General features: G+C 63.2%; 100 protein-coding genes and 1 tRNA gene (1 of these 101 running past the window's edge). 31 read left to right on the top strand and 70 right to left on the bottom strand.

Annotation, left to right across the window (positions count from 1 at the left end):
- Window positions 1-85 precede the first annotated feature (85 nt).
- Together ATE71_RS06130 and ATE71_RS06125 are read right to left on the bottom strand one after the other, a co-directional pair.
- The gene (locus ATE71_RS06130) at window positions 86-748 is read right to left on the bottom strand and encodes a LuxR C-terminal-related transcriptional regulator (RefSeq protein WP_160328015.1); all 663 of its coding nucleotides are present in this window, start codon (window positions 746-748) and stop codon (window positions 86-88) included.
- Between the two features lie 595 nt (window positions 749-1,343).
- A complete protein-coding gene (locus ATE71_RS06125) occupies window positions 1,344-2,474 on the bottom strand; it encodes a transglutaminase-like cysteine peptidase (protein WP_058802544.1) in 1,131 nt (376 codons plus the stop codon).
- 603 nt (window positions 2,475-3,077) lie between these two features.
- On the opposite strand from ATE71_RS06125, the gene ATE71_RS06120 reads away from it, so the two are divergent.
- Together ATE71_RS06120 and ATE71_RS06115 are read left to right on the top strand one after the other, a co-directional pair.
- Window positions 3,078-5,357 (top strand): TonB-dependent receptor, encoded by a 2,280-nt coding sequence (locus ATE71_RS06120; RefSeq protein ID WP_235587921.1) that lies wholly within the window; start codon window positions 3,078-3,080, stop codon window positions 5,355-5,357.
- Between the two features lie 26 nt (window positions 5,358-5,383).
- Window positions 5,384-7,102: a sulfatase-like hydrolase/transferase gene (locus ATE71_RS06115; RefSeq protein WP_082665101.1), complete on the top strand. Its 1,719-nt coding sequence runs from the start codon at window positions 5,384-5,386 to the stop codon at window positions 7,100-7,102.
- A gap of 548 nt (window positions 7,103-7,650) precedes the next feature.
- Here ATE71_RS06115 and ATE71_RS06110 read toward each other — a convergent pair.
- The gene (locus ATE71_RS06110; protein WP_058802541.1) at window positions 7,651-8,943 is read right to left on the bottom strand and encodes a metallophosphoesterase; all 1,293 of its coding nucleotides are present in this window, start codon (window positions 8,941-8,943) and stop codon (window positions 7,651-7,653) included.
- A 24-nt stretch (window positions 8,944-8,967) separates the two neighbouring features.
- The gene (locus tag ATE71_RS06105) at window positions 8,968-11,271 is read right to left on the bottom strand and encodes a TonB-dependent receptor (RefSeq protein WP_058802540.1); all 2,304 of its coding nucleotides are present in this window, start codon (window positions 11,269-11,271) and stop codon (window positions 8,968-8,970) included.
- 143 nt (window positions 11,272-11,414) lie between these two features.
- On the opposite strand from ATE71_RS06105, the gene ATE71_RS06100 reads away from it, so the two are divergent.
- Window positions 11,415-12,026, top strand: a complete 612-nt coding sequence (locus ATE71_RS06100) for a TetR/AcrR family transcriptional regulator (protein WP_082665100.1) — start codon at window positions 11,415-11,417, stop codon at window positions 12,024-12,026.
- 191 nt (window positions 12,027-12,217) lie between these two features.
- On the opposite strand, the gene ATE71_RS06095 is transcribed toward ATE71_RS06100, so the two are convergent.
- Both ATE71_RS06095 and ATE71_RS06090 read right to left on the bottom strand, forming a co-directional pair.
- Window positions 12,218-12,856, bottom strand: coding sequence for a response regulator (locus ATE71_RS06095; RefSeq protein ID WP_058802538.1), 639 nt, complete (start codon window positions 12,854-12,856; stop codon window positions 12,218-12,220).
- 3 nt (window positions 12,857-12,859) lie between these two features.
- Window positions 12,860-15,919 (bottom strand): triple tyrosine motif-containing protein, encoded by a 3,060-nt coding sequence (locus tag ATE71_RS06090; protein WP_058802537.1) that lies wholly within the window; start codon window positions 15,917-15,919, stop codon window positions 12,860-12,862.
- 129 nt (window positions 15,920-16,048) lie between these two features.
- Here ATE71_RS06090 and ATE71_RS22450 point away from each other — a divergent pair, with 129 nt between their 5' ends.
- The 12 genes from ATE71_RS22450 (at window position 16,049) to ATE71_RS06030 (ending at window position 30,237) form a co-directional block, all read left to right on the top strand.
- Complete coding sequence (locus ATE71_RS22450; protein ID WP_160328013.1) at window positions 16,049-16,462, top strand: hypothetical protein; 414 nt, start codon at window positions 16,049-16,051, stop codon at window positions 16,460-16,462.
- A gap of 167 nt (window positions 16,463-16,629) precedes the next feature.
- Window positions 16,630-17,460, top strand: a complete 831-nt coding sequence (locus ATE71_RS06080; protein ID WP_058802562.1) for an alpha/beta fold hydrolase — start codon at window positions 16,630-16,632, stop codon at window positions 17,458-17,460.
- Between the two features lie 14 nt (window positions 17,461-17,474).
- Window positions 17,475-18,155 carry a hydrolase gene (locus ATE71_RS06075; RefSeq protein WP_058802535.1) on the top strand — a complete coding sequence of 227 codons (681 nt, stop codon included), beginning with the start codon at window positions 17,475-17,477 and terminating at the stop codon, window positions 18,153-18,155.
- 57 nt (window positions 18,156-18,212) lie between these two features.
- Window positions 18,213-18,482, top strand: a complete 270-nt coding sequence (locus tag ATE71_RS06070; protein WP_058802534.1) for a XapX domain-containing protein — start codon at window positions 18,213-18,215, stop codon at window positions 18,480-18,482.
- Window positions 18,482-20,422 (top strand): amidohydrolase, encoded by a 1,941-nt coding sequence (locus ATE71_RS06065; RefSeq protein ID WP_058802533.1) that lies wholly within the window; start codon window positions 18,482-18,484, stop codon window positions 20,420-20,422. The genes ATE71_RS06070 and ATE71_RS06065 overlap by 1 nt, the downstream gene beginning before the upstream one ends.
- Before the next feature lie 3 nt (window positions 20,423-20,425).
- Entirely contained in the window at window positions 20,426-20,836 is a 411-nt protein-coding gene (locus ATE71_RS06060; protein ID WP_058802532.1) for a DoxX family protein, read from the top strand.
- Window positions 20,833-22,416 (top strand): MFS transporter, encoded by a 1,584-nt coding sequence (locus ATE71_RS06055; protein ID WP_058802531.1) that lies wholly within the window; start codon window positions 20,833-20,835, stop codon window positions 22,414-22,416. Before ATE71_RS06060 ends, ATE71_RS06055 begins: the two co-directional genes overlap by 4 nt.
- Complete coding sequence (locus ATE71_RS06050; RefSeq protein WP_058802530.1) at window positions 22,416-23,774, top strand: alginate export family protein; 1,359 nt, start codon at window positions 22,416-22,418, stop codon at window positions 23,772-23,774. Before ATE71_RS06055 ends, ATE71_RS06050 begins: the two co-directional genes overlap by 1 nt.
- Before the next feature lie 273 nt (window positions 23,775-24,047).
- Complete coding sequence (locus ATE71_RS06045; protein ID WP_160328012.1) at window positions 24,048-24,605, top strand: RNA polymerase sigma factor; 558 nt, start codon at window positions 24,048-24,050, stop codon at window positions 24,603-24,605.
- Window positions 24,602-25,612: a FecR family protein gene (locus ATE71_RS06040; protein WP_058802528.1), complete on the top strand. Its 1,011-nt coding sequence runs from the start codon at window positions 24,602-24,604 to the stop codon at window positions 25,610-25,612. The genes ATE71_RS06045 and ATE71_RS06040 overlap by 4 nt, the downstream gene beginning before the upstream one ends.
- A gap of 131 nt (window positions 25,613-25,743) precedes the next feature.
- The gene (locus ATE71_RS06035; protein WP_082665097.1) at window positions 25,744-28,956 is read left to right on the top strand and encodes a TonB-dependent receptor; all 3,213 of its coding nucleotides are present in this window, start codon (window positions 25,744-25,746) and stop codon (window positions 28,954-28,956) included.
- A 12-nt stretch (window positions 28,957-28,968) separates the two neighbouring features.
- The gene (locus tag ATE71_RS06030; protein WP_058802527.1) at window positions 28,969-30,237 is read left to right on the top strand and encodes a purple acid phosphatase family protein; all 1,269 of its coding nucleotides are present in this window, start codon (window positions 28,969-28,971) and stop codon (window positions 30,235-30,237) included.
- A 210-nt stretch (window positions 30,238-30,447) separates the two neighbouring features.
- Here ATE71_RS06030 and ATE71_RS06025 read toward each other — a convergent pair whose 3' ends face one another.
- Both ATE71_RS06025 and ATE71_RS23095 read right to left on the bottom strand, forming a co-directional pair.
- Window positions 30,448-30,894, bottom strand: coding sequence for an Lrp/AsnC family transcriptional regulator (locus tag ATE71_RS06025; protein ID WP_058802526.1), 447 nt, complete (start codon window positions 30,892-30,894; stop codon window positions 30,448-30,450).
- Window positions 30,894-32,834, bottom strand: a complete 1,941-nt coding sequence (locus tag ATE71_RS23095) for an isoaspartyl peptidase/L-asparaginase (protein ID WP_058802525.1) — start codon at window positions 32,832-32,834, stop codon at window positions 30,894-30,896. Before ATE71_RS23095 ends, ATE71_RS06025 begins: the two co-directional genes overlap by 1 nt.
- Window positions 32,835-33,015: 181 nt before the next feature.
- Here ATE71_RS23095 and ATE71_RS06015 point away from each other — a divergent pair, with 181 nt between their 5' ends.
- The gene (locus tag ATE71_RS06015; protein ID WP_058802524.1) at window positions 33,016-35,802 is read left to right on the top strand and encodes a TonB-dependent receptor domain-containing protein; all 2,787 of its coding nucleotides are present in this window, start codon (window positions 33,016-33,018) and stop codon (window positions 35,800-35,802) included.
- 155 nt (window positions 35,803-35,957) lie between these two features.
- On the opposite strand, the gene ATE71_RS06010 is transcribed toward ATE71_RS06015, so the two are convergent.
- Window positions 35,958-37,226 carry an aminotransferase class V-fold PLP-dependent enzyme gene (locus tag ATE71_RS06010; RefSeq protein WP_201022924.1) on the bottom strand — a complete coding sequence of 423 codons (1,269 nt, stop codon included), beginning with the start codon at window positions 37,224-37,226 and terminating at the stop codon, window positions 35,958-35,960.
- A 16-nt stretch (window positions 37,227-37,242) separates the two neighbouring features.
- Window positions 37,243-39,618 carry a TonB-dependent receptor plug domain-containing protein gene (locus tag ATE71_RS06005; protein ID WP_058802522.1) on the bottom strand — a complete coding sequence of 792 codons (2,376 nt, stop codon included), beginning with the start codon at window positions 39,616-39,618 and terminating at the stop codon, window positions 37,243-37,245.
- A gap of 993 nt (window positions 39,619-40,611) precedes the next feature.
- Here ATE71_RS06005 and ATE71_RS06000 point away from each other — a divergent pair.
- Window positions 40,612-41,091 (top strand): Hsp20 family protein, encoded by a 480-nt coding sequence (locus ATE71_RS06000; RefSeq protein WP_058802521.1) that lies wholly within the window; start codon window positions 40,612-40,614, stop codon window positions 41,089-41,091.
- 83 nt (window positions 41,092-41,174) lie between these two features.
- Here ATE71_RS06000 and ATE71_RS05995 read toward each other — a convergent pair whose 3' ends face one another.
- The gene (locus ATE71_RS05995; protein ID WP_058802520.1) at window positions 41,175-41,444 is read right to left on the bottom strand and encodes an usg protein; all 270 of its coding nucleotides are present in this window, start codon (window positions 41,442-41,444) and stop codon (window positions 41,175-41,177) included.
- Complete coding sequence (locus ATE71_RS05990) at window positions 41,441-41,668, bottom strand: hypothetical protein (RefSeq protein WP_058802519.1); 228 nt, start codon at window positions 41,666-41,668, stop codon at window positions 41,441-41,443. Before ATE71_RS05990 ends, ATE71_RS05995 begins: the two co-directional genes overlap by 4 nt.
- 262 nt (window positions 41,669-41,930) lie before the next feature.
- Between ATE71_RS05990 and groES the strand changes: the two genes are divergently transcribed.
- The 3 genes from groES (at window position 41,931) to ATE71_RS22445 (ending at window position 44,351) form a co-directional block, all read left to right on the top strand.
- Window positions 41,931-42,245 (top strand): co-chaperone GroES, encoded by a 315-nt coding sequence (groES, locus tag ATE71_RS05985; protein ID WP_058802518.1) that lies wholly within the window; start codon window positions 41,931-41,933, stop codon window positions 42,243-42,245.
- Between the two features lie 47 nt (window positions 42,246-42,292).
- Window positions 42,293-43,912: a chaperonin GroEL gene (gene groL / locus ATE71_RS05980; protein WP_058802517.1), complete on the top strand. Its 1,620-nt coding sequence runs from the start codon at window positions 42,293-42,295 to the stop codon at window positions 43,910-43,912.
- 271 nt (window positions 43,913-44,183) lie between these two features.
- Window positions 44,184-44,351 (top strand): hypothetical protein, encoded by a 168-nt coding sequence (locus ATE71_RS22445; protein WP_160328011.1) that lies wholly within the window; start codon window positions 44,184-44,186, stop codon window positions 44,349-44,351.
- A gap of 158 nt (window positions 44,352-44,509) precedes the next feature.
- Here ATE71_RS22445 and ATE71_RS05975 read toward each other — a convergent pair whose 3' ends face one another.
- The 15 genes from ATE71_RS05975 to ATE71_RS05915 all read right to left on the bottom strand — a co-directional run bounded on the left by ATE71_RS05975 (window position 44,510) and on the right by ATE71_RS05915 (window position 59,389).
- The gene (locus tag ATE71_RS05975) at window positions 44,510-46,561 is read right to left on the bottom strand and encodes a S46 family peptidase (protein WP_058802560.1); all 2,052 of its coding nucleotides are present in this window, start codon (window positions 46,559-46,561) and stop codon (window positions 44,510-44,512) included.
- A 128-nt stretch (window positions 46,562-46,689) separates the two neighbouring features.
- The gene (locus tag ATE71_RS22440) at window positions 46,690-46,833 is read right to left on the bottom strand and encodes a hypothetical protein (protein ID WP_160328010.1); all 144 of its coding nucleotides are present in this window, start codon (window positions 46,831-46,833) and stop codon (window positions 46,690-46,692) included.
- A 413-nt stretch (window positions 46,834-47,246) separates the two neighbouring features.
- Window positions 47,247-47,480, bottom strand: a complete 234-nt coding sequence (locus ATE71_RS23020; protein WP_051035681.1) for a helix-turn-helix domain-containing protein — start codon at window positions 47,478-47,480, stop codon at window positions 47,247-47,249.
- Window positions 47,481-47,484: 4 nt separating this feature from the next.
- Window positions 47,485-47,697, bottom strand: a complete 213-nt coding sequence (locus tag ATE71_RS05970) for a DUF2274 domain-containing protein (RefSeq protein WP_017499928.1) — start codon at window positions 47,695-47,697, stop codon at window positions 47,485-47,487.
- Entirely contained in the window at window positions 47,690-48,928 is a 1,239-nt protein-coding gene (locus ATE71_RS05965) for a TrbI/VirB10 family protein (RefSeq protein ID WP_017499929.1), read from the bottom strand. Before ATE71_RS05965 ends, ATE71_RS05970 begins: the two co-directional genes overlap by 8 nt.
- On the bottom strand, window positions 48,925-49,776 hold the full coding sequence (gene trbG, locus ATE71_RS05960; protein ID WP_006635655.1) for a P-type conjugative transfer protein TrbG: 852 nt from the start codon (window positions 49,774-49,776) through the stop codon (window positions 48,925-48,927). The genes ATE71_RS05965 and trbG overlap by 4 nt, the downstream gene beginning before the upstream one ends.
- Window positions 49,773-50,615 carry a conjugal transfer protein TrbF gene (gene trbF, locus ATE71_RS05955; protein ID WP_026108910.1) on the bottom strand — a complete coding sequence of 281 codons (843 nt, stop codon included), beginning with the start codon at window positions 50,613-50,615 and terminating at the stop codon, window positions 49,773-49,775. The genes trbG and trbF overlap by 4 nt, the downstream gene beginning before the upstream one ends.
- A gap of 3 nt (window positions 50,616-50,618) precedes the next feature.
- Complete coding sequence (gene trbL / locus ATE71_RS05950) at window positions 50,619-51,926, bottom strand: P-type conjugative transfer protein TrbL (RefSeq protein WP_017499931.1); 1,308 nt, start codon at window positions 51,924-51,926, stop codon at window positions 50,619-50,621.
- Window positions 51,927-52,062: 136 nt separating this feature from the next.
- A complete protein-coding gene (gene trbJ, locus ATE71_RS05945; protein ID WP_017499932.1) occupies window positions 52,063-52,815 on the bottom strand; it encodes a P-type conjugative transfer protein TrbJ in 753 nt (250 codons plus the stop codon).
- A 6-nt stretch (window positions 52,816-52,821) separates the two neighbouring features.
- The gene (gene trbE / locus ATE71_RS05940) at window positions 52,822-55,290 is read right to left on the bottom strand and encodes a conjugal transfer protein TrbE (RefSeq protein WP_017499933.1); all 2,469 of its coding nucleotides are present in this window, start codon (window positions 55,288-55,290) and stop codon (window positions 52,822-52,824) included.
- Entirely contained in the window at window positions 55,284-55,514 is a 231-nt protein-coding gene (locus ATE71_RS05935) for a VirB3 family type IV secretion system protein (protein WP_051035683.1), read from the bottom strand. The genes trbE and ATE71_RS05935 overlap by 7 nt, the downstream gene beginning before the upstream one ends.
- A 50-nt stretch (window positions 55,515-55,564) precedes the next feature.
- A complete protein-coding gene (locus tag ATE71_RS05930) occupies window positions 55,565-55,918 on the bottom strand; it encodes a TrbC/VirB2 family protein (protein WP_017499935.1) in 354 nt (117 codons plus the stop codon).
- The gene (trbB, locus tag ATE71_RS05925) at window positions 55,915-56,937 is read right to left on the bottom strand and encodes a P-type conjugative transfer ATPase TrbB (RefSeq protein ID WP_017499936.1); all 1,023 of its coding nucleotides are present in this window, start codon (window positions 56,935-56,937) and stop codon (window positions 55,915-55,917) included. Before trbB ends, ATE71_RS05930 begins: the two co-directional genes overlap by 4 nt.
- Window positions 56,934-57,359 (bottom strand): hypothetical protein, encoded by a 426-nt coding sequence (locus ATE71_RS05920; protein ID WP_017499937.1) that lies wholly within the window; start codon window positions 57,357-57,359, stop codon window positions 56,934-56,936. The genes trbB and ATE71_RS05920 overlap by 4 nt, the downstream gene beginning before the upstream one ends.
- A gap of 2 nt (window positions 57,360-57,361) precedes the next feature.
- Window positions 57,362-59,389: a conjugal transfer protein TraG gene (locus ATE71_RS05915; protein WP_038292469.1), complete on the bottom strand. Its 2,028-nt coding sequence runs from the start codon at window positions 59,387-59,389 to the stop codon at window positions 57,362-57,364.
- A 342-nt stretch (window positions 59,390-59,731) separates the two neighbouring features.
- On the opposite strand from ATE71_RS05915, the gene ATE71_RS05910 reads away from it, so the two are divergent.
- Genes ATE71_RS05910 through ATE71_RS05890 form a run of 5 tightly spaced genes read left to right on the top strand, consistent with a single transcriptional unit; the run spans window position 59,732 to window position 62,893 of the window.
- A complete protein-coding gene (locus ATE71_RS05910) occupies window positions 59,732-60,070 on the top strand; it encodes a hypothetical protein (protein ID WP_017499939.1) in 339 nt (112 codons plus the stop codon).
- Window positions 60,067-60,441 carry a helix-turn-helix domain-containing protein gene (locus tag ATE71_RS05905; protein ID WP_017499940.1) on the top strand — a complete coding sequence of 125 codons (375 nt, stop codon included), beginning with the start codon at window positions 60,067-60,069 and terminating at the stop codon, window positions 60,439-60,441. Before ATE71_RS05910 ends, ATE71_RS05905 begins: the two co-directional genes overlap by 4 nt.
- Before the next feature lie 3 nt (window positions 60,442-60,444).
- Window positions 60,445-61,455 (top strand): ImmA/IrrE family metallo-endopeptidase, encoded by a 1,011-nt coding sequence (locus ATE71_RS05900; protein WP_017499941.1) that lies wholly within the window; start codon window positions 60,445-60,447, stop codon window positions 61,453-61,455.
- A gap of 6 nt (window positions 61,456-61,461) precedes the next feature.
- The gene (locus ATE71_RS05895; protein ID WP_017499942.1) at window positions 61,462-62,142 is read left to right on the top strand and encodes a C1 family peptidase; all 681 of its coding nucleotides are present in this window, start codon (window positions 61,462-61,464) and stop codon (window positions 62,140-62,142) included.
- Window positions 62,114-62,893: a hypothetical protein gene (locus ATE71_RS05890; protein ID WP_017499943.1), complete on the top strand. Its 780-nt coding sequence runs from the start codon at window positions 62,114-62,116 to the stop codon at window positions 62,891-62,893. Before ATE71_RS05895 ends, ATE71_RS05890 begins: the two co-directional genes overlap by 29 nt.
- On the opposite strand, the gene ATE71_RS05885 is transcribed toward ATE71_RS05890, so the two are convergent.
- From ATE71_RS05885 to ATE71_RS05860, 6 genes are all read right to left on the bottom strand, one after another.
- A complete protein-coding gene (locus ATE71_RS05885) occupies window positions 62,860-63,564 on the bottom strand; it encodes a uracil-DNA glycosylase (RefSeq protein WP_017499944.1) in 705 nt (234 codons plus the stop codon). The two genes, ATE71_RS05890 and ATE71_RS05885, sit on opposite strands and share 34 nt — an antisense overlap.
- The gene (locus ATE71_RS05880) at window positions 63,561-64,739 is read right to left on the bottom strand and encodes a nucleoside triphosphate pyrophosphohydrolase family protein (protein WP_017499945.1); all 1,179 of its coding nucleotides are present in this window, start codon (window positions 64,737-64,739) and stop codon (window positions 63,561-63,563) included. Before ATE71_RS05880 ends, ATE71_RS05885 begins: the two co-directional genes overlap by 4 nt.
- Entirely contained in the window at window positions 64,736-64,936 is a 201-nt protein-coding gene (locus tag ATE71_RS05875) for a hypothetical protein (RefSeq protein WP_017499946.1), read from the bottom strand. The genes ATE71_RS05880 and ATE71_RS05875 overlap by 4 nt, the downstream gene beginning before the upstream one ends.
- A gap of 51 nt (window positions 64,937-64,987) precedes the next feature.
- Entirely contained in the window at window positions 64,988-66,952 is a 1,965-nt protein-coding gene (gene rlxS / locus ATE71_RS05870) for a relaxase/mobilization nuclease RlxS (protein WP_017499947.1), read from the bottom strand.
- A 346-nt stretch (window positions 66,953-67,298) separates the two neighbouring features.
- Complete coding sequence (locus tag ATE71_RS22710; RefSeq protein ID WP_168196079.1) at window positions 67,299-67,460, bottom strand: hypothetical protein; 162 nt, start codon at window positions 67,458-67,460, stop codon at window positions 67,299-67,301.
- 332 nt (window positions 67,461-67,792) lie between these two features.
- A complete protein-coding gene (locus tag ATE71_RS05860; protein WP_017499949.1) occupies window positions 67,793-68,113 on the bottom strand; it encodes a DUF736 domain-containing protein in 321 nt (106 codons plus the stop codon).
- A 360-nt stretch (window positions 68,114-68,473) separates the two neighbouring features.
- On the opposite strand from ATE71_RS05860, the gene ATE71_RS05855 reads away from it, so the two are divergent.
- A complete protein-coding gene (locus tag ATE71_RS05855) occupies window positions 68,474-68,701 on the top strand; it encodes a hypothetical protein (protein ID WP_017499950.1) in 228 nt (75 codons plus the stop codon).
- Between the two features lie 53 nt (window positions 68,702-68,754).
- On the opposite strand, the gene ATE71_RS05850 is transcribed toward ATE71_RS05855, so the two are convergent.
- The 14 genes from ATE71_RS05850 to ATE71_RS05785 form a co-directional block, all read right to left on the bottom strand.
- Window positions 68,755-69,258, bottom strand: coding sequence for a hypothetical protein (locus tag ATE71_RS05850; RefSeq protein ID WP_017499951.1), 504 nt, complete (start codon window positions 69,256-69,258; stop codon window positions 68,755-68,757).
- On the bottom strand, window positions 69,251-69,718 hold the full coding sequence (locus tag ATE71_RS05845) for a hypothetical protein (RefSeq protein WP_017499952.1): 468 nt from the start codon (window positions 69,716-69,718) through the stop codon (window positions 69,251-69,253). The genes ATE71_RS05850 and ATE71_RS05845 overlap by 8 nt, the downstream gene beginning before the upstream one ends.
- 110 nt (window positions 69,719-69,828) lie before the next feature.
- The gene (locus ATE71_RS05840) at window positions 69,829-71,640 is read right to left on the bottom strand and encodes a ParB/RepB/Spo0J family partition protein (RefSeq protein ID WP_017499953.1); all 1,812 of its coding nucleotides are present in this window, start codon (window positions 71,638-71,640) and stop codon (window positions 69,829-69,831) included.
- An 85-nt stretch (window positions 71,641-71,725) separates the two neighbouring features.
- Complete coding sequence (locus tag ATE71_RS05835; protein ID WP_017499954.1) at window positions 71,726-72,160, bottom strand: DUF2958 domain-containing protein; 435 nt, start codon at window positions 72,158-72,160, stop codon at window positions 71,726-71,728.
- On the bottom strand, window positions 72,157-73,128 hold the full coding sequence (locus ATE71_RS05830; RefSeq protein WP_017499955.1) for an ArdC family protein: 972 nt from the start codon (window positions 73,126-73,128) through the stop codon (window positions 72,157-72,159). Before ATE71_RS05830 ends, ATE71_RS05835 begins: the two co-directional genes overlap by 4 nt.
- 515 nt (window positions 73,129-73,643) lie before the next feature.
- Window positions 73,644-74,087, bottom strand: a complete 444-nt coding sequence (locus tag ATE71_RS05825; protein ID WP_136175471.1) for a hypothetical protein — start codon at window positions 74,085-74,087, stop codon at window positions 73,644-73,646.
- A gap of 66 nt (window positions 74,088-74,153) precedes the next feature.
- The gene (locus tag ATE71_RS05820) at window positions 74,154-74,795 is read right to left on the bottom strand and encodes a lytic transglycosylase domain-containing protein (protein ID WP_017499957.1); all 642 of its coding nucleotides are present in this window, start codon (window positions 74,793-74,795) and stop codon (window positions 74,154-74,156) included.
- Window positions 74,783-75,304 carry a S26 family signal peptidase gene (locus ATE71_RS05815; protein ID WP_017499958.1) on the bottom strand — a complete coding sequence of 174 codons (522 nt, stop codon included), beginning with the start codon at window positions 75,302-75,304 and terminating at the stop codon, window positions 74,783-74,785. The genes ATE71_RS05820 and ATE71_RS05815 overlap by 13 nt, the downstream gene beginning before the upstream one ends.
- Window positions 75,297-75,608, bottom strand: a complete 312-nt coding sequence (locus ATE71_RS05810) for a helix-turn-helix domain-containing protein (RefSeq protein WP_081095412.1) — start codon at window positions 75,606-75,608, stop codon at window positions 75,297-75,299. The genes ATE71_RS05815 and ATE71_RS05810 overlap by 8 nt, the downstream gene beginning before the upstream one ends.
- 30 nt (window positions 75,609-75,638) lie before the next feature.
- Window positions 75,639-76,520 (bottom strand): phytanoyl-CoA dioxygenase family protein, encoded by an 882-nt coding sequence (locus ATE71_RS05805; RefSeq protein ID WP_017499960.1) that lies wholly within the window; start codon window positions 76,518-76,520, stop codon window positions 75,639-75,641.
- 5 nt (window positions 76,521-76,525) lie between these two features.
- Window positions 76,526-77,140 carry an acyl-homoserine-lactone synthase gene (locus ATE71_RS05800; protein WP_017499961.1) on the bottom strand — a complete coding sequence of 205 codons (615 nt, stop codon included), beginning with the start codon at window positions 77,138-77,140 and terminating at the stop codon, window positions 76,526-76,528.
- Window positions 77,141-77,232: 92 nt separating this feature from the next.
- Entirely contained in the window at window positions 77,233-77,979 is a 747-nt protein-coding gene (locus ATE71_RS05795) for a LuxR family transcriptional regulator (protein WP_017499962.1), read from the bottom strand.
- Window positions 77,980-78,065: 86 nt separating this feature from the next.
- Entirely contained in the window at window positions 78,066-78,392 is a 327-nt protein-coding gene (locus tag ATE71_RS21615; RefSeq protein ID WP_017499963.1) for a helix-turn-helix domain-containing protein, read from the bottom strand.
- Between the two features lie 487 nt (window positions 78,393-78,879).
- A complete protein-coding gene (locus ATE71_RS05785) occupies window positions 78,880-80,025 on the bottom strand; it encodes a CaiB/BaiF CoA transferase family protein (protein ID WP_026108913.1) in 1,146 nt (381 codons plus the stop codon).
- 80 nt (window positions 80,026-80,105) lie between these two features.
- On the opposite strand from ATE71_RS05785, the gene ATE71_RS05780 reads away from it, so the two are divergent.
- Window positions 80,106-81,107, top strand: coding sequence for a LysR family transcriptional regulator (locus ATE71_RS05780; RefSeq protein WP_017499965.1), 1,002 nt, complete (start codon window positions 80,106-80,108; stop codon window positions 81,105-81,107).
- Window positions 81,108-81,271: 164 nt separating this feature from the next.
- Here the strand turns inward: ATE71_RS05780 and ATE71_RS05775 are convergent, their stop codons facing one another.
- The 21 genes from ATE71_RS05775 to ATE71_RS05675 form a co-directional block, all read right to left on the bottom strand.
- Window positions 81,272-83,419 carry a TonB-dependent receptor gene (locus ATE71_RS05775; protein ID WP_231728113.1) on the bottom strand — a complete coding sequence of 716 codons (2,148 nt, stop codon included), beginning with the start codon at window positions 83,417-83,419 and terminating at the stop codon, window positions 81,272-81,274.
- Between the two features lie 197 nt (window positions 83,420-83,616).
- On the bottom strand, window positions 83,617-84,519 hold the full coding sequence (locus ATE71_RS05770) for an SDR family oxidoreductase (protein WP_011415065.1): 903 nt from the start codon (window positions 84,517-84,519) through the stop codon (window positions 83,617-83,619).
- Between the two features lie 105 nt (window positions 84,520-84,624).
- Window positions 84,625-85,770, bottom strand: a complete 1,146-nt coding sequence (locus ATE71_RS05765; protein ID WP_017499968.1) for an acyl-CoA dehydrogenase family protein — start codon at window positions 85,768-85,770, stop codon at window positions 84,625-84,627.
- Between the two features lie 37 nt (window positions 85,771-85,807).
- Window positions 85,808-87,046: a thiolase family protein gene (locus ATE71_RS05760; RefSeq protein WP_011415063.1), complete on the bottom strand. Its 1,239-nt coding sequence runs from the start codon at window positions 87,044-87,046 to the stop codon at window positions 85,808-85,810.
- A 43-nt stretch (window positions 87,047-87,089) separates the two neighbouring features.
- Window positions 87,090-87,884: an enoyl-CoA hydratase/isomerase family protein gene (locus ATE71_RS05755; protein ID WP_011415062.1), complete on the bottom strand. Its 795-nt coding sequence runs from the start codon at window positions 87,882-87,884 to the stop codon at window positions 87,090-87,092.
- A gap of 66 nt (window positions 87,885-87,950) precedes the next feature.
- Window positions 87,951-89,495 carry a class I adenylate-forming enzyme family protein gene (locus ATE71_RS05750; protein ID WP_026108915.1) on the bottom strand — a complete coding sequence of 515 codons (1,545 nt, stop codon included), beginning with the start codon at window positions 89,493-89,495 and terminating at the stop codon, window positions 87,951-87,953.
- A 129-nt stretch (window positions 89,496-89,624) separates the two neighbouring features.
- Complete coding sequence (locus ATE71_RS05745; RefSeq protein ID WP_081096862.1) at window positions 89,625-91,259, bottom strand: GMC family oxidoreductase; 1,635 nt, start codon at window positions 91,257-91,259, stop codon at window positions 89,625-89,627.
- A gap of 76 nt (window positions 91,260-91,335) precedes the next feature.
- A complete protein-coding gene (locus ATE71_RS05740; RefSeq protein ID WP_157228455.1) occupies window positions 91,336-92,760 on the bottom strand; it encodes an aldehyde dehydrogenase family protein in 1,425 nt (474 codons plus the stop codon).
- 231 nt (window positions 92,761-92,991) lie between these two features.
- Window positions 92,992-95,535 (bottom strand): TonB-dependent receptor, encoded by a 2,544-nt coding sequence (locus tag ATE71_RS05735; protein WP_058802514.1) that lies wholly within the window; start codon window positions 95,533-95,535, stop codon window positions 92,992-92,994.
- Window positions 95,536-96,039: 504 nt separating this feature from the next.
- Window positions 96,040-97,365 carry a tyrosine-type recombinase/integrase gene (locus ATE71_RS05730; RefSeq protein WP_081095415.1) on the bottom strand — a complete coding sequence of 442 codons (1,326 nt, stop codon included), beginning with the start codon at window positions 97,363-97,365 and terminating at the stop codon, window positions 96,040-96,042.
- Window positions 97,366-97,555: 190 nt separating this feature from the next.
- A tRNA-Met gene (locus ATE71_RS05725) sits at window positions 97,556-97,632 on the bottom strand.
- Window positions 97,633-97,693: 61 nt separating this feature from the next.
- Window positions 97,694-98,179 (bottom strand): 2'-5' RNA ligase family protein, encoded by a 486-nt coding sequence (locus ATE71_RS05720; protein ID WP_058802559.1) that lies wholly within the window; start codon window positions 98,177-98,179, stop codon window positions 97,694-97,696.
- A 230-nt stretch (window positions 98,180-98,409) separates the two neighbouring features.
- A complete protein-coding gene (locus ATE71_RS05715; RefSeq protein WP_058802558.1) occupies window positions 98,410-99,162 on the bottom strand; it encodes an alpha/beta fold hydrolase in 753 nt (250 codons plus the stop codon).
- A gap of 5 nt (window positions 99,163-99,167) precedes the next feature.
- The gene (locus tag ATE71_RS05710) at window positions 99,168-100,304 is read right to left on the bottom strand and encodes a Kelch repeat-containing protein (RefSeq protein WP_152998656.1); all 1,137 of its coding nucleotides are present in this window, start codon (window positions 100,302-100,304) and stop codon (window positions 99,168-99,170) included.
- A gap of 34 nt (window positions 100,305-100,338) precedes the next feature.
- Window positions 100,339-101,262, bottom strand: a complete 924-nt coding sequence (gene mltG, locus ATE71_RS05705; protein ID WP_414892556.1) for an endolytic transglycosylase MltG — start codon at window positions 101,260-101,262, stop codon at window positions 100,339-100,341.
- Between the two features lie 207 nt (window positions 101,263-101,469).
- Window positions 101,470-102,732: a beta-ketoacyl-ACP synthase II gene (fabF, locus tag ATE71_RS05700; RefSeq protein ID WP_058802557.1), complete on the bottom strand. Its 1,263-nt coding sequence runs from the start codon at window positions 102,730-102,732 to the stop codon at window positions 101,470-101,472.
- Between the two features lie 181 nt (window positions 102,733-102,913).
- Window positions 102,914-103,150, bottom strand: a complete 237-nt coding sequence (locus tag ATE71_RS05695; RefSeq protein ID WP_003039428.1) for an acyl carrier protein — start codon at window positions 103,148-103,150, stop codon at window positions 102,914-102,916.
- 256 nt (window positions 103,151-103,406) lie between these two features.
- A complete protein-coding gene (locus tag ATE71_RS05690) occupies window positions 103,407-105,158 on the bottom strand; it encodes a tetratricopeptide repeat protein (RefSeq protein ID WP_058802511.1) in 1,752 nt (583 codons plus the stop codon).
- Between the two features lie 427 nt (window positions 105,159-105,585).
- The gene (locus ATE71_RS05685; RefSeq protein WP_058802510.1) at window positions 105,586-106,167 is read right to left on the bottom strand and encodes a hypothetical protein; all 582 of its coding nucleotides are present in this window, start codon (window positions 106,165-106,167) and stop codon (window positions 105,586-105,588) included.
- A 2-nt stretch (window positions 106,168-106,169) separates the two neighbouring features.
- Window positions 106,170-106,571, bottom strand: coding sequence for a VOC family protein (locus ATE71_RS05680; protein WP_058802556.1), 402 nt, complete (start codon window positions 106,569-106,571; stop codon window positions 106,170-106,172).
- Between the two features lie 88 nt (window positions 106,572-106,659).
- Window positions 106,660-107,172, bottom strand: coding sequence for a DUF3617 domain-containing protein (locus ATE71_RS05675; RefSeq protein WP_058802509.1), 513 nt, complete (start codon window positions 107,170-107,172; stop codon window positions 106,660-106,662).
- Window positions 107,173-107,270: 98 nt separating this feature from the next.
- On the opposite strand from ATE71_RS05675, the gene uvrB reads away from it, so the two are divergent.
- Window positions 107,271-109,457, top strand: a complete 2,187-nt coding sequence (gene uvrB, locus ATE71_RS05670) for an excinuclease ABC subunit UvrB (protein ID WP_058802508.1) — start codon at window positions 107,271-107,273, stop codon at window positions 109,455-109,457.
- Between the two features lie 97 nt (window positions 109,458-109,554).
- Entirely contained in the window at window positions 109,555-111,063 is a 1,509-nt protein-coding gene (locus tag ATE71_RS05665; RefSeq protein WP_058802507.1) for a S10 family peptidase, read from the top strand.
- A 156-nt stretch (window positions 111,064-111,219) separates the two neighbouring features.
- On the opposite strand, the gene ATE71_RS05660 is transcribed toward ATE71_RS05665, so the two are convergent.
- On the bottom strand, window positions 111,220-111,555 hold the full coding sequence (locus tag ATE71_RS05660) for a hypothetical protein (protein ID WP_058802506.1): 336 nt from the start codon (window positions 111,553-111,555) through the stop codon (window positions 111,220-111,222).
- 84 nt (window positions 111,556-111,639) lie between these two features.
- Here ATE71_RS05660 and ATE71_RS05655 point away from each other — a divergent pair, with 84 nt between their 5' ends.
- Together ATE71_RS05655 and ATE71_RS05650 are read left to right on the top strand one after the other, a co-directional pair.
- Window positions 111,640-112,566, top strand: coding sequence for a LysR family transcriptional regulator (locus ATE71_RS05655; RefSeq protein ID WP_058802505.1), 927 nt, complete (start codon window positions 111,640-111,642; stop codon window positions 112,564-112,566).
- A 142-nt stretch (window positions 112,567-112,708) separates the two neighbouring features.
- Window positions 112,709-113,476, top strand: a complete 768-nt coding sequence (locus ATE71_RS05650; RefSeq protein ID WP_058802504.1) for a sulfite exporter TauE/SafE family protein — start codon at window positions 112,709-112,711, stop codon at window positions 113,474-113,476.
- Between the two features lie 201 nt (window positions 113,477-113,677).
- On the opposite strand, the gene ATE71_RS05645 is transcribed toward ATE71_RS05650, so the two are convergent.
- A protein-coding gene (locus ATE71_RS05645; RefSeq protein ID WP_058802503.1) for a tyrosine recombinase XerC crosses the window boundary here: on the bottom strand, window positions 113,678-113,744 show its 3' portion. The gene runs 824 nt beyond the window's last position; 67 of the gene's 891 nt are visible here — the last part of the coding sequence; the start codon falls outside the window, past its right edge; it ends in the stop codon at window positions 113,678-113,680.

The following is a 113,744-nucleotide window of genomic DNA, read 5'->3' as shown; positions in this document are numbered from 1 at the left end:
ATCGCCACTCGATATGACAAAACCCTTCTCTCGTTCGAGAGCTTCCTAAACCTCGCCGCCACGCGGCTATGGCTGAAGTCTTTTGTCAACGCGGCCTAGTGGGAGCGCGAGCGGGCCTTACCTCGCGAAGATTTAGCTGCACCGGCTCCCCCAGGCCATTCTTGACCCCCCAGGTTGCCGCCTGCGTACGGTTCTCGACCCCAAGCTTACGCAATATCGCCTTTACATGGACCTTCACGGTGGCCTCACAGATACCGAACTGGCGCGCAATCACCTTGTTGGCCATGCCGGCCATAATGCTTTCCAGAATTTCGATTTCGCGGTCCGACAGCCCGACCGACGCGGCGCTGCTTTTCCAGTCGCCGCCAAGCGCCGCCGGAACCCAACTGGTCAAATTGTTGACCAGTTGCGAAGGAAAGACCTTTTCCCCCAGCGCTACCAGCTTGATCGACTCGACCAGCGGCGCGCAGAGGATTTCCTTGATGATGACGGCATCGACCCCCAATTGAAACGCCTCGACCACGTCCTCGAAGACATAATGGTCGAACAGCAGCGCCAGGCGCGCATGCTCCTTTTTCGCGGCAATCCGACGCGCCGCATCGAGGCCGAAGCCGGTATCGCCACCATCGACGACGATCACATGATCGTCGACGTCGTCCGCGATCCTGCCCTGCGTATCGAGCAACGCCGCAGCATCGGAAACCGACGCCTGGATTTGAAAGCTCTCGCCGGAAAGGATGTTGCGCAATCCTTCCCTTGCGATTTCATATCTCGCCAGAAGCGAAATCTTGATCAATTGCGACATTCCCGCCTCCTGAATTCTCAGTCAAGGCGACCCCACTTGTCTGGACTTCGGTCTAAACCCCAAATTCCCTTTGATCTCATCGCGGCGGACCCCTCCCCACGTTGAATATGTTAACTTTTAGCTTTGTTGCCCAATAACTACCCTAATGGTTATACAACTAAATGACATAATCTACGCGGATTTTGACATATACCCACAAAGAGGTATGGACCATTCCATCGATGTCTGCAGAAAACGGGCCCTCGCGGGCGGCAAGGCGATCTTAATCGCACATAATGCAGAGACTTAAGTTTCGATCGCAAATTCGCCGAATTCCTAGACTTTCGGGTGATCCCCGCTTGGCGAGCGGCTCCGAAATCCGCGCCGAGTCCTAATGATTTTAGTTAATATCGATCGTCGATCGATGCCGAACCGATTCGCGCTCCTCTCGCCGTGCGAGTCGCGGATCGATTCGACAGAGCCAATCTGGCGGCATTCGGGCTTCATTTGCGAGGCCGCAAGGGTCGCGTTACTTGCGGCGCCGACCCGGCCGGCGCCGTTATCGGGCGCCGCGCGTGAACGCTCCCACGAATAGTCGAGACAGGTCAATCCCGATCGAAACGGGCGCCGACGCAAGCTTGATCCCCTCAGCGTGCACCGCATCGGTCTTGAAGGATCTGCCTCCGCCTGCGGTGGCGGGCGGGCTGCCCAAGGCAACCATCGATGCCTTTGTCGCCACCGCGTCGCGATAACCATGGATCCAGCGCCGGTCGCCGCTGAACGACATGATCGGGCGGACGCCATTTGCCTGGCGTCCGTCGTAGATGCGGTCGGTCATATTATCGAGCACGACCCAGCCCGCTTCCGACCGCACCATCAGAAACGCATGGTCGGCGTTGATCGCGAGGTCGCGCAGCAGGACGAGTTTCATGCGGTCGTCGTCGATACCCGCTGCGCGCAGCATGTGCATTTTCAGGATCGCGAAATCCTCGCAATCGCCGCTGCCCCGCGCCACGGTTTCGGCGGCGGTCGCCCAGAAGTCGCGTTGCCGATAGTTGCCTTCATCACCGATATAGGCGATCCGCCGGTTGACCCACTGGTTGACGCGCTCGAGCGTCGCGGCCTCGCCAAGGCCGCGGCTTACGGCGGCGCGATCGAGCTCGGCCCGCATCAGGCGGGCGGCAGGCGCGCGGCGAACGCGGGTCCAACGATCGTCGAAGCGCGTCGTTTCGACCGGGATCGCCAATGTGCCCAGCTCGCTGTCCTCATCCAGAGCAAGGGCCGCGCGCAGCGGAGCCGGCGCGCCGCAATCGATACGCGCCGAGGCGGTGACCGGCCGATCCGATTGGAAAAGGCGGCTGGCGTCCGCCGCAATCGGCCGGACAGCCGCCGGATCACCGCCCGCCGGCGCGACATCGACCGCTGGGGTCGCGCGTTCCTGGCTCATGCGGATCCGGTCGAGCGCGCTTGGTGCCTGCGACCCGCCTTCCCGGGCGTCCGCAAATTCGGCGCTCGGCGGTGGCAAAGCGACGCGGGCTTGACAGGCGCTGCCGATCGCAAGCTTGGCGTTCGCCATTTTCGCCGCAGGCCCCTCGACAGCGTGCGCAGTCGCGGGCATCGCGAGCGTGCAGGTGGCGAGCCCGAGCGCGGCGACGCTGATGAAAGCTGACAGGCGGAACCGCGCGAACATGGCGCAAGGCATGCCGAAGCGAAGTGAGAATTGGCTTCAGCAACATGGTTAAACGCGCGTTTACCATCGGGAAACGCGGATGGGGCGAGGCGATACCTCAAAATGTCGGGATGTGTTGAACTGGTCGACCAGTCTCCTGCTGGATCACCTTCGCCCGCGTTCTCATCTGACCGCGGGTGACAAGTAGCCGATCCTTATCTTCACCAGGTTAGCCGCTCGCCTTGCTGTCGATCGCAAGATCGAAATGCACCCTGTTCCAAAGCGGATGCTCTCGATCCGGGGAAGCGAATTGCCCATATTTGCCGCGGCACTACCTGCCGCTTTGCACCAACCTTTCGGCCGGCATTCGAGCCTGCGATCATCCCTCTTCGCGAAATTACTTAGTACTTGAAGTATTTTTGCAAGGTGATATGCCTAGTGTGGGAACAGAGGATATATCGACGGCGCGAGTAGGGGATCGACGAAATCCCGCGCCGCCGGACGGAGCAGGCAGTCGCCCAATCACCTCATCCCGAAAAACAGGCCGGATGCGCTAGCCGCATTTCCGCCGCGATGACGCGTGCGGAAAGGGAGCAGTTCGTCCGCGATATGGGAGGAAATTCGATGAAAAGCACTGTTCTTATGCTTTCGACCGCGGCCGTTGCATTGATGGCAATGCCCGTTCAGGCGCAAACCGAGCCGACGGCAAGTGCTGCGAGCGTTGGCGAAGGCGAAAGCGGGTCGGCGGGCGACGATCCCTACGGCGAGATTCTCGTTACCGCGCAGCGCCGCTCCGAGAGCGTACAGGATGTGCCTATCGCCATCTCAGCGTTCAACTCTGACATGGTTGAAGCGAGTGGCAGCACCAATATCACCAGTCTGAACGGGCTGGCTCCCAACGTCGTCCTGCAGACGCAGGGCCTCGTTGCCAATGTTCCCATGATCTCAATTCGAGGCATGAATACGTCGGATCCCGACCCGAATGCCGACCCGAAGGTCAGCACGATTATCGATGGAGTCTACATCCCCTTCGTGTCGAGCACGATGCTCGATCTGTTCGATGTGGAACGCATCGAAATCCTGAAGGGTCCCCAAGGCGTGCTTTTCGGCAAAAACAACCTCGCCGGCACGCTCAATGTGATCAGTTCGCGCCCCACGGACGATTTCGGCGGCGAGGCACGCGTGTCGTTCGGATCGTTCGGACTCAAACAGTTTCGCGGCAAGCTCAACTCGGGACGCTTTGCTGACGATGCGCTTGCGGCAAAAGTTGCCGTGAATTTTCGTGATTACAATGGCTACAGCCGCAACGTCATCACCGGCAACCGGTTGAACGGCGCCAATGTGAAGTCGGTGCGTGGTGCACTGGAATATGACCGGGGTGGATCGTTCGATTCGACGCTGATCGTTGATTGGCTCAAACAGAAAACGACGGGTCCGGCCCCTCATGTGCTCGACAATGGCGACCCGAACTGGGATTTGCTTCCCGACGAGGTCAAGACCGACGTTCGCAAGGCCGCGGTGTTATTCGATCCCTTCGCCAACACCGAAAGCTATGGCGGCTCGTGGAATTCGAACCTGGATGTCGGCTGGGGCACGATTTCCGCCGTACTGGGTTATCGGCACCTCGACTATGTCACGCGCGGCGATTTCGACGGCCTTATAACACCCGCCCCACAGCTAGACGTCACGCGCGACTTCAGCGGCAAGTCGAAAAGCGGCGAACTCCGCTATGTCTCGCCGGCAGGCGAGCCGGTCGATTTTGTCGTCGGCGTCTATTATCAGACCGATCAATGGCGGCAGTTTAACACTGTTCTGGCAAATCCGACGACCACGACACTGGCGCAGCTCAACCAGGACACGGAAAGCTATGCCGTCTTTGCGCTGGTGAACGCGCATCCAGCGGAGGGGCTCACGCTGTCGATTGGCGGGCGCTACAGCCACGACAGCAAGGATTATGACATTTCATCGCAGGTTTTTGTCAACGGTAACCAGATTTCATCGTTCACGAGCAACCTCAAGGCGAATTGGTCGGAATTCACGCCGCGGTTGACCGTCAATTACGAACTCTCGCCGGACGCCATGATCTATGCCAATTATTCGCAAGGCTACAAGGCTGGCGGATTTAACTCGCGCGGCACGATCCCCGAGAATATCGGCCCCTATAATCCGGAGCGCGTCACTGCTTACGAGATCGGGATAAAGAGTGATCTCTTCGACCGGCTGCTGCGGCTCAACATCGCGGGCTTCGTCAACAAATACCGTGACCTGCAAAGCTCGGTTACCCGGATGGGAGCGGTGCGCGCGGAGAACATCACCACGAACATTGCCGCGGCGAAAATCTCCGGATTCGAGATCGAGAGCCTGCTTCGACCGGCTTCGGGGCTTACGATCGGGGCGAATGTCGCCTATCTCGATGCGCGCTATACCGATTTTTGCGCCGACACGAACGGCGTCTTTACCAATGGCGCGCCCGAACCCGGTCAATGCGCCCCGGCAGTGCCGATCCTGATCAATGGCGTGCCCAATGGCACTTTCGCCGTGCCGACCGATTCCTCGGGTCTCGACCTCGCCAACGCGCCCGAATGGAGCGGCAGCCTCTCGATCGACTACGCGATCCCTGTATCGTTCGGTGAAGTGAAGCTCCACGGCGACGCGCGCTACTCGTCGCGTTTCAATACCTGGGGGCGCAGCAACCTCTCTGGCTACTATCGGAACGAAGTGGTGCTGCTCAACGCGAGCATCGCGGTTGCCGGCGAGGACGAACGTTGGAAAGTAACGCTCTACGGGACCAATCTCTCCGACCAGGACGTGATTTCGGGCGCAACCAACGCCGGCGCGACACCGATTTCTCAATTCTATCAGGCACCGCGTGAGTTCGGCGTCGATTTCTCGTTCAAGTTCTGACGAACAGCGCTTTCAGGAGACACGGGATGAATTGGAACGTTGATCGCCGCACCTTTGTTGGCGGCATGGGGGCAATGGCTGCTGGGGGGCTGGCAATGCCTGCCATTGCCAGAAGCGGTAAGAAATTAAACGTCCTGATGATCGTGACCGATCAGGAACAAGGCATCGCAAGCTATCCCGCAGGGCTGCTCGAAAAATTGCCGGCGCACCGTGAGTTGCTGGAACGCGGGATGCTGGTGGAAAACTATCATGTCCACACCACGCCCTGCACGCCTTCGCGTTCGACCATTTTTCAGGGGCATCATACGCAGCAGACCGGACTGTTCCTCAACAGCGACAACGCCCCCAATCCGGTTGCAGCTGAGGACATGCCGACACTCGGACATATGATGCAAGCGGCGGGTTATTACACCAGCTACAAGGGCAAATGGCACCTTAGCCGCATGAACTTCGAGCGTAACTGGAACCGCGTGCCCGGCGGTGTTTACCCCAGCACCGAACGCGCGATGGAGAAATACGGGTTCCACGATTATGGTTTTGATGGCGAAGAACTAGGTCTGACCTGGGACGGGTATCGTGCCGATATGTATGTTGCGGGCGATGCGGCGCGCAGCATCTTCGACTTCGTGCGCCGCGACAAGGCAGGCGGAAAGCCTTGGTTCATGGTCGTAGGGCTGATCAACCCTCATGACATCATGTTTTACGACGCGACTGGCGAACAGGCGAAGCATCGCACGCATCCAGACATCCTTGCCCCGCTGCGCCGCGAGCCGGGTGACCCGATTTACGAGGTCGACAATAAATTCGACCTTCCCGAAAGCTTCTATAAGGACGATCTGTCGACGAAGCCCGAGGCGCATCGCGGCATCCAGCGTCTCAACGACCTGTTCTACGGCCCCATCCCACTGTCCGATCTCGACAGCTGGCACCGTTTCAACAATTACTACTACAACTGCCTTCGGGATGTGGATCGCCGGCTTGGCCAGCTTTTGTGGGCGCTCAAAACGAGCGGTCAGATCGACAATACGATCATCATGTACACGAGCGATCATGGCGAACGCGCCGCGGCCCACGGCCTTCGGCAGAAGGCGGGCACCATCTATCGCGAAGAGACGAATATCCCGATGATCATAGCGCATCCCGACCATGCGGGCGGCCGGACGACTAAAGGGCTGATGGGCGCGATCGACATCGCGCCGACGCTGATGACGCTGGCAGGACTGTCTGCCGATGAAGGGCGCAACCGCTTCCCGAACCTGCCCGGCGTCGATGTATCGGCGCTGCTGTCGTCTCCGAGCGAAGCTACCGAACGCGACAAGCGCGGACATTTCTTCAATTATGCTGTCGCGCATATGTGGGAACCCAATTCGTCGCGCGTCGTGGGGCCTCGCCCGCCCGGCGAGAAAGTGCCCGATTATAGTGCGATCTACGACTTGTCGAAGCGCAGACTACACCGCGGCGTGCATGATGGGCGCTGGAAGTTCGCGCGCTATTTCGCGCCGGCTCATCACCATATGCCGTCCGACTGGAAGACCCTGAATGATCGCAACGACCTTGAGCTATACGATACCCACGCCGATCCGAAAGAACTCTTCAATCTCGCGATGGATCCGGAGCATCGCAAGACGGTCATGCGACTGAACGCCATGGTGAATGCCTTGTCGGAGCGAGAAATTGGCAAGGGGCTAGATGATGGTCGCGAGTATCCTGGCCCGACCGAAATGTACAATCAACGCGGTCAATAAAATATACCGTCATGACCTCATGGGCATCGAAGACTCTGCAGGAAAAAGGGGGACAAGTGTACTTGTCTACATAATTGATTGTATTTATTCAGTTATTAATGTAAACTTTTCAGAGTTACAGAAATAAAATTGAAATTTTTTCCAATTACTTTTGGACAATGCATAATTTTAATATACCTATCAGAGCATAAAGCGGTATCTCGGCATTGTTTCCGTCACATTATACAAGCTGGAAGCAATCCGCCTGTTGTATCGCGAAAAGAACAGCACTGACCCGCGCGAGATGCGGGTTCGCCTGACCGCTCGAAGTTTTGTACGCTTCTCCCACTACGCCAAGCTTCGCGAATCTTTTATGCGAATAGCTGATCTGGCTGGTAGCGGACGAATCAGCTTTGGATATGACGCTCCTTCGCAGGCCCGCCGAAGTTGGCGGACCTGCATAGCTGCGGTGTGCCTGAGCGGCGGTCTTCTATTATGCGGCGAGCGGCGGCAGCCGATGCAGGATCCGCAAATACCGCGCACTCACCGAGAGCCGTTTGACGGCCTCTCTACTTGCGGATACGCGCCGTCTTGTCGAAACGCGCGCGAAAATCGGTGAGATCGATGCGGAAATCGTCGCCCGCGAGATAGGCCGCGTCGCTCAGCTGCGGCTGCTCCTGCGCCTTGTACCAGTTGACATAATCTGCCGTGTCGCGGCTGGCCTTGCGATAGTGGGTCGAATAGGTGCTTACATGCACCACTGGCGTTTCGGGCGCCATGTCGAACCGCATCAGCCGCATCCAACCGTCGCCGATCCCCTCGCCCTGCTGGAGCTTGCGGCCCGCATCCTTCGCGGTCTGGCCGCGCGCCTGATAGTCGGAGAGGATCTGATAGACCTTGTGCCCGAAACGGTTCGCGTCGGTGCGCATCGACTGGGCATGCTGATGGCCGCAAAGAACCATGAAAATCTGGTCGTGCTGGCTGACGAGCTTGTCCCATACCATTTCGGGATTATTGTCCTGCTTGTCGACGGCGTGGCTGTCGATTGCCGGGTTTGAGAGCCGACGCCCCTGCGTGTCGAGATAATTATGCGTCGAGATGATCGTCGGCAGCCCCGGATGAAGCTTGATCACCGACGCCGCCCATTCGAGCGACGCGTCGGGGGCGTCGAACTGCAGACCGATGTGGAGAAAGCGGTAGCCACCCGCGGTGAAGATTTGCGCGCTGTCAGCGCCATCGTCGTGCGCGGCGACATACCAGCTCTTGCCGCGAAAATAGTCGGATTTGTCGGAGAAGACCGACTTGAAATTGGTGAGCCCGCCGGGGTGGAGCATGCCGAGGCTCGACATATCCTTGAAGACCGCAGCTGGCGGATGATTGGAATCGGTCCACATCGCGTCATAGTCGTGATTCCCCGGCACGACCGAGAAGGGAACCTTGCCCGCGATGAGGTCATAGCCCTTTTTCGCCGCCGGAATTTCGACCGTCTTCACCCTTGGCGTCGGCGCGAAATGCGAATCCATGATTGGATTGGGCACCCGCTTGAAGCCGCGCGCGGCATGGCCCGGATCCATCTCGAGCGTCTGGTGCTGCCAGATGTCGCCGAGCGCGGTGACAAAGGCAATGTCCCCGCCGGCGCTTTCGACATTGTTCGCGATATATTGCATCTGCTCGAAGAACATCTTGTTCGCGTCGAACGGAAAGCCTTCGGCCGTCTGATGCGTGTAATCCATGTAATTTTGCGTGTCGGGGATCACCGCGATGGTGAAACTGTCGTCGGCGGCGACGGCGGGACCGGCGAGCGCGAGCGCGAGCACCGAGCCAAGGACCGCGCGACGGGTGAAACTGTGGAAGATTTTCATGATGATCTCCTCGATCGGGGGGGGTCAGAACTGGAAGCCGATTTCGGCGGTGAACATGCGCGGTTGGCCGGCGATGAAGCTGGGAATGCCGAAATTGTCGCCGGTATTCCCGGCATCGATGACATATTTGGCGTCGAGCGCATTTTTGAGCGCGACCTCAAGCCGCCATTTCTGGTCGGGCGTGCGAATGCCGGCGCGAAGGTTCAGCAGGCCATAGGCCTTCTGGACTTCGTCGACCGCGAAGTCTGCGGGCTGCAGGTCGGACCGGTCGTTGTCGTCATCGAAGAAGAAGCGCGACTGCCAGCTGTAGGTCGGGTTGAAATAGACCTCGGCCGCATTGCCGACCGGCACGGTGACAAAGGCGCCCATCGAGAAACTGTGGTCGGGCGCATTGCGGAAGCTGTTGCCGTCATAGGCGCCCCCGGTCAGCCGCGCATGATTGTACGAATAGTTGGCGAAAAGCTGGAGCCAGCTTGTCGCATTCGCCTGCACCTGCGTCTCGAAACCATAGGCTTCGGCCTCGCCTGCGTTGACCGTGGTCAGCGTGCCGTCGATCGTCTTGACCGTCTGGAAATTGCTGTAGTCGAAATAATAGACGGCGCCCTCGAACAGCAGCTTGCCGCCCGCCGCGGTGCCCTTCAGCCCCAGCTCGTAGCTGTTGACGAGCTCCGCCGGTGCCACCGACGCCGGCGCGGTCGCCGAGATATTGAGCGCGGGCGAACGGCGGCCGCGATTGTAGCTGAGATAAGCGTTGAAGTTGTCGCCGAGCTCATATTGCGCCGCAGCGCGCCAGCTCCAGCCACTGAAACTCTTTTCTGCCGAGAGCAACGCGCCGTCGGCCGTCGGCTGGAAGAAAATTCCGCCGCGCGTCAGACGGCTCGGGCCGTTCGGCAGCGTGCCGATCACGGTCGCCGTTTTGTCGTCGTGCGTCCAACGCAGGCCTGCGGTCAACGACAGGCGGTCGGTCGCACGCCAGGTGCCGTCGGCGAAGATATCGACCGTCTTCGCGGCACCGCCGAAGGTCGAATCGTCCTGATGCGCGGGCTTGAGTGCGCCCGCAAGCGGGCCGAGCGCGGCAAGAATCTGCGCCTGCGTCAGCCCCATCGGCGCCGAGGGCTGGAGGGCGCCCGAAAAGAGCAGTGCAGTCGCGCGCTCGTCGAACTGGAACAGGTAGCGGTCACTGTTCGCCAGGTCGACATAGGAAGCGCCGATCACGCCGGTGAAGGCACCCTTGTTATCATAGGTCAGGCGCAGTTCCTGCGTTGTCTGATCGCCCCAGCTTTCGCCGACACCCGCGATGATGTTCATGAAGGTGCCGTCGGGGTCGAACGCCTCGACGTTGCGATATTTGCGATAGCTGGTGATCGAATTCACCGTCAGCACGTCGTTGATGTCCCACGCGCCGAGCAGCGTCACGTCCTTCAATGTCCGGTCGATATAGAGGCGGTCGCCCGCCAGCCCCGCGAAGGAACCGAGAACGACACCGCTGTGCGGCTTCGTGTCGCCGAGGACGGCGCCGCTCACTGGGTCGCGCGGCAGGAAGACGTTCGACTTGAAGCCGGTGCCACCGCGTGGGGTATTTTCCTCGCGGTTATAGATGAGGTCGAAGCGCAGCCCGCTTGCGGGCGTGAAACGCAGCGCGCCGCGATAGGCCAGCGTATCGACCCCGTTGAAATCGGTGCCGCCGGCGAGATTTTCGACATAGCCGTCGCGCTTGCGCCACTTCATCGCGACGCGCACCGCAAGCAGGTCGTCGGCGATCGGCGCGTTCGCCATCGCTTCGGCCATGCGATAGCCATAGTCGCCGACCCCCGCCGAAGCGCGGACCGCGAAATTGTCACCCGCCTTGTTCTGGATCACATTGACCCCGCCGATCAGCGCGCCGCGCCCGAAGAGCGTCGATTGCGGTCCCTTCGCGATCTCGATCCGTTCCATGTCGTAAAGCTCGAACGCCGACGCCGCGACCGACGAGGTCGATACGCCGTCGAGATAGATCGAGACGCGCTGCTCACCGATCCCATCGGAGGTGATGCCGCGGATGATGAAGCCCGGCGCGCCAACGCTCTGTTCGCGCACCTCGAAACCGGCCGTGTAGAGGCTGACATCCTCAAGCGTGTCGGCGCCGATCTTGTCGAGCATCTCGGCGTCGAACGCCGACAGGCTGATCGGCACGTCGACGATCGACTGTTCGCGCTTTTGCGCGGTGACGACGATCATTTCCGAATCACCGCCGTCCGCGCCGGGCGACTCGAGCGTATCGGCGTGAGCGGGATTGGCGGCGAGCAGCGCGAGCAGGCTGGCGCCAAGCAGAAAATACTGGAAGGACACGGAAAACCTTTCGTTGGAAGAGCCAGTGAATTACGATACTTCTTCGTAACGTTTATATTTTCGATACGGGCGTGTATTGAAAAAAGACGACAGTTTTGTGAAAGCCCCCGCCGCGATGGACGGTGCGGGAAAAAGAGGTGGACATGACGGGAGAACAGTTGAAGGATCCGCCGGGCCGCGGACGGCCGATGAGCGCCGAACTCGACGATGCGATCCTTGAAGCGGCATGCGATGTGCTAGCAAAGCACGGCTATCGCGGCTTTTCCTTCGACGCCGTTGCCAAGGCCGCGGGCACGACGCGTCCGGCCATCTATCGCCGCTGGGAAAAACGCGAGGACCTGCTCCTCGCTGCGCTCGACCATGTAATGCGGGTCCATAGCGCCGACGCCGACGTCGCGCGGATCCTGGCCGGCGCGAGCGATGACGAACTGCGCGACCTGATCGAGCGGATGATCGATAGTTTCGTCACGATCGTCGCCGACCGGCGCGTCGCCGCGGTGAGCATCGCGGTCTCAGCCGCGATGTACGAGGATCCCGACCTGCGTGCGCTGGCGCAGGCGCATCACTATGATCGCCGCAAGCCGCTCGAGACAGTGCTGGGCCTTGCGCGTGACCGTGACCTCCTCCGCAACGACGTTCCGCTCGACGATCTCATCCACATCTTCGTCGGCGCGGTGCAATATCGTTCGAACATGCTCGTTGAATCGGTGACGCAAGAATATGCGCGCAATGTACTCAAGCTGATATTTGCTTAGGGCGCCTGCCCTGAATGGCCAGCTGCAACACAGGCCGCTTTTGGCGATCGAACAAAGAGAGCGGACGTTCCGTGAGGCTTCGGAACGCTCGCGCTAGTGCTCACATGGGCAGAGTGGTCGATGCGGCTCGGGAACGCATAGTCCTCGATCGATCCGCCGCGACGTTCGAGCCAAGCTGCCATCTGCTGCCGTTAGATTGTGATTATCCCGCGCTTCGCGGCGATCGCTACGGCATGCGTTCGATCGGCAGCCCCGAGCTTCGCGAAGATGCTTTTCATATGGGCCTTCACCGTGTCCTCCGAGATCGAAAGCTGCCAGGCGATTTGCTTGTTCGCGTTTCCGCCCGCCGCGAGTTCGAGCACGGCGATTTCTCGCTCGCTGAGTTCCTCATCGCCGAGATGGACAGCGATCTCGTGCGCGATTTCGGGCGGGATCCGCCTTTGGCCCGCATGCACCGCGCGTATCGTTTCCAGCAGGTCCTTGCGCACGGCACTCTTCAGCAGATAGCCGACGGCCCCCGCCCTGAGCGCGCGCGCAGCCTGGCTGTCGCCAGCATAGGTCGTCAGCACGACGATGCGTGCCGCCGGAAATTCGCTTCGAATGGCCTTGATCGCATCGACGCCGCCGAATTCGGGCATCTGGAGGTCCATCAGGGTGACGTCGGGCCTGACGGCCCGGAAACGTTCGATCGCCTCTAGCCCGTTCGACGCTTCGGCAACGAGTTCCATGTCGGGCTCGACCCGGAGCAGCGACGCCAGGCCGTCGCGAAGCATCGGGTGATCGTCGACGGTCATCACCCGGATGGCGCGCGCCGATTTGCGAAGAGGCATCTTCTATCCCCTGCCCAAATAGCGGCGCATGGCCTGCGCCCAACCGCCCGCTGCCGCTTGCGAATAGGCGATCTTCGCCGGAACGGTAAGCGTCACCTGCGTGCCGCCCCCCGGACGGCTCGCCAGCGAGAAGCGGCCGCCGATGATTTCGGCGCGTTCGCGCATTCCGGTCAATCCGAAATGACCTTTGCGCCCGCCGCCTGAAGCGATGTCGGCTTCCATGCCGTCGCCATTGTCCAGGATCTGCAGCACGAAATCGCGCGCATGGTACATGATATTCACCTCGATATTTTCCGCTCTGGAGTGCCGCAGGGCATTGGAAACCGCCTCTTCCCCGATCCGCAAGATCTCCTCACAGACGACGGGGTGCAGCGTTCGCGGCTGGCCCTCGACAACGACACGGAAATCACCCGAAAATGAGGGAATCGCACGCGCCGCGAAATTGGCGAGATGTTGCGAGACATCATCTTCGGGCGCCGCCGCACGCAGCTTGTAGACCCGGTCACGCCCTTCAGCGAGCGCCGCGTCGGCAAGGTCGAGCGCCTCCTCCATCCCGCGATAGGCTTTATGCGTTTTTGGAAGAAGGCTCATCGCCGACTGAAACCGATAGACGAGCCCCTGGAAACCCTGGAGCAGTGTGTCGTGCAGCTCGCGGGCGATGCGTTCGCGTTCGCGCAGCCGCTCCTCGAGCTGGCCCTGGATCCGCTCTGAAACCTGGCGCAGGCGAAGCGAATAGAGAAGCCACGCGCCCGCCGCGACGAGGCCCGCGACAAGCAGCTTGAACCAGATACCCTGCAGGAAGGTCGGCGCGATCGCAAAGGTCAGCATCGCGCCGGTCCGGTTCCACACGCCATCATTGTTCGACGCGATGACGCGGAACCGGTATTGGCCCGGTCCAAGGCCCGTATAAAAAGCCTGCCGCCGCGTTCCGGGATCGATCCAGCCGGCGTCGACGCCCTCCAACTGGTAACGGAATCGCACGCGTTCGGGAATCGACAAGCTGAGCGCGGCATAGTCGATCTGCAGGCTCGACGTTCCCGCGGGCAGGTCGAGCAATGTCGGGGAGCTATAGGACTTCCCGCCCGCGATCAGCCGGGTGATCGAGACGGGTGGCGGCAGCGGGTTTCGGTTCAGGCGGCGAGGATCGATCCACGCCACGCCGTGGCTGGTCACGAACCAGAGTTTGCCGTCGCTTGCGGCGATCGCGGTTTGGGTGTTGGAATCCTGCTGGGCGACTCCGGGTAGCCCGTCGTCGAGATTGAACAACGTTGCGGCGAGGGGCTGATCGGGACGCACGAAGGCACGCGCCAGATCGGCCGACGATACGCGAGTAACCCCTTCGATGCCGTTGAGCCACAAGTCGCCGTCGGCGTCGCGCACGATACCCGAGATACGGCTCAGAAACGGATGCCTCTCGGCGCGCAACGTCCGGAACCGGTTTTCTTCCAGTCGCGCCAGCCCGAAATCGCCCCCTGCATAAAGGTCCTCGCCGGCCGCGACGACGACCTCGATGCTGCCGACGTCCAGCCCCTCGCGCCCGGCAAAAACCTTCCGCGTTCCGTCCTCAATCTGGACGAGATGGTCCTCGAAATTGAGCCACATCCGCCCCTTGCTGTCTGATGCGATCTGCACCGGCGCGCGTTCCGCATCGCCCGTAACGAACGGCGCGCGTCGCCATGTCCCCGCGCCCCGACAAAACACGCCCTCGCGCAGGATTAAGACGCATAACGTGCCGGCCCCATCCTCGACCCACCCCGCCACCGGTCCGGCGGGCAGACCGGGCGACGGCACCGGCCTTGAAGCGCCCTCTTCCAGATAGAATGCGCCGTGGTCGGTTCCGAGCCAAAGCGTTCTGGATCGGTCGACGTGGAGCGACCAAGGCACATCCGCAACGGCGGATATCCACACGGCCGGCCGGTCGGGAAACGCCAGGAACAGGGCGTCGCCTGTCGTCACATAGACGGCGCCATCGGCGCCGGGGACCGCGAGGAAACCGAGGCGGGACGTTTTCGGCAAGCCAGGCGCCGCGACCGCGTTCGCCTGGCGGAAGCGATCGAGGCCGAGGTTGGTGCCGACCCAGATATTGCCTTCCCGGTCCTCGATCAGCGGATTGGCAAGGTCGGAACTCAGCCCGTCGGCCAGAGTGAATTGCTCGCCGGGCTCGCTGTCGGATCGGCTTCGCTCTATCGGGTCGACGAGACGGAAAATGCCGCCCGATCTTCGCGTTCCCCACAGGACATTGTCGCGGTCGACCAGAATATGCTCGCCGCTTCCTTCGAGGAGCAGCGACCGCGTTCGCCCGGGCCGGCCTTTGCTCGCGCCGGGCTGCAACCGGTCGACCACCGGGTGGATCGGCAGGTTACCGCCCGGCGAAATCCAAATACGGCTGTCGGGCGCTTGGACGATGCGTGTCCGGTCGAATGCACGCTCGCCGGTACGCTCGAATCGCTTCGCGCCGGGCCGCAGCACCCAGATCGCGTCGCCCGCTGCCGCCCACAGCGAACCGTCCGCCGCGGGCAATATCCCCGACACGCCGCCGTCGGGGAGTCCCCATGCGGCGCCGACCATCGACCAGCGCCCGTCGCGATACCGCGCCAGACCGCCGCCACTCCGGCTTTTGATCGCCGCCCAGACCGCCCCCCGCTTGTCTTCGGCGATCTGGATCACCGGGATGCCGCGCTTTCCGAGGTTGAAATTTGTCAGCCGCCCACCGCGCAATCGCGAAATCTCACCCGTGTTATACCCGATCCACAGGTCGCCATTCGATGCGGCGCGCAGCGCGTTGATATTGGCCGACGGCATGCGGTCGCCGGCAAGAGGGCGGAATTTGTCGAAGCGCACCCCGTCGAAACGATATAGCCCCGCGCCAGTGCCGAGCCAGAGATAGCCGTCGCGCGATTGCGCAAGCGCCCATATGTCAGGCGGCGCGCCGTCGGCGATCGTCCACGCCCGGTGATGAAGCTGGGTCAGGCTGCGCTGGGGATCGAGCGCGAGGCCGGGGTGCCCTACAGCGAGAGCCAGTCCGCCGATCGCGAATGCCCATAGTTTCCCGGCCGCCCTCATGGCCGATCCCTAGCTTTCACCTCGCGCCGTGTCGATGCCGGTGCGGCGGCCGGCACCACTCTAATGGGTAGTTGTATGACTACTCATACCGGCATGGTTGCAGGGCGCGGCACGCGATAGACTTGGCCCATGACCAGGAGCTTCCTCCAATATCCTACGGGTATGGTCGGGTTGGCGCTGGTCCTGCTTCGCCTTTCGGCGGCGGCGACGCTGGCGGGCGGCGCCCTGCTGGCGGCGCCGGGCGACGGGCAGATTGCTGCGTTCCTGCTCGCCGGAACGCTGGCGTTGGGGACCTTCACGCGCCTCGCCGCGGCCATTGGTGCGATCGGGATGGTGGCGATGGGTGTGGAATTGGAGGGGGTTTTGGGCGTCTCGGCGACGCTGCACGCAACCGCGATGGTGGCGCTGTCGATGCTCGGCGCCGGGGGCTATTCGATCGACGCACTGCTTTTCGGTCGAAGGGTGATCAGGCTGGACCGACAGGCGGGCATGAGCGGATTGCACGCTTCGCTGACCGAAGCCGACGAAGAGCAGCCAGAATAGGGCGGCCGATCCCCTGATCGGAGCCGAGGGAGGACAATATGACCAGCGACCCGACTTTTTCTATCAGCCGAAGGAGCGCGCTCGGCGGCGGCATGGCCGCCGCGGCCGCGCTCGCCACGTTTCCCGGACCACTTTTTGCCAATCCCGCAAGCGAAGGAGGCAGTGACATGCCCAGGATCACGACCAAGGACGGAACCGAGATTTTCTACAAGGACTGGGGCCCGAAGGACGCGCGGCCGATCGTGTTTCATCACGGATGGCCCCTGTCTGCGGACGACTGGGACAACCAGATGATGTTCTTCCGGCTGCAGGGCTTTCGCGTGATCGCGCACGATCGCCGCGGCCACGGCCGCTCGACCCAGACCGATACCGGTAACGAGATGGACACCTACGCCGCCGATGTCGCGGCGCTGACCGATCATCTCGATCTCAAGGGCGCGGTCCATATCGGCCATTCGACCGGTGGCGGCGAGGTCGCGCGCTTTGTCGCGCGTGCCAAGCCGGGCCGCGTTGCGAAGGCGGTGCTGATCGGCGCGGTGCCGCCGATCATGCTCAAGACCCCGGCGAACCCTGGCGGCCTGCCGATCGAGGTGTTCGACGGCTTTCGCGCCGCGCTCGTCGCCAACCGCGCGCAATTCTTCCACGATGTGCCCGCGGGCCCCTTCTACGGCTTCAACCGGCCGGGCGCGAAGGTCAGCCAGGGCGTCATCGACAATTGGTGGCGCCAAGGCATGATGGGCGGCGCCAAGGCGCACTACGACTGCATCAAGGCGTTCAGCGAGACCGATTTCACCGAGGATCTCAAGGCGATCACCGTGCCGACGCTCGTCATGCACGGCGACGACGACCAGATCGTCCCCTATGCCGATTCCGCGCCACTTTCGGTCAAGCTGCTGAAGAAGGGCGAGCTCAAGACCTACAAAGGTCTCCCGCACGGCATGTGCACAACGCACCCCGACACCGTCAACGCCGACCTTCTCGCCTTCATCAAAGCCTGACCACGGAGCCAATCATGACTGACCCCAAACTTGAACTGCTGACCCCCGACAATTGTCAGCTGATCTTCATCGATCACCAGCCGCAGATGGCGTTCGGCGTCCAGTCGATCGATCGCCAGACACTCAAGAACAACGCCGTCGCGCTGGCGAAGGCCGCCAAGCTGTTCGACATTCCGACGACGATTACGACCGTCGAAACGCTCGGCTTTTCGGGCCACACCTATCCCGAGTTGCTCGGTGTGTTCCCCGAGCATCCCATCCTTGAGCGCACGTCGATGAATAGCTGGGACGACCAGAAGGTGCGCGACGCGCTCGCGAAGAATGGCCGGAAAAAGGTCGTCGTGTCGGGACTGTGGACCGAGGTGTGCAACAACAGCTTCGCGCTCTCGGCGATGCTCGAGGGCGGCTACGAGATCTATATGGTCGAAGACGCCTCGGGCGGCACCAGCCAGGCCGCGCACGACTATGCGATGCAGCGCATGATCCAGGTCGGGATCGTCCCGGTGACCTGGCAGCAGGTTATGCTCGAATGGCAGCGCGATTGGGCGCGCAAGGAACGCTATGACGGGGTCATGGCGATCGTGCGCGAACATAGCGGAGCCTACGGGATGGGCGTCGACTACGCCTATACGATGGTGCACGGCGCCGACGAACGCGTCGCCCACGGACCGCGGCTCGACCCCATCGCGGCCTGACCCCCGGACCCGCGCCGGTTCGCCCCCGCCGGCGCGGGTCGATTTCGGAGAAAAGCCATGGCCGATGTCAAATCCTATGCAATCGCGCTGGCGGTCGGACTGCTCGTCGGCGGCATCTATGGCGCGCTCAACGTCCGCTCGCCCGCCCCGCCGGTGATCGCGCTCGTCGGCCTGTTCGGCATTCTCATCGGCGAACAGATTGTCCCGATTGCCAAGCGACTGATGCGCGGCGACGAGGTCGCCGCTTACGTCCGCACCGAGTGCGCCGAGCACGTGATGGGACAGCTTCCCGCGTCGCGGCCGCATCATGCCGAAGAGCAAAGCTGATGCCAGCCGGTCCCGATCGACGCGCAATCCTCGCCGGCGGCGCCTCTGCGCTGCTCGCGACCAACAGCTGGGCTAGCAGCGGAAAGGCCAACATGCCCGATCTCCTTATCGTCAATGCCAAGGTGACCACGCTCGACCGCGCCAATCCGGCGGCTGAGGCGATCGCCATCCGCGACGGCAAGTTCCTCTCCGTCGGAACCGAAGCCGAAGCCCGCGCCGCCGCCGGGCCCGATGCTACGGTCATCGATGCCAAGGGCCGCCGTCTGATCCCCGGGCTAATCGACAGCCATATTCACGTCATCCGCGGCGGGCTCAACTATAATATGGAGCTGCGCTGGGACGGTGTCCCGAGCCTTGCCGATGCGATGGCGATGCTGAAGAAGCAAGCGCAGAACACGCCGCCGCCCCAATGGGTCCGCGTCGTCGGCGGCTTCACCGAGCACCAGTTCGCCGAAAAGCGGCTGCCGACGCTCGATGAGATCAACGCCGCCGCGCCCGACACGCCGGTGTTCATACTTCATCTCTACGACCGCGCGCTGCTCAACGCCGCGGCGCTGCGCGCCGTCGGCTACACCAAGGATACGCCGAACCCGCCAGGCGGCGAGATCGTCCGCAACGCGGCGGGCAATCCGACGGGCCTTTTGCTCGCGCAGCCCAATGCGACGATCCTTTACGCGACGCTGGCCAAGGGGCCGAAGCTTCCGCAAGACTATCAGGTCAATTCGACAAAGCATTTCATGCGCGAACTCAATTCGCTCGGCGTCACCAGCGTCATCGACGCGGGCGGCGGCTACCAGAATTATCCCGACGACTATGCGATCATCGAGAAGCTGCACCAGGACGGCGAGTTGACGCTGCGCATCGCCTACAACCTCTTCACGCAGAAGCCGAAAGAGGAACTCAAGGACTTTGCCACCTGGTCGACACAGGTAAAGCCGGGCGATGGTGACGACACCTATCGGCACAATGGCGCGGGCGAGATGCTCGTCTATTCGGCCGCCGATTTCGAGGATTTCCGGGTCGAGCGCCCCGACATGCCGCCGAACATGGAGGCCGACCTCGAACCCGTCATCCGCCTGCTCGCCGAACGCAAATGGCCTTGGCGCCTTCACGCGACCTACGACCAGACGATCTCTCGCGCGCTCGACGTGTTCGAGAAGGTGAACCGGGACATTCCGCTCAAGGGGCTCAACTGGTTCTTCGACCATGCCGAGACGATCAGCGACCGCAACATCGACCGCATCGCGTCGCTCGGCGGCGGTATCGCGGTCCAGCACCGCATGATGTTCCAGGGCGAATATTTTATCGAACGCTATGGCTCCAAGGCCGCCGAGGCGACCCCGCCGATCAAGCGGATGATGGAGGCCGGCCTGCCCGTCGGCGCGGGCACCGACGCAACGCGCGTCGCAAGCTATAACCCGTGGGTCTCGCTGTCGTGGCTCGTCTCCGGCAAGACGCTCGGCGGCACGACGCTCTATCCCGTCCGCAACCGCCTCGACCGCGAGACCGCGCTGCGCTTGTGGACCGAAAAGAACACGTGGTTCTCGAACGAGGTCGGCAAGAAGGGCCAGATCAAGGCCGGCCAGCTCGCCGATCTAGCGCTTTTGTCGGACGATTATTTCGGTGTCGCCGAGAGCGAGATCGTGCACCTCCGTTCGGTCCTGACCATCCTCGGCGGCAAGGTCGTCCACGGCGAAGGCGATTACGGCCCGATCGCCCCTGCGCTGCCGAAACCAATGCCGGACTGGTCGCCCGTTGCCACCTTCGGCGGCTATTATCGCCGGCCCGAAGCCGCGCAGAAGATGGCTTCGGCCTGCGGCTGCGCTTCCGCCTGCGCGGTCCACGGCCACGACCATGCCGCGGCGCTCGGCGCCAATGTGCCAGCCGCCGATGTCCAGAGCTTCTGGGGCGCGTTCGGCTGCGGCTGCTGGGCGGTCTGACCGATGGCCACTCCAGCCCCCATCGCCCGCCTGCTTGAAGACAATCGCTTCGCAATCCTCGCCGCGACCCTGTTGACGCTTCCCTATTGGACAAGCGGCATCGCCAAGCTCACCGACCTGCCCGGCGCGCTCGGCGAAGCGCGGCATTTCGGGCTCGAGCCCGTGATCCTGACCGTTGCCGCGACCATCCTCGTCCAGATCGGCGGGTCGCTGCTGATTATCCTCGGCCGCCACGCGTGGCTCGGCGCGGGCGCGCTCGGGATATTCACCGCGATCGCCACGCTGATCGCGCACCCCTTCTGGCAGGTATCCGACCCGATGGCGCGTTTCCACGAGCGCAACACCTTCCTCGAACATCTCGGACTGATCGGCGGACTGATGCTGGCGGCCATCCTGCGCGACCGCAAGGGATGACCGACACCGCCCAACCCGACCCGCGCCCGCTGGAGAATCCCGTTTTCCGCGCGCTGTGGATCGCGACCGTGGTCTCGAACATCGGCACCTGGATGCACGATGTCGGCGCGGGCTGGCTGATGACTTCGTTGTCGCCCGATCCGCTGATGGTCGCGCTGGTGCAGGCCGCGACCACCTTTCCGATGTTCGTGCTTGCGCTGCCTGCAGGCGCGCTCGCCGATATCGTCGACCGGCGAAAGCTGCTGATCGGCGCCCAGCTCTTCGGCCTTGTCGCCGCGATGACGCTCGCGGCAATTACGCTCGCCGGCTTCACGACCGCGTGGATCCTGCTCGTTTTCACCGCCGCGATCGCAATGGGTGCCGCTTTCTCGGCGCCTGCCTTCCAGGCGATCGTCCCCGAACTCGTCCCCAGGCCCGCCCTGCAACAGGCTGTCGCGCTCAACTCGCTCGGGGTCAATATCGCGCGCGCGATCGGCCCGGCGCTTGGCGGGCTGATTATCGCCGCGTCGGGACCCGCCGCGGTGTTCGCGGCCAACGCGCTCTCGATCCTCGGCATATTGGCGGTGCTAGCACGCTGGCGGCGCGTCGCGCCCGACCGCCACCTTCCCGCCGAACATATGGTCGGCGCAATGCGCGCCGGGCTCCGCTATGCGCTGCGCGCGCCGGAATTGCAGGTGGTGCTGATCCGGTCGGTCGGTTTTTTCCTCTTCGCAAGCGGGCTGTGGGCGCTGCTCCCGATCATCGCGCGGCGCGACCTCGAACTCGGCCCGCTCGGCTATGGCGGTCTGCTCACTTTCATGGGTCTCGGCGCGATCACGGGCGCACTGGTGATGCCCAAACTGCGCGGCAAGATGGGCGCCAATGCGATCACCCTCGCGGCTTCGATCCTGCTCGCTGTGGCGATGGCCGGCCTGTCGCAAGCGGGCGTGTTCGCGACCGCCGCCGCCGCGCTCTTCGTCGCCGGGCTCGCGTGGATCGCGATGATGGCGTCGCTGAACGGCGGCGCGCAGGCAACCTCGCCCGGATGGGTCAAGGCGCGCGCGCTCGCCATCTATCTCCTCGTTTTCCAAGGATCGATGGCGGCCGGCTCGACCTTGTGGGGCTCGGTCGCCTCGTCAATCGGCGTGCCTTCGACGTTGCTCGTCGCGGCCGGTCTGCTCGCCGCCGTCGGCCTGACCCTCGCCTGGCGCTTTCCGCTTGACCGCGCGAGCACGCTCGACCTCGCCCCCTCGGCGCATTGGCCAGCGCCGCTCGTCGATGGCACGGTCGAGCATGACAGCGGCCCGGTGCTCGTGACGATCGAATATCGCGTCGATCCTGCCAAGGTCTCCGACTTCTTTGCCGCGATGCAGGAGATGCGACGCATCCGCCGCCGCGACGGCGCGATCCATTGGGGCGTCTACGAAGATACGTCGCAGCCCGGCACTGTGGTCGAAACCTTCACCGTGGAAAGCTGGCTCGAACATCTACGCCAGCACGACCGCGTCACCAATGCCGACCGCATTCAGCAAGAGGCGCTCGCCGCTTTCCGTTCGGAAGATACACCGCCGGTAGCGCGCCACTTCGTCACGCGCCGTTGATGCGCTCTCTGGCGCTTCTCGCTGCGCTCGCGCCCGCCGCCGCATGGGCGCAGGAGGTCGATCAGACCAACCTGCGCTATGACGAAGACTGGTCGGTGCTGCGGACGAAGGAGCAATTCGGCTGGCGCGAGGTCAAATATCTTCCGCTCGACGCGGACGGCGAGATCTATTTGACCCTCGGCGGCGAAGCGCGGGCGCGGTTCGAGGGCTTCGACAATAATCTATGGGGCGATCCGCCTGCACCGGACGACGGCTATCTCTGGCTCCGCGCCATGCCGCATGCCGATCTGCATGCCGGCCCGGCACGCGTTTTCGTGCAGGGCATCGCGGGCCATGCGCGCGGCGTCGGCGCGGGCGAAGGCCCCGCCGACGAGACCGGGCTCGACCTGCTGCAGGGCTTTGCCGATGTCCGCATCCCCTTGGGTAATAGTGGCAGCCTGACCGTGCGCGGAGGCCGCGAGCTGGTCGCGTTGGGGTCCGAACGGCTCGTCGGCATTCGCTACGGCCCGAACATTCCGCAGGCCTTCGACGGCGTCCGCGCGATCGTCGATCGCGGCCCGGTTCGCATCGATGCCTTCCGCTTGCGACCTGTCGCGGTGGGAGGCGGCGATTTCGACGACCCAACCTCGAAGACACGGCGGCTGGATGGCATCTATGCGACGGCCCGACCAGCGACGGGGATCGGCGTCGATGCCTATTGGCTCGGCTATGAAAATGAGGAGGCTCGCTTTGCCGGTCGCACCGGCCGCGAGGCGCGCGACACCGTCGGGCTGCGAATCTTCGGCCAGCGCGGCAGTCTCGGCTGGAACTGGGAAGCGATGATCCAGCGCGGCCGGTTCGGCAACGACCCGATCCGCGCCTGGTCCATCGCGACGGAGACCGCTTGGCGTTTCGCGGGCGTACCGCTCGAACCGCGCCTGCGACTGCGCGCCAATATCGCGAGCGGCGACCGCGATCCCGCCGACCGCCGGCTCGGAACCTTCAATGCCCTCTTTCCCAAGGGAAAATATTTCGGCGAGCTATCGCCCATTGGCCCCCGCAATATCGTCAATATTCATCCCAGCATCGACTTTGATCTTGGCGCCGGTATCAGCATTGAACTTGCGGCAGCTCGCTTCTGGCGGCAAAACCGCGGCGACGGCATTTACGACATACCCGGACAGCTGATCCGCTCCGCAGGAGACAGCCGCGCTCGCCGCATCGGTAACCAGATCGAGATTTCGGCCGGTTGGCAAGCCAGCGAGATTCTGTCCTTCGGCGCCTCGCTCTCGGCCTTCCGCCCCGGCGCCTTCATTCGCGACAACGGCCCCGCGCGCACGATCCACATGGTGGGCACCGAGGTGTTTCTCAAACTGTAAAGAGGCGATGCTGACGGACTTGAATGGCCGGTAACGGACAGGCGGCTTTCCAGCGCCTACTTTGCTTGGCGGACATTCGAACGCCGGCCCTCGCGACGTAAACGAGATACTCTACCCGCGAAGTCGGCCGGAAACGAGCGGGTGGCATTTTAGACTCCGGTGTAGAATCCGATCCGCCAGTCAGACAATGACTCGCGACCCACCCTTCCCCGCTCGCAAAACTGTCATCAAGCTTCGCTAGCTGCGGCGCCCGACCAACGGGCGGGAGTCAATGTGTCACATAGCGATAGGTTACTGGACAATGGCATCAGAGTTGCCGCGCCCAACGAGGCGGATAAGCAGGACTGGCGAGCGGTTCAGGTCGCGCTGGTGCGCTATATCCGCGCCCGCGGCGCCCGCACCGATGTAGCCGAGGATATTGCGCAGGAGACAATCGCCCGCCTGATCGTCGTCCACCGCGATAAGAGGATCGCAAGCGTCTTTGCCCTTGGCTTTCGCATCGCCGACAACCTTCTGGTCGACCATTATCGCGCCGACAGCCGGCTCGCCGACGAACCCGAAGTTGATGTGGTCAGCGAAGCGCCTTCACTCGACCGCGCGCTCGATTCCCAACGCGCAGTCGAAGTATTCCAGCGATGCCTGAACCGGATGCCTCGCCTGCGCCGCGAAGTATTGATCCGCCGCCGCCTGCAGCAAGAAAGCTGCCGCGTTATAGGCGAAGAATTGTCGATCAGCACCAAGGCGGTCGAAAAACATATCACGCGCGGGCTTATCGACTTGCGACGTGCGATGGAGAGGGCTGGCATCGATCCGGCAGTGTGGAACGCATGATGCGCAGTGACAAGGCAGAGATTGAGAGCCAGGCCGCGACCTGGGCCGAGCTGATGAACCGCCCCCTTCAGGATGCGCGCGCGGCTGCCGAGTTCGACCGCTGGATATCCGCGGATCCACGCCATGTGGAAAGCTATGCCGAAATGGCCGCACTCTGGCAGTCGGATGGGCTGGATGCGGCGCTTCGTCTGTCGGCGGCAAATGGTCCGCGTGCCCGAAACGACAATGACCAGCAGGGATATCGCTGGACGCCAGGAAACAGCGGTGCGCCGCACCGAGCGGTCGCCGCCCGTACGCTTCCGCGTTCGCAGCGGGCGGCCATTCTGGCGTCGTCGATCCTCCTGTTGCTACTCACGATACCGGTCGTGCAGGGAATATTGGCGCCCGAGCAATCCTATACCGCAGCGCGCGGCGCAAATCGCATGATCGTGCTGGCCGACGGGTCGAAACTTAACCTCAGCGGCGGATCGCGTCTCTCGGTGCGAATGACACCTTGGTCACGCGACGTGCGGATGGAGGAAGGCGAAGCCTATTTCGACGTGGCACACGAACGGTTCCGATCCTTTTCGGTCGACGTCGGCAATGCTTCGATCGCCGTGCTCGGCACTGCCTTCGACGTCGACATGATGGCAGAAGGCACACGCGAGGTTCGTGTCTATCGCGGGCTTGTCAAAGTCGAGGCGGGCGGCACGGGATGGCGCCTGCCCGCGGGCAGCGGGCTCAGCGTCTCAAAAGACGGCGTGCAGCGGCTCAACAATGTGCTGGGCGCGCGACCCGCCTGGATCGACGGATGGTTCGACGCCCAGGACACCACGCTTGCCCGGCTGGTCGACCGGATCAACCGCACCTCGGACCGGCCGGTGGTCCTCGCCGACCCCGCGCTTGGCGCGCTGCGCATCACCGGCCGCTTTCGCATGAACGAAACGCGCGAACTGCTCGAAACGCTCGCCGCCGTCCACGACCTGCGCTGGGAAGAGGAATCGACCCATTATGTCCTGTCACGATAAGCGACAGAAGAAAAACGAAAGTCTCTGAAATTTAAAAATAATTACACAAAAATGTAAGAAAAAATATTTGTCGGGTTCCCAGATTGAATCCCGTCTTACTCGCGGTATCAACATATTTGCCGGGGGATTTCATGTTTGTCTCGACGTCGACCCGCGCCGGAATTTCGGCGCTGACCCTTTCGCTCGCCTCGATCGCGGCCACCATACCGATTGACGCCGCCCGCGCGGCCGACAGCCGGGTCTTTTCCTTTGCCATTCCGGCGCAGGACCTGGCCGGGGCATTGCGCCAATATTCACGCGTGACCGGCATTCAGGTCGCGGCGTCGGCCGACATATTGCGCGGGCGGCGCAGCCCCGGCGTATCGGGTACGCTGAATGCCGAAGCGGCCTTGGCGAGGCTGGTCGCGGGCAGCGGGGTCGATACGCGCCTCCAAGGGCGCACCGTTATCGTCCGGGTATCGCGAAAGGCAGCCGCAACGTCGGTAAACACCAAGGCCGCAACCACCCGCACGCTTGCTGCTCCGTCCGTGACGGCCCAAGCGGTGGCCCCGAGCGAACCCGAAGAAATCGTCGTCACCGGTTATTTCGAAGCGGTGCAAGAATCGCTCGACAAAAAACGTAAGAGCAACGTCGTCTCCGACACTATCAGCGCCGACGACATGGGCAAGCTGCCCGCAAATAACGTGTCGGAGGCGATGGCGCGCATGCCGGGCGTCAACGCAGTACGGAGCGCGACGACCGGCGAAGGGGACCGCGTAACGGTGCGTGGCCTGTCTACCGAGCTCAACAATTATTCGATCAACGGCGTGCGCCTGGGCGGGGCCGGGTCACGCGACGATGTCTTCTATCGCGGCGTCCGCCTGTCGGTACTTCCCCCCGACGGGATCAAGGAAATATCGGTGTTCAAGACGCTGACCCCGGATCGCGATGGTGACGCGTTGGGCGGTTCGATCGACATTTCGACCCCGACTGCCTTCGATCAGGGTCCGACCTATGTTCGTCTGTCGGCCGAGGGCGGCCTGCTCGACAAGTTCGACCATCGCAAATCGGCACAAGTATCTGCGGCGGCATCACGCCAGTTCACTGACAATTTCGGTGTATTTGTCTCGGCAAGCTGGAGCCAACGCAAATCACAGTTCGAGCAGAATGGCGTCGATGGCGATAACCAGCCCGACCGTTGGTATGAAGATAGCGAAACGCTGGGATGGGACCCCAATCGCTTTGTCCTGCGCGGCATGGATCTGGCCTTTGGCGAGACCGAAGTGCAACGCTGGGGCGTTAATTCCAGCATCGATTACCGGTCGGACGATCACGACTTTCACCTGCGCGGCCAGTATAACCGGTACCGCAAGAAAGAATTTCGGAGCCGGCTGAACTTCCGCAACGACACGACGCGCAATTCCGCACGACTAGTTCAGGTCGACAAATCGGACACCGGCCTGTTGCAGCCCGATGACAATGTCGTCGGCCATGACTCGGCGCTGGGCCGCATCTATGGCTATACGCCCGGCCAGATCGTCGATCGCGACGAGGACGGGATCATTAGTGATGCGGATCGTTCTTCGCGTTCTTTCTACAGTCTTTTCGGCGGATCGGGGCTTTGGGACCCGCAAGGCTTTCGTCTGCGCCGTTTCTGGCAGGCGTCGAATGAAACCGGCAACCTGGCTTCGGCAAATTTCGGGGGGGAATCGCGTTTCGGCGCGGTGAAGATCGATTATGACCTGTCCTATTCGCGGTCGGAGGACAATCTGGACGACGGTTACGAGTTGGAGTTTCGCAGCGACAAATATGGCTGGCTTGGTAACAGCGGGGTGCTGTTTTCCGCCGCCGAGGACTCCCGCTTTCCCAAATGGCTGCTCAACGACGCGGGCATGGCGGCTGTGCAGGACCCGTCCGAATATGACTTCGCCGGCCTGGAAGGCGAAGTCGGCGGCAGCAGCGAGAAGCTGTGGCAAGCGCAGTTCAACGCGGAATGGGATGTCGGCGGCGACTGGCTGGAGACAGTGAAGACCGGTTTCAAATATTATAACTCGCGCCGCCGCACCTATGAAGGATCGTTCCTCGACCTCAATGCCGATGGAACGCTCGCAGACTTCGCGCCCTTCTATGGCAAGGAAGTGACCAGCCTGTTCGGCGGCGCTTATAAGGACCTCTATCGCCTGGGCACCACCATCGACAACAAGGCGATGTTGGCCGAATTGCAGCGCGCCGAACGCGGCGAAAGCACGATATTCGACGGTTTTGCGGTCGATCATTCGCAGGCTGAAATATCCGACGAAGACAGCTTTCGTTTCAATGAGCGCGTCCTGTCCACCTATGCCATGGCGACAGCACAAATCGGCCGCGCGCAAGTGATAGCGGGCGTTCGCATGGAAAATACCCGGAACACGATCGAGGCATGGAATATCGATCCGGTCCAGGGTGCGCGCTACACGCGCGACCGGTCGAACTTCACCAACTGGCTGCCGTCGATCCACGTCAATTATGATTTCAATAACCGCACCAAGCTGCGCGGCGCGATCTGGACCAGCTTCGCCCGGCCCGACATCGCGCGGATGAGTTCGGCGCGTGAATATAGCTATGACCGCGATCCCGATGGCGACGGCGTGGAAAATCCCACGAGCGACTGGGTGCTGGCGGGTATCGAAATGGGGAACCCCGATTTGAAGCCGCTGCGTTCGACCAATTTCGACCTGTCGCTCGAACATTATGCAGGGCGGACGGGAGCCTATTCGATCGCCGCCTTCTACAAGCAAATCGACAATTTCCTGTTCCGTTCCTCGTCGAGTAACATCCGCGACGGTACGACGGGGGAGAATATCAATCCTGAGGGCGTCGTGATCTCCATGCCCAACAACGGCAAATGGGCCGATGTCTATGGCGTCGAGTTCAGCGCGCAGCAGCTGTTGCACTGGCTGCCCGGCGTGTTCGGTTCGCTGGGCGTCGGCGGCAATCTGACGCTGCAGCGTTCCAAGGCGGCGACCGGCCTGTCGTGGCACCCCGAAGGCTATACACTGCCGCTGATGGAGACCCCCGAAACCATCGCAAACCTGCAGCTTTTCTGGCAGCGTGACGGGTGGGAAGTCTATGGCGCGTGGAATTATCAATCGAAATTCCTGGCGGGGATCAACGACTTCGGCAACGACCCCTATGAACAGGCCTATAGCTTCATCGACCTGACCTTCCGCAAAAGCTTCAAGGAAAAATCGTCGATACAGCTGCAGGTTCGCAACCTGCTCGATTCGCACACCTATTGGCAGACCGTCTCGTCCAGCGACGGGGCGAGCCGTGCCTATATCAAGAACGGGCGTTCGGTCACGCTCGGTTTCAACCTGATCTTTTGAGGGGGCGAACCCATGACCACCAGAACCGTCGCGCTTCTGTCCGCCCTGCTGCTGGCCAACTGCGTCGTCCCCGTGGCGGCGCAGGCGGCGGAGCAGCCGGTGCTCGCACCGGCGACGCAGGCACCCGAACGCATCATCCTGAACCTGACCGCCGACACGGCGCATGAGATGGCGGTGACCTGGCGCAGTGCGCCCGGCCTTGCCGGGAAGGTCCAATATGCGAAGGCGACCCCCGGCCCCGATTTCGTGCGATCACCGATGATGCTCGACGCCACCACCGACGATGCGACGTTGGCGGTGCAGGAAGACCCTGCCTTTCGCGCCGCCTATCATTCGGCGGTGCTCACCGGGCTGGAGCCCGCCACCGTCTATGCCTATCGCGTCGGCGACGGCACACGCTGGTCCGAATGGTTCCAGTTTCGCACGGCATCGGAGCGTCCCGAGCCCTTTCGCTTCATCTATCTGGGCGACATGCAGAACGATGTTCTGTCGCAAGCTTCGCGCACGTTACGCATGGCATTGCGTATGGCGGGGGATTCGGCTTTCGTCATTCATGCGGGCGATCTGATCAACCGTCACAGCTCCGATCGCGAGTGGGGAGAGTGGTTTGCGGCCGGGGGATTCCTTTACGCCCAGACGCCGCAAATGCCGACGCCGGGCAATCATGAATATGGCCGTGACACGGCGGCGCGCGCGGGATCGTCAGTGACCGGGCAATGGCGCCGCCAGTTCACCCTGCCCCAAAATGGCCCCGACGGAGTGCCCGAGGCGAGCGAAACCCATTGGTACACCGATTATCAGGGACTGCGCCTGATCTCGATCGATTCACCCCAGCTTGACCGCAACGAGGCCGCGCGCGGTGCCACCATCGCCTGGCTTGAAGGGATATTGGCAAACAACCCAAACCGCTGGACAGTGATTTTCCTGCATTTCCCGATGTTTTCCAGCGACCCTGGACGCGACAATCCCAAGGTGCGCGACGCGCTGAAACCGCTGGTAGACAAATATGATGTCGATCTGGTGCTGCAGGGCCATGATCATGGCTATGCGCGCGGCGCGATCGGTCCCGATGGTCCCGTCGCCGACGATGCCGGTGCGACCTATGTCGTCTCCGTCGCGGGACCAAAAATGTACGAGGTCGCCGACCTGCCCTGGGCGCGCAAATCGGCCGAACGCACCCAGGCGTTCCAGATCATCGACGTTGAAGGCGACCGGCTCGCGTACAAGGCCTATACTGCCTCAGGTGAACCGCTCGACGCGGTAACGCTGACAAAGCCATAAGCGACGCGGCCTGACGTGAGGAAGCGGCCAATCGAACCAGCTGCGACGCGCGCCAAACGCAGCTCAAGGCCTGAGACGGAATGGCCGTTTGCGTTCAGTCCGCTGTTGGAGAGCAATCAAAGACAGCGGACACTCAAGATGATAGGCAATTTCCACCTCGACGGCGATCGCACAGCCGGACGAGAGCTATTCTTGACGCGCGCGCGGGAACTAACGTTCAACCTTAGTCGCCAGAATGACCGAGGTCGTCGTTCGTTCGACACCATCTAGCAGCCCAACCTCGTCGATCAGCTCGTTGAGCTGGGCGCTATCTTCGGCTTCCAGCATGGCGATGATGTCGTACTCGCCGCTGATCGCGTGAATCGCCTGTACTTGTGGCATCGCGGCGAGCGCGACTTCGACCTCGCGATGGAAACGCGGCAGTGTCTTGATCATCATATGCGCGCGGATGCGGCTGGCGGTGAAGGCGTTTCCGAGGCGGACGGTGTAGCCCGCGACGATCTTTCCTTCCTCGAGCCGGGCGAGGCGTGAGTAAATGGCGCCGCGCGAAATACCGAGCTCCTTGGCCAGTTGCGCGATCGTCTGGCGCGCGTCGTCGCGGAGCAGGGTCAGCAGGCGTTCATCGACATCGTCGAGGGTGACGCCGCCGTTCGGCATCAGTCGGCCAGTTTTTCATCCGCGAAGATCGCGGTCTGTGGAGTCCCCCCGGCGCTCATCCGGCCACGATACATGCCAAGGTCGTTGATGGCAAAGGCGGGGTCGCCGTCGGGGCCCATCGCGATCAGCCCGCCATCGCCCCCGATTGCGCCGACCGCCATGATCGTCGCCTGCGCCGCCTCCTTCAGGCTCTCACCCCGCCACGCGACTCGGTCGCAGAGCTGCCGCGCGGCACTCTCGCGGATGAAATATTCGCCCGATCCGGTCGCCGACACCGCACACTGGCCGTCCTTGGCATAGGTGCCTGCGCCGATGATCGGCGAATCACCGATGCGGCCCCAGCGCTTGCCGGTCATGCCGCCGGTCGAGGTCGCCGCGGCAAGATGCCCTTCGGCGTCGAGCGCAACTGCGCCAACGGTGCCGAACAAATGCGTCGGGTCGATCGCCGCCTGCGGCTGTTTCTGGCGCCATTTGAGCAGCGCCTGCCAGCGTTCCTCGGTGCGGAACCAGGCTGGGTCGACCTGTTCGAGCCCCTGTTCGAGCGAGAAGCGATCGGCGCCGTCGCGCGCGAGCATAACGTGCGGGCTCTTGTCCATGACGGCGCGCGCGAGGTCGATCGGGTGGCGCGTGCGGGTGACGCCCGCGACCGCCCCGGCCTTTTGCGTCTTCCCGTCCATGATCGCGGCGTCGAGTTCGTTCTTGCCCTCTGCAGTGAAAACCGCGCCGCGCCCGGCGTTGAACAAAGGATCATCTTCGAGCACGCGCACTGCGGCGGCGACCGCATCGAGCGCGGGACCGCCTTTCTCGAGCACCGCGCCGCCGACGCGCAGCGCCTCGTCCAGACCGGCGCGATAGGCGGCCTCCTTGTCGGGCGACAGCGATCCGCGTTCGATCACCCCGGCGCCGCCGTGGATCGCAAGCGACCAGCGCGGGACTTCGGCGATCGCGCCGGCGCGGGCGGCGTAATGCCGCTCGAACACCGGATTGTCGACGCGGCCCGAGGGCAGGTGGATCACCGATCCCGGCCCGACCCCGGTCACCTTGACGCGCGGCGCGTCGAGCGAGCGGCCTGCCGTCACATTGCTTAGGCCCGCGCCATCGACGACCCAGGCATAGCCATCGGGCGCGGTGGCATAGATGCGCCCGCGCCCGTCGGGTTCGACCGCGAGTGCAGCGCTTTCGTCGACACCAAGCCCCAGCATCGCGGGCAGCGCCGGGTCGCGCCCGACCTGCGCCTTGGCGACGAAGGCGAAGAGGCGACCGAGCCGTTCGCGTTCCTTGAAATGCGTGTCGGTGACGATGCCCTTGAGCAATGCCAGATGCAGGAAGTTGTCCTCGATCGTGTTTGCGGGGCCGAGCGGGTCGGCAAGCGCCTCAGGGCTCTTGATGCTGCCGTCGTCCATCGCACCATAAAGTTTCTCGCCCTGCATCGCGAGCCCGGCACTCGTCCCGGCGAGCGGCTTGCCCCCCGCGACATGCGCATCGAGGATTTCGGCGACCGGGGTGCCGCGCCAGTAGCGGACGTAGCGCGCCTGGTCGCCGCCCGCGATGAAGATGCCGTCGGCCTTGCGCAGCCGGTCGAGGATCTTCTTGTCATAGGATTGCGTCCGCGCGTGGAAGACAAAAATTTCAGCCGACTGGATGCCGCCGATCTCGTCGAAGAATTCCTTGCCCATCTCCTCGCCGTATGAGGCGCTGATGATGACGATATGCCCGTTCCCCGCTTTTCCGAAGAACCATTTCATTGCGTCGATATTGCGGTCGCCGCCGCCCATCAGCAACAGACCGCCCGACACCGGGCCGGGGATCGGCGTGTTCAGCTTGCCGAAAACATAATGTTCGACGGGCTTTTGTTTCGATTCTTTGGCGGCGGCGGGCGCCAGCGCTAGGCCGCACAACAAGAAAAACAGCCAAATTTTCCCGACCAACGCGCGCAGCATGGCTTTCCCTTCGACCCTAAACGGTGGCCGATGTTACATAATGTAGCGTGACAAAGACAATATGATTTCCAAATCTGTCATAATGATTGAAATTATCGACGGTTTCTGGTGGTGTGTGCGAAACATCCGGACGCGGGGCGCGTGGGGCATCAAATTTGTCCGGGCAACAAGGGGTTGTATCATGACGAAATTCTCCAACCGATCGATCCGGGTGCTGCTGGGGCTGAGCGTTTGCGTGCCGGCGCTCACCGCGCCCGCCTTTGCGCAAGATGCAGCCAACGCCGATGCCGATGAGGAAATCATCGTCACCGGGTCGCGCATTCCGACGATCCGCGACCAGGGCCCTGCCCCCGTCACCACGATCGATTCTGACACGATCCGCGCCAACGGCTATACCAGCGTTCCCGAACTGCTCGCCGCAATGACGCAGAACAGCGGCGAGACGCAGAGCCCGCAATCGGGGAGCAGCGCCGACTTCACGCCGGGCGCGCAGCAGGTCGACCTGCGCGGGCTCGGCCCCAATCACACGCTGGTACTGATCAACGGCCGCCGCATCGCCGACTTCCCCCTGCCCTATATCGGTCGCAGCAATTTCACCGACATCTCGAACATTCCCGTCAGCCTGATCGACAAGGTCGAGATTTTGAGCGGCGCGGGATCGGCGATCTATGGTTCAGACGCGATCGCGGGCGTGGTCAACTTCAAGATGAAGGAAAAGCTCGACGGCATCACGCTCGACTATCGCCACGGGCGTACCGAGCATGGCGGCGGCCTGTCGCACCGCTTTACCGCGACCGGGGGCTGGTCGTCGGGCGGCTTCAGCATTGCGGGCGGCGTCGAATATCTCGACCAGCGCCCCCTGTGGGCGTATCAGCGTAGCATCCAAGACAGCACCGACGACAATCCGGTTAGCACGATCGCGCGGCGCACGTTTCTGCGCTACAGCATCGACAACGACACCTACATCGACCCCGGCGCCGATACCTGCGCGCGCCTGTCGCACCTCAACCGCGGCTCGACCATTTACGCCTCGCGCCCGCGCTATGGCGACTATGACCCGGTGATCGACGATTATGGGCCCGGTTTCTATTGCGGCAGCAAGGAATCGATCGGCTATGGCACGATCGTTTCGGGCCGCAAGGGCTTCAACAGCTTCGGCACCATGTCGTACGAACTGTCGGACAATGCCAAGCTGTTCGCCGATTTCCAGTTCGGGATTAGCAAGGTCCGGCTGATGTACGACGTCACCAGCTGGGCGTTCGAGAACAGCTCGTCGAGCTCGGACAACAGCTTCTACAACGCGTTCGACAACACGATCGACGACTGGTCGCGCCAGTTCGCGCCCGAAGAAACCGGCGGGTTCGAGATGCAGCGGTCAAAGCAGACGACCTACAGCATTACCCCCGGTATTCGCGGCGACTTCGGCAACGGCTGGAATTACGAGGCGTCGTTCAACTACAGCCGCTATCAGTCGGTCGTCCGCTGGCCGCAGATCATCAACCAGAAGGCGAAGGACTTCTTCCTCGGCCCGCAGCTCGGGATCGATGCCGACAGCGGCTATCCCATCTACAACCGCGACCCCAATATCTATCTCTATCGCGCGCTGACCCCGGCCGAATATGACAGCATCTCGGCCGATACCGTCTATCGTCCGTACAGCTGGACCAACAATCTGCAGGCGACGCTGACCAACGGCGAATTGTTCGAGCTGCCGGCGGGGCCCGTCGGCTTCGCCGCGGTCGCCGAATATGGCAAGCAGGGCTATAACCTCCGCCCCGATCCGCTCGCGCTCACCGACTATTATTACAGTTGGAAGGACAGCGACGGCAAAGGCAAGCGCAGCCACGCCGCGATCGGCGGCGAGTTGCGCGTGCCGGTGCTCGAGTTCCTGACGCTGACCGGAGCGGGGCGCTACGACACTTTCGGCTTCGCGGGCCGCGACGTCGGCAAATTCACCTATAACGGCGGGGTCGAGGTGCGGCCGACCAACAGCCTGTTGTTCCGCGCCGCCTATGGTACCGCTTTCCGCGCGCCCGACCTCCACTATGTCTTCACCGGGCCGGGCAATGTGCAGAGCAGCGTCGACGATTACTATCTCTGCGGCATCGAGGAGCCGGACGAGGAGATCGGCGATTGCAGCTATTCGGGCAGCGGCATTGTCGTGAACCGGAACGGCAACCGCGATCTGCGAGCCGAAACGGGCAAGACGCTGACCGCCGGCATCGTCTTCTCGCCGTCGAGCCGCCTCCATGTTTCCGTCGATTATTTCCGCGTCTCGCTCGACAATCAGGTCGACGACCTCAGCGTCGACCAGATCGCGCGCGACGAGGCGGCGTGCCGCCCCGACGCCAATGGACAGACCGAGCTCGACCCCAATTCGCCGACCTGCCAAGACGCAATCGCGCGCGTCACCCGCTTCACCACGGGCGGCCTCGCGGGGCAAATTTCGTCGGTTGCGGTCAACCCCATCAACATCGCGCGCGAAAAGACGAGCGGCATCGACGTCGCCTTCCGCGGGACGCTGCCGACCAGCTTCGGCGACTTCACCCTGTCCCTGGCGCACAGCCATGTTTTCAAACACAGCTTCCAGCAATATCCGGGCGATCCGATCGAGAACAAGCTGGCGTTCGACAGCGGCTTCTATCTGCCGCGAGACAAGTCGAACGGCAGCATCAGCTGGGAAAAGGACGGGCTGCAGTTTACCGTCTCGGGCACCCGCCTCGGCAAGCTGCCTAATTACGACGAGGACGCCTTCCTGAAGGCGAGCTACCTCTTCAACGCGACGATGCAATATGATTTCACCGATCATCTGCGCGGGTCGCTGACGATCCGGAACCTGTTCGACACCAACCCGGTGAAGGACCCGACCTGGTCAGCCTATCCCTATTATAACGCCAGCTGGTATGACAGCATCGGGCGCAGCGTGTTTCTGCAGCTGACCTACAAGCTCGGCGGTTCGGCGCTCTGAGTTTGCCGCCTCCCCAATCCAGGACACCGGCTGCCCGCCGGGGGGTCCGGAGGAAAAGGAAACCGGTGATATTAGGCTGGCGGACCTTCGAGCTCGCCTGCTGGACGGGCCAGCGACGAGAAATCTAGCGGTTGTTCCCGCAAAATGCCTGCAATTCAGTGTGGGGAGGAAATCAACGCCCTAATCGCCCTTGCGAGCATGTCGACGTCGCCGGGCCCGTTGAACAGCGCTGGTGTGATCCGGACGCACGCCCCGCGCGCCGGCCCCGTACGATGCACCGAGAATATCCTGTGATCGTCGAGCAGACGCTTGGCGACCGCGATATTGTCCGCTTCGCTGATGCGGCCCGTGAGGCGGAAAGATGTGATGCCGCCGTGCAAACGGGCATCGGCCGGGGTTAATATGTCGACCCCCGGCGTGTCGCGCAGCGGTTCTGCCCAGAGATCGCGCAAATAGCGCAAGCGCGCCGCGCGCGCCGTATCGCCGATCCGGTCTTGAAAATCGAGCGCGGCAGGAACGGTGAGCTGCGCCGCGAAATCGACCGTGCCCGTGTGAACGCGCGCCTGGGCGGTCGCGGCGAACGGCGGTTCGTTGGCGATGTCGGGATCGATCAGCTCGACCTTCGTCTTGCGGATATAGAGCGCACCAACCCCCAGCGGGGCGCCCACCCATTTGTGCAGATTCAATCCGACAAAATCAGCGTCGAGATCCGGCAACGAGAAGTCGAGCTGCCCCCAGCTGTGCGCCGCGTCGACGATCGCATCCACCCCGCGTGCGCGCGCCATCGCAACGATTTCGCGAATCGGAATGACAAGGCCGGTCCGGTGGCTGAGGTGGGTAAGCAGGATCAGGCGAACGCGGGGATTGGCCTTGAGCGCCGCTTCATAGCAGTCGATCAGTCCCTGATGCGTCGCGGGTTCGGGAAGCGCGATGCGCACCACATCGACGCCGCGGCTTTTCTCCAGCGAGTCAAAGCACGCCTGCATGCTGTCATAGTCGAGGTCGGCGTAAAGCACCGCATCCCCGGCGCGCAGCCGGTTATAGCCGCCGATGAGCGCTTTTAGCGCCTCGGTCGCGTTGCGGGTAAAGGCGATCTCCTCGGGCGCGACTCCCAGCTTCGTCGCGACGCGGGCCCGCACGGCGATGAGATCGGGGGCGAGCCCGCGACGGGCATAATAGCTCGTCGCACGGTTCACCTGCCGGACGGCGGCTTCATATTGTTCGAGCACGGGCCGCGCCATCATGCCCCAATTGCCGTTCTCGAGCTGGATGATGTCCGGGATCACATCGTACTGCGCCGCCACCTTCGCCCAATAGGTCTCGTCGTCGGACCGGGCGCCCGCCGGCAGCGGCGCGGCGTCCAGCCGCCCCGCCACCGGCGCCGCCGCGGCGGCCATCAGCATCTGCCTCCGGTTGAGCTCCACGCCCGCTCCCTTCGCGTCAGAAATTGATCCCGAGGCGAACATAATATTGGCCGCCGTCGGTGTCATAGGGGGCGTTTCGCGAATAGATCAGCCCGCGCACCGCCTGATTCGTCGCCTCGTCGGGGTAGGTGTCGAAAATATTCTCGGCCCCGGCGCGGATCGACAGATGATCGTTGAGCTGGATGCTGGCCGACAGGTCGAACATCACCATCGATCCGAACCGCTGGAAAATGTCGCCCGTCGCGTTACCGCTGACGTCGGTCCACGGACCGTAGTAGCGCGCGCGGCCCTGCAGTCCGAAGCGGCCGACCGTGTAGCCGAGCGAGGCGGTGCCATTGTGCTTGGGCAAGCGGTCTTCGAACAGGATTCGCTGCGTCTCGTTGCCGATCGACGCGCTCGTGCCGCTCGTCACCCGGGTCTGGTTGTAATTATAGGCAAGACTGAGATCGACCTTGCCCGGACCCAGGTCGCGCGCAAAGGCGAGCACGACATCGATCCCGCGCGTGCGCGTATCGAAATCATTGGTGAAGTAGGTGACCGCCGTGAAACGCTGCGGATTCGGCAAATCGGCCGGCACCGCAAAGGTCCTCGACTGCCCGAAGCGGTCGCGCAGCTTGATCTGATACAGATCGATGCTGCCCGTCAGCCCGAAACCCGACTGGAAAGTCAAGCCTGCGGTCAACGTTCGGGACTTTTCCGGTGTCAGTGGCCGAGCGCCCAATGCGATGGCGATGGGATCGGACGGCGACAGCCGCCCCGTATTGAATATCTGCAGGGTCGTGGTGTCGAGGCCCTGCGTCGTGCTCACCGCATTGAGCTGCGCGGGCGTGGGCGCGCGAAAACCCGTCGACCAGGTTGCACGTAGCGCCACACCGTCAAGGGGCTCGAGGCGCGCCGAAAGCTTGTAATTGAACGTGTCGCCAAAGGCCGAGAAATCCTCGTATCGCCCGGCCGCGCCGAGCGTCAACACTTCGGCGGGCTTGACCTCGACATCGACATAACCGGCGTAGCTCGTTTGCGACCACTCTCCCGCATTCAGCAGGCTGAAGCCCGGAAAGCCGTTGCTGTTCGGCGCCAGTCCTGTCGCCGCACCAGGTCCGATCGCATAGGAGGCGGGATCGCCCGGCCGGATCGCATAGGTTTCCTTGCGCCGCTCGGCCCCGAACGCAATGTTCGCGGGCTCGATCAGTCCAAGAGGCAGTCTGTAGACGAAGTCGGCGTTCAGGTTGAACTCGCTCTGGCGCAGGCGCCCGAGATAAAAGCTCGTCGGGCTGTCGGGGCCGAGCGACGCGTTGAGCGATTCGCTCATATTATAGTTGATGCGGCTGCGGCCGAGCGACGCGCTGAGGTCATAGGTAAAGGCATCGCCAGCCTCGCCTCGCAAACCACCCGCAGTCTGGAAATCGTCATATTCGGTGCCGAAGCGCGGAGTAAAGCCGGCGGGATAAAGGCTGGTGAAGCTGAAACCGGGGAACGCCGTGCTCGGATTATAGACGTTCCCCGTGCCCGCGGGATTGCGCCAGTTGAAGTCGGTGACACCCTCTCCGTCGGTTACCGTCCCGAACGCGTAGAGCGTCGCGCCATCGGCAATCTCATAGTCGGCGTTGACGCTGCCGCGCACCGACCTGAGGTCGGGCTGGCCCCAACGCTGCACCGGATTAGGCACCTCGATATCCGGATTTGCCGCCTGAAAGGCTTCGGCGTCCGGCCGCTGTCGTGTGCGCGAGGTCGCATCGGACTTCGCAAATTCACCGGTGAAGACGAGCGTTCCGCGGTCGCCGAGCGCCACGCCGCCCTGCCCGCCGGTTTGATAGCTCTGGCCGTCGCCTTCATAATAGCTCGAATATTGGCCGAAGGCAGTCATGCCGGGCCGGTCGTCGAGGATGATATTGATGACGCCCGCAATCGCATCCGAACCATATTGCGCCGATGCGCCATCGCGCAGCACCTCGATCCGCTTGATCGCAAGGTTTGGGATCGTCGCGAGATCGGCCGCCTGCGCGCCGCGCGTGCCGAGGAGCGCCGAGCGGTGATATCGCTTGCCGTTGACGAGCACGAGCGTCTGGTCGGGCGACAGGCCGCGCAGCGTTGCCGGACGGACGAACGCCTGACCGTCGGCGGCCGGCAGGCGCTGCACATTGAATGAGGGCAAGAGTTGCGCAAGCGTATCCGACAGGTCGTTCGACACGCTATTGTCGATTGCCCGACCCGACAAGACGTCGATCGGCGCCAGCGTGTCGAACTGCGTTCGCCGCGCGTCGCGCGTGCCGGTAACGATGATGGTTTCGCCATCGGAGCTTCCGGTTCCGACCGAAGCCATTTCTTCGGCAGAGGCCGTTGCAGGCGCAGAAAATTGCAGCGCGACAAGCGCGCAGGCAGTGAGGCTTTTCATGGATGCTCCTTGGATCTCGACGGGGAGAATTATGTTCTGGTTGCGGTCGCGACCTAGGAATTCATTGTGACAAACAGGTGTCGAGAGATGCATTCAGAGGGGCGAAGCCACCGACGGGCAGAACACTGTCGGGGGAGCGAGCGGGAAGCATCGACAGTTTATTGAACGATTTGGGGATCAGCTTCGCGGCAGCCGAAGCGGAGCCGGCTTGACGGCTTCAGGCGCGAAGCAGTCCATGTGTGACGCCGCCACCGATATTCCCAAGAGCTACGGCCGAGCAGCGATTCACGAACTCGAGGTCAATACTGCCTTTCAAGACTTCGATGCGTTAGCAGCTTGGACCAATCAACGCACAGTTGCCCAGCTGAAATATTTCCGAGTTATTTTAATATCTTAATAGAGTCGGCAGTGGAGGAGGGACCTGAACATATCTGTTAACAGGCTGTTTTATCTAAACTTTTAGGTGGCCGGATTATCCGCCGGCTCAATCTACCCCAATTCCACCCCCAATCGATGGGACGTTGGAAAATGTCGTCGAGTTGTAGTGCAAAGGCCGCACGTAGCCGCCCTCTCCTTACATCGCGGTGCTCCGCAGTTCGTTTCTCCATCCGCGTGCATTCTGAAAGGGAATGATCACAATGGGCCGGTAACGGACCGGCGGCTTTTGGATCGAAAGCAGCGGAAAGCGGAAATCAGCAAAGAGTGATCATTCCTTTGTCGCCTTTAAGAGTCGCACGACTGATGCTGCGGTCATTGCATTGATCCGGAAGACTGGGGCGCTTCACCGCGGCTCCGCGCTCCAGCCCCGGCCGACCTCGCGAGCTCTGCGACGCGCTGCCGGCGAGCATCGATCACAAGTCTTGAAACCGGAAAAATCGCTTCCTAATTTCTTCCCGGACGCCGGATTTGCCGGGTCTTTAGGACATAGAGAGCGTCGGCTCTATGTACCGGCGCGCCTCATGCCCGAATTGCTTCAATCAGGAGGATTTGGAAATGAGAACCGATTTTGACTTCACCCCCTTCCGCCGCTCGACGGTAGGTTTCGATCATCTATTCGACCTGCTCGAAAAAGGGCAGCGCGGCGAGACGTCCGACGGCTACCCGGCCTTCGACATCGTGCGCGAGGTCGACGACCGCTTCCGCATCACGCTCGCTGTGCCCGGCTTCAAGGCCGACGAGATCGAGATCGTCGCGCAGCAGAATCAGCTCAGCGTGACGGGCAAGCCGGCGGAGGAAGATGAAAAGCGCAACTATCTTCATCGCGGCATCGCCCGCCGCGCCTTCGAGCGGCGCTTCCAGCTCGCCGATTATGTCGAGGTCGGCAGCGCGAGCTTCGCCGACGGCCTGCTCGCGATCGAGCTCAAGCGGGTGATTCCCGAGGCGATGAAACCGCGCAAGATCGAGATCGGCAGCGGGAACACCGAACCGCGCCGGATCGGATCATCGAAGGAAAAGACGCCCGAAAACGCCTGACAATCCTTTGGGCCGCTGTTCATCAGCGGCCCCGCTTTTCTGATGAAGTCCAACTGAAAGGCCGGAGACGCTCCATCGCTCGGTCAGTCGATCGCGCGGATGACGTCGGCCGCGCGCCACTCGGCTGGCCTGATCAGCCCGTTGTGCGCGATCCGGACCGAGTGCAGTGTCGCCTCGATCTGGCGGCGCCACATCGCCAGAAAATCGAACAACACCGGAAAGTCCGGCGGAAGATCATATTCCTGCCAGACGTACAGCTGGAGCAGCGAAGGATGATCGGGTCGGTAATAATGGATCTCGGCGGTGGTCAGCCCGTAGCCGTCGAGCTGCGCGATCAGCGCGCGGTCGGTCATGGCGAATGCGCCTCGCCGCCGTCGAGCGAGCGAAGCGCCGCGAGCACATCGTCGACCGGCACCGCGCGCCGCGCGCCCGGCGGCTTGCGCAGCGCGGGCTTGCCGCGGACCGACACGCGGTCCGATACCCAGGATGCAAGAAGGGCGCGCTTGACTTCGGGCTCGAAGCTCGGGTGATGCGCTACGTCGAACGGGTGTAGAAACCGGGAAAATGGCTGCGACATGATCGTGCCTCCTTCCTTGTCGCCATTCCTTTCTCGTTGTGCGGCATGGCGCCGCGACGACAGATTTTGGTAGCGGAGCGAGTCGAGTCAAGAGGGCTCACGCCGCTCACAACATGCATTTTGTCGCTCTCGCGCAAGGAGTGACAAAAAATTTGAGCGATCCTCTTGAAGCGAAAAAATGCGCTTCCTAGCTCTTCGGCGCCGCGCGTCCCGGACAGGCGCGCGGTCTGTATCATATCGTTATGCAACATGGAGGTTATGCATGCATTTCCGTCCCTTGCACGACCGTGTGGTCGTCCGCCGCATCGAAGCCGAGGAGAAGACCTCGGGCGGCATCATCATCCCCGACACCGCCAAGGAAAAGCCGCAGGAAGGCGAAGTCGTCGCCGTCGGACCGGGTGCTCGCGCCGAGGACGGCACGGTGACCGCGCTCGACGTTCGGGCCGGCGACCGCATCCTGTTCGGCAAATGGTCGGGCACCGAGGTGCGCATCGACGGCGAGGAGTTGCTCATCATGAAGGAGAGCGACATCCTCGGCGTCATCGAAGAGGCCGAGGCGCTCAAAAAGGCCGCCTGACGCCACATCCATCCAACAACTGAAAGGACAGCAAGAAGGAGGTATAAATGGCTGCCAAGGAGGTGAAATTTGCGTCGGACGCGCGTGATCGCATGCTGCGCGGCGTGGATACGCTTGCGAATGCAGTGAAAGTCACGCTGGGCCCGAAGGGCCGCAACGTCGTGATCGACAAAAGCTTCGGCGCGCCGCGCATCACCAAGGATGGCGTCACCGTCGCCAAGGAAATCGAGCTTGCCGACAAGTTCGAGAATATGGGCGCGCAGATGCTGCGCGAGGTCGCCTCGAAACAGAACGACAAGGCCGGCGACGGCACAACCACCGCGACCGTGCTCGCGCAGGCGATCGTTCGCGAAGGCTCGAAGGCGGTCGCCGCGGGGATGAACCCGATGGACGTCAAGCGCGGCATCGATCTCGCCGTGAACAAGGTCGTCGATGACCTCAAGGCGCATGCCAAGTCGGTCGAGGCCAACAGCGAGATCGCGCAGGTCGCGACGATTTCGGCAAACGGTGACGAAGAGGTCGGCAAGATCCTCGCCGAGGCGATGGAGAAGGTCGGCAACGAAGGCGTGATAACGGTCGAGGAAGCCAAGAGCCTCGCGACCGAGCTCGAGACGGTCGAGGGCATGCAGTTCGACCGCGGCTATTTGAGCCCCTATTTCATCACCAACGCCGAGAAGCTCAAAGTCGAGCTCGACGACCCCTATATCCTCATCCACGAGAAGAAGCTGTCGAACCTCCAGGCGATGCTTCCGCTGCTCGAAAGCGTCGTGCAGTCGGGCCGGCCGTTGCTCATCATCGCCGAGGATGTCGAGGGCGACGCGCTCGCGACGCTCGTCGTCAATCGCCTGCGCGGCGGCCTCAAGGTCGCGGCGGTCAAGGCACCCGGCTTCGGCGACCGCCGCAAGGCGATGCTCGAGGATATCGCGGTGCTCACCGGCGGCAATGTCGTCAGCGAGGAGCTCGGCATCAAGCTCGAAAGCGTGACCGTCAACATGCTCGGGCGTGCCAAGAAGGTCGTCATCGACAAGGACAATACGACGATCGTCGACGGTGTCGGCGCGAAGTCCGACATCGACGCCCGCGTCGCGCAGATCCGCCAGCAGATCGAAACGACGACGAGCGATTACGACCTCGAGAAGCTGCAGGAGCGGCTTGCCAAGCTCGCGGGCGGCGTCGCGGTGATCCGCGTCGGCGGTGCGACCGAGGTCGAGGTCAAGGAGAAGAAGGACCGCGTCGACGACGCGCTCCACGCGACGCGCGCGGCAGTCGAGGAAGGCATCCTTCCCGGCGGCGGCATCGCGCTGCTCCGCTCGCTCAAAGCGCTCGAGGGCCTGAAGGCCGCGAACGACGACCAGCAGTCGGGTATCGACATCGTCCGCCGCGCGCTCCGTGCCCCGGCGCGCCAGATCGCCGACAATGCCGGCGAGGACGGTGCGTGGATCGTCGGCAAGCTGCTCGAAAGCGAGGAGTATAGCTGGGGCTTCAACGCCGCCACCGGCGAATTTCAGGACCTTGTGAAGGCCGGCGTAATCGACCCCGCCAAGGTCGTGCGCACCGCGCTGCAGGATGCTGCGTCGGTCGCCTCGCTGCTGATCACGACCGAAGCGCTGGTCGCCGAGCTGCCGAAGGAAGAGAAGGCCGCGCCGATGCCGGCGATGGACTTCTGACATGCGGAGGGCGGCGGGGTAAGCCGCCGCCCTCCTTCGCCTGCAGTTCCGTCGGCGGAGATTTCGACCAAAATCTCTCGCGCGACTAGAATGGCCGATAGCGGTCTGTCCTTTGCCGACCCTTATGCGATCTTCGATCGCCACGCGGCAGGGCTCGAAAATCCGGCGGTGCTCGGCGCGGGGCGCTTCGACCTCGCCTTCGTCATCGTCTTCCTGCTGCCGCTGCTGCTGATCGCGGCGACCTATGATTTCTGGTCGCGCGACGTCGAAAATGGCAGCGCTCGGCTCCAGCTCGCACACCCACGAACTGTTCCGCGCGCGCGAAGTCGGCACGCGGATCGGCCTGATGCGCGAAGGGCGCCTGCAACGCATGATCGCCGCCAAGGACATCAGCGCCGCGGAGCTCGAAAGCCTCTATCTCGAAGAAATGGGGCGCTGACGTCCCCGGCATCACGGCAGCCGGGATGACCCGGCGGGCGCTTGCTGTCGACGGGCAGCCGCAGCCTTCGCCCGGTCGGTTCAACAAAATCGCGCTCGAAGGGCGCTGGCCATGCAGCGCGCCGACGCCGCGGCGCGCTGCCATGTCCGACGCCGAGCCTATTTGCCGGCAAGTTCTTTCACCAGCGCCGGCGCAGGATAGATCGTTTCCAACGCCTCCTGCACCGCGGCCGACGACACCACCACCGTCCGGTTGAGCGACGGATCATAGCCGTAATTGCCGCCGAGCGAGTGGATATTCCCGTCGAATGCCGCGCCGATGACGCCCGCATCCTTGTCGATGACCGGCGACCCCGAATTGCCGCCGATAATGTCGTTGGTGGTGACGAAGTCATAGGTTGTCGAGCCATCGATTGCTGCCTTCTTCGCGGCAAAGGCCGGCGCGACGTCGAAGGGCGGGTTGCCCGTCGCGCGGTCGAAGGTGCCACCGAGCGTGGTCGCGATCGGCACCGGCTTGCCGCGCTCGTCCCATCCCTTGACCCAGCCATAGCTGATGCGAAGCGTGAAGGTCGCATCGGGATAAAGCTTGTCGCCATAGGCGGCAAAGCGCGCGTCGGCGAGCTTGCCGGCGGCGGCGGCGAGCGGCCCGGCATAGGCCTCGTCGATCGCCTTCTTGAGCGCGCGCTGGCGCGGCGCGAGGCGCAGCGCATAGCGGATCATCGGATCGTCGCTCGCCTCGATCGCGGCGCGGCCGCCATCCCATAGCTGCTGCCGATAGGCGGGATCGGCGAGCTTCGATCCCTCGACCAGCCGCTTCGCGAGCTGCTCGGGGCTCTCGCGATCGAGCAGCAGCTTGGTGTCGGGATCGTCGGCACCCAGATATTCGCGCGCCTTCGACAGGCTCCATTCGAGCGTCAGCTCATCGAGCCAGGGGTAAACCGGGCTTTCGTCGAGCAGCCGCTTCTTGGTCAGCGGCAGCGCGCTGTCGGTATAGCCGGGCAGCCGCTCGCCATTGGGCTTCTCGCGCTCTTCCGCCGCGAACACGAGCGTTTCGGCATAGCCGTAAAGATCGCTCGTCGGGGTCGAGAAGCGCGCCGGCAGATAGAGCGCGCGATACGCCCCCACCGCCTTGTCGACCGCAGCCCAGGGATCGCCGATCGCGGCATTGCCCGCGCTGCGCTGTTTGAGATCGGCTTCCTTCGCGGCGAGCGTGCCCGTGAACGCCGGATCGTTCAGAGCCTTCTGACGCCCGATATAGACTTTGAGGCTGTTCTCGATGCCGTTGAGCATGTCCAGCCCTTCGCGCGCATGGTCGGGGCTTTCCTCCATCGCGCGCACCAGCCGACCGCGCAGCTCGGACATCGTCGTCACCGTGACCGGCAGGCGCACTTCGCGCTCGAACGCGAGCTGGCTCGTCGTGAACAGCCGGCTCGTGGAACCGGGGTTGCCGACGACGAAGGTCGCCTCGCCCTCCTGCGGTGCGCGCGGAGTCCATTTGAGATGATTGGGGGTCGCAACCGGCTTGCCATTCTCATAGGCGCGCAGGAAGCTCGCATCGAGCGAGTAGCGCGGGAAATTGAAATTGTCGGGATCGCCACCAAAGGTCGCGGCCCGATCCTCGGGCGCCCAGGCGAGGCGCACGTCCGAATATTTGCGATAGGTGTAGAGCTTGTACTGCCCGCCGCCGAACAGGGTCACGACCTGACAGCGCATTTTTTCGGTGTCGGCGCAGCCCGCCTTCTCGAGCTCGGCGATCTTGGCGTCGCGCGCCTTGGTCAGCGCCTCGCCGGTCAGCGATCCGATCGCCGCCTTCACATCCTTGGTCACGTCGGCGATGCCCGTGACGACTTCGGCCTGCTGCCCCGGACATTTGAGCTCGAGGTCGCGCCGATCAGCGACATAGCCCGCGTCGAGATAGTCCTTGCCCGCCTTCGAATTGTCGAACAGGCAGGTTGCGACGCAATGATGGTTGGTCAGGATCAGGCCCGAATCCGAAACGAAGCTAGCCGAACAGCCGCCCGTCAGGCGCACCGCGGAGGCCTGGACCTTGTCCAGCCAGGCGCGCTCGGGCGTCCATCCCAGATCCTGCTTCACCTGCGCCGCGGGAAAGGCGTCGAAGGTCCACATCCCCTCCTCGGCGAGCGCCGGCGACGATGCAAGAACGGTGCCCGCGAGGGCGACCGAGAGAAAGGGCTTCAGCACATAGTTCATCGAAAAATCCATCCACGACCAAATTAGAATGCGCGATCAATGTCAGTTCCGAACAGGAAACACTGACCAAGGATACAGCATATCATTGTTAGCTGCTTCGAGGGTATCTGACCAGTAGAATTGGCCTTCTACAAGCGGGCGCATGTTCGGCAACGAACGGTGACGCGCACAAGCTTGGCCAAGTCGTACCCATTTCCATCGAGCCGCTCGAACGCGGTCGAGGTCCGGACATCGACGTCGATGTCGGGATGCCGGGCGATGAAATCGGGCATCCGACAGCTTGTAGGGGCGCTGTCGCTTGCTCGCATATTTTACTTGGAGTTCCTTGCCCCCCATCTGGGGTATCGCCTGTTTTCGTCACAGGCCGGAAGTACCCCCTCCAGCACCCCCCAAATCAAATCGTCGCCCGTGCTCGCAGCGGGTCGCAACCGGACACCGGCGCGCCAAATATCACGTCAAAAATATTTGATTTTATTGTGAAAAAATCCACCGGTGGCTAAAACGGGTCGTTGGTGGAAAATGAGGATTGGTAGCGGAGGAGGGATTCACACGAAAAACATAAGATACTGATTTATAACAACGTTCTTGATCGTCGTGCCGATAATTCCGCTCAATCCACCCCCAATTTTACCCCTTCGCGACAGGCCGTGCCGAAATATCGACAGGCCGACATGCGCGATCCCTGCTACGCCCGAGAACGCGGCTGTTTACAGTGTGATCGCAGAAAGGACCGCAGACTATCGACAAACACCACGGTTGCACGGCCGACCTTGGCTGCCTCGATGTCGCCGGAAGCGATGAGCTGGTAGATCTTGGATTTGCTGAGCCCCGTCATCCGTACTGCGTCGGGAATGCGAACGCTTATCGGCCCAATCGGGGGCGCGTCGTCGCCATTCGTTGCAGGCTGCCGGGCCGACATCGGACTATTTCTTACGTGCCCGGCTGAACGAGCGGTCGCTCGCCAGGAAGCCGCTAAGCATGAATGGAATGAGGTCCGGTACGGACTCGCGTCGGCCGTAGGCCGCCTCATAGGCCTCGGCGTAGTCGTTCAGCGCTTCGATGAGATCCGGCATGACGTTGATCGTGATCTTAGCCGGCGTCCGATCGGGCAGCCTTGGCAGCTTCAAATCAGCCATGACGGCCTCCCCAGGGTCCGGGCAATATGATGTCTTTGTGCACGACCACCCGTAGCGGCCAGCCGGGACGCACGCGCAAGGTCGGCTGGATATTGAGATTGCGCGTGACGAGCTGATCGCCGGCGCGCGCGCCGCTCTGCTGCGCTGACTCGCGGATCGCCCGGACAAGGTCGCTTTCGGTGCTGCCGAAGCTCAATTCAGTGCCGACGCCCAGCAGTGTCGACAGGGCGACGCCCTTCAGAAGTTGCCAAGTATGCCGGTCGATCCGGTCGGACAGACCCGCATAGCCCTGCGTATCGGTCGCCGGCACATTGTCGATACGAATCGACGAGCCGTCGGGCAGGATAATCCGCTGCCAGACGACCAGCGCACGGCTCTGCCCAAACGCTACAACGCTGTCGTAGCTGCCGATCAGCCGCGATCCTTGCGGAATGAGCAGACCGCGCCCGGTCACACTGTCATAGACGTTCTCCGTGATCTGCGCGGTGACGAGCCCGGGAAGATCCGAGTTGAGCCCGGTTATGAGGCTCGCGGCAATGATGCTGCCGGCCTGCAAGGTCCAAGGCGATACGGACTGCGCCAGCGCGTGCGGATTGATGTCGTCGTCGCGATTGGCGTGGCCGACCAATTCGTTCTTGCGCCCCTGGGCGTTAGGATCTCGGTCAGGGTCGAGGAGCGGCTTGGCAGTCTCGGCCGATGCTGGCGGAACACTTGCATCGGTAGTCACCGGTGCAGGGGCGGCGGCGCGACCGCCGCCCGCCAATTGCAGCATGACGCCAGACTCGCGTGCGGCCTTCTGCTCAGCGGCGATGCGCTGGCGCTCGGCTTCGGCTTCCTGCGCGGCCCGGCTCACCGCATCGGCAGCGGGGTCAGGGGGAACCATCCCGCCAAGCTGCCGCTGGCGCTCGAGGATCGGCCGCCCGAGATCACCGGGAAGCGGTAGCCCGAGCTTCGGCACGTCGCCATAGCTCGTCGGCGCGCCCGCGAGCGCATCAGGCGGCGCCTTCGCGCCAACCAGCTTTTCATCGCTTCGTGCGATCAGGCTCAGGGTCGCGGGCTTGAGCGCCAGCCAGGCGACGCCGATGATCGCGGTCGAGCCGGCGGCAGCGATGGCGACGATCGCACCGCGGCGAAAACGGGTGACGCGGCCCGGCGCCGCGCGCAGAACGAGCGTTTCGGGGTCGGCTTTGGGCGCCGCGATCGGCGCGGAAGAAGCGGTTGGATCGGTCACGCGCCCCTCCCGGCCTTGCGCTGCCGGCTCTTCGGCTGGGCGGCGGTGATACGGACAATCTGCTGTTTCTTGCCGCCAAGGCGCAGCTCGGCGACACCGAACAGGCGGTCGACCACATAATAGCGGCCGGCGACGCGATAGTTGACGAGCTGGGCCTCGCCATCCTCGCCAATCACGAACAGCGGGGGCGCCTCACCCACGGCGATCGCAGGCGAGAACTCGATGTAGGTCTGCCGCCCATCGTCGAACGCGCGCAGCGGCCGCCAGGCCGGCTTGTCGCCCGAGATCGCATAGTTGAAGTTGAGGCTTTCGACCGAGAGGCCCGACGCGATCGGCGTCGCCGCCACGGCTGCATCGCGCTGACGCCGGAGCGCGATCAGCTCGTCATGTGGATAGGTCCAGGAGATCGCCGCCATCGCGGTCGCGGGCGTGCTTTCGAGCTGGAGATGGTAGGTCCGGCGATCGGTAGCAATGACAAGGTTTGTGCGTAGGCCCGCCGAAAACGGCTTGACGAGGATGTGCACGCGCTTGCTTTCGCCGATGCCGCTGGTGGTATCGCCGACAGTCCAGCGCACGGTGTCGCCGGCGGCGACGGACACAATCGTTTCGCCCGGCTGCAAGGCAATGTCGGTGATGCGCTCGGGCGCGGCATAGAGCCGGTAGAGCACGCCTTCCGCCCAGGGATAGACCTGGACGGCATATATATATCCCGCGCTCGACGGCTCGCGCAGTGCCGCCCGGTTGGCGGCAGTGACGCGCGCGGTGGGTGACGCGGGTTCGCGGCTCTGCGCAGCGACGCCCATGGCAAGCGCCATCGCGCTCGCCGCCAGGATGAGGGCACGGATCATTGGTCGGTCCTTTCGGGGGATGGTGCGGCTGCGGGTTGAGCAAGGGTCGGATCGAGCGGCGAGCCCAGCGGAATGTCGGTGGGCGGCGCGACCGGGAGTGATTGTGCGGGATCGGGCACGGCCGATGGTTGCGGCGAAGGCGGCCGGTCCTGAGGCGTTTCCAGTTCGCGGCTCCAGTCGATCGCGTCAACATAGAGACCGAGCGGGTTTTTTCGGAGCACATCGGCCAAGCGCGGCGGCTTGATCTTCACCGTGAGCATCGCCGTCCAGCGTGACGTGCTGGCGAGGCTTCCCCGCTCATATTGCTGCTCGGTCCATTTGACCTGGAAGCTCGTATCCGACGCGCGGACGACGCTCGTCACCTGCACCGAAACCGTCTTGCGCCCGACATCGGCGAACGGATTGGAGGTGCGGGCATATTCGCCGAGGAACAGTGACGCACGTTCGGTCGCGAAATCATAGGCTGATAGCCAGTTTTCACGCATCAATACCGGATCGAGCGAGCGCGCTCGAACGCCGGTGATGAACCGGCCGAGGAACCATGCGATCTGCGGATCGGTCGGCCGATAGTCCTTGGCGGCAGGCGCGACGGCCTGTGCTTGCCCGAGTGCATCGACCTCGACCACATAGGGCACGACGCGGCTTTGCATCGATTGCCAGACCAGCGCGCCCGACAGACCAGTGGTCAGGAACAGGCCGCCGAAGGCCATCAGCCGCCAGTTCTTCGCCTGTGCGCGAGCCGAGCCGATACGCTCATCCCAAAGCTGGCCCGCTCGTTGGTAGGGTGTCTCGGGTTCGGGCGTTCGCCCATAGCGCTGCAATGCGCGTCGAAATTTCATCGCTCAGTCCCTTTCCTTGATGTCTGGAGTGGCGCCAGCGCCGCCGCGGTCGCCGCCCTGGATTGCGTGGATCGCCATCTGGCGGCGGTGGCGAGCATTCTGGCTGGCATGAAGCTTCTGCGCCCAGGCGGGTGTTCCTTCAGCTGCGCCTATCGGCGCGGCTGCGGGGGCGGCGCCGCCGGCACGGGTGCTTCCTGCTTCCCATGCGGCGCGCTGCCCACGATCGGCGGCAGCGCTAACGCCGAGACCGCCGCTCATCCGGTTGGCAGCCGCGCCGCGCATGGCGGTCGCAACGCCGCCGAGGCCCGCGCCGACGCTGGTCGAGCCCGAGGTTTCCTGCCCGAGCTTGTAGGCAGTGGATGCGGCAGACCCCATCGATGTACCGGCGCGGATCGCGCCGAGACCGGCCCCCGCGAGACCGCGTGCCGCGCCGACGGCGCCAGCGCCTGCCATCGCAAGACCTCCGCCGGCAAGCACGGTAGTGGCGATCACCGATCCGGCGCCGAGCTGCGGCGCGCCGGCGACGAGGCCGGATGCGATTCCCGGGCCGAAGATGGAGAGGCCAAAGATCGCGAGGCTCGCGAGCATCAGCGACACGGCCTGTTCGATCGACACCTCGTCGCCGGTGATCGCACTGGTGAAGTCGGCGAAATAGTTAGAGCCGATGCCGACGATGACCGCGAGCACCATGACCTTGATGCCCGAACTGACGACGTTCCCGAGCACCCGTTCGGCGAGGAACGACGTGCGGTTCCACAGCGCAAAGGGCACGAGCACGAAGCCGGCGAGCGAAGTAAGCTTGAATTCGAGGATTGTGATGAAAAGCTGGATCGCGAGGATGAAAAAGGCGGCGATGACGACGACCCAGGCGATCACCAGCACGGCGATCTCGATGAAATTGTCGAAGAAGGCGATCGGGCCAACCAACTCCTTCGCCTGCTCGAGGAGCGGCCATGCTGCCTCGAAGCCGGTCCCGGCCAGCTTGCCGGGTCGCAATAAATCGTCAGCCGTAATCGCGCTGCCCCCTGCGGTGAGGCCGAGGCCGGCGAAGCTGCGAAAGATGATATCGGACAGTGTCGAGAAGCTGTTGAGGATCAGGGCGAAGACGCCGACATAGAGGATCTTTTTGAGGAACTTGGCGATGACGTCGTCTTCGCCGCCGAGCGCCCAGAACAGCCCGGCGAGCGTGATGTCGATGCCGATCAGGATCGTGGTCAGGAAACCGACGTCACCGCCCAACAGGCCGAACCCGCTGTCGATGTAGGAGGCGAAGGCCTCCATGAACTGATCGATGACATTCAGGTCATCCATATGGGCGGGTTCCTGCTTGAAGTTGAAAGGTGTCGCGGGGACCGGCGGCCATGAGAGGGGCAAGCCCTACGGCCCCCGCGACGAGACAGGTTCGGACCCGGGGGGAGCTGGGGGCGCGGTCCTCGCCTGCCTCAGCTCATTGGCGTGGCGTGTAAGCCTTGCCGTCGCCGAGGAAGCGGCGCGTCGACTCGCGTGCCTCGCGCGCGATCTGGCCCCGCTGCGCCTGCTCGACCGATTCCGCCCGGAACTGCGCCGCCATCATTTGCTGAAGCTGGAGCTGCTGCTTGGCGGTGAGCGCGAGAAGCTGGTTCGTGGCCTGCTGCGCCTGAAGCGAGCCTTCCGCGCCCTGGCTGCGCGCGACGATGTCGGCGAGCGCCTGCGTGTCGCTCCGTACGTTGTCGACGATGCGGTTCTGGACCCCCATCGTCTGGCGAAACGCGGACATCGCGGTATCGAGTTGATCGCGTGCGCGAGCCACACGCTGATCGCGGCGGAACACCTGATCGAACTCCTGCGGGTAGAGCTGGCGGAAGCGCTCGTCGAGCTGATCGATGCGGAAGTCGACGCCCTGCGCCTGGCCCATGAGCTGGTCGATCTGCTGGAGGCGCTGGCGAAGCTCCTGAAGTTGCGGGAAATCGATCCGGGACAGGTTCTTGCCCTGGTTGATCAGCATCTGCGCTTCGTTCTGGAGACTCTGGATCTGGTTGTTGATCTGGGCAAGCGTGCGCGCGGCGGTGAGCAGGTTTTGCGAATAGTTCGATGGATCGAACACACTGAGCTGGGCCGCGACGGGCGTCGAGGTCAACGCGATGCCGATACCGAGCGAGCCGACGGCGCCGAGCGCGAGAGCGGAGAGGCACGCATATTTGCGGATAGGGATACGGGGCACGGGAAATTACTCCTTGTCTTCTGGGGGGCGGGCGGCAGGGTGACGCCCAAGCAGGTCGGCCGCCCAATCGAGGCCGGCTTGGGAGAGAAAGGTCGCGGCGAAGTCGGCCTGGCCCTTTTCGGCCAGCACCGCGTCTATGCGCTTCTGGCTGTCGGGATCGGACGCGCCGCACAACGCCAGCGCGATCGGGCCTAGCCCAAGCTCGAACAGCCGGTTGCCGCGCGCTGATTGCAGATAATATTGCCGCTTGGGCGTCGCGCGGCTGACCAGTTCGATCTGGCGCGCGTTGAGACCGAAGCGGACGTAGACCGTCTGGCCCTGCGGCTCGATCGCCCGATCATTGGGCAGCAAGATGCGCTGCGGACAGCTTTCGATGATGGCCGGCGCGATCGTGCTGTCGGCGATATCGGCTAGGCTCTGTGTCGCGAACACGACGCTGACGTTCTTCTTGCGCAGCACCTTCAGCCACTCACGGATGCGCGCGGCGAACAGCGGGTGGTCGAGGAACACCCAGGCTTCATCCAGTACGAGAAGCGTCGGCCGCCCGGTGAAGCGCTCCTCGAGACGATGGAACAGGTAGGTCAGCACGGGCGCAACGACGCCCGCCTGCCCCATCAGCGCTTCAGTCTCGAAGCACTGCACGTCGGCGATCGCTAGATCGTCTTCGGCGGCGTCGAGCAGGCGGCCGAACGATCCTTCGAGCGTATAGGGCGCGAGCGCCGATCGCAGCGGTGCCGATTGCAGCAGCAGCGACAGGCCGGTGAGCGTGCGTTCCTCGATCGGGGCGGTCGCGAGATTGGTGAGCGCCGACCAGACGGCCTCCTTGATCTCGGGTGTGACCAGTACTTTCTCATGGGCGAGCAGCGCGCCGATCCATTCGGTCGCCCAGGCGCGTGCGTTGGAGCGATCGATGTGGCGCAGCGGCTGGAAGGCGATCGTTCGCCCGCCCACGTCATCGGCATGACCGCTCTCACCGCCAAGCCCGAGCGCGTGATGCGCGCCGCCCATCGCCAGCACGGCCGCGCGCGCCGAAAATCCCTTGTCGAAGACATAGACCTGGGAGTCTGGATATCGCCGGAACTGAAGCGCGAGCATTGCGAGCAGCACCGACTTTCCGGCCCCGGTGGGTCCGACGATCAGCATATGACCGACGTCGCCGACATGCGTGCTGAGACGGAACGGCGTCGAGCCGCTGGTTTCCGCATAAAGCAGCGGCGGACCGTCGAGGTGCGGATTACGCGCCGGTCCTGCCCATACCGAGGACAGCGGCATGAGATGCGCGAGATTCAGGGTGTGGACGATCGGTTGCCGGACGTTCGCATAGACATGGCCCGGCAGGCTCGACAGCCACGCCTCGACCACATTCATGCCCTCGCGGATGCAGGTGAAGCCGAGCCCGTTGACGATGCGCTCGACCGCGCGGACCTTTTCCTCGACGCGGGCGCGGTCGATATCGGCAACGGTGATCGTCGTCGTCAGATAGCCGAACGCGACATGATCGCCGCCGAGCGCCTGCAAGGCGAGGTCGGCATCGACCACCTTGTTGTCGGCATCGCTGTCGAGAAGCTGGACCGGCTGGTTGTAGATGACTTCGCGCAGCAGCGCGGTGATCGACTTGCGCTTGTTGAACCACTGCCGCCGCAGGCGAGTGAGCGCTTTGGTTGCGTCGGTCTTGTCGAGCGCAATGAAGCGCGTCACCCAGCGATAGCCAAAATCCTCATGGTTGAGTCCGTCGAGGATGCCGGGACGGCTCGCGTTCGGAAATCCGAGGATGGTGAGCGTCCGCAGATGCTCGTCGCCGAGCATCGGTTCGAGCCCGCCGGTCAGCGGCGTGTCGGCGAGCAGCCCGTCCAGATAGATGGGCGTTTCGGGCACGGCGACGACATGGCGGCGCGCGGAGATCGCACCGTGGAGAAAGGTCAGCATTTCGCTGTCGCCGAGCGCGCGCACCTCGGGCATGAAGCCTCTGAACAGGTCAAGCGCACGATCCGTCTCGGCGATGAAGCCGGCAAGCGCTTGTCGCCAGTCGCGGCCCTTCGCGTCGTCGCTGCGCTCGATCAGCGCTCGGCCCGCCGTGTCCGCCTGATCGGGCGGAGGCAGGAGGGTGAGCGTCAGATAATAGCGGCTCTCGAAATGCGCGCCCGCGCTTTCGAACGCCGCGCGCCGTTCCTCATCGACCAGCCACGACGCCGCATCGGGAAAGCTGCTGTCGGGATAACCCAGCGCTTCGCGCCGCTCGGCCTCGAAATGGAGTGCCCAGCCCGAGCCGAAGCGCTTCAGGACATTGTTCGCCCGCGCGCAGGCGGCGACAAGCTCGGCTTCGGTGGCGGATTCTAGATCGGGGCCGCGGAACCTGAGGACGCGCAAAAAGCTGCCGTCCTTGTTGAGCACCACGCCGGGCGCGACAAGCGCCGCCCATGGAAGATGATCGGCGAGCCGGTCGGCCTTCTGACGGTATTCGCGCAGATTCAGCATGACAGATGCCCCTTCTGGCGAAGGTGGCGGACAAGGACCGGGGCGAAGTCGGGATCGCGCTTGGCGGCGAACACCGCGAGAGTGTGCCCGAACGCCCACATGGCCAGCCCGGCGATCCACTGCTGGAGACCGAGTCCGAGCGCGGCCGCGATCGTACCATTGACGATCGCGATCGCTCGCGGCGCCCCGCCAAGCAGGATCGGCTCGGCAAGCGCGCGGTGCATCGGCGCCTCGAACCCCTCGATATGGCTGGCGCCATAGGAATTTGGCGCGTTCACGAGATGAGCGCCCCGCCGCCGAAGCTGAAGAAGCTGAGGAAGAAGCTCGACGCCGCAAACGCGATCGACAGGCCGAAGATGATCTGGATGAGGCGCCGGAACCCGCCTGCCGTCTCGCCGAACGCGAGCGTCAAACCGGTGACGATGATGATGATCACCGCGACGATCTTGGCGACAGGACCCTGGACCGATTCGAGGACCTGCTGAAGCGGTTCCTCCCACGGCATGCCCGAGCCGGCGGCCTGCGCGGTGGCGGCGAGCGCAAGCCCGAGGCCGATGGCGGCGCCGGTGAGGAAGATGCTCCGACGATCGGGAATACGGGCAGGAATACGGGACAAGCGCATGGTCATTCTCCTTGGGGTTCGAGGGCGTGGTCGGGAGTAAGGTCGAGGACGGCGTAGCCGCCGTCGGGATCGAGGCCGGCGACGCGCGCGATCGTGTCGACGCGGCGCGCGAGGCCGCGCCCGGCGATGAACACGATCATGTCGATGGCGTCGGCGATCAGCCGGCGCGGAACGGTGACGACGCTTTCCTGCACGAGCTGCTCGAGCCGGTAGAGCGCCGACACTGCCGAATTGGCGTGGACGGTTGCGATGCCGCCCGGATGCCCGGTGTTCCAGGCTTTGAGCATGTCGAGCGCTTCGCGCCCGCGCACCTCGCCAACGACGATGCGATCGGGGCGGAGCCGCAATGTCGAGCGGACAAGATCAGCCATCGTGACGCCGCCGGCTCCGGCAGTGCCAATCGTACGCGTGCGCAGCCCCACCACGTCGGGCGCGGCGCATTGCAACTCACGCGTGTCTTCAATGATGATGACGCGTTCGTCGAGGTGCGCCATCTCGGCGAGCAGCGCGTTGGCAAGCGTCGTCTTGCCCGAACTGGTGCCACCCGCGACCAGGATGTTCTTGCGCTCGACCACGGCCATCGACAGCAGTCGCGCCGTGTCGGCGGGCATGATGCCGTCCCGCACATAGTCGAGCAAAGTGTAGATGCGCGCCGCGGGCTTGCGGATCGAGAAGCACGGCGCGAGGCTGACCGGCGGCAGGATACCCTCGAACCGCTCGCCCGCGCCTTCGCCGTGCGGTGGCAGCTCGGCTGACACGATCGGCGCATTGCCATGAACCTCTGTCCGTGCGTGGCTGGCAACCAGGCGGATGATCCGCTCGACCTGCGCGGGCTCATATTTGGTGCCGGTATCGATCCGGCCTTCGCCGAGTCGATCAAGGCGCAACACGCCGTCCGGGTTCACCATGATCTCGATGACCACCGGATCGGCCAGCGCTGCGGCGATGGTCGGCCCCATCGCGGTGCGCAGCATCGCGCGCCGACGCCCTGCGGAATTATCGGAGCCGAAAAGCGTGTCGCTCATCGCCCACCTCCATTGTCTTTCGCGGAGGCAGCAAGCGTGCGCTGGCCGCTGGCGAGCGCTTCGCCGACGCGGGCAATGAACGCCTCGAAGCGGTCTCGGCCGATCGCACGCGCCGCTTCGTCGGCTTCGGCCAAAGGGGCCTGCACCATCAGTTCATAGCGGATGAACAGCGCCAGGCTCTCGAGCAGCACATGCCCGTCACGCTCGACACGCCCCAGCGCGAGCGACATGCGATCGAGCCGCTGGCTGAACTTGTTCTCCAGCTCGCTCGCCGCCTGCCGGTTGAGCCAGGCGGTGAGCGCGTCGGTGAGGATCGCCGATTTGGACGCGCCGGGCTGGCTCGCCAGCGCCTCGAAGCGGTGGCTCAGATCTTCGGGCAGGAAGAGCTGGTAGCGGACGCGGTTGGGTTTGATCGCGGCCATTGTCAGAAGTCCGGCAGCATGTCGGCGCTGCGACCCTGATTGATCGCGTGAGCGCGGATCAGCGTGCCGGTGGCGCCGGCGCGGTCCATCGCGTGCTTGTCGGCGATCGTGTCGGTGTCGTCGCTGTCCAGGCCGAGCAGGTCGAGCTGCTTTGGCGGCTCGGGTTTTTTGGCGGGTTCTTCGCCGAGGCCGGGGTGGCGCTGCTGTTGCAAGCCGCCGTCCTCATCCGCCTTCGCATCGTCATCGGGCTTGCCGAGCCGGGTATCGGGCGCGCGGACCAGTCCGCTCCAGTCGTTGGGGCGTGCCTGCGGCCGGTCGGGATAGTCTCCGGGCGCGGGCTGCGGCGGCGGTGCGATCCGCTCGCGGAAATTGCGGTCCTCGTAATAGCGCAGCTTCCTCGCGCGGATCGGGGCCATGCCGGAGACAAGGACAAGCTCATCCTTGGGCGGGAGCTGCATCACCTCGCCGGTGGTCAGGAGTGGCCGGGCGGTCTCCTGCCGGCTGACCATGACGTGCGCCAGCCAGGGCGCGAGCCGGTGGCCGGCATAGTTGCGCATCGCGCGCTGTTCGGTGGCGATGCCGAGCGCGTCCGAAATCCGCCGCGCCGTGCGCTCGTCGTTGGTCGCAAACGCGACGCGGACATGGCAGTTGTCGAGGATCGAGTTGTGCTCGCCATAAGCCTTCTCGATCTGGTTCAAGGACTGCGCGATCAGGAAGGCGCGCACTCCATAGCCCGCGAGAAAGGCAAGACTGGTCTCGAAGAAGTCGAGCCGCCCCAATGCCGGGAACTCGTCGAGCATCATCAGGAGCTTGTGCTTGCCCGCCCTGGCGGGATCGGCATCGAGCTTTTCGGTGAGGCGGCGGCCGATCTGGTTGAGCACCAACCGCACCAGCGGCTTGGTGCGGCTGATGTCCGATGGCGGGATGACAAGGTAGAGCGAGACCGGATGGCCGGCCTCGACGAGATCGGCGATCCGCCAGTCGCAGCGCGATGTCACCGCGGCGACGGTCGGGTCGCGATAGAGCCCGAGAAACGACATTGCGGTGGAGAGGACGCCGCTGCGCTCGTTCTCGCTCTTGTTGAGCACCTCGCGCGCCGCCGAGGCGACGACGGGATGGATCTGCGGCGCATCCTTCGTGCCGAGGTGATTGGTGGTCATCATCCGCCGGAGCGTGGCGGTGAACGGCCGCTGCGGGTCCGACAGGAATGTGGCTACCCGTGCGAGCGTCTTTTCTTCCTCCGCATAAAGGACGTGGAGGATCGCGCCGACCAGGAGCGAATGGGAGGTTTTCTCCCAGTGGTTGCGCCGTTCGAGCGCGCCTTCGGGATCGACCAGGATGTCGGCGATGTTCTGGACGTCGCGGACCTCATGCTCGCCGCGCCGGACCTCCAGCAGCGGGTTGTATTTGGCGGAAGCGGGATCGGTCGGATTGAACAGCAGGACGTGGGAGAAGCGCGCGCGCCAGCCGGCGGTGAGCTGCCAGTTCTCGCCCTTGATGTCGTGAACCACGGCGCTGCCGGTCCAGCCAAGCAGTGTCGGTATGACCAGCCCGACGCCCTTGCCCGAACGGGTTGGCGCGAACGCCATGATATGTTCGGGGCCGTCATGCCGGAGATAGCGGCCGCGCGAGCGGCCCAGGAATACGCCGGCATCACCGTAAAGGCCGGCCCGCTCGATCTCGTTCGGCCTGGCCCAGCGCGCCGAACCATAGGTGGTGACGTGACGCGACTGCCGCGCGCGCCAGAGCGAGCCTGCGATCGCCGCGCCGCAGCCGATGAAACCGCTCGCGCCGGCGAGCGCGCCGGCCTTGTCGAAAACATGCGGCGCATAGGCATCGTAGTGATACCACCAGGGGAAGAGCGCCCAGGGACGATAGACCGGCGTGCTTCCAGCCATGAACCAGGCCGGACCAAGTTCGGGCTGGTAGGCGAGCATCGCCGCCGCCCATTGGGTCGCCGCCCAGAGGCCCGCGATCACGATTGCGAACACGACAAGGATCTGGCCGATGAGCAATTTGGTCGGGGTCACGTTGAAGCTCCCGCCCATACCGCCGGATGCGGTCGGGGCGCGGCTTCAAGACTCGGCTATGGGCCGCCCGAAATGAACGGAGCCGCTGGGGGCTGGTGGGTGACCGAAGGAGATCACTCGTCGGCGACTGACTCAATATTCCAGCTCTGTTCTTTTGATCGAGCTATGACCCGAGTTGATGATTCTGCCCTGTCGTTGTCCCTCGAGGTGGCACTGACCACCACACCGCACCGCCGATGACCCGCTACACCCTGCAAAAATCCGAGCTGCAAATTCGGGCTTGCGTGTCGGATTATCAGACATTATATCGCATTTAATGTAGTGAAATCGTGCGAGGCATGCATGGCGACAATCGCTCCTCCGCAGCCCGCGGCAACCGCGTTTCCCAAAGCCGACGCCATTAGGGCGTTGGTCGACGAACTGCTGCAAGTGGCCAGGGCTGAGGCACAGGTGCGCGGAATTGCCCTGCCTCCGGAAAACCCGAAGATCATCCAGGCGCCCGTGCCACTCGACTCCTTGTCCGTGGTCGACACGCTTTGCGCGGTGGAGCAGGTCCTCGACATCGAGCTTCGCGACAGCATCGTCCGCACCGGCGGCTACAATTCGATCGAGAAGGCGATTGACGACCTCCTCCCTAAGATCGAACGCGTCTGGGTTAAGAAGAAAGGGTCGAAGCCATGACCAATCTCGCACTCCGCCAGGAAGGCGACGAGCAGGAGCGGCGGCGCTTGGGCGACCGTCTGCGCGAAGCACGGAAATATCTCGGCCTCAAGCAGGAAGAAGTTGCTGCCTATCTCAAGATTCCCCGGACCGCGCTTACCGATATCGAGAATGGCCAGCGCCGCGTTGAAGCGATCGAACTGACGCGGCTTGCCCGTCTTTACCGCCAGTCGGTGGCCTATTTTACCGGCGAAGACGAGGCCTCCGCGAGCCTTCCCGCCGATGTCGCCCATCTGGCGCGACGCGTTGCGGCCTTGTCGACTGAGGACCGGGCCGAGCTGAGCCGGTTTGCCGAATATCTCCGCTCGCGGTCTGGCGGCGAACGGAGCTGATCGATGGCGTCGGATTATGCGAGCGCGGTTCGCGCTGGTACGATGGCAGCGGGCCGCCTGCATCGCGAACTCGATACGCGCGCACTGATCGAGACCCAAGGCGGCAGCGTCGATGTCTTCGGCGCGATCCATGCCGTGGGTCTACCCTTGCTGCTTCGTCCTCTGAAAGGCCTGCTCGGCGCCTATCTCAGCGCACCTGCTCCTGGCGTTCTCGTCACGACGGAACGACCGATGAGCATCCAGCGCTTCACGGCCGCGCACGAACTCGGGCATTTTTCGATGCGACACGAGCCGAGCCTCGACGATGAGAGCATCCTGCGCCGGATGCCGATGTCGCCCGAACCGGGAAACAACTTCGAGGAAACCGAAGCCGACGCCTTTGCGATCGCCTTCATGATGCCGAAATGGCTGGTGCTCGCGCACAGCGCGCGACAAGGATGGCAGATCGATCATTTCCGGCGCCCCAATGTCGTCTATCAGCTCTCGCTGCGGATCGGCGCCAGCTATGAGGCGACGTGCCGCACCCTGGTTCGCTACAATCTGATTTCGCCATCGGTGATGACCGACCTGCTCCGGACGCAGCCGCGCAGCCTGAAGGTCGATCTCCTCAAGGACTATCGGCCCGACAACTATCGCGGCGACGTCTGGCTGCTGACCGAGCGCGATGCCGGCTCGCGGATCGATGGCAGTCGCAATGATCTTTTCGTGCTGCAGCTCGAAGAACATAGCGGCGGTGGGTATCTCTGGGATCTCGACCAACTGATCGCCAGCGGCTTCGCCGTCGTTCGAGACGAGCGTGAGGCAATCGACGGCGATGGCATCGGTGGTCCCGTTGTCCGCCGTGTCACCGCGGCGCCCGATGCGCCGCGGCGCGGCCGCATGTCGCTCGACGAGCGGCGGCCGTGGCAGCCTGCGCCGGCCCTCACCAGCCTGACGCTCGATTTCGACCTCACCGGCCCGGAACAGACGGGCCTGTCGCGCGCCGAACGGCGGCACCTGCTCGAGGCCGCCTGACGCCCCATGATCGATATCGTCCGTGACCTTCGGCCGCTGTTCGGGCCTGCGCGCGATCAAGGCGCGCGGCCGACATGCCTCGCATTCGCCGCGAGCGACACCCACGCCGGGCTTCGCGACGGCTGGGCACCGCTGTCGTGTGAATTCGCCTTTTATGCCGCGCAGAAACGGGCGGGCAGACCGCCGACGAGCGGCGCACTGCTATCCACAATGCTGGACGCGCTACGGCTCGATGGCCAACCCGACGAGAAAGGCTGGCCGTATCTGGCAGCGGTTCCAGCCGATCATCGACTGTGGACGCCGCCGGCGACCGTTGGCCCGCTCTATGGCCGCAACGGACAGAGGGATGGAACCGACCTGTCATCCATCCTTGCCGCGCTGGATCGTGACACGCCGGTGCTCATGCTGACGATGCTGTCACGGTCTTTCTTCCAGCCGCGCGGTGATGGCGTCGTCGATCCGGCGAACGACGAACTCCCCGAGCCAGCGCAACGGCACGCGGTCGTCGCGGTCGGGCATGGAACCGTGGACGGCACCCCGGCCATTCTCATCCGCAACAGCTGGGGACCAGGTTGGGGCTTGGAAGGCCACGCCTGGCTTACTGAGCGCTTTCTAGCGCCGCGCCTTTTCGCCACGGCAAATTTGACGGAGGAAGTCGATGTATCTTCCCATACCGCCGCAGCCTGACTGCGTTGCTGGCTGGCGCGAGGCGGTCCGGCTCGTCGACCTCGCCACCGGACACCAGGCGCAGAATGTCGTCATCTCCGTGGCCGAGCCGACTGCGCGCGCAACACTCGCCGATCCCGTCGTGGCGGAAGTCGATGCCTTCCTTTCGGGCCATGGCAAGAAGCCCATCGAGACGGTCGCCAACACGATTTTTCCGGCAGCGCTGTACAGGCGCTACGGCGCGCCGCAATTCTTCGACCGGTTTCGCGACAACGTGCTGCCGAAGGTCCGGAGGTCGGGCGCTTGGTCGGGCTATTATTTCGAACGGATGATGGAATTGCCCCGCGCCGACGGCCAGCCAATCAATCAAATCTGGGGCATCGTCGAGCGCCTGCGCAACCCGAACGTCCGAGCGCTCAACAAATTCGAACTGCTGATCTTCGACCCCGCCCGCGACGTGAATGACTCGCCCTACGGCGGTCAGTGCCTGAGCTTTGCCAGTCTCAAGCTGATCGGCAAGGGCGACGATCGTCGCCTCGGCATGACCGCGCTCTACCGCAATCACTACTATATCGAAAAACTGCTCGGCAATCTGATCGGCCTCGGCCGTCTGCTCGAATTCATCGCCAAGGAAGGCGGGGTCGCGCTGGGTCCGCTCACGATCGTCTCGACCAACGCCACGGTCGACACCGCCAACTGGAACCGCGGCGATCTTAAGCAACTCTTTGAACGCTGCGATCAGGCGAGCGCACATCTCCGTGCTGCGGCGTGAGGCGCGCCCAACGGCAGTTCTAGCGGCTCATCGTTGTCATCCGCGACACCGTACAGGCTGAACATGCCCTCGATGAACTCGCGCTGCCCGCCGTAGCTCGGATGGCGGACCGCGGTGGTCGGAATGTCGAGACCGTCCAGCGCCAGGTGAGCGTCGCGCCCGATCGCGACGATCTGGCGGGGCCGGATCATTGACACGAGGGCTTGCAATATCGGCCAGGTCGCCTCGCGCTCGCTTCGCGTGTGGCATCGGTTCGACATCGGATCATCCGCTTCATGGGGATGGAACGGGAAAACGTTCCAGAGCATGACAGGCTGACCGATCCGCTCTAGCACACGCCAGACGATCGCCGCGGTGCGCTCCGCCACGGCGGGTCCCTGCGTCGCACGTTCAAATGCGATGCCGCCCATCAGCGTGCCGGCATGTCCGAGGTGAATTTCGTCGGTCAGCGGTACGCCCGTACGCCGCCCCCCGCGATAGCCGAGATCACGCGCGATCCAGATCGTTTCGACGCGATGATCAAGCGCCGCGGTGAGCAGCATTTCGAGATTGTCGCGGCGCCGGGCGGCGGCGTCGCTGCGGTCATGGACCGTGCAGCGATCGCGCCAGGGATTGAACACTGAGGGAAGTTCGGTCGCCGCCAGGGTGGACACAAAGGATTTCGGGGTCATGACGGCAATTCCTTGATACGCAGGCGGCGATTGGCGAAGTCGATCAGGACGCGGCCGCGCCGATGCTCCTGAAGGAAGCGGAAAGCCGTATAGCCCTGGAGGATCGCTTCCTCCCAAAGCCACAGCGGACAGCGTTCTGATTCGTAGCCGGCGACGAACTGGCGGACATGCTTCAGCATGTCCAGCGGAAGGCCACCGCGCTTCACGTTTTCAAAGTACCGGAGTTGCTGCGCTTGTCCGAAAATCCAGGAAGTTATGCCCTCTTCGATGAGAATCGCCCGAGCACCGTCTTCGGCGTCGTCGAGTTTCGGATCGCTCTTGCGCTTGAGACGGAGCAGCGCACGCAGCACTGGCGACCAGCCAAGCACCGCGACATAAGCGTAGTGAAAGACATCGTGGAAACGATAGTCGTCGGGTTCGAGCGCGTTGTCGGTGAGCCGGTCGCCGACATACACACCGCTTGAGCGTTGATACACGAATGTCTGCCCGCGAACGGTGCGTTCATAGACGTCGATCGCCATCCGCCGCGGCAATTGCTCTTCTGGGTCGAGCGCCGCATCGGTCGGCGCCGGATAGATGCGCTCGCGCGGCCAGCGATCGAAGATCTTGTGAAGATTCTTCACGGCGGCAGCCTCGATGGTAACACCGGATTCGTTTGCCGCCTGGATCAACCGGCGCATGACCGCGACCAGCCGGCCCGCGAGTGCTTCGCGGTCCTTCGCAAGACCGCCCGCCTGGAAATCGTTGATGAGCAGCCCAACGTCGCCTGCCAGCGCGAGCAGGCTATGCTCGAACTGCGGCATCGGTGCCTTGGCAAGCGGAATGTGCTGCGGCTGCAGCGCATGGAAACTGAGCGTTTCGTTGCCGCCCGTCTGCCATTGTCCGCCGTTTGTCGCCGCGGCGGCAGCGATGTCGCTGAGCGCCATGCGGCTGCGCCGTGCGATCGCCGCCAGATACCAAAGGACGTCACCAAGCTCTTCCGCGACGGCGTGAGCGTAACCCAGGTAGGAGGCATCGTCGCGCTGCTTTTTCTTGGCCTCACTGAGCAAGCTGCCGACTTCGCCGAAAAGGCCAAGCATCGAGAAGCCCAGTGCGCGGCCACCGCTGCGTTGATCAGTCCGCGCGGCCTGCTTCGCATAATCCGCAACAGTGAGAGCTTCGAAATCCTCGCTCATCGCCTGCCCTTCCGGCGATCCGATATCGCGTCTGCGGGGACGCTCACGCCATAGGCTTCAAGTGCCCGCAGTACGATCATCCGGATCGGCTCGCGGGAATCGAGCGACCGTTGACCGAGATCGCGTTTCGTAACGGCAGGAATCTGCACCTGAAGATGCTCGTCGCCGACATCGGTTTGCGCTGCGATATTTTTCATGAATCCATGAAAACATAATTTCATGAAAATAGAAAGCCCGAATCCTCCGGATCAGGAGACGCTCGGCCCGCTGCGCTGCCGCCCGAGTGTCCAGTTGATCCCGCCGTCGCGCATGATGCCCGAGACCGATTTACCGACATGGCGATCGAGAACAGAGCGCCACGGCACCAGCGTGAAATCGCGCGACCGTTCGATGAGCGCATGGCGACCACTCGTCATCTCGACTGCGCGCACGAGCCTGCCTTGAACAGCCTCCCCCTCTCTGGCCTCGGCGAACGGAACGCCTAACTTGTCGGAGAGCTGGCGGGCGACACGCAGCAATTCTCGCCGCTGGAGCGCGGCGAGCATCCCTCGCCGATAGACCGTCTGCCCATCCTGTTCGTCTGCAAGCTGTTCGGTGATCAGCCATTGCCGTCGCATCGCCTGCGCTGAACGAACCTCGTGCCCGAACCCAGCATCGCGCACTGGCACCGGCGCTTCGGCGACCAGCTCGCGATCGAGCCAGGTCGCGGCATCGGTTCCCGGTAATTTGTCGAGCGGGATCGCCGACAGGGTTTCAATGGCAACGGGGTGGTCGCGGAACTGCATGGCTTCGAACCTCTCGACCCTGGCGAGATGGTCCGGCGCGATGATCCAGCTTCCGTCGGGCTCGCGCTCGACGACGCCCGAGATTTTTCGCATCGCTTCAAGCCGCCGGACATGCGTTTCGGCGAAGCGTTCGCTGGCGGTCGGATCGTGCTTCAGATGGGCGTCGATCGAATAGCGCCCGCCGTTCGCCGCCGCGATCTCGTCGATCGTCCGATCGACGGCGCGAATGCCGCCCTCGCGTGGCGCGATCCGGACGATGGCATTTTCGGGGATCGTGTCGACCAGCTCGCCCTTGCCGATCTCGGCATAATGGGTGCGCCCGTCGATGCCGTCGACCAGCAGATAATGACGGTCTTCATGTTCGTCGGCGAGCCCGCGCATCACGACGCGGCCGATGATCGGCGTCGCCTCCTTCGCGACCGGGTCGTAGATGACGCGATCGACCGCAGCACGATCGAGCTTCCGCGCGGTCAGCTCGCGCTGCATGGTGCGGATGATGTCGCCGCGCTCGCCGATCTGGCGCAGTGTGTTCGCAAGGTCGGGCTCAAGCCGCCAGGTGCCGTTGCCGACATGCGAGGCGAGTCCCATGCGCCCGAGTTTCTGCAGGCGACCGACGCGAAGCGATTGCTGGAAGGGATCGCCATCGCTCGCGCTGACCAGCCGCGCGGTATCCATGTCGCGGATCAGCCGTCTGTCGATCGCGGTCAGCCGCTCGGCACCCGTATCGCTGCGAAGCCGCTCTTCGATTTCAAGGTCGGTGCGCGGCCCCAGGTCGAGGTTGACGATCTCGATCGCCCGCTGCCGGCTCCCGTGCGAGATATACTCGCGCGCGATCAGCAGATTCTCACCCCGATCGTTTACGCCGCGCACCACGATATGCGTGTGCGGATGGCCGGTATTGAAATGGTCGACCGCCACCCAATCGAGCTTTGTCCCAAGATCCTGCTCCATCTGCGTCATCAGCCGGCGCACGAACGGCTTCAAGTCGGGATACTGGTCGGCGTCCTCGGCCGACACGATGAACCGGAACTGGCGGCGGTCGCCGTCACACCGTTCGAGGAACGCCTTGCCATCGGCGACGTCGCTGTCGGGCGAGTAGAGCGCACCAGCCTCGCCCTCACGGGTCACGCCGTCGCGCTGAATATAGCGAAGGTGCGCCTTCGCACCGCCCATGCCTTTCCCGCCAAGGCCGACAGGCCGTATCTTGACGATCACGCGGCGCGACCGGAACGCGCCCAATCGGTCGCGCGATCTGAGCACCCGCGCAACACTCGCGCCGCGCCCGATCCGGCTGCCGTCGAAACGGCCGCGCCTGCCCGTTTTCATGCCGGCCCGCTTTGCCGCTTTCACGACGCGGCTCAGGTAGCGCTGCTCCTTGCCCCGGCCGCGCATCCGGCCCAGCTGCGGTTCGAACTCATCATCGCGCATAGCGGCGTCCTTCCATGCCGGAATGACGCTCCCCGCCGATAAGAATGGCGCGTCCTCGCCAGAGCGCAAGGAGTCTCGCGATTGGGATCGGAAAAGCCCAGAAAACCGCCACTCCTGGTAACCCTGTCTCGCACTCAAAGGGCGAGTCTCGCAAAAGCCTTCAAAAAACGATGTGCAGACAAACACTTACAAAATCGCGAGATTTTGCCTCTATCTTGCCATCGAGCCCGACTGCCACCTGCCGCCCCAGACGCCCGCTTTGCCTTCCCGCCTTCCCGATCAAAAAAGGGGAGCGGCGCCATGCGGCACCACTCCCGCGAACCTGCCCCTTCAACAGCGCATCGCCTTATTGCCAGCCTGCCTGTTCGGCCTGACGCAGCGCCCGATTGCACCGCTTCAGCCTCTTCTCAGCGGCCCTTAATTCGGCTTCGATCTGCCGCCGTTCTCCCGCGTCATCGCACCATGAAAGCTCCGCGCGAAGCTCCTCGATCTGTTGTTCAACCGACATCTCATCCTCCTGATACAAGCGAAAGATGAGCCATCGCCCGGCGGGGAGCGGGCGGGGTCAACCACCGCGCAGCGGCCGCGAAGCGGGCGACGGGGGAGCCGATTTTCTCGTCGCCGGAGTGGAGCGAAGCGGAACGCAGGTGGCGTGAAAATTGGGGGAACCGTCGATGGTTGAGGCGGTCCGTTCGCCGCCGGATACTCGGTGCTTGCTGAGCGGATTTCTTCCTCTCTGCAGGCCCGCAAGCGCGTTCCGGTGCAGGAAAAGGCCCACGCCAAGCCCTCAAGGCATGAGGAAAGCCCCGCGCCGGGTGACCGGCGCGGGGCCGATCCGGCTCAGTCGCCGGGGTTCCAGATAACGGCGAACGCGTCGTCGTCGTCCTGCCCGGCGGCGCGGCCGAGATTGGCGTAGAGGGTGCGGCCGCCAAGTTCGGGGGCCGACATGGCGAGGCGGACATATTCGCGCTGGCTCACCTCGCCGGTGCGGATCCAGCCGCCGCCCAGTTCGACGCCGTTCGACAGCACGCGGTAGTCGGGCTGGTCCCCGGTCTTACTGCGGTTGGGGATGATGGCGATCTCGGCATTGACCGAAAGCGTCTTCAAGGCGCCCCGGAACGAACCGTCGTTCTGGCGCTGGACATGACCGATTGAGGGCATTTCTCGTCTCCTTGCACATTCGCCCGACCCGATGCCGGGCGATGGGCGGACCGAAGGGACGGCCCTTGAGCGCGCTGCGAACCGCAGGCCGAAGCGAAGCGGAGGACCGGAAGCGCGGGGCTGATTTGGAGCGAAGCGGCCGCGAGGAGCGCCGCCAAAGCGGCGCGGGGAAATCAGTTCCGCGCGATGGTTTCGCGAGGCGCGCGGCCGTCCCAGGTCATGCGCCCAAGGAGCCGGCGACGGGTTGGTGAGACACGAAAGGACGAGATGCGCGCGCGGACAGGAAGCCCAGTCCGGCGTCTTTCCGGGAAGCCATGATTGCTTTCGCGGCCACGAGGCCGCGGCTATAGCCTCACGGCGATGAACGAAGGAACGACGATTGCGGGGCAGATCGAACGGCTGATCGTGCGGCTGGACGGCGCGGCGGTGTGCGATGCCTGCGTGACTGACCGGCTCAACCTGTCGGTTACCGCACAGGCCAATGTCGTCACCTGCGCGCTCGGCGGCACGCGCGGATTCGAGCGGCAGAAGGACGAATGCACGTTATGCGGAAGCGCCCGGACGGTGATCCGCCGCACCGCCCGGTAGGTCAGGCGGCAGGGGTTTTCGGCACGCGAGCGCGCAGTGCGGCGCGATTTGGGCTAGTTGCCGTCGCCCGCGAGCGCGCGCGACAGCGCCTCGTTGGTCGCGTCGATCTCGATGCGGTCTGCGAAAATCGCGCACCAGCCGCCACCGAACTCCCCGATGCGGGGCTTGGAACAGGTCATGGCCCATTCAAAGCCGATCGGCCCCTTGGCGAGCGTTTCGGGGCAACATCGCTGGATCACCACCGCGATGGCAGCGGCATCGAAATCGTCCATGCTGGCGAAACACACGATCCGCGCGGATGGATCGTCGGGGCAGGTTTCAGCGATGAAATCGGCTCCGATGGTGGGAAATTCGGGATCGTTGAACGCCTCGCGAAACCCGCTCCACCGCGCGTTCGCATCGTCCGGCGGAAAGGCTGCGAGCAGCGCCGCGCTCGGCGGATCGGGCGCGTCGTCATTCGCTAGCGCGTAGCCAGCGTTTGCGACTTCCTCGATCAGCGCGCACTCGGCGGCGGTGCAGCGAAAGGCGAAGCTGCCCTGAATCCAGATGTCAGCCATTGCTCGCCTCCTCCCGTTCGGGCGTGATGACAAGCGGGGGCACCGCGAAGTCGGCCGCATCGAAATGCGCGATGATCGCCGCATAGCTGCCCAATCGCTCGGCGGTGCAGCGCCCCATGAGGATATAGTCGTCCTCGTCGGCAGCGTAGCTTTGCGGTTCGCCGCTGCCGGTGAACACGGTGCGTTCCGCACCCCACTGGCAGGCATAGGCGCCCGACCAGCGCGCGAAGAAAAGCCCATGCGCGATGCAGAAGGCTTCGAGTCCCTCGAACCGCCCCCAGGCGACCTCGTGCGCCATGAGCGCCAAGGGCTCGCCCTCGGGCAGATCGCCGAGCGCGAAGGGTTCGCCGTCCCATTCGGTGGACAGCCCTTCGTTCGCGATGGCCTCGGCGAAGGCGGGAAGCTGGCTGGCGGGGAGCGTCCCGCCGATGGTGATGGATGCCGAAACACGGTCGGCCATGACAAGTCTCCTGTCTGAAATCCGCGCCGCGAGGGCCGCTTGCGGCCGAGCGGCGCGGCGATTTTATGGGGGACGGAACGGGCGGCGGGTGCGCCGCCGCCCGTCCAGTTTCATGCGGCTTCGCGCTCGGGCTGTTCCTGCGGCTCGGCCTTGGCAGGGGCCGGAAGCGCAATCACCGCGCCGGGGCCGGTCGGTTCCGGCTCGCGGTCGGGGCGCGCCGCGAGCACCTTGGCATGAGCCGCGACGGTGCCGACGCCGCCGCGCGCCGTATAGGTAGCGGGCGGGAACGCCATCCATTTCGGCACCCAACCCTCGACCTTGGGCCGCCCGTTCGCACCCTCCAGATGGTCGCGGACGATGCGCTTCAAGACCTTGCCCGGTTCCTTCGCATTGGCGGCGGCGACAGGTTCGCCCGCCACCTCGGCGACGATGCGGGTCAGCACCTCCTTGTCGCGGACACACTCGAAAAAGGCGTCGTCGGCCTGCCAGTAGCGGGCCATATCGACGCCGATCTCGCCGCCGACCGCCTCGATGGCGGCGCTGCCGCTGGCGAGCGTTTCGCCCATGACGATGACGATCACGTCCATTACGGCGCGGTCGGGCACGTCGAGCAAGCGCAGGAACACGCCGACCAGTCCGAAGTCGTCGCCGTTGCCGCCTGTGACGGTCGGTTCCTCGGGCGAGAAGCCGAGAAGGTCCAATACGGCGCGGCGCTTCGCGTCGAAGTCGGTTTCCGCGCGGCAAGTTTCGACGCTTTCGCGCACATCGTCGTTGCGCGCGGTCTGCGGCTCGGGCTTGACCGTCCACAGTGGCGACCCGACGATGACATGGGCGACCATCAAGCGCAGCGCGACCTTGGGATGACGGGTCAGCGAGGCGCGGACAGCGGCATGACGGTGCAGGTTGATATAGGTCTGCATCGTGCTCGTCACTTCGGGGCGCGGCACTTTGGGGCCGGTTTCGATTGCCTCGCCGCGTTCGAGCCGCTTGGCCTCCTTGCTCGTCACATAGCCTTCGTGGACCTCGACCTCGCCGCTTTCGCGCACATCTATATACACGCGCCCGCCCTTGCGCTTGGGTGCCTTGGCGAACTCATAGCGGTAGAAATATTCGCCGGGCGGGACGATCACCACGTCGAACCATCCGGCATCCAGATAGTCCTCCTTGCGCGCGTCGATTACGGCGTTCTGCGCGGTCCAGAACGCGTCGGCATCTGCAAAATAGCGGTCTTCGCCGAACAGATCGGCGACGATCGCAAGGCCGCTCGCATCGACGTCGAACAGGGCATGTTCGACCTTGATCGACTGCCCGCCGAACAGCCATGCCTTCAATTGCTGGCCGGTCGGGCAATAGGCGTCGTCATCGTCGTAGAGCGCCAGCCATGCCTTCTGCTGCTGCTTGCTCGCCAGCGTCAGATGCCGGACGGTCGCCGCGTTGATCTTCTCCTTGCGGTAAAGATCGCGGATGCGCGGAAGCAGGTTGCCGAGCGCTAGGATACGCTTCACGCCAAGCTCGGGAATGCCGAACGTCGCGGAGATATCCGCAATGTCGCGGCCCTCCTTGACCAGCCGTGCGAAGGTTTCCCATCGCGTCACCTCGTCGGGATCGAGCCGGGTGTTCTCGAGAAGCGATGCCTCGATGGCGTCGGCGTCGTCCCCGGCGTCGAGGATGGCGACGGGAAGCGGGCCGTGGTCGATGCCCTCGACAAGCGCGATGGCGTTCGCCGTCCAGCGCCGCCGCCCGGCGACGATTTCGTGGACGCCATTATCGTTGCCCGCCTGCGGGCGCACGATCAGCGGCACGATGACACCGCGCTTGCGGATCGAGGGCAGAATGTCGCCCACGTCCGGGGGCTTGGGTCCGTGCCGCATGTTCACCTTGGACGGAACCAGCTTGCTATGGTCGATAAAGTCGAGTTTCATTGGTCTGCTCCTTCTGGAGCGCCGGTCCCGTTTGTCTTGCTGGATGGGCGGGACCGGCACTCAATGCGGCGAAACGCGCCGCGCGTCATCCGGCCCCTCGATCATCAAGAGGCGGCGGAAGCTCGTTGCCGTTCCGGCTATCGGTGATGCGGCGAAGTTCGGCTTCGGCCAGAACGATTGCACCCATGCGCCGCGCGGTATCGGACCATAGCGAAAGCGGGGCCAGCGGCTCGAAATGCTCGTCGCGCTCGATGAACAGGCCGAAGGGCAAGCGGACGCCCGCAATCTCGGTAAGCGAGAACACGCCCATTTCCGGGCATCCGAACCCCAAGTCGGCGAGGCCGAACAGCGTGTCTCCATCGTCGTAAAGCTCGGTGGCGATCCACGTCGCCGCGCCGACCGGATTGAAGAATTTGACCACCGGGAACGGGTCGAACCGTTCGTCGCGCTGCTCGTGGAGGCGGCTGGCGCGCGCATTCGCGCGCAGCGCCGAAAGGATCGCATGGGGGAGCGTAATCATGCCGCTTCCCTCCCTTCGTCCTGCGTCTCGGCGTAGCGGGCAAGCAGCCAATCGGCGGCCTTGCTCGCCTGACTGGCCGCGCGAAAGATCGCGCGATTGTCCTCGCGCAGCACGTCGAGCCATGATGCCAGATAATCGGCGTGACGAACGGTCGGCACGATGCCGAGCGCGGCGCAAAGGAAGGCCGATCCCATCTCGGCGATCAATTCTTCGCGCGCATAGTCCTTGCTGCCGAACGCATTGCGCAGATTGCGATTGAGGCGCGACGGGTGGCCGCTGGCATGACAGAGTTCGTGCAGCGCCGTCCGGTAGAAATTGATCTGTTCGTGGAAGGCCGGTTGCGGGGGCACCTGCACATAGTCGGCGCTCGGGACATAGTAGGCCTTGTCCCCACCGATGCGGAAATCGACGCCCGATGCCGCAATGACCGCTTCGGCGATCGGCACGACTTGGCGTTCGGGAAGCGGTGCGGGGTCGGTGGCAAGGCCGGGGCGCAAGCCTTCGCACTGTGCGACGTTGAACACGGTGAAGCGTTTGAGGAACGGCACCGCGCGGGCTTCGCCGCCGGTCTGGCGCGCGCGTTCCTTCTCGGCTTCGGGGGTGAAGCGGTCGGCATAGACAACCCTTGTCCCGCGCTCGCCTTTCCTGACATTGCCGCCCGCCTCCAAGGCTTGGCGGAAGGTCAGCCACGATTGCGACGGATAGCCGTTCTCGATCACTGCTCCCCACAGGATCAGGACATTGACGCCGCTGTAATTGCGGCTGGTGAGCCCGTTGCGCGGGAGGCCGGGGGCGGCGGAGAAGCCTTGACCATTGGGGCGGCCCCAAGGCTGGACCCAAGGGAAGCGGCCCGCCTCAAGTTCGGAAACAATGCGGCCCGTCACCTCGTCGTAAAGATTGGCGCGCTCCGCCGGGGGCTGGCGTTTGCTGCCCTCTGCGCGCGCGCGTTGGCTGCCGGTCTGGTGCATGGCTATCCTCCAATGCCGCCCCAAAAACCCCAGGGCCTCCCCCGGAGCGGGGGTGGGCGGCGAATTGCGACCTGCCGGGCGCGGCCAGGAGGCGGTCCGCACCCGCAGGGCCGAAATGCAATGGAGGAGCCGGACCCGAGCGCAGTCGAAGGCCGGCTTGCGGGACGCCGGGCCGGGCCCAGAAGGGAGCGCCGCCCACCCGCGCGACGAGGGGAAGGCCCAACGAAAAATGCCGCCGCGCCGGTCAGGCGCGGCGACGACAGGCCGGAGCAAGGCTCCGGCATCCCGCCAGTCCGATCGTCACCTTTGGCCGGGACGCGCGAAGCGTGGCCCGGTGGAGCTTGGCGAACGGATGTGAGCCTAGCGGAATAGAGCGGCGGTCGCGCCGCAGGCGCGAGGCGCCTGAAAACCCGGATGCGTCAGGTCAGACCCTGCCGTCTTGAAGCACTCTCGTCGTGGTCGCCATGCGCGCGGTGACACGAGGAGCGAGCACTCGGCCCACTGGCCCCAACAGATCAACCGTGCAGCGGGGATCCGTTCGAACCGGTGCAAGCGGTCATCGCGGGCAACAGGCTCATCATGGCGGCACCGGCGATGATGATCGCGCCGACCGCCGCGGCGATGCCGGTCGCGGTCGGCCCCGCACCGCCGAGCTGCATCAGGCTGGAGACGACACTGCCGCCGGCGATCCCGGCGGGCACGGCGAAGAGAAGCGCGATCGCTCCGCGAAGCGGAACGGGCAACCGCGACGCGATGAGCATGCGTCCGATCAGCAAGACCGCGACGCCGACGACGAGGCCGAGAAGCAGACCGAGCAACGGCCCCAGTTCGCCACCCCCCGCCCACAGAAATGCGGCCGCACCGAGCCCGACCGGGAGTGCGAAGACGGCGAGCCGGAACATCGCCCAGGCGAAGAGGACGATGCCGGTGGCGGACAGGATCAGACCGAGCAACATCACGACCAACTCCATAGGCTCGGAACATAGCAGAAACACGATTCGGCATGAAGCCCCGATCGGCTCGCACTATGGGCGGTCTGGCGCGTTCTTCTCGGGCGACGTCGATCGCAGCGCGACGAACAGCGTGGCCGCACCGGCTTCGCTCCGGCCGGCAGGGGGCCGGTCGCCGATCGCGAAGAAGATGGCATTGACGGTACGCGGCGTTGCACTGGCGGCCGTGACAGCCGACCGGGAATTGACGGGCACTCCGGCGACGCTCGCGAGATAGGCGCGGGTCTCACCGGGCAGCGCGCGGCCGGTCCGCACGTGCTCGGCATAGCGTGCCGGTCCCGCGTTATAGGCTGCGAACAGTCCGGGATAACCGAAGCGGTCATACATCAGACGAAGATAGAGCGTCCCCGCCAATATGTTGTCGCGCGGGCTATGGGGATCACGTCCGAGCCCGAGCCGCGCGCGCATTTCGGACCAGGTGCCGGGCATGAGCTGCATCAGTCCCATCGCGCCGGCGTGGCTGGTAATCGGGCGCCCGTCCAGCACCGTGCGCCCGCCGCTCTCGGCGCGCATGACGCGCTCGATCCATTCTACCGGCACGCCGAAACGCGCCGAGGCTGCCTCGATATAGGGCCGCCAGTGAACGACCGACTGCGCGTCAGCCGGTGCCGCCGCCAGCAGCGCCAGGGCGGTGATGGCGACCCTCAGCCCAGCCACAGCAGTCGCACCTCGCCGATGACGTCGCCGCGCGATGTCGGTCCGAAATAACGCCCATCGAACGAATCCGGGCTGTCCATCAGCAGGAACAATGCGCCCGAACGCAACATCACGCAGCCATTCCACCACGGCATCGGACGGTCGCGGCCATCGGCTTCGCGGCGTTCGGCCACCGGGTGGCCGTTGACATAGATCTCCCGCCCGCGCGCACAGACGCGATCGCCGGGCGCGGCCGCGACGCGCTTGACCAGCGGGATATTGATCGGAATGTAGCGCCGCTCGGCGGCGAGCCGGCGCCAGCGGTCGGGCACCCGGACCAGCACCATGTCGCCCGATGCGATGTCCTGCCGTCCGCTGACGGCATAGAGACCGATCGGCGCGCTGGCCGATGCGTTCCAGACCAGCCACGGCGTTGGCGGCAGCGCGATCGTGGTCGCCAGCGCGGCCGCGCCGAGACCGATCAGCGCGGTGGGTTTAGCCGGCAGACGGGAGGGTAGCAGCCTAGCCATTGCCTCCCTCCCGCATGTTCGCGCGCGACCAGGCCTCGATATCGTCGATATGGTAGCGCCAGACGGTGCCATGCTTTCGGCACGGCGGGCCGCGCCGCTCCCGGCGCATCTTCTTGAGCGTGTCCCCCGCGAGACCGAGATGGAACGCGGCCTGCTTGGTTGTCAGAAACGGGCAATGCTCGCGTGCCCGCCGAGCGCGCTCCGCGGCCGACGACGCCGTGGCTCCACCGTCCACAGCGGATGAATCCGCCTCGATCCGTGTTCGCGCGCCGCCGCCTGCTTCGGGGTTTGGATCGTGTGTCATGAGTGCAGCGCCCGGTCCGACGAACCCGCGTTACCCGCCGATCAGGCCCGCACGCGCGGCTTCCTGTTCGGCGACATAGGCATCCAGCATGTCGGCCTGGCCGGGGAGCAGCGCGTCGATCGCAGGGAGGCCGTCGATATCGTCCCGGTGAAGCAGCACGGACGGGCACTGGCCTTCGACATTGCCGAGATTGGGGCGATGCTGGGCATAGCCGATGAGCGCGGCCAGATCGGGATCGAACGCTCGAGCGATGGCGGGCGGATAGACGAGATACTGATTCTCGAACGTCCGCAGCCATCCGAGGCAATAGGAGGTGATGACCGCGCGGCGCACATGATCGGACTGGTTAGCGCCGGCACCATGCAGGATCGATCCGAGGAACAGCAGCGCGGAGCCGGGTGGCATTTCGGCGGCGACCGGACGTGCATCGCCCGGTTGCGATGCCGCATCGTGATGGCTGCCCGGCCAGACCAGCGTCGCGCCACTCTCCAGCGTGAACGGATCGATCGGCCAGATGACGTTGATCTGATAGTGCATCCCGGTCTTGACGCCGCCCCAGAGATCCTGGTCGCGGTGCGGCACCTGCGCGAGCGCGCCGGGATGGATTTCGATCGCCTGGGTGAGGTTGAGAACGATACGATCGCACCATTCCCCGAGCACCGTTTCGGCGATACCGCGGATGATCGGGTGCAGCACAAGGCCGGCGATATGCCGTGAACGCCGCAACAACGCGCCAAAGCGCTTGGTGCGGGCTCCGTAGAATCCGCCTTCGCAAAAGGGCGTGGCGACGAAGCGCGGTGCGAGTTCGGCTTCGAGCGCGGTGATTAGCTCGGTCGGCACGGCGTTATCGACAATGACATAACCGTCGGCGAGCAGCATCGCGGCGAGGCGGGCGGGGTCGTGCATCGCCATTCCCTTCACGCGGCTCTTGCCGCCGCATCGGGAGTGATCGCACCCGGTACATAGATGCCGTTCGACGCCAGCAGCGCAGGCGTACCGGCGCAGATCTCGATGCGGAACGCTCCAAGGAACGCGCCATCGATGCGGCGCGCGGGGCCGAGCGGCGCTGCGCGCCAGCCCATCGCCAAAACCTCCTCGCGAAAAGCAGCGGTCACGACGCCGGTTAGCATGGTGATTCCGCTGCCGAGCGCATGATCGACCATCGCCGAGATGAGCCGGTTGCGGACACGCAGGCGTCCGGGGGCGCCCAATCGTTGCGGCAGGCAAAGTCGCGTAATCTCGCGAACCTGCTCCCCCCGGGGCGCATCGCACTCGCAGAGCGACGCGAAACGATCGGCGAGAAGATGTGCGCCCTCTGTCGATAGCAGCCGCATCGACCCCTGGTGAATGCAGCCATCGTCGGTGGCGATCAGATAGACCGCCTTGTCGCCGTCATAGCTGTCGATTTCATAGCGGCCGCCGACGACCGGAACATCCCAGCCCAGCAGATCGACGAACAGGGTCTTGCGGTCCTCGAACATCGAGGCGGCGCGCGCATCGGTAAGCGAGCACCCTTTGACAATATGGATCATGGCAGTAGCTCCCGTTCAAATTGAACAGTCGCGAAGGGAGCAGAGATGAAGGGCTCAAACAGTCGTCAATATTGAGGATGCGGCGATCCCGCTCAGAACCGCGGGACGATCTCCTCGATGCAGACGATTCCGCAGGCGAGCGCGATCGCCGGGAGCTGCGCGCGGGAATAGATTCCGAAATGTTCGCGCAGGTCACGCATGTAGGTGCGCACTGTCGTCGGGGCGATGTTCATCATGATCCCGATCTCGACGTCGCTCTTGCCCATCGCCGCCAAGCGAAAGCATTCGAGCCGCTTTGGGCTGAGATGGGGTAATTTCAGCGGGCGCGCCGGAAAGCCGTGCAAGCGCCGCGCCTCGGTAAACGCCTCGCTCGCCATCAGCGTCGCGATCCGGCAGATATGCGATGGCGGCAATTGCCCGTCGCGCGTTGCGAACGTACAGCATCCGGGCGGCTCGCCGGCGACGCCAATCGGAACGGTGAGGCCGTTGCGCAGGCCATGACGCGCGGCTTCGCGCACGATGCGCGCCTGTCGCCGCGTGAAGCCGCCCAGCAGTCGCTCCATTTCGTGCCAGCAGAACGCCCGGCTTGTCGAGCGCGCCGCGAGCAAGGCGGGATCGTCGCGGTAATAGCCTTCGGCGACGAAAACGTCGCCCCAGCTCTGGAAATTGTCCATGCGGAAATATCGCCCACCGGGCTGAAAGAAGGCCATGCTCTGGACGATCGCGAGCCATGGGAGGCCGAGCTGGCGTGCGGCGGCCTCGCTGCAACTGAACAGCTCGCGATCACTGTTCGCGCGCCTGGCCTGCTTAATATAGGCATCGAGGTCGCGAAACGGCACCGAGGGGCACTCCTTTCGACGCGCGCGTTGCGGGCGCGTCTATCGGGCGCGTGGTTCCAGCCCACGCGCGTGCAGCCCCCGATGATTTACTTGGTCTTGCTCGGCCGCCCCGTCGGCTTGTGCGGATGGCGCCGGAGCGTCACCGCCGGGCGCGCCAGTATCGCGCCGATTTCCAGTTCGTCGTCCGAAACGATCGAGATCGATATCCGGCCGGACAAGAGATAGACGGCATTAACGCCGAGTGCCTTCGCGAGCCGCTCCATTGCTTTCAGCGTCGGGCTCGACCGGCCATTTTCGATCGCACTCAGATAAGAGCTGCTCGTGCCCGCATCATGGGCGAGCGCTTCTTGCGTGATGCGCATCGCAAGCCGCAATTTCCTGAGATTCAAACTGAAGGACTTCGACGCATCCATAAGGGCGTAAGTTCACGCCCTGCGACCATTACTCCACACTGGATACAGGTTGGAGTTATTATCTATATTATTACGTTTTTACAAATATTTAAATGAGATTCCCGAACAACGCGCACTCAACTCTGATGCGGATTCTCAGGCGCGCCAAAAGACCGCATTCGGACGGTCGAATCGGTCGATGACCGAAGCCCTCACGCCAGGACATTGGCCGTGGACGCCGCAGTGGAAATCCCATCGGCGTCGTCACATCCGGGGCGAGCATTGATTTCAAGCGCCGAGCGAATCACGATGCGAACAACGTCCCGTGGACACGTCCGCAATCGCCGTTCCGGCGTGGCGTACAGGAATCATCGGATAGTTTGACGTGCCTGTGTGTCGTTGTCTCCTTTGATTTGAATGCAGCGCAGCGAAGCGGAGCGTCGCATTGGTTCATAGTTATGAAATCACCGTTCGTGTCGGGCCGCTGGCCGCCCACCATGCCAACCGACTACTCGCAACAGTCGGTTCTGGCGGTAATCCCGCAGCGGTCCGGTTTGCTCCAGCCCCGCCGAATTGTACTCGGATCTTCATGATGCAGCGGGATCGGTCCGGGGATCGGTAGTGACGAGCCCGAAAAACGTGGCGCCGGCATTGCCTGGAGGATATTGTCGATCTCCCGATAGACGCCTCGCGCTGCCATATGAGGATGGCGCGCCGCTTCGTCCGGATCAAGCACGGGGGCAAAGCAGGCATCGCTGCCTTCCAGCAGTGTGCGCCATTCTTCCCGTGTCCGCATGGCGAATATCTCGCTAAAACGCTGCTTGAGCTCGGGCCAGGCATCACGATCATAGCCGTCGTCAAAACTGCTATCGCCGGCCAACCCCAGCTTTTTGCAAAGCAGCGCATAGAACTTGGGCTCGAGTGATCCGACTGAGATGAAATTCCCGTCGGCGCACCGATAGGTCGAGTACCAGTGAGGGCCGTCAAGGATGCTGCAGCCGCGTATGCTGGCAACCTGGCCGGCGGCCTTCAGGCTCAGGAGCAAGTTCATCATGTGAGCGCTCCCATCGACGATCGCGGCGTCAACCACTTGCCCATTCCCGGTATCCCGCGCGTGCATTGCCGCTGCGAGGACGCCGATGGCCAAATAGAGCGCTCCACCCCCAATATCGCCTACCAGGCTTGGCGGCGCCATTGGCGGTTCACCGGGATGCCCAGCATACCAAAGGGCTCCTGACAGCGCGATATAGTTGATGTCATGGCCGGCCGCTTGGGCGAGAGGTCCCTGCTGCCCCCAACCCGTCATGCGACCGAATACAAGGCGGGGGTTACGCGCTAGGCAAACCTCGGGACCAAGGCCGAGCCTCTCCATCACCCCAGGCCGCATGCCTTCGATCAGTACATCGCCCCTTTGGACGAGATCCAGGACATGCGCGACGCCTTCGGGGGACTTCAGATCCAAGGCAATTACACGTTTCCCGCGGTTCACAATGGCGCCGCTGCCAAGATCGATATTTTCGGAGTTAGGGCTTACGCGTTCAATGACGACGACATCGGCGCCAAGGTCGGCCAACAGCATTCCGCAAAACGGCGCCGGGCCGATGCCCGCAATTTCGAGTATTTTGAGGCCTGCAAGCGGACCAGTTTTCGTCATTCAGGCATACCTGCGTCTGAGACCTTGGCGCTTTGATCCAGGCCGTTTCGCCGCTCCAGATTTCGAGACGGGTTGCAGTCGTGCTGGGCGGCAGTGTCGAAAGTAAGATTGGCAAAATGACCTTGATTCGCCTAATTCATTCTCTGGAGCAATTATTCCTGTGGGGCATGTCCATGCTCGATTCTCGCCTCAAGCATGCCGTCGCGGTTGGTCAGCTTCGTTCCTTCTCCAGGGCAGCGGATGCGGTTGGTGTCACGCAGTCGGCGGTGACCAAGAGTGTCGCTGAACTCGAACGGCATCTTGGCTATTCCCTTTTCCATCGGACCTCACGGGGCGCGATGCCGACAGAGGAGGGACGCGAATTTATTGATCGCGCAGCGCGCTTGCTTGCCGACGCAGCTGAACTACTCGGAGATACAGCCCGCCGCGCCGACGCCTATGCGGGCCCGCTTCGAATCGGACTGTTCCCAGGGTCAATCGACTGGTTGCTCACCCAACCTCTGGTTTCTTTGCTGCGGCGCCATCCGGCAGTGCGCGTCGAAGTCGTTTCGGGCAACAGCGAAAGGGGCGTGCGACTCCTGTCGCGCGGCGATATCGATGTCGCCTTTGGACTTGAAGCGGCCTTTGCACGCTGGCCGGAATTCAAGTGCGAGCGGGTCGCCTCGATCGAAATACTGCCTTTTGTGCGGAACAATCATCCCATTCTGGGGATAAACCCGACCAGCAAGGAGCCGCTGGTCCAGTTCGAATTCGTAGTGCCCTCATCTTCCGAACCCTACACATCGATCATTCAGCAGATGTACGAAAAAAGCGGTAAGCGTCCCGCTGACTGGATCCACATGACAGACTATTTTCAATTGGTTCGACGGATCGTTGCCACATCCGATGCTATCGGGATGGTTGCAAAACAGTTCACCGAGAACTCATGGTTTCGCGCCAATTTCGTGGCCTTGGAGGGAATCGGTTTATTCGATCCATTGACGCTTTGTTATGCTGTGCGTAGCCGCTGGCAGGTAAAACCGGCTGGCCGTGCGCTCGTCAGCCTTGTTCGTCAGGCATGGCGCACCGCATCATCGGATTAACGGCAAGGGGGCGGGGTGCGATCGGAAATCCGCTGCATCCGTCGCGATCAGCTAGAGCATTTCGCGCAGAAGTGGGAACCGGCTTTCCGGCAGGAAATGCTCTAGCAAATTGATCTTGGGCATTTTCCGAGTTGGCGGGTGATTCCACTCGCCTCGAAAATGGCCTAGAAGCTAATCGCCACTTCTCCGCCGATGACGCGCCCCCTGTTTAGCGGTGAAAGGCTTGCACCCGTGCCCCCGAAGGCCGCCGGCAAAGGTGTATCGCCGCCAATCGTCACCTCATTCAGGAGGTTTCGGCCATAGATGGAGAAGCGCCAGTGCTTGTTGTCGGTCGCCAATGTGAGGCTCGCATCGAGCATATCGGCGCCCTGAAGGAAGCCGACGTTGTTGTCGGTGAATGCCGCCTTGTCGCGATGCGTGAAGCTGACACGCGCCGTTGCTGTCCCCAATTCGCCAAGCTGCTGATCATAAGTCAGCCCCACGCCATAGGTCCATGGCGACAGCCTTGGCAATTTGAGCGCACGATCCACATCGTTGATGACGCCATCACCGCTGAGGTCGAACTGGACGTTGCGATACTGGCCATTCACGTAGCCGAGCTGACCCGAAATCACGAGGTTGGACAAAAGAAAAAACTGCCCCTCGGCCTCGACGCCTTTGATTGTGGCGTCGGCGGTGTTCCGTATGACCTGGCTGAGGCCAAGCGGTCCGGGCAGGTTGATCTCGCGCTGCAGGTCCTTCATGCGATTGTAGAAGGCCGCCAGGTTGATCCGGTGGCGCCCGAATTGCTTCTTGGCGCCGAGTTCGAAACTGTCCTGGGTCTCTTGATTGAATGGCCCCGGCGGCACAGCGGGATCGGTGTTGCGCAAATTATATCCGCCGCTGCGGAACCCGCGCGTGTAAAGGCCATAAATCTGCGTGTCGTCATCCGGCTTCCACTGAAGGCCGATTTTCGGCGTAAACCCTCGCCATTTTGCCGCGTCGGCGAAATTGGTTGCACAGATCAGCGTGTCTAGATTGCAACCATTTGCGCGTAAGGCCGAGACCCGAACGGCTTTGCGTTCCCAACTATACCGCGCGCCGAGATTCAAGGTCAGCGTATCGGTGAAATGCCAGTCGGTCGAAGCAAAAATGCCCCATGTTGTCTGGTCTTGCGTACCCCCACCGGAAACGATCCGAGCACCGCCCAAAAGATTCCGCAGCTCGGCGTAACGAAGATCCTGGGAAAAATAGTATAGACCGGTTGTCAATTCGACGTCACCGAACCTTCCGGCATAACGAAGTTCGTCGCTGAGTTGATCCTGGTCGATTTCGAAAAAGGCATGAAAGAAGGACTGTGGTGTTCCATCGATATCAGCGCCCGCGGAGGATCGGAATTTCCGATAGCCAGCGATGTTGGTGAAGACGCCTTCGCCCAGACCAACATCGATGTTGGTTTCCACGATCGCCTGGTCCCATTTGGCATCATAGAAACCTGGGAAATTGATCGAAAACCTGAAGCTGTCGCGGGGAAACAGCGCGTGACTCTGGACAGGGGCTCCATCGCTTTCGACATCGCCATGCTCATAGCGGAGATCCATTCGGAAGCGGTCGCCACCCTTGAGCGAAAGTGCCGGGCGAATGATAAGGTCATGTGATTTACCGAAGCTGCGATTGTCGAAGCGGTTGCGAAACCAGCCATTGTCGTCGCTGTAGTAGACGGCCAATTTGGCAGCCAAAACGTCATCGACGATAGGTCCGGTAACCGTGCCGCTTACGGTCTTTTTCAGTCCCGTTTCAATGGATAGCTTGGCTTTGGCTCCAAAATCGAAGCTGGGCCGCGTGGTCCGCACAACCACGGCACCGCCGGTAACGTTGCGACCGAAAAGCAAGCCTTGCGGTCCACGCAGAACTTCGATCCCCTCAAGGTCGAAGTTGTCCAGCACGACACCAGCGTTGATGCCGAGGTAAATACCGTCAGTGAAAACGCCTACGGTGGGGTCGATCGATGGGATCGTGCTGTTGATGCCGAGGCCCCGGATAGTGAAATTGGCATAGCCCGGTGCCGTACCCACATCCTCGAGCTGGACGTTGGGAACGTCGTAGCTCAGACTTTGAAGATTCTGGACGAACTTGGCATCCAGCTGCGCTTCACCAAAAGCCGTGACCGCCATCGGTACTTTCTGCACGCTTTCGCCATAGCCCTTTTTGGTGGCGGTAACGACAATGTCCTCAGCCAGCGCTTCCGTGGCGCTCCCGGTTTGGTCGTTCGCCCAGGGCGTTGCTTCCTGGGCAAATGCTGTTCCCGAGCACAACAACGCGGCAGAAGCCAATAGACATCCTCTCATGGCTGATCCTCTCTTCCCAGGAGATATTGTGTAGTTCATGCCGTTTGGCGGCATTTGAGGGCCGTCGTCCAATTCAATTCGCTGCAGAACTATTCCTGCTGCTCATCGATATCTGGCGGCAGCACGACGCCATCGGCAGCCCGACGGCCGCTCAAAAATATCATGGTAATTCATCGGGTTGATTACGCTCTCAGCGCCCGTTCTACCGCCTCAAGGCTGTCATTCAGCCCGAGCGGGTGCTCGGCATCCGTGAAGTCGACAATTCTACCCCAGTGCCGGGCGACATCATCGAGCGTGAACGCCCTGTCCGCTCCGAAGGCGTGCCCAAGCGCGCGCTCCCACCTAAGCTTGGCGATATAGCCGGCTCCAACTTCAAAAAGCCCTTTGGTTTCGCTGCAATTCTCGTGCGCAAGCCAACCGACCAATGGACTGATCGCTTCCGCTCTGAGATTGGCGAGAAACTCTTGTGGAAAGGCAGTCGCGGTCATACGCGATGCGGCGATTGGGGCGATCGTATTAACCTGGATGTTTCTGGACCGCCCCTCCTCCGCCAGCGCGTTCGCAAGCCCCAATATTCCGAGCTTGGCTGCGGCATAGTTGGCCTGACCGAAGTTGCCGTAGATTGCGGCTGCAGACGTGGTCATGACGATGCGGCCATAGCCCTTGTCGCGCAGTATCGGCCATGCTGCCTGCGTCACTGCCCGCGTCCCATTCAGATGGACCCGCTGAAGCAGTGTCCAGTCTTCGTCGGTCATTTTGTGGAAGCTCACATCGCGCAGGATGCCGGCATTGTTGATGACGACGTCAACGGTTCCGAAGTTGTCAACCGCGGCTTGGATGATCAGCGCGCCCTCCTCGACCGACGCATAATTTGCCACCGCCTGACCGCCCGTGGCTCGAATTTCGTCGACCACATTGTCAGCGGCTGTGGAGCAGCTGCCGCTCCCTTTCTCGTCGCCACCCAGATCATTCACCACCACCTTGGCTCCGCGCCCGCCAAACATCAGCGCGTACTGGCGCCCAAGTCCGCCTCCGGCTCCGGTCACAACCACTACCCTGCCATCGAAACGAAGCTCTTCGTCCATCGCTTGTCTGCCTCTTTTACCTGAGCGACGCATCTGCGCATTTGATCCTGTGCGAGTCAGGCACGCGGCTCCATTTCCGTCGACGCTGTCGTTTTCGTCTGAGCCTTACCGAAAGGCTTGAATGCCGGTCAGGGCGCGCGAAACAACAAGCTTTTGAATCTCCGTCGTGCCATCGGGGATGGGGCAAATGATCGCCTCACGCACCAGCCGCTCAACGATGAATTCGCGGGTGACGCCGTTGCCGCCATGGATCTGAAGCGCATCGCGCGTCGCTTCGATCGCCATTTCGGTGGCGTACCACTTGGCCATCGAGCATTCCGTCTCTGCGCGCGTGCCCGCCTGGACGAGGGATATTGCCCGGTGCGTCAACAGACGGGCTGCGTCGATCTTGGTCGCCATGATGGCGATCTTGTCGGCGATCAGCTGATGGCCGGCGATCTTCTTGCCATGCTGCGCGCGATCGCGAGCGTACGCGATCGCCTCATCCATTGCTCGCCGTGCGATGCCGATACTCCACATCGCCATATGGCAGCGGGCAATCTCGAACACTTGCAACGTATTGCGCAATCCATCGCCGACCCGGCCGATCGTGTTTGCCACCGGTACGCGGCAATCGGACAGGAATATCTGTGCAGTCGATTGGCCGTTGAGCGCCATCTTCTGGATATCGCGCACCTCATACTCACTCTCGTCACGATCGACCAGGATGTGAGTGACTTCATTTTCGCCAGTCTTGCACGTACAGATGAAGATGTCCGAGTAGGCTCCGTTGGTGATCCAGGTCTTTTCGCCATTGATGACCCAGAAATCGCCGTCTCGTACGGCGCGTGTCTTGATGGCGGCGACGTCCGAGCCGACATCGGGCTCCGAGATGCCGAGCGAAACGAACTTCTCGGCCGCGACGAGGTCGGCAAGATAGCGTTGCTTGATCGTCTCCGGGGCGAAGCGGCGGATGAGTTCTGCGCCAACCGCGTTGATGAAGCCGGGTATGGCCACATCGAGCGAGGAATAGGCGATCTCCTCGAAAATGAGCAGATGAGTGAGCCATCCCATATCAAGCCCGCCCCATTGCTCCTGATGCGGTGCGGTAATATGGCCATAGCCGGTCAGTGCTTGAGTCCATTCCTTCATGAGCGGTTTGGGGATGAATCGCTCCCCATGCCGGCGGATTTCCGGCTCAAGCTTGTTGTCGAGAAAGCGGCGGACGGTTTCCACCGCCATGCGTTGTTCATCGGACAGCTCAAAGTTCATATCGTGACCCCGTGTTTCCCTAGGCGCGCTCTGACAACTACCGGCCCAGGATCGTGACGGCGACCACCGCCTCTTCCACCCCGATGACACCTCCGCCGTTCTGCGCGATCGCGAACCGGGCATTCGGAACCTGTCGATCTTCCGCCTCGCCGCGCAATTGCAGCGCAAGCTCGTAGATTTGGCCGAGCCCGGTGGCGCCGATCGGATGTCCCTTGCATTCAAGCCCGCCCGACGTGTTTACCGGAATACGCCCACCCAGCGCCGTCTCACCGCGCTCTGCCGCGAGTCCGCCCTCGCCAGGCGGCGTCAGGCCGAGCGCCTCGATTTCAATGATCTCGCCAACCGCCGTGGCGTCATGCACCTCCGCGACGCCAATATCTTCTGGCCCCACGCCGGCCATCGCATAGGCCCGGTTCGCCGCAAGGCGGCTGACATGGTGGTCATAATCAAAGGGATCGCGCGCGGCGCCGGTTTGCAGCACAGACGCCAGGATTCTTAGCGCCCTGTCCGGGGCTGCCGACAGTTTGCGCCGACCGGCTTCGCTGCAGATGATCGCAGCGGCGGCGCCGTCGCTGATCGGGGAGCACATCGGCAGTGTGAACGGGTAAACGATCGGAGGCGCAGCGAGTACACTTTCGACGGTATATGGGAGGCGATACTGGGCAAGCAGATTGCGCGTCGAATGCATGTGATTTTTCGCCGAGACGGCCGCGATTTGCGCTTGCGTCGAGCCGTAGGTCTTCATGTGCGCGCGTGCCATCGCGGCGTATACATCCATGAAAACGCTGTAAGGCTGACTCGATGTCGTTCCTTCCGGAACATCGACGCCATTGCCCATGGCCAGCAGCTGCGCGCGGCCCGACTCGGTTTCATGCACGTCCCAAGCGCCATCGAATGCACTGAACATGAGCGCCTTGTCGGGCGAGTACATCTTCTCCGCGCCGAGCGCGAGTACGACATCCGCTGCCCCCGATCGAACATAGGCGGCGGCCATGTGCAAGGCCGTGGAAGCCGTCGCACATGCGTTTTCGACATTCACCACGGGAACGCTTGAGATGCCCATCGCTCGCGCCACGATTTCGCCGCGGATCATGTCCTGGCCCTCCATATGCCCCTGGACGCAATTGCCGAAGAAGATGGCTTCGACATCGCCGGCGGTGCATCCTGCGTCGGAAAAGGCCTGCGACGAAGCTTCGGCGCAGAGCATTTTCAGGCTCTTGTCGAACTGTTTTCCGAACGGGGTCATCCCAACCCCCATGACGAATATGTCGGTCATTCGTTGATCCATTCTTCCAATGTGTTCCGCATCCGATCAGGTCTCACCGGTCGGAAAAATCGGGCTTCCGCTTCTCCCGGAATGCCGCCAGTCCTTCGACAATGTCGTTGGACAAGGCGTAAGCAGCCATGGTTTCGAGTTCCTGACGCAGCCCGACTTCGAGCGAGCTATCCTGCGCAGCGCGGACTAGCTGCTTCATGTAGGCGAGCCCTGGCCGGCTCTTTTCTGCAAGAGATTCTACCAGCGCTTGCGCTGCCGCAATGAGATCCTCGGGAGCAACCAGTTGGGTCACGAGTCCGGCTTCCTTCATCTCGGCAGCCGAGATGGTCCCGCCGGTCATCATCAGATGTTTCGCACGCGCTTCGCCGATCTTCCTAGGGAGTCGAACCGACCCTCCACCGCCGGGCAACAGGCCGTAATTTGCATGGGCGTCGCCAAATCTGGCCGGGTGCGCGGCAATGACGAGATCACAGCACAACACCAGTTCCAAGCCGCCGGCGAGCGTAAGGCCGTTGACCGCCGCAATTATCGGAAGGCGCGACGTCTCGATCCTGTTAAAAGCCTGACCGAGCGGCGGCAGAAACAGATTTAAGCGTTCGGCGAGAGTTTGTCCGCCTGTTCCATCGCCAATTGCGAGCAGATCCGCGCCAGCGCAAAACGCCCGTCCGGCGCCGGTAAGAATGCAAGCGCGCACCGTCGCATCTGCTTCCGCTGCCTCGATCGCTGCGGCGAGTTCCTCGGCCAAAGCCAACGACAGACTGTTCAACGCTGCCGGCCGGTTGAGGGTCACCCAAAGCGCTGGGCCGCGTTGCTCAACCAGGATGTATTCATAGTCCATTGCAGTCTCCCGCGCGCCGGCAGGCGGTCACCGGAATAGAGGATGTGGCTAGGATGGCTGCGTCGGTCATGCCCCCGAAATGCGCCGGTCCTGGCCCGCCCAATAGGGCTCTCGAAGCTTTGAACGAAGCACCTTTCCGACATTGCTCAACGGCAGTGGCTCGGCGGTAAAAACGACCTTGCTTGGCTTTTTTGCGGAGCCCAGACGCTGGCGCACCAAATCTATTATCTCGGTCTCCGTGATTTGTGCTCCGGGCTTGACACGCACCATTGCAAGCGGCGTTTCACCCCATTTTTCATGGGGCACGCCAAAGACCGCGACCTCGAGTACACCGGGATGGTCGGCAATTACGTTTTCGATTTCGGTGGGATAGATATTGAAGCCGCCTGACACGATCATGTCGTTGTTGCGATCGAGCAGATACAAAAATCCGTTTGTGTCGATCATGCCGACATCGCCGGTTTTGACCCAGCCATCTTCCATGCGCCGGGCGGTTTCCTCCGGATCGTTCCAGAATTCCTCCATCTGGCCATTTTCGAACCGTGCGACGATCTCGCCGGGCTCGTTTGGTCCCAGCACCTTTCCGTCCTCGTTACGGATTTCGATATCGGCGCCACTCATGGGACGTCCGACCGCCCGAATTGGGGCAGAACCTTCAAATTCGCCGAACCACTCGTTGGGCCCCATAGACGCGATGGGCAGGATTTCGGTCTGTCCATAGCCCGAATGAAGAACATGATTCCCGAATATCTGGCACGACTTGCGAAGCGTCGGCTCGGAGATCGGCGCTGAAGCACTCAGCAGAAACTTCAAATTCGGAAAGTGGCGGCCATATGCCCCGTCGTGATGCACTATGGCATTGAGCATGGTGGGGGCTACAAAGGCATGGCTGATCCGTTCCTGCTCGAGAGTGTCAAGAAAGGACGCTGGATCGAAGCCGTCCATCATCACGTTGCGGGCGCCGCAATACCAGGCCGGCACGAACAGGAAGCCCGATGCATGGGACAACGGGCCGACATGCAGAATGGCATCCCCTGGGGCCACTTGGGGGCCGATGCTGAAAAATGCGGCGGAGATCGTCATCCATGAACGGTGCCGATAGGCAACGCCCTTGGGTTTGCCCGTCGTGCCGCCGGTGTGGCGGATGACACAATAGTCCTCCGGCGCGACGACGGGATCAGGATCCCGGTCCGAGGCTGTCGCCAACCAATTCTCATAGTTGTGATCGCGGATAATGATCCGCTCAAGCGTCGGAGCTTGGGCATCCAGCCCCGCCAACTCCGAAGCCAATGCCTCATCGACCAGCGCCAACCGAGATCCGGTACTCGCGATCATATGGGCGTGCGCTTCACATCGGTTGCGCGCATAGAGAGGAACACGCGTATAGTTTCCAATGGCAGCCGCCAGTATGATGTCGGCGGCCTCGATGGAGTTCTTCTCCAGCGTAGCAATCCGGTCACCCGGTTGAAGGCCGCACTCCGCAAGAGCATTTGCGAGCTTCACGCCGCGCAACCAGGCTTCCGAGAAAGTCAACCGCCTGTGGCCGTGAACGAGAGCCTCTTGCTGGGCGAAATAACGTGCGGCGCGACGTATTTGCGTACGGACGTCCATCAGCCGCGCTCCTCTAAGGCGCTCGCCCACAATGGCGCAGTCGACACATAATAAACTGACATGCGATAGGCCTCTCCGGACTTCTTTTCGTAAGCATCTGTGTCTGCAGCATTGATCCAATCGTCCAATTCAATATTCTGCGATGCTATTCTTGCTGCTCATATTATCGTGCCGGATCATGTCGGCGGCTTTCTCGCCGATCATGATGCAGGTTGCATTGGTGTTGCCGTTGACGACTGATGGCATGATCGAGGCATCGGCCACGCGGATATTTGCGAGGCCGTGAACGCGCAGGCGGTTGTCGACCACCGCCATCTCGTCGGTGCCCATCTTGCATGTTCCCACCGGATGATAAGCATGATTGGCTTCTGCCCGGATATAGGCGTCGATCTCTTCATCAGTTTCAAGGTAGCGGTCAGGATAGAGAGGCCGTTTCATCATCGCCTTCATGCGATCCGAATGCAGGATCTCCTGCACGACACGGAAGGCATTGCGCAACGTCTTGAGGTCGTCGGGATGACTCAAGAGATTGAGGTCCATCTTGGGATCGGATTCGGGGTTTGAGTCATGTAAGGCAACCCAGCCGCGGCTCTTTGGGCGCCCAATATTGAGAATGATCGTATAGCCCCATTTCGTCATCAGCTTGTAGTCGCGCGCATGGTCGCGATAGGCGAGCGGCACGACATGGACCTGGCAGTCCGCCCGGTTCTGCCCCGGCGCGGATCGCAAGAAACCGCCTGCAGCCGTGGGCGGCGATGCCAGCCAGCTTTTCCTTTGCGTGAGATACTGGAATAGGTCTCGCACGGTCTTGAGCGCGCCAACGACATTGAGTGCGATCCCGAGCCGCTTCTTCGACTGGAAGCTCAGCATCAGGTCAGGATGGTCGTGAAGATTCTGGCCGACACCGGGAATATCATGAATCACTTCGATTCCATGCTTCTCCAACTCATCACGCGGTCCGATACCGGAAAGCATCAACAGTTGGGGCGAATTATAGGCGCCGGCGCTGACAATGACTTCCTTTTCGCACGGGATCGTCTTCAACTGCCCGTCCTGGGAATACTCGACTGCCACCGCGCGGTTGCCCTCAAACCTGATACGATGGACGCGGGCATGTACTTCGACGCGGAGGTTGCCGCGCCTGCCCATCACCGGATCAAGGTAACACGCCTTCACGCTGGCGCGCTTCCCGTCCTTCACGGTAAACTGATAGATGCCGACACCTTCCTGGCTGGCACCATTGAAGTCCGGATTGGCTTGATGGTCCAGTCCAGTCGCCGCCTCGATGAAAGCATCATAGACATCGAATTCGCGCTTGCCGTTGGATACGTGAAGCGGTCCCGACGAGCCGTGAAACTCATCCTCACCGCGCTCATTATTCTCAGCCTTGCGGAAATAGGACAGGACATCGTTGTAACCCCAGCCGTCGTTGCCGAGTTCGGCCCAGTGGTCGAAATCCGACCGGTCGCCGCGGATATAGACCATCCCGTTCATACCGCTCGATCCACCCAGCATCTTCCCGCGCGGATTGTAGAGGCGGCGGTCGTTGAGCGCCTTTGAAGGGTCGGTGTTGAACCGCCAGTTGAGCGTATTGATCCGATAGTCTTGGATCAGCGCCGCAAAAGCGCCGGGCGTGGACACAAGCGGCGAGGTGCCTGGGCCGCCTGCCTCGAGCAGGCAAACGGTGACATCGGGGTCCTCGGACAACCGGCTGGCGATAACGCCGCCCGACGACCCACCTCCAATAATTACATAGTCAGCCATTTGCTTCCCTTGTCATTCGACCCATGCTGGCGACCCGGCGTCATGCAACATGCCAGCATCAACCGCCGCAGCCACGTCAGAGGATCTTTTCGAAGATGTTGAGTAGTCCTTCGGTCTTGCTCGAATAGGGTGGCAGAAGTTGACCAAGCAGGCTGAGTTTCGGCTGAGAGAACACCGGCTTGTAATGAGTGAAGCGCTCGAAACTGGCGACGCCGGTATAGGCACCGATGCCGCTCTGTCCGATGCCACCGAAAGGCAGCCGGCGCTGGAAGACGTGCATGACCGTGCCGTTGAGAGTCACGCCGCCAGCGTGCGTTTCGGAAATGATCTTGCGCCGTTCCTCACTTTCGTCGCCAAAATAATAGAGCGCCAGCGGGCGCTCATGCCGGTTTACGTAGCGAATGAGCTCGTCTTCGGAGCGATATGGCATGATCGGCAGGATCGGTCCGAAAATCTCCTCCTGCATCATCGCCATGTCATCGGTAACGTCGAGAACCGCCAACGGCACGATCCGATGCCGTTCAGGAAGCGTTCCATCGCCGTTGTCCGAGAGGTTGAGCACCGTCGCGCCCTTGGCTTCGGCATCATCGAGCAAACCTTGGAGCCGCGCGAACTGTCGGTCATTGATGATACTGGTGAAATCGGGGTTGCTTGCCGCGTTGGGGTAGCATTTGGCAACCTGAGCGCGGAGTGCGGCGACGAAGCTTTCCATCTGATCGACATGGACGAAGGCATAGTCAGCGGCGATGCAGGTCTGGCCGGCGTTGAGCAGCTTGCCGAACACTAAGCTTTCACAGACTTGTGCAAGCGATGCACCCTTGCCCACGATGGCAGGGCATTTGCCGCCAAGTTCCAGAGTAACAGGTGTAAGGTTGGCAGCCGCCGCTTCATAGACTTTGCGGCCAACCGCGGGTGAACCGGTGAAGAGAATATGGTCGAAAGGTAGGGCCGTCATCGCCTGTGCCATGTCGGGCCCGCCCTGGACAATCGCGAATTCCTCTTCGGCGAAATACCGGCGCACAAGCCGCTCGCTGGCTTCGGCGGCGTTGGCGGAAACTTCGCTCGGCTTTGCGATCACGCGGTTGCCGGCCGCCAATGCACCGGCCGCGCCAACGAATATGGTGCCGAGCGGATAGTTCCACGTGCCGAGAACGCCCACCACACCTAGGGGCTGGGGGACCAGGCGCGATGAACCGGGAAGGCCGAAGATGTCAGTCTTCACCCGCCGCGGCCTCAGCCACGTCTTCAGATTGCGGCGCGCAAATTTAATTTCCGATATGCCAAGCATCAGGTCGAGCAGGATAGTCTCGTAGCGGGATCGAATGCCGAAATCGGCGGCAACGGCATCGACCAATTCGTCTCTGTGCTGCTCAAATATCCGGCCAAGGCGCCCGAGCAGGTCCATGCGTTCTTCGTAGCTGCGCGAAACCTGCTCACGCGTCCCTTCGCGTTGGGTCGCGAAAATTCGTTCCAGCTCAGTTCTGTTCCGAGACGCATCCACGTTAAATCGTCCGGAGGCGCGCTGGCCGCTCGGCGCTGCTCGCCTGGGCGGTGCTTTCAGCTGCGCCGATCTCAGTGATCACAGCGCGCTCGATTCTGTACGCCGTGCCGATGAATGAGGGACCGTTGCCGGTGGAACGTATCATGGATGCTCCTCGGTCTGAAAGTCAGGTCGAAAAAATCGGGGGCAGCGGGCGGGAGAGGATGCCCGCCGCCCCCGTCGCAGCAGCGATCAGAACTTGACTGTCGCTTCGACGCCATAAGTGCGCGGCATGCCGCGGTTCAGATAATCGTAGCCGAACACGTTGAGGTTGAGGCCGTAGGTGTAGTAATATTTGTCGAACAGATTCTTCGCCCACAAGCTAACCGACATATTGTCGTGCGCATAGGTTAATCGCGCATTGGCGAGCCAGTAGCCCGGATTTGCGCATGTAATCGCCTTACCCGCGAGCGTTATGTTCGATCCCGCTGGGGGTGTATCGCACGGTGTCTGCCCATAATTCTTGAACGGATCAAAATAGTACTTGCCCATGTAGGACGCATCACCGCGCAAGGTCAGCTTGTTGGTGCCGTCATCGATCATATCCCAGTCGAATCCGGCCTGGAACGTAACCTCCGGCGCGTTCGGGAAGGGATTGCCGTTGACGTTCAATGTCGGGCTTGCCGGGTTTGCCGGATCGATCACATTGCCTTTGTACTTGCTGTTGAGATAGCCCAGCGAAGCATCGAAACGCAACGTATCGGCCACCTGCCAGGCGAGTTCGGCCTCGCCACCGAACAGGCGACCATTGGCGCTGCGCGTGAAGGTTGTAGCGCCAACCACCTGCGTTACTTGGTGATTCGAATACTCGTAGTAGAAGCCCGCGAGGTTAAGTTGGACGCGGCGATCGAACAGCCGGGTTTTGAGCCCCGCCTCATATGCATTCACCTTTTCAGGCTGGATATAATAGACTTGATTGACGCCCTGATAGGCAAGCCCGTTGAAGCTGCCGCTGCGGTAACCGCGACTGTACTGGAGATAGCCCATGATATCATCGGCGAACTCATAGCTGACATTGATACGGCCGGTTAGCCTGTTTGCCTTTTCGCGCTGCTCAAGCGGCGCGAGATTGGGGTTGTATGGATTGCTGTAGGGGATCAGGTTGACAACCGGCGTCGTACCGTCGAGCGCATAGAGGAAAGTGCTGCCGTTAAGGTAATTGACCTTATCCTGGGTGTAGCGTGCACCCACCGCCACGGTCAGCCGCTCGGTCGTTTTCCAGGTTACGTCGCCGTAGATCGCCTTCGAGGGGCGCGACACGTCAAAACGCTGTTCGCCGAGGATCGGGGTGAACGGAGGCGCGCCTGCCCCGGCGCAGCCCGCCGAAAAGCTACCCCCCATGCCGCCATTGCCCGTATTATTGATCGCGATGTCGGTCTGGAGTGCAATCAGCGAGCGTGCATCAAGGAAGCCGTTGGGATTGATCTCGATCGCGTCGCAGAATCCGGCATCGCCAGGCCCCAACGCCGGATTGGCGGCAAAGGCTGGGATATAGCGGATCGCGTCGGGCGTTCCGATTGCGGCGTTATTGTAGCTGCCCGGAAGACCGGCGCCAAGCAGCAGCGGCCTCAGCGCCCCGAAAAAGTCCGGGTAGTTGACCGTCTTGACCTTGTCCCTGCCATAATAAAGGCCGGCAATGATATCGAGGCGGTCGTTCGAATAGCTGAAACGCAGGTCCTGGTTGAAATTCTTGCTCGTCGACGTGTAGCCGATCGAGCAGAGATCGGCTGGGCCGCCATCGCAATCATCAGGATTGTTGATATAGTCGCCGGTGTCGTAGCCGGTAATCGAGGTGACGGAGAATTGGTCGCTGACATCCCATTTGATGTTGAGGGCTATCCCTTTCGACTTGCTGATGTTCTTACCTACCCGATCAACTGCGACCTCATTGTCACGCAGCAACCGCCCGCCTAGGAAAGGTTGCGGATCGTAACGCGAATAGCCGAGCGCATCCTGCCCGCCCGCGAGTTGACCACCTGCATAGGGCGCGGTGCCCCATGGATCGTCCTTCGCGGCATAGAGCTTCAAATTGATGTCGAGATCGGGATCGGGCCGGAAGCGGATCGAGATGCGACCGCCGATCGTATCGGTGGTCCCTAGGTCGCGCTCATTCCCAGGCAGTACATTGCGCTGCCAACCATCCCCTTTTGCAAAAGTACCGGCGACGCGGACGCCCAAGATGTCGGGAACCAGCGTCGCTTCAGCGGCGCCCTGCACCGTGAAAGTGTCGTAATTGGCATAGCCGGCGGTCAGATAGCCATTGGCCTCTCCCAGATCCGGCTTGCGCGTGAAGAAGCTGATCGCGCCACCCGTGGTGTTGCGACCGTAGAGTGTTCCTTGCGGTCCGCGCAGTACCTCGACCCGGTCGATGTCATAGAGTTGCAGGCCATGGCTCGCCCGGAAGCTCTGATAGACTTCATCGACATAGACGCCAACCGGCGACGCAGTGGAGGCGGAAAATTCGTTCGCCACTGAAATCCCGCGCAGCGAGAAATTCGGTTGGGTGCGACCATAGGGAGTGGTGACTTGCAGGCTGGGGATCGCGCCCATCAAGTCTGAGGTCTCCGTGATGCCGCGCGTGCGCAGCGTCTCGCCGCCTATGGCGGAAACGGCGGCTGGAACATCCTGCAAATTCTGTTCGCGCTTCTGCGCCGTGACGACGATTGTCTCAAGGCCACCTTCCTGCGCCTCGGGCTTTTCGCCCTGCGATGCAGCGTCCTGGGCATGTGCCGGCACTGCAAGCGCACACGCGATCGATAGCGCGGTGGCACAAAGCAAATTTGTCCTAAAGGCTGTGACCATGACTGTCCTCCCCACGGCATTTTTTGATTTGGCGCCATTTGCCGCGCCTTGGGGCTCATCGTCCAATTCAATTTGTTGGCGAACTATTCCTCCCACTCATTGATTAAGGACTGATGAGCCTGCACCGCTGACGCTTCGTGGCGACGCAAATAACCCCATATATTTCATTGAATTAGTCACGCTGAGCGCGTCCATCGGGACGGATGCGCGCGTTCTGCTCGCCCCAATCGAGCCCTTCCAGACGATGTATCGGCGTAATTGGCGGTCCCGGCGGTTTCCCTTGTCGAGTTGCAAGGGGAATCAGCTATGATGAGATGTAGTGAGATACGGTTTCTTGGAGTTCATTCTACTATTCGCGGATGCATCTAAGTAGCTGATATTTCTAACAACTATGGCAGAAAACCGCGCCTCTAAATCGGCGGCTCTGACTTTTGAGGCTCATCGCGAAGCCGCCCGAAGGGGGCGTTGCCAATACGGCTGTCTCTGGTCGCTTGGTGGCAGGTGCTGGATGGGAGCGGAACAGCGCATGAATTGTGAGAACTCGATAGGATTCTTCTCGACATTCGACACTGCGGTTGCCGCGTCGATCACGTCGGCCCAGTCTTGGAGCATCCGCCTTCGCGGTGTGAGATAGAGCGCACTGTTGTAAGCGCCGCGCACCTCATCCTCGTCCTCGTGAGCGAGCGCCATCTCGATCCAATCCGGCTTGTAGCGTTCGGCTTCGTTCGCCCAGGTCGAGCCGAGCCCCCTAAACCCATGTACCGTCTGCCGATGGAGATACCCCATCCGATAACAGGCATAGATCATGGTGTTCTCGGAAATAGACTTTCCAGGCTTGGCTCCGGGAAAGAGGAACGCATCGTTCGTCGCCTGCAAGCGGCGCTGAACGATCATTGCGGCCTGGCGGGACAGCGGAACAAGATGCTCACGTTCCATCTTCATGCGCTCCGGCGACAGACGCCATAGCGGGTTCGGTCCATAGAGATCCTCGAACTCGTCCCTGGCCGCGAAGCGGGTTTCGCTGGTTCGGACCCATGTGAGCAAGGTGAACAGCAGCGCGTCACGGGTGATCTCGCGGCGGCGCGGCGTGTCCTCGCCGTCATAGGCGAAGATCGCTCGCACCAGCTTCGGAAACTCCGCGAGCGGCACGCGCGCCATGTGCCTGACGGGCGGCTTGGGCTTGAGCGCATCGTTGAGGCCGAGCGTCGGATCGATGGTCGCCCAGCCGCTCGCGATCGCGAAGCGATAGATCTGGCTGACGTTCTGCTTGAGGCGACGGGCGATATCGAGGGCGCCGCGCGCTTCGACCGCGCGGATCATCTCGAGAATCTCGGGCGGGTCGATTTCCGTGATCGGACGCTTCCCGATGACCGGAAAGACGTCGCGCTCCATCCGGTTGATGACGCGCAGGGCATGGGCCGAGTCCAGCCCTTCAATACGATTGGCGTGCCAGGCCCGCGCAATCTCTTCGAACAGCTTGAGCGCGGCCCTCTGCTTCTTCGCCCGCTTCCTGGCCTCGGCGGGGTCCTCACCCTGATCGAGCAGCCGCTTGGCTTCGGTCCGCTTCTCGCGGGCGATCGCCAGCGTGACGGTCGGATATTTGCCGAAGCTCAGCAGTTTTTCCTTGCCGTCGAAGCGGTATTTCAGGCGCCAGAGCTTCGATCCGTTCGGCTGGACGAGCAGGTGCAGGCCTTCTCCATCGGACAGCTTGTAGGGGCGCTGCCGCTTGGTGGCGTATTTGACCTCAAGTTCTTTCAAAGCCATCTGGGGGTATCGCCTGTTTTGGGGACAGCCGAAAAATACCCCCAAAATACCCCCAATCCAAATCGCCGTGGGTGGCCGCAGCCGGTCGCACCGGGACGCCGGCGTACGCAACGGGACGCGAAAAATATTTGATTTTCCTCGAAAAATGTCTGCCAGTGGCCTCAGTGGGTCACTGGTGGACAATCCGGGTTGGTAGCGGAGGAGGGACTCGAACCCCCGACACGCGGATTATGATTCCGCTGCTCTAACCTGCTGAGCTACTCCGCCCCGAAAGGCCGCCGTATCGGACGAGCAGCGCCTATAGGCAGGCTCATCGCGCCGGTCAATATCATCTGCGCGTCGCGCGAAAACTGTGCGCGAAGGCGGGTTCCCACGGGCCGCCACGATAATGGTGCGCCGCGAGGCCCACGATCGCGAGCGGACGCGGGCGGAAACCGGACGCCAGTTCGGCAAGCAGCGCACGCGCTTCTGCCGGGGGAACCTTGTTCTGGACCGTAACATGGAGGCGCGGCGTCCCCCGGTCCTGCGCGGTCAGCATTCCGGCGAAGCGATCGGCGATGCGGTCGCGGATGGCGAGCAATTCGGGGCTCTCGACTCGAAAGGCGACACCCCGCCCTAGCGAATAGACTTCACGCAGCATCGCGGCGGGCGGCGGCGTATCGGCCGCGATGCTGCGCACCAGCCGTTCCAGTTCGTCGAGGCCCGATGGCGGCAACTGGTGGAAAAGCGTGATATGTGCCGCAAGATGATTGCGATCAGGCGGGAAATGCGCGCTGCGCAGCGCGTCGAAAAGGCGCTGGTCCGCCGCGCCCATCGTCGCGGTGACGATGATGGGCACGGCGCCAGTGGTCCGGTAGGGAGGGGAGAAGCCCGGGCCATCTGCTTCGGAAAGGGATGGGCGAGGCAATTCAGGGGGAGGTTTGCCATCGTCCATGGGACGCCCTTTCTCGATAGCCAACGAATGGACCCGGCCGGCCCGGCAATCCAATCGATTTATTGTGTCACAATAATCGTTCAAAACGATGAAATAATATTATCGTCGCTTTACAGGCCGTTCCAGAAGCTATGGAGCGCCGCGGCGACCGCTTGCGGGCGCTCGGCAATCGCCCAATGCCCCGCCGCTTCGATCACCGTCAGCGGCGTACCGGTGCTCGTGGCATAGCGCTGCGCAACCGCCAGCGCGACATAGGGATCGCCCTCGCCCCAGATCAGCGCGCCGTTCGCGGGCAGTTTCGGGATATCGAGCGCCCAGTCCTGTGCGAAGCTCAGCCCCTTTGCCGAACGATAGAGCTTGAGGATCGCGCGGCGCTTGTCCCTGCTCTTCCATTGCTCCGCCTCTTCGCGTGCGATGTCGGCGGGCATCCCTTGCGCGGCGAGCCCGTCGACGAGCTTGTCGGCCTTGCTCAGCGCCATGAAGATTTCGCCGAGCACGGGGGTGTTCCAGATGCGCGCGATGCGGTGCCCGCGATAGTCAGGTTCGATCACCGCATTCGAAATCGCCCAGCTGCGGATCAGGTCGGGACGCAGCATCGCCACGCGCTGTGCGATCAACGCGCCCCAGTCGTGGCCGACGATGTCGACCCGGCCGTGCGCGGCGAACAAGGCTTCGGCCTGTCCCACCGCCCAGTCGGCATAGGCTTCCTTAGTCGCCGGAAAGCCCGCGGGGAGCGGGCCGGTGAAGCCGGGAAGCGCGGGGACCGCGACGGGCGTGTCGCCAAGGTCGAGCGCAGCCAGCAGCGGCTCCCAGATCAACGGGCTGTCGGGGACACCATGGATGAACAGCTTCGCAGTGGTCATGACCTTCACCCCTTCGGCAGATGGACGATCCAGCTTTGCGCGCTGGGCTCGATGCGCCCCTCGCGATAGCCGCCGGCGAGCAACGCGGTGCGCGCGTCGGCGCGCACGAGCGTCATATAATTCCACTGGCCACCGAGGTCGTAGTCGATCCGGCGGCCAGTACCGCTGGCGATATCGAAAATCTCGGGCGCGGTGTCGCCCGCCGCGACGAGGACGCGCCCCCCGGGGAGCAGCAACAGCCCGTCGGCGATCTTGAAGCGCGGATCGGCGAGATTGCCGGCGGGGACGAAGCGTCCCGCAGCAACGTCGTAACGTTCGACCGAGCGCAGCTTGCCCCCGTAGTCGCGGATGTCCGAGCCCCCTACGATCAGCACATCGCCATCGGCGAGCCGCACCGCACCATGCTTGTAGCGCCCCTGCGCAAGACTGCCCGCTGCGGCAAAGCGCCCGCTCGCGGGGTCGAAAATCTCGGCGCTCGCGAGCGCGCGCCGCGGTTCGCGGTCGGGGCGGCCGCCGCCGACGATCAGCACCCGGCCGTCGGCGAGCAAGGTTCCCGTCGCGCCGCTGCGCGCGGCGGCGAGCGATCCCGTGCGCGTCAACCGGCCCGTCGCCGGATCGAAGATTTCGGCGTCGGCGCGCACGTCCTTGCCGTCATATCCCCCAGCGATCAGGATGCGCCCGTCGGTCAATGTGACGACGGTCGGCGCGTTGCGCGGTACCGCCAACGCCGGCCCCGCCACCGAGCGGCCGGTGGCGGGCTCGAAGATTTCGGTCGCGGCGCTCACGCGCCCGTCGACCCAGCCGCCGAGGATCAGCGCCTTGCCGCCGGGCAACGCCACCGCCGAAGGCTGGATTCGCGGCGCGAGCAGGCGTCCGGTCGCAATTACCTTCATGCCCGGCACCGCGATAATATCGACCGTCGCGCTGGCGGGGCCAGCCTCGCAGCCCGATTCGACGCAGCCGCCGATGGCGAGCAGAGTGTCGCTGCCCACGGCGACCAGCTGGTGCGTCGCGCGCGGCGCGCCGAGCCCGGGGCCCTGTTCGATGCGGACGTCGGCCGCGTCCTTCTCGGCCGCCCCGCCGCCGCTCATGCAGGCGGCAAGCGCGAGCGCGGCGGCGGACAATCCCAACAATCGGCGCATCGGCGTCCTCCTTCTGACTTCCCAGGCGCGGTTGCTACTCCATCTCCCCCCGCTCGCGGCGAAGCGCATACCATTTCTGCACATTGGCATTATGTTCGGATAGCGTGCGCGAAAAGACATGGCTGCCGTCGCCCTTGGCAACGAAGAAGAGATAATCGTTCGCCTCTGGATCGAGCACGGCGGCGATCGACGCCTTGCCCGGATTGGCGATCGGCCCCTTGGGCAGCCCGGCCATGCTGTAGGTGTTGTAGCCGTTCACCGCCTGGATTTCGGAACGCAAGATACGGCGGCCGAGCGGCTTGCCCTTGGTGATCGGATAGATGATCGTCGGATCGGCCTGGAGCCGCATCCCGACGCCGAGCCGGTTGGTATAGACCCCCGCGACGGTCCGGCGTTCGGCCGCGACGGCGGTTTCCTTCTCGACGATCGACGCGAGCGTGATCGCTTCGTTGCGGTCCTTCACCGCGGCGCGCGGGGTGCGTTTGGCCCAGAGTTCGGCGAACGCCTTGTCCATCGCCGCCTGCATCCGCTTCACCACCGCGGCGCGGCTCTCGCCGGTCGTGAAGGCATAGGAGTCGGGCAGGATGCTGCCCTCGGCGGGAACTGGAATTTCGCCCTTCAGCCGTTTTTCGGCCATCAGCCGTTCCCACACCATGATCGACGGCATGCCTTCGGGTATCACCACGAGCCGCTGGATCGTCTTGCCCGACTGGAACAACGCGAGGATGTCGCCCGCGTCCATCCCCTTTTCAATTTTATACTCGCCGGGCTTGATCGGATCGTCCGAGCCGAAGAAACGCGCCTGATTGCGGAAACTCGAGGCCGAGACGAGCCCCGCTTCCTCCAGGATCTCGCCTGCTTTGGCGATGCTCGCGCCTTGCGGGATGACGACTTCGGCATCCTTCGGCGCGCCGGGGGAACAGGCAGCGAGCAGCAGCGCAAAGATCGCGATCGTCAGCCAGCGAAACGGATGCACCGGATTCTCCCGTCAGTCATTGGCCCAGCTTAAAGCCACAAAAGACCCGCGTGCGCCGGGCCGGACTGTGTCCTTTGTGGCTTTAAGCGAAGCCTCGGCGAACTCCCTGCTGCTAGAGCATGGCCGCGCAATGTAGGAAAGAGGGATTAGATCCTCCCCATGGCTTTGCCACAGGGAGGATTTGAACGGTCAGTCCTCGACCGCCTTGACGATCAGGCTGGCGTTGGTGCCGCCGAAACCGAAGCTGTTGTTGAGCGCGGCCTTGACCTTGCGCTTCTTCGCGACCTTGGGAACCAGGTCGGCGCCCTCGGTGCCCTCGTCGGGGTTGTCGAGATTGAGCGTCGGGGGCACGATCTGGTCGCGGATCGCGAGGATGCAGAAGATCGTCTCGACCGCGCCCGCGCCGCCGAGCAGGTGGCCGATCGCCGACTTGGTCGAGCTCATCGAGACATTGGCCATCGCGTCGCCGAACAACCGCTTCACCGCGCCGAGTTCGATCGTATCGGCCATCGTCGAGGTGCCGTGCGCGTTGATATAGTCGATGTCGGCGGGGGTCATGCCCGCCTTCTTGAGCGCGGCGCTCATCGAGCGGAAGGCGCCGTCCATTTCGGGATCGGGCGCGGTGACATGATAGGCATCGCCCGACAGGCCATAGCCGACAACCTCGGCGTAGATTTTCGCGCCGCGCGCCTTGGCATGCTCATATTCCTCGAGCACGACGACGCCCGCGCCCTCGCCCATCACAAAGCCGTCGCGGTCCTTGTCATAGGGGCGGCTCGCCTGTTCGGGGCGGTCGTTGTAGGTCATGTTGAGCGCGCGCGCCTGCGCGAAGCCCGCGATGCCGATCGGGCAGATCGTCGCCTCGGCGCCGCCCGCGAGCATGATGTCGGCGTCGTCGTCGCGGATCATCCGCGCCGCGTCGCCGATCGAGTGCGCGCCGGTCGAGCAGGCGGTGACGACGGCGTGGTTCGGGCCCTTCAGGCCATATTTGATGCTGACCTGCCCCGAAATGAGGTTGATCAGACGGCCGTGGACGAAGTGCGGCGACACGCGGCCCGGGCCCTTTTCGGCGAGCAGCAGGCTTTCGCTCTCGATGCCCGGCAGCCCGCCGATGCCCGAGCCGATCGAGCAGCCGGCGCGCACCTTCAATTCCTCGGGCATGTCGGTCAGGCCGGCGTCTTCGAGCGCCTGTCCCGCGGCGTCGATACCAAAGATGATGAAGGGGTCGACCTGGCGCTGGACCTTGTGGTCGACGCGCTTGCCCGGATCGAAACCATATTCGTGATCAGGCCCTTTGACTTCGCACGCGATGGTACATTTCTGGTCCGACGCGTCGAAATGGGTGATCGTGCCGGCGCCCGATTTGCCCGCGATCAGATTCTTCCAGCTGGTTTCGACATCGCCGCCCAGCGGCGTCACCAAACCCAGACCCGTCACCACAACCCGGCGCATAATCATTCCTTTCATCGGCCCTGCCCCCGCAGCGACCCGCATCAATTCGCTCGGCGCGCTTCTAGAGAAACATCGCGCATAAAAAAAGCTCCCCGGTCACAGGGCGCGGGGCCATGGACCGGGAAGCCGGAAACGCATTGACGGCGTCGCCGCCGCGTCCGGCAACGCCGGACGGGCTCGATCAGCCCTTGTTCGCTTCGATATAGTCGATCGCGTCCTTGACGGTGGCGATCTTTTCCGCCGCATCGTCGGGGATTTCGACGCCGAATTCTTCTTCGAACGCCATCACCAGTTCGACGATGTCGAGGCTGTCGGCGCCCAGATCGTCGATGAAGCTCGCTTCCTCGGTAACCTTGTCGGCTTCGACGCCCAGATGTTCGACGACGATCTTTTTAACCTTTTCGGCCGAATCGCTCATGCACAGTTCCTTTTTTCTGACCTGTTCGTGAATGTTGAAAATTGCCCTAGTGCGCGTGGGCGGGACTGGCAAGAGGGCTGGCGCCAGCCGGTCGGCGAACCGCCGCATTGCCCCGGATTTCGTCCGCAAATACCCCGTGCCGTCCGTGTCCTTTCTGCCCCTTTCGGCACCTGCTTGCCGAAAATAGGCAATGCCCCCGCCGCCTTCAAGGTCGAACCATCGCCCCGGCCGCCGCCCGGCGAGGGGCGCGGCGCCGTCAGCGTGCAGGGCTGGCCGGAACGACGCCTGATTCGCGCAGCGCCGCCGCGGCCCGCTGGACGACGACGGGGGTGATGACGAAGCGGCTCACCACCACTTCCGGCGCGGCCCCGGCGGGCTGCCGCGTATAATCGAGCAGTTGCTGCCATTGCGCCCGCGCTTCGGGCAACCGGCCGCGCCGGGCGAGCACGATCGACCGCACCATCATATATTGCGGCTCCATGTTGCTGGGCGACGGCATATCGTCGAGGATCGACTGCGCCTCCTCCTGCTCGCCGCGCTGCGAAAGGATGAACGCCAACGTCACCGCCGGAACCCCCGGATAGGAGGCGTCGAGCGCGAGCGACCGGCGGAGCAGCGCCTCGCCCTCGGGCATCAATCCGCACGTCACCTTGAACAGGCCCAGGAAGCCCGACATGTCGGCGTCATAGGGGTTGAGCGCCAGCGCCGCGTCGCCCATCGCATTGCCCGCGGGGCAATTGCCGGCGTAGAAATGCGCGCGCGCCATCGCGAACATGCCGGCCGCCGAATTGGGGCTGCTCTCATAGGCTTGCTCCGCCAGCGCGCGCGCTTCGGTCAGCGCCTCGTGGCCTGCCGCGGTCCGTCGCAGCGGCTGCCAGTCGCCGTAACGGAGCAGCGACAGCGCCGCGAGCGAGGCCGAATCGCGAGGGTTGCCCCGCAATGTCGCGCGCAGGCAGGAATCGACCTGCTTGACCGATGCTGTGTTGCGCAGCTGGCGCACCTTGTTGAACTGGGCGAGGCAGGGATAACCGGCCGAAAAATTATCGGGCTGGCGTTCGACCTGGTCGCGCACGATCACGCCATAGTCGCCCGCGATCTGCGCGATCGCGGGCTCCAGCCCGACATATTCGGGCGTATCCTCGTCGCCCACGCGCAAGAGCTGCGACCAGATGGTGCGCTGATCCGCCACGCGGTTGAGTACCAGCGTGATGTCGGAGCTTCCGTCGATCCGGCGCACCAGCGACGTATCGAGCCGATAGTCACCCGTCCGCGGGGTCGCAGCGCCCGGCGCCTTCGCACTCAGCAGGTCGACCAGCGCGAACCGCCGCAGGCCGTCGCGCAGCTTTCCGTCGAGCGCCCGCGCCAACGCGCGCGATTCGGGCGAATTGCCCGCCGCCGGGGCGCTGACCTCGATCAGCGGCAGGGGCACCGGCTCGCCCGCGAACAGGCGGCCCGGCCCGCCGCGTAGCGTCCAGAGCGCCGACAGCGCGACGATCAGCAGGGCAAGGACGACCAGCCAGCGACCCAAGGCGGGCCCGCTGGCCGAAGGACGCGATGCCCCGGCGGGCCGCCCGGAATTGCCCGCCGCGGCCGCTGCCTTGACGTCATCGCCGCCGACCGCGTCATCGGACGACCGCGTCGGCGGCGCCGACCGATGCTGGACGACGACCTCGTAACTGCCTTGCGGCACGCGCAGCCGGTGAATCCATGGCGTATCGGCATAATAACGGTCGAGCAGCGTGCGCAGCCGGCCGACCATGACGCGCGGATAGCTGTCGACGGCGGGGTCGAAATCCTCGCTCCGGCCCAGCGCCTCGGTCGCGATGGCATAGGCTTTCGGCGCGCTGCGCCCGCCGCGCAGGCGATGCTCGACAAGGAATTGCAGCAGGCGCGACAGCACGGGTGAACGGACGAACATCGGGGACTCGAGCAGTCGCTCTAGCTCCTCCGCGATGATCCGGTCGGTCTCGGCCGAACTCTGTGCTTCATTCGCTTTCGCGTGGTCCATGCTACCCTCAAATGCCCCCGACGGGCGGGCCGGTAGATACGCCAATCATCGAGTGCGACCAGCCATTGTTACTTCCACGTAACGGTAACAGGCGGGCCGCACGGCATATCAGAAGAAAACCCGCTCGCCAATCCGCCCGGAAAAAGGGGAAATCGGGTTAAGAATTGGTTATCAAACGGCAACATTTCGGCATGTGACCCCTTGTAACTGCCACGCGTGTCAAATTGTGTCATCTTTTCGGGCGTCGCGACATTCCTACGATGGCGCGGCGTTGAGGCCGAAAGGCGAAAGGTGCGAGCTGGTCCCTGGCACTTTTCAACCCCCCTCCGGCTTCATTCCAAGACTTCGCCGGGCGGCGCGACAGCCCCACCTGTCCGTCCGCCCGGCAAGTCGATCCCTTCCTCATCCCTTCGGTCCAGCAAGGGCGCTACCTCGGCGCGGCCACAGACGCAGCGCCAGCGCGGCGATCATGATGCCGGTAAAGACCAGCCCGACGACGCACTTGTCCGGATCGTCGCCCAGCGCGCGACCAGCGTAGCTCGCGGTGAAAATGAACCACAGATAATAATGCCGACGGTGTGGAGCCGCCCCACCAGCGGCCGAGCCGCCGCTGCCACCCGTCGGTCGAGGTTCGCGCCATCAGATAGAGCAGGACATAGGCCAGCCCGCCGCCGATCAGCGACTGCCACGTCCGCCCCGGCGCATAGACGATCACATTGCTGCCCAGCGCGACGAGGTGGATCGTGTGCGCAAGCACAAAGCCCAGCCCCCATTGGCGGCGGCGGCGAAGCAGCGCGCGCGTCGCCTTCCCCGGCCAGCGCCGCACGAGCGCGGAGGCGAGGAACGCGACGAGGAAAAGCGGCAGTCCGGCCCGCGCGGTCCAGCGCGGGGCCCGCGCGGCGCGTTCGGCGGCTTCGTTTCTCGCCAGCAGACCCGCCGCGACCGCGGCCAGCCCGGCAGCGAGGCCCAGCAGCAGTGGGGTGGCGCGGTGACCCGGCCAGCCGCCCAAATTCAGGCCGCGCCGATGCGGAATGCGCAGAGCTTGTTGCCGTCGAGGTCGCGGAAATAGGCAGCATAGAAGGCCTGCTCACCCTCGTCGCCGCGCACCCCCGGCGCGCCTTCGCACGTCCCGCCGAGTTCGAGCGCCTTGGCGTGCAGCGCATCGACCTTGGCCCGTTCGTCGACGACGATCGCCGCCATATGGCCGTTGCCGCGATCCATCGGCTTGCCGTCATAGGGCCGTGTCACCGCGATGCCCGGTTGGCCCCAGCCGGTGGCATAGAGAGTAAAGCCGTTCGCTTCGCTGTCCGACATGCGCATCAATTCGCTCGCACCGATCGTGCCGAGCAACGCCGCGTAAAATTCCCGCGCCCGATCGAGGTCGTCGGTTCCCATCGTGACATAGCCAAGCATCGCCATCCCCTTCCGCCTATGGCCTATAACAAAGGGGCGCCGATTGCCATCGACGCCCCCCGAATATTTTGCGCTGGAGCGCGGCGGCTCAGGTCGTCGCCGCCTTGCACGGGCCGGTGTGCGTGCTGTTCGTCTGGATGACCATTTCCATCGGCTCGCCCGTCGGGGTCTTGCCGTTGATGGTCACCGCAATGTCCGACTTTTTGGCGGTCACGTTGCCGGCCATCGTCATGTTGACCGTCTGGCCGTTGGCGGTGCAGGTGCCCGCGATGTCGACCTTGCCGCCGGCGATATCGTTCTTCGACCATTTGCAGTCGCCGCCGCCGGCCTGCGCTTTCGAGATTTCGGAGGCGATATCTTCCTTGTCGGCCTGTTCCTGGGTCAGGCACTGGTCGATGCTGCCGGCGCTTTCCATCATCTTGGCCATGCCGTCCTTCATCTCGGCGGGCATGCCGGGAACCTCGAATTTCACCAGCTTGACTTCATTTTTCCAGTTGCCGGCTTCGCGCTTCACCGGGCCGTCGGTATTTTCGCTCTTGCCGCAACCCGAGACGGCGACGAGCACGCCGATCGCGGCGACCGTCAGAAATTTCTTCATCATTCATCCTCCTGTTGAGCAAATGGGAGGACCCAGATGCTGCGACTTGGTTGCAACCGCCATTATTGTCGTTGGCCGCAATCGATACCATATTGGCGGCAATGGCAATCCAGATTCGCACCTCGCTCGACGAAATCGACACCGCCGAAGGCTATGTCCCCCATCGCCCCGCCCGGCCCGACAAGGTCGAAGGCGGCAAGCGATTTGAACTGGTTAGCGATTATGAGCCCGCGGGCGACCAGCCGACCGCGATCCGCGAACTGGTCGATACCGCACTCGCCGGCGAGCGCGACCAGGTGCTGCTCGGCGTCACCGGGTCGGGCAAGACCTTCACCATGGCGAAGGTCATCGACGAGCTCCAACGCCCCGCGCTGATCCTCGCCCCCAACAAAATCCTCGCGGCGCAGCTCTATGGCGAATTCAAGAGCTTCTTCCCGAACAATGCGGTCGAATATTTCGTCAGCTATTACGACTATTATCAGCCCGAGGCCTATGTACCGCGGTCGGACACCTACATCGAGAAGGAAAGCTCGGTAAACGAGGCGATCGACCGCATGCGCCACTCGGCGACACGCGCGCTGCTCGAACGCGACGATGTGATTATCGTCGCGTCGGTGTCGTGCCTCTACGGCATCGGATCGGTCGAGACTTACTCCGCGATGATCTTCGACCTGAAAAAAGGCCAGGTCGCCGACAGCCGCGAAATCATCCGCAAGCTCGTCGCGCTCCAGTACAAGCGCAACGACCAGGCGTTCGCGCGCGGCAATTTCCGCGTGCGTGGCGACAGTCTCGAAATCTTCCCGTCGCACTATGAGGATATGGCGTGGCGCGTCAGCTTCTTCGGCGACGAGATCGAGGAGATCACCGAATTCGATCCGCTGACCGGCAAGAAAATCGCGAGCCTCAATTACGTCCGCGTCTTTGCGAACAGCCACTATGTCACCCCCGGCCCGACGCTGAAACAGGCGAGCGAGGCGATCCGCCACGAACTCGCCGAGCGGCTGAAGGAACTCGAGGCCGAAGGCCGCTTGCTCGAGGCGCAGCGGCTCGAACAGCGCACCAATTTCGATCTCGAAATGATCGCCGCGACCGGCAGCTGCGCGGGCATCGAAAATTACAGCCGCTTCCTCACCGGCCGCCTCCCCGGCGAACCGCCGCCGACGCTGTTCGAATATCTCCCCGACAACGCCCTGCTCTTCGTCGACGAAAGCCACCAGACGATCCCGCAGATCGGCGCGATGTCGAAGGGTGACCATCGCCGCAAGATCACGCTCGCCGAATATGGCTTTCGCCTACCGTCGTGCATCGACAACCGGCCCTTGCGCTTCGCCGAATGGGACATGATGCGCCCGCAGACGGTGAGCGTCTCGGCAACCCCCGGCACGTGGGAAATGGACCGCACGCAGGGCGTCTTTGCCGAACAGGTGATCCGCCCCACCGGCCTCATCGACCCGCCGGTCGAGATCAAGCCGGTCGAGGAACAGGTCGACGACCTGATCGCCGAGGCGAAAAAGACCGCGGCGGCGGGATACCGCACGCTGGTGACGACGCTGACCAAGCGCATGGCGGAGGATCTGACCGAGTTCCTCCACGAAGCGGGGCTGAAGGTCCGCTACATGCACTCGGACGTCGAGACGCTGGAGCGCATCGAGATCATCCGCGACCTTCGGCTCGGCGTGTTCGACGTGCTGGTCGGCATCAACCTGCTGCGCGAAGGGCTCGACATCCCCGAATGCGGGCTGGTCGCAATCCTCGATGCCGACAAGGAAGGCTTCCTGCGTAGCGAAACCAGCCTCGTTCAGACGATCGGCCGCGCCGCGCGCAACGTCGACGGCCGCGTCATCCTCTACGCCGACCGCATCACCGGCAGCATGGAGCGCGCGATGCGCGAAACCGACCGCCGCCGCGAAAAACAGCAGGCCTATAACGCCGAGCACGGCATCACCCCGACGACGATCAAGCGCAACATCGGCGACATCATCGCGCATGTCGCATCGAAGGACGGCGTCGTCATCGACATTGGCGACGACAAGCCGCAGCACATGGTCGGCCACAACCTCCGCGCCTATATCCAGGAACTCGAAAAGAAGATGCGCGATGCCGCGGCAGACCTGGAATTCGAGGAAGCTGGCCGCCTCCGCGACGAAATCCGCAAGCTGGAGGCCGACGAGCTGGGCTTGCCACCGGACCAACAGGTCGCACCGCGCGTGGGGCGCAGCAACGAGGGCAAACCGGGGACGCGCAAGGGGCGTTTCGGGAAGCAGAGCAAGACGAAGTGGGGGCGGTAGCCACCCCTTCGACCAAAACCCCACTGCAACCGACCAGCACCCTTGCCCCCTCCCCGCGCGCTGCCTAGGGTCCGCCCCGCAACGGGGAGAAGTATCAATGAAAACAGGTCTGTCGCTTATCGCCCTGGCGCTTGCCGCCGCCGCGCCCGCCGCCGTCCACGCGCAGGACAAGCCTGCCGACGAGAAGGCGAAGGCCGAAAAGCCCGCCGATTATGAGCCGCAGGTTCGCACGACCAAGCTGTCGGGCACTTTCGGCGGCCAGCGGATCAACTATGCCGCGACGATCGGCGAGACGATCATCAAGAACAAGGATGGCGTGCCCGAAGTTGCGGTCGTCACCACATCCTATGTCAAGGAACCGCGCGATCCCAATCGCCCCGTGACCTTCCTGTTCAACGGCGGTCCCGGTTCGGGCACCGTCTGGCTGATGATGGGGGCATTCGGGCCGAAGCGCGTCGCGATCCCCGGCACCGGCGTCGACGACGGCGCCCCGCCCTATCCCATCGTCGACAATCCCGACGCGCTGCTCGACGTCACCGATGTCGTGTTCATCGACCCGCCGGGCACCGGCTTTTCGCACCTGATCGGCAAGGCCGACCCCGAGGATTATTACGGCGTCACCCAGGACGCCAAGCTCGTCGCAGAAGTGATCCGCCGCTGGCTGGGTGACAATGGCCGCTGGAACAGCCCCAAATATCTGGGCGGCGAAAGCTATGGCACGACGCGCTCGGCCGCGGTCGCCAACCAGCTGATGAACGAGACCTATAATGACGTCGCGCTGAACGGCATCATCCTGATATCGACCGTGCTCGATTTCGCGGCGGGCGCCGACACGCCGGGCAACGAGCTGTCGCCGATCACCAACCTGCCCTCGATGGCCGCGACCGCGCTCTATCATGGCAAGGCAACCGCGCCGTCGGTCGAAGCCTTTGTCGAGGAAGCGCGGCAATGGGCGATCGGCCCCTATGCCAGCGCGCTGCTCAAGGGCCAGAAATTGCAGGGCGAGGAGCGCGCCGCGATCCGCCGCGAGCTGTCGCGCTTCACCGGCCTCAGCGAAACTTTCCTCGAAAATGCCGACCTGCGCGTCACGCCCGGCCGATTCTACAAGGAATTGCTGCGCGACCGCGGGCTCACCGTCGGCCGCCTCGACAGCCGCTACACCGGCAAGGATTATGACAGCGCGGGCGAAACTCCCGACAATGATCCGAGCTTCTATGGCATCGATGCGAGCTACACCGCCGCGATCAACAGTTGGAGCCGCGACGGACTGGGGTTCAAGACCGACCGTGAATATCAGTCGATCGGCCGGATCGGCGGCCAGTGGGACTGGCGTGTCGGCGGCCGCGACACCAACGCCTATCTCAATGTCGCGCCCTATATCGGGCAGGCGCTCCGCGAAAATTCGGGGCTGCGGGTGCTCGTCGCACAGGGCTATTATGATTTCGCCACGCCATTTTTCGCCGCCGAATATGCGCTGTCGCGCACCGGCATCCCGCAGGACCGCATCCAATACACATATTATGGCGCGGGCCACATGATGTATATCCGCGACGAAGACCGGCATAAATTGTCGGAAGATGTGCGCGCCTTCATTCGCGCGCGGTAGGGACGGCGGCGAGGGCCGATCGCTGCCGCCGTGCGGCGTGCCGATCCCAAAATAAGAGGGGCGGCCCTTTCAGGTGCCGCCCCAGTTAGTGGATCCGTCGGGGAGAGGGAGAGAGACGGTCCGGAGATTGATGTCAGTGTGTCTTGGCGCCGCGAATTAACGCGAGGCCATCTGGCTGTCGGTTTCGACTTCGGCGACGCCGGCGATCTTGAGCGCGGCGCGGAACTGCTTGGCGGCGGCGCGTTCGTTGCCCGCTTCGCACAGCTTCTTGCCGGTCGAAACAAAGCGCTTCGCGCTCGACTGCTTGCTGCCTTCGGCGCCGTTCGCGGCGACATGTGCCTGTTCGGCAAGGCCGGCGCAGCGATAGTCGCCGCCCGACTGGGCATAAGCGGGGGTGGTCGATGCCATCAGGCCGGCAAAGGCGAGGCCCGAAGCGGCGACGATGGCAAAAGCGGTCGGAAAGCGGCGGAAAGCGGAGAGCTGATAGGACATGGGAGAGGTTTCCTTTCGTTTCGTTGTGCAACCTTTATAGGTGCGCTTGCGCACTTAGATAATCCTCTATAATCTGCAAGTGCCTTGAAGCAGGATTTAACAATCCCCCATGGGGCGCTCGACGGGATCGAAGCTTTCCTCCGCGTTGCGGAGCGGCGTAGCTTTTCTGCCGCCGCCGCCGATCTGGGCGTCTCGCCATCCGCCATCAGCCAGACCGTCAAGGCGCTCGAAGCACGGGTCGGCGCGCCGCTGTTCATGCGCACGACGCGCAGCGTCGGATTGACGCAGGCGGGCGAGATGTTCCTCGAACGCGCCGCGCCCGCCTATAGCGGCCTGACCGACGCCTATGAGGCGGCGCGCAACCTGGGCAACCGGCCGGCGGGGCGGCTGCGCATCAACCTGATGCGCGGCGCCGTCCAGCCGCTGTTCGAACCGATCATCGCGGGTTTTTGCGAAACCTATCCCGACATCGAGCTGGAGATTTACGCCGACGATGCGCTTTCCGACCTCAGCGCCGGCGGGTTCGACGCCGGGGTGCGGATGGGCGAATCGCTCGACGCCGACGTGATCGCCGTTCGCCTGACCGGGCCGTTCCGCTTCGTCGTCGCGGCGACGCCCGCCTATCTCGAAAAATATGGCCGCCCCGCGGCGCCCGAGGAATTGCGCGACCATCGCTGTATCCGCTTTCGGCTCGCAACCGGCGCCCTGATGCCGTGGACCTTCGAAAAGGGAAATCGCGAATATGACGTCGCCGTCACCGGGCCGGTGATCGTCAACGACTGGATCGCCGCGCTGGTCGCGATGCGCAGCGGCGTCGCGATGACGATGATGGCCGAACCGATGGCGAAGGCGATGGTCGAAACGGGCGAAGTCGAACTGGTGCTGACCGACTATGCGGCGACGACGTCGGGCCTCTTCCTCTATTATCCCGGACGCAAGCAGGTGATGCCCAAGCTGCGCGCCTTCATCGACTATGTGCGCGAATATCTGCCCGACGAGATCGCCAGCTAGGGTCTGCGGCCCCCGAAACCTGTCCCCTCGATATTCGACCGGGCGCAAAAACAAATCCCTTTGTCGCCAGCAGAAAATTTGGGCTGGCGCATTTCCCCAAATCTCGGCAGCAGGTTGTCAACTAAAAGAGTTGGGAAGAATCATGATCGATCTTGCGGCCATCGACTTCAGCGCGCTTTTGCCCTTCATCCTGATCGGTTTCGCCGCGCAGCTCGTCGACGGCGCGCTCGGCATGGCGTTTGGCGTGATTTGCAACACGCTGCTCGTCGCGGTGCTCGGCGTGCCCCCCGCGACCGCCTCGGCGCGCATCCACGTCGTCGAGATCTTCACCACCGGCGTGTCGGGGCTCAGCCATATGTTCCACCGCAACATCGACTGGGCGCTCTTCTTTCGCCTGCTCGTCCCCGGCGTGATCGGCGGCGTGATCGGCGCCTATGTGCTGTCGTCGCTGCACGCCGAGGTCGTGAAGCCCTTCGTGCTCGGTTATCTCGTGCTGATCGGCATCTGGCTGCTGATCCGCGGCGTGCTCTACCCGCCCAAATTTTCCAAACCCAGGGTGGTCGGCCCGCTCGCGGTCGTCGGCGGCTTTCTCGATGCCGCGGGCGGCGGCGGCTGGGGCCCGGTCGTGACCTCGAACCTGCTCGTCCAGGGCGGCGAACCGCGCAAGGTCGTCGGTACGGTCAACAGCGTCGAATTCTTTCTGGCCGTCGCGGTCTCGCTCGCCTTCATCTGGCACCTCGGCATCGACGATATCCTGGGACCGACGCTGGGGCTGATCATCGGCGGCGTCGTTGCGGCGCCGATCGGTGCGATGATGGCAAAGCGTTTCTCGCCCAAGGTGATGTTGATGCTGGTCGGCGTCGTACTGACCGCGACGAGCGCGTTCGGGCTGTACAAGGCGCTGGCCTGATAGCGGGATGATAGCAGGCTGCCGTCGGAAGTGGGCCTTAATCCTCCCTGTGGCGCAGCCATGGGGAGGTGGCAGCACGAAGCGCTGACGGAGGGGCTATGGCCGCGAGGTTGCGGCCCCTCCACCATCGCCTGCGCCGCCGCTTCCAAAGGCTGCGCCATAGGAAGGACATTAAAGACCGCTACCCACCCCGAACCGCCCTCACGCCCGCGGATGCGCGCTCCGGTAGATGTCGAGCAAATGCGCGGCATCGACCGCAGTATAGACC

Origin of the sequence: Sphingopyxis sp. H115, assembly GCF_001468465.1 — a bacterium.
Classification (GTDB): domain Bacteria; phylum Pseudomonadota; class Alphaproteobacteria; order Sphingomonadales; family Sphingomonadaceae; genus Sphingopyxis.
The sequence above is the reverse complement of the archived record's forward strand: the minus strand, read 5'-3'. Positions and strand labels throughout refer to the sequence as shown.

What these genes read in the sequence shown, in the direction of transcription:
- ATE71_RS06125 (WP_058802544.1), bottom strand. Translation starts at nt 2,474, where the DNA reads ATGTTCGCGCGGTTCCGCCTGTCAGCTTTCATCAGCGTCGCCGCGCTC.
- ATE71_RS06120 (WP_235587921.1), top strand. Translation starts at nt 3,078, where the DNA reads ATGAAAAGCACTGTTCTTATGCTTTCGACCGCGGCCGTTGCATTGATG.
- ATE71_RS06115 (WP_082665101.1), top strand. Translation starts at nt 5,384, where the DNA reads ATGAATTGGAACGTTGATCGCCGCACCTTTGTTGGCGGCATGGGGGCA.
- ATE71_RS06110 (WP_058802541.1), bottom strand. Translation starts at nt 8,943, where the DNA reads ATGAAAATCTTCCACAGTTTCACCCGTCGCGCGGTCCTTGGCTCGGTG.
- ATE71_RS06100 (WP_082665100.1), top strand. Translation starts at nt 11,415, where the DNA reads ATGACGGGAGAACAGTTGAAGGATCCGCCGGGCCGCGGACGGCCGATG.
- ATE71_RS06095 (WP_058802538.1), bottom strand. Translation starts at nt 12,856, where the DNA reads ATGCCTCTTCGCAAATCGGCGCGCGCCATCCGGGTGATGACCGTCGAC.
- ATE71_RS06090 (WP_058802537.1), bottom strand. Translation starts at nt 15,919, where the DNA reads ATGAGGGCGGCCGGGAAACTATGGGCATTCGCGATCGGCGGACTGGCT.
- ATE71_RS22450 (WP_160328013.1), top strand. Translation starts at nt 16,049, where the DNA reads ATGACCAGGAGCTTCCTCCAATATCCTACGGGTATGGTCGGGTTGGCG.
- ATE71_RS06080 (WP_058802562.1), top strand. Translation starts at nt 16,630, where the DNA reads ATGCCCAGGATCACGACCAAGGACGGAACCGAGATTTTCTACAAGGAC.
- ATE71_RS06075 (WP_058802535.1), top strand. Translation starts at nt 17,475, where the DNA reads ATGACTGACCCCAAACTTGAACTGCTGACCCCCGACAATTGTCAGCTG.
- ATE71_RS06070 (WP_058802534.1), top strand. Translation starts at nt 18,213, where the DNA reads ATGGCCGATGTCAAATCCTATGCAATCGCGCTGGCGGTCGGACTGCTC.
- ATE71_RS06065 (WP_058802533.1), top strand. Translation starts at nt 18,482, where the DNA reads ATGCCAGCCGGTCCCGATCGACGCGCAATCCTCGCCGGCGGCGCCTCT.
- ATE71_RS06060 (WP_058802532.1), top strand. Translation starts at nt 20,426, where the DNA reads ATGGCCACTCCAGCCCCCATCGCCCGCCTGCTTGAAGACAATCGCTTC.
- ATE71_RS06055 (WP_058802531.1), top strand. Translation starts at nt 20,833, where the DNA reads ATGACCGACACCGCCCAACCCGACCCGCGCCCGCTGGAGAATCCCGTT.
- ATE71_RS06050 (WP_058802530.1), top strand. Translation starts at nt 22,416, where the DNA reads ATGCGCTCTCTGGCGCTTCTCGCTGCGCTCGCGCCCGCCGCCGCATGG.
- ATE71_RS06040 (WP_058802528.1), top strand. Translation starts at nt 24,602, where the DNA reads ATGATGCGCAGTGACAAGGCAGAGATTGAGAGCCAGGCCGCGACCTGG.
- ATE71_RS06035 (WP_082665097.1), top strand. Translation starts at nt 25,744, where the DNA reads ATGTTTGTCTCGACGTCGACCCGCGCCGGAATTTCGGCGCTGACCCTT.
- ATE71_RS06030 (WP_058802527.1), top strand. Translation starts at nt 28,969, where the DNA reads ATGACCACCAGAACCGTCGCGCTTCTGTCCGCCCTGCTGCTGGCCAAC.
- ATE71_RS06025 (WP_058802526.1), bottom strand. Translation starts at nt 30,894, where the DNA reads ATGCCGAACGGCGGCGTCACCCTCGACGATGTCGATGAACGCCTGCTG.
- ATE71_RS23095 (WP_058802525.1), bottom strand. Translation starts at nt 32,834, where the DNA reads ATGCTGCGCGCGTTGGTCGGGAAAATTTGGCTGTTTTTCTTGTTGTGC.
- ATE71_RS06015 (WP_058802524.1), top strand. Translation starts at nt 33,016, where the DNA reads ATGACGAAATTCTCCAACCGATCGATCCGGGTGCTGCTGGGGCTGAGC.
- ATE71_RS06005 (WP_058802522.1), bottom strand. Translation starts at nt 39,618, where the DNA reads ATGAAAAGCCTCACTGCCTGCGCGCTTGTCGCGCTGCAATTTTCTGCG.
- ATE71_RS06000 (WP_058802521.1), top strand. Translation starts at nt 40,612, where the DNA reads ATGAGAACCGATTTTGACTTCACCCCCTTCCGCCGCTCGACGGTAGGT.
- ATE71_RS05995 (WP_058802520.1), bottom strand. Translation starts at nt 41,444, where the DNA reads ATGACCGACCGCGCGCTGATCGCGCAGCTCGACGGCTACGGGCTGACC.
- ATE71_RS05990 (WP_058802519.1), bottom strand. Translation starts at nt 41,668, where the DNA reads ATGTCGCAGCCATTTTCCCGGTTTCTACACCCGTTCGACGTAGCGCAT.
- groES (WP_058802518.1), top strand. Translation starts at nt 41,931, where the DNA reads ATGCATTTCCGTCCCTTGCACGACCGTGTGGTCGTCCGCCGCATCGAA.
- groL (WP_058802517.1), top strand. Translation starts at nt 42,293, where the DNA reads ATGGCTGCCAAGGAGGTGAAATTTGCGTCGGACGCGCGTGATCGCATG.
- ATE71_RS22445 (WP_160328011.1), top strand. Translation starts at nt 44,184, where the DNA reads ATGGCAGCGCTCGGCTCCAGCTCGCACACCCACGAACTGTTCCGCGCG.
- ATE71_RS05975 (WP_058802560.1), bottom strand. Translation starts at nt 46,561, where the DNA reads ATGAACTATGTGCTGAAGCCCTTTCTCTCGGTCGCCCTCGCGGGCACC.
- ATE71_RS22440 (WP_160328010.1), bottom strand. Translation starts at nt 46,833, where the DNA reads ATGCCCGATTTCATCGCCCGGCATCCCGACATCGACGTCGATGTCCGG.
- ATE71_RS23020 (WP_051035681.1), bottom strand. Translation starts at nt 47,480, where the DNA reads ATGTCGGCCCGGCAGCCTGCAACGAATGGCGACGACGCGCCCCCGATT.
- ATE71_RS05970 (WP_017499928.1), bottom strand. Translation starts at nt 47,697, where the DNA reads ATGGCTGATTTGAAGCTGCCAAGGCTGCCCGATCGGACGCCGGCTAAG.
- trbG (WP_006635655.1), bottom strand. Translation starts at nt 49,776, where the DNA reads ATGATCCGTGCCCTCATCCTGGCGGCGAGCGCGATGGCGCTTGCCATG.
- trbF (WP_026108910.1), bottom strand. Translation starts at nt 50,615, where the DNA reads ATGAAATTTCGACGCGCATTGCAGCGCTATGGGCGAACGCCCGAACCC.
- trbL (WP_017499931.1), bottom strand. Translation starts at nt 51,926, where the DNA reads ATGGATGACCTGAATGTCATCGATCAGTTCATGGAGGCCTTCGCCTCC.
- trbE (WP_017499933.1), bottom strand. Translation starts at nt 55,290, where the DNA reads ATGCTGAATCTGCGCGAATACCGTCAGAAGGCCGACCGGCTCGCCGAT.
- ATE71_RS05935 (WP_051035683.1), bottom strand. Translation starts at nt 55,514, where the DNA reads ATGCACCGCGCGCTTGCCGAGCCGATCCTGCTTGGCGGGGCGCCGCGA.
- ATE71_RS05930 (WP_017499935.1), bottom strand. Translation starts at nt 55,918, where the DNA reads ATGACCATGCGCTTGTCCCGTATTCCTGCCCGTATTCCCGATCGTCGG.
- trbB (WP_017499936.1), bottom strand. Translation starts at nt 56,937, where the DNA reads ATGAGCGACACGCTTTTCGGCTCCGATAATTCCGCAGGGCGTCGGCGC.
- ATE71_RS05920 (WP_017499937.1), bottom strand. Translation starts at nt 57,359, where the DNA reads ATGGCCGCGATCAAACCCAACCGCGTCCGCTACCAGCTCTTCCTGCCC.
- ATE71_RS05910 (WP_017499939.1), top strand. Translation starts at nt 59,732, where the DNA reads ATGGCGACAATCGCTCCTCCGCAGCCCGCGGCAACCGCGTTTCCCAAA.
- ATE71_RS05905 (WP_017499940.1), top strand. Translation starts at nt 60,067, where the DNA reads ATGACCAATCTCGCACTCCGCCAGGAAGGCGACGAGCAGGAGCGGCGG.
- ATE71_RS05900 (WP_017499941.1), top strand. Translation starts at nt 60,445, where the DNA reads ATGGCGTCGGATTATGCGAGCGCGGTTCGCGCTGGTACGATGGCAGCG.
- ATE71_RS05895 (WP_017499942.1), top strand. Translation starts at nt 61,462, where the DNA reads ATGATCGATATCGTCCGTGACCTTCGGCCGCTGTTCGGGCCTGCGCGC.
- ATE71_RS05890 (WP_017499943.1), top strand. Translation starts at nt 62,114, where the DNA reads ATGTATCTTCCCATACCGCCGCAGCCTGACTGCGTTGCTGGCTGGCGC.
- ATE71_RS05885 (WP_017499944.1), bottom strand. Translation starts at nt 63,564, where the DNA reads ATGACCCCGAAATCCTTTGTGTCCACCCTGGCGGCGACCGAACTTCCC.
- ATE71_RS05880 (WP_017499945.1), bottom strand. Translation starts at nt 64,739, where the DNA reads ATGAGCGAGGATTTCGAAGCTCTCACTGTTGCGGATTATGCGAAGCAG.
- ATE71_RS05875 (WP_017499946.1), bottom strand. Translation starts at nt 64,936, where the DNA reads ATGAAAAATATCGCAGCGCAAACCGATGTCGGCGACGAGCATCTTCAG.
- rlxS (WP_017499947.1), bottom strand. Translation starts at nt 66,952, where the DNA reads ATGCGCGATGATGAGTTCGAACCGCAGCTGGGCCGGATGCGCGGCCGG.
- ATE71_RS22710 (WP_168196079.1), bottom strand. Translation starts at nt 67,460, where the DNA reads ATGTCGGTTGAACAACAGATCGAGGAGCTTCGCGCGGAGCTTTCATGG.
- ATE71_RS05860 (WP_017499949.1), bottom strand. Translation starts at nt 68,113, where the DNA reads ATGCCCTCAATCGGTCATGTCCAGCGCCAGAACGACGGTTCGTTCCGG.
- ATE71_RS05855 (WP_017499950.1), top strand. Translation starts at nt 68,474, where the DNA reads ATGAACGAAGGAACGACGATTGCGGGGCAGATCGAACGGCTGATCGTG.
- ATE71_RS05850 (WP_017499951.1), bottom strand. Translation starts at nt 69,258, where the DNA reads ATGGCTGACATCTGGATTCAGGGCAGCTTCGCCTTTCGCTGCACCGCC.
- ATE71_RS05845 (WP_017499952.1), bottom strand. Translation starts at nt 69,718, where the DNA reads ATGGCCGACCGTGTTTCGGCATCCATCACCATCGGCGGGACGCTCCCC.
- ATE71_RS05840 (WP_017499953.1), bottom strand. Translation starts at nt 71,640, where the DNA reads ATGAAACTCGACTTTATCGACCATAGCAAGCTGGTTCCGTCCAAGGTG.
- ATE71_RS05835 (WP_017499954.1), bottom strand. Translation starts at nt 72,160, where the DNA reads ATGATTACGCTCCCCCATGCGATCCTTTCGGCGCTGCGCGCGAATGCG.
- ATE71_RS05830 (WP_017499955.1), bottom strand. Translation starts at nt 73,128, where the DNA reads ATGCACCAGACCGGCAGCCAACGCGCGCGCGCAGAGGGCAGCAAACGC.
- ATE71_RS05815 (WP_017499958.1), bottom strand. Translation starts at nt 75,304, where the DNA reads ATGGCTAGGCTGCTACCCTCCCGTCTGCCGGCTAAACCCACCGCGCTG.
- ATE71_RS05810 (WP_081095412.1), bottom strand. Translation starts at nt 75,608, where the DNA reads ATGACACACGATCCAAACCCCGAAGCAGGCGGCGGCGCGCGAACACGG.
- ATE71_RS05805 (WP_017499960.1), bottom strand. Translation starts at nt 76,520, where the DNA reads ATGGCGATGCACGACCCCGCCCGCCTCGCCGCGATGCTGCTCGCCGAC.
- ATE71_RS05800 (WP_017499961.1), bottom strand. Translation starts at nt 77,140, where the DNA reads ATGATCCATATTGTCAAAGGGTGCTCGCTTACCGATGCGCGCGCCGCC.
- ATE71_RS21615 (WP_017499963.1), bottom strand. Translation starts at nt 78,392, where the DNA reads ATGGATGCGTCGAAGTCCTTCAGTTTGAATCTCAGGAAATTGCGGCTT.
- ATE71_RS05785 (WP_026108913.1), bottom strand. Translation starts at nt 80,025, where the DNA reads ATGACGAAAACTGGTCCGCTTGCAGGCCTCAAAATACTCGAAATTGCG.
- ATE71_RS05770 (WP_011415065.1), bottom strand. Translation starts at nt 84,519, where the DNA reads ATGGACGAAGAGCTTCGTTTCGATGGCAGGGTAGTGGTTGTGACCGGA.
- ATE71_RS05765 (WP_017499968.1), bottom strand. Translation starts at nt 85,770, where the DNA reads ATGAACTTTGAGCTGTCCGATGAACAACGCATGGCGGTGGAAACCGTC.
- ATE71_RS05760 (WP_011415063.1), bottom strand. Translation starts at nt 87,046, where the DNA reads ATGACCGACATATTCGTCATGGGGGTTGGGATGACCCCGTTCGGAAAA.
- ATE71_RS05755 (WP_011415062.1), bottom strand. Translation starts at nt 87,884, where the DNA reads ATGGACTATGAATACATCCTGGTTGAGCAACGCGGCCCAGCGCTTTGG.
- ATE71_RS05750 (WP_026108915.1), bottom strand. Translation starts at nt 89,495, where the DNA reads ATGGACGTCCGTACGCAAATACGTCGCGCCGCACGTTATTTCGCCCAG.
- ATE71_RS05745 (WP_081096862.1), bottom strand. Translation starts at nt 91,259, where the DNA reads ATGGCTGACTATGTAATTATTGGAGGTGGGTCGTCGGGCGGCGTTATC.
- ATE71_RS05730 (WP_081095415.1), bottom strand. Translation starts at nt 97,365, where the DNA reads ATGGCTTTGAAAGAACTTGAGGTCAAATACGCCACCAAGCGGCAGCGC.
- ATE71_RS05720 (WP_058802559.1), bottom strand. Translation starts at nt 98,179, where the DNA reads ATGGGCGCGGCGGACCAGCGCCTTTTCGACGCGCTGCGCAGCGCGCAT.
- ATE71_RS05715 (WP_058802558.1), bottom strand. Translation starts at nt 99,162, where the DNA reads ATGACCACTGCGAAGCTGTTCATCCATGGTGTCCCCGACAGCCCGTTG.
- ATE71_RS05710 (WP_152998656.1), bottom strand. Translation starts at nt 100,304, where the DNA reads ATGCGCCGATTGTTGGGATTGTCCGCCGCCGCGCTCGCGCTTGCCGCC.
- fabF (WP_058802557.1), bottom strand. Translation starts at nt 102,732, where the DNA reads ATGCGCCGGGTTGTGGTGACGGGTCTGGGTTTGGTGACGCCGCTGGGC.
- ATE71_RS05695 (WP_003039428.1), bottom strand. Translation starts at nt 103,150, where the DNA reads ATGAGCGATTCGGCCGAAAAGGTTAAAAAGATCGTCGTCGAACATCTG.
- ATE71_RS05690 (WP_058802511.1), bottom strand. Translation starts at nt 105,158, where the DNA reads ATGGACCACGCGAAAGCGAATGAAGCACAGAGTTCGGCCGAGACCGAC.
- ATE71_RS05680 (WP_058802556.1), bottom strand. Translation starts at nt 106,571, where the DNA reads ATGCTTGGCTATGTCACGATGGGAACCGACGACCTCGATCGGGCGCGG.
- ATE71_RS05675 (WP_058802509.1), bottom strand. Translation starts at nt 107,172, where the DNA reads ATGATGAAGAAATTTCTGACGGTCGCCGCGATCGGCGTGCTCGTCGCC.
- uvrB (WP_058802508.1), top strand. Translation starts at nt 107,271, where the DNA reads ATGGCAATCCAGATTCGCACCTCGCTCGACGAAATCGACACCGCCGAA.
- ATE71_RS05665 (WP_058802507.1), top strand. Translation starts at nt 109,555, where the DNA reads ATGAAAACAGGTCTGTCGCTTATCGCCCTGGCGCTTGCCGCCGCCGCG.
- ATE71_RS05660 (WP_058802506.1), bottom strand. Translation starts at nt 111,555, where the DNA reads ATGTCCTATCAGCTCTCCGCTTTCCGCCGCTTTCCGACCGCTTTTGCC.
- ATE71_RS05650 (WP_058802504.1), top strand. Translation starts at nt 112,709, where the DNA reads ATGATCGATCTTGCGGCCATCGACTTCAGCGCGCTTTTGCCCTTCATC.